The following is a 115,343-nucleotide window of genomic DNA, read 5'->3' on the forward strand; positions in this document are numbered from 1 at the left end:
ATACTTAGCTTTTGTAGAAGCTGACTTCTACTTGTTTTAAAAAGAAAAACGAGTTTCCTTTTTCTTGACATACTGGTTGTTTTGTTCAGTTTTCAAAGAGCAAATTTGTTTGTCGTTCTTTTGAAGCGACTTTATTAATATATCATGTCTTCCGATTTGTTGTCAATAACTTTTTAAAATATTTTACTTTCGAAATATTTCTTCGCTTTCGACAACTTTTATATCTTATCATCTTCGTAAAAAGATGTCAACATCTTTTTTAAAAAGATGAATGGGCCTGAGTGGACTCGAACCACCGACCTCACGCTTATCAGGCGTGCGCTCTAACCAGCTGAGCTACAGGCCCATATTGGTAAGTTGGAGCGGGTGAAGGGAATCGAACCCTCATCATCAGCTTGGAAGGCTGAGGTTTTACCACTAAACTACACCCGCATAATAAAATATTTTTTCATACATACATTACTGGTCGGGAAGACAGGATTCGAACCTGCGACCCCTTGGTCCCAAACCAAGTGCTCTACCAAGCTGAGCTACTTCCCGTTATGGCGCGCCCGAGAGGAGTCGAACCCCTAACCTCTTGATCCGTAGTCAAACGCTCTATCCAATTGAGCTACGGGCGCAGAAAAAATCTATCAGATAAATGATGCGGTCGAGAGGACTTGAACCTCCACGGGTTATTCACCCACTAGGCCCTCAACCTAGCGCGTCTGCCATTCCGCCACGACCGCAAAAACAATAGATTAATGAAATGGTGAGCCATGAAGGATTCGAACCTTCGACCCTTTGATTAAAAGTCAAATGCTCTACCGACTGAGCTAATGGCTCATGATTGAAATATCACTATCCTGTTTTGAAGTAGCAATATACTTATTTTATAGAAAGGAATAAAAAAATACTATTTAATGAAATAGTATTAACTTCTTCTTTTATAAATAAAATTGGCTGGGCCACTAGGATTCGAACCTAGGGTACACGGGATCAAAACCCGATGCCTTACCGCTTGGCTATGGCCCAACTTGTGGCGGTCCGGACGGGACTCGAACCCGCGACCTCCTGCGTGACAGGCAGGCATTCTAACCAACTGAACTACCGGACCAAATGATTTTATTTTTTAAAGAAATGATGACCCGTACGGGATTCGAACCCGTGTTACCGCCGTGAAAGGGCGGTGTCTTAACCGCTTGACCAACGGGCCATTTTAAAATGGCGGAGAAGGAGGGATTTGAACCCTCGCGCCGCTTACACGACCTACACCCTTAGCAGGGGCGCCTCTTCAGCCACTTGAGTACTTCTCCGGATGGCTCCACAGGTAGGATTCGAACCTACGACCGATCGGTTAACAGCCGATTGCTCTACCACTGAGCTACTGTGGAATAATATTGATGGACTTATGTACTTCACTGAATTAAGTATCCTTCACCTTTGATAAGGCTCATTTTCTCTCAAAGCAATACCAAGGAATAATTACAGCGACGTTGAATATCATACAACAATTTCTTTTAGTTGTCAAGGACTTTCTAGAAAGTTTTTCACAATCGAAAACTGACTTATTAGCTTATTTAATTTAACATGGATGACATATTTCGTCAATGGTTTATTTTAATATTTTACAAAAGCAAACAAAATCTTTATTTAGTATATAAACGTATTAAACTTACAACATAATACGTAGAATAATGACATTTGCAAGAAGGATACTAAACGTCACATTTTTATTTTATAGAAGTATATGTTAAGGCTCCTCGGCACTTACCACACCTATATTTCTTTATATTGATACGTCTTTTTCTTTCGTATACTTGATTACATTTTTTACATCTATACTCATATTTGTACCTTTCTTCTTGTGAAGGTAGTGGACTACAGAACCTTGGAGATCCTGTTTGTTTTAGTAATTTCCTGAAATCTTCATCCCTGTGACGATAACCCTTCCCTTCTATATGAAGATGGTAATGACAAAGTTCATGTTTAATGATGCCTGTAAATTCAGCTTTATCCATCTCTACCGCATACTTCGGATTTAATTCAATCACCCTTTTCGCAGGGATATATCTGCCACCTGTTGTTCTTAGTCGATGATTGAACCTTACTTCATCTATGAAAGGTTTATGAAAATAAGTAATCGAGAGTTTATTAACGATTTCATATAATTCCTTTTCATTTAATAATTCCATTTGCATAACTACCTTCTCTATATGAATAAGTCACTTTAACCTTCTTCTAATTTTAGCATAAAAATATTACTTATGCTTTTTACATATGAATGTTCTCTTTGTAACTCTCCTTCTACTATATTACTATGTTTTGTTTAAAATACCTTCTCCTATCTACCATAGCTTCTATTTTTCTCAATTAATGATTATAAATGATAATATTTACGAATAAAGAATCTTGATTAACCTTATTAAAAACAGCATATGATAACCCGTAACTAAGTATTTATTGATTTTATAAAATCCTAATTTGAAAGATGATTAATCCTTATTTAACATGTATAAACCGTGTTTATCTAACAAACTATATTTATAGTAATCTGGTAATGATTGTGATATTATAATTATTGTATTTAACTATTCAGGAGGGATAACATGAGTGAAGAAATTAAAAAGAAAATGACTACGGCTTTTGGTGCTCCAGTACCTAATGATGATGATTCAAAAACAGCTGGTCCTAGAGGTCCACTATTAATGGAAGACTTTTGGTTTCTTGAAAAACTAGCACACTTTGATAGAGAAGTAATTCCTGAACGTCGTATGCACGCTAAAGGAGCAGGTGCTTATGGAACGTTAACTATTACAAATGATATTACGAAGTACACGAAAGCTAAGGTTTTCTCTGAAGTTGGTAAAAAGACGGATATGTTCTTACGCTTCTCAACAGTAGCTGGCGAGCGTGGCGCAGGGGATGCTGATCGTGATATTCGTGGTACAGCTATGAAATTCTATACAGAAGAAGGTAACTGGGATCTTGTAGGCAACAACACACCAGTATTCTTCTTTAGAGATCCTAAGCGTTTCCCTGACTTGAACCACGTAGTTAAAAAAGATCCGGTTACAAATATGCATAATCCACAAGCTAACTGGGATTTCTGGACTAGTCTCCCAGAAGCATTGCACCAAGTTTCAATTATCATGTCTGATCGTGGAATTCCAAAAACATTTAGACATATGAACCTGTTTGGAAGCCATACGTACAGTATGTTTAACGCTGACAACGAACGTCATTGGGTTAAATTCCATTTCTATACAGAGCAAGGTATTGAAAACTTGACTGACCAGGAAGCTGGAGAAATCCATAGTGGCGACCTTGACAGTCATACTAGAGATTTACGCGAAGCAATCGAGCGTGGCGAAAATCCAAAATGGAAAATGTACATTCAAGTTATGACAGACGAGCAAGCTAAAAACATGCCTTACAACCCATTTGACTTAACAAAAGTTTGGTATAAAGGTGACTTCCCACTTATTGAAGTTGGTGAGTTAGAGCTTAACCGTAACCCGCAAAACTACTTTGAAGAAGTAGAACAAGCAGCATTTGCTCCAACAAATATTGTACCTGGTATTGGCTTCTCACCAGATAAAATGCTGCAAGGAAGATTATTCTCTTATGGTGATGCACAGCGGTATCGCTTAGGTGTAAACCACTGGCAAATCCCTGTTAACTTCCCGAAAAATGCGGAGAACTTCCATCCATACCACCGCGATGGAGCAATGCGCATCCATCCATACCAAGGTGGACATGTATCATACAGCCCTAATAGCTATGGTCAGTGGGAAGATAGCAAAGAACACCAAGAGCCTGCACTAGAATTAGGTGGAGATGCAAACTACTGGGATTTCGATGAAGATGATAGCCTATACTATGAACAACCAGGTAAGTTATTCCGTCTTCAATCACCTGAAGCACAACAAAGACTTTTTGAAAATACCGCAAGAAACATGCAAGGTACTAGTAAAGAAGTTCAGTTACGTCATATCAACAACTGCTACAAAGCTGACCCAGCGTATGGTGAAGGTGTAGCAAATGCACTTGGCATCTCCTTAAGTGAAGTAGAAGCAGCAAGTGAACTAGAATAAAATAAAAACGTTCCTAAAACAACTTTAGGAACGTTTTTTTATTATTTATCACTTTTTACCATCGTTAAAGCGATTCTTCCTTTATTGACATCAACTTGCTCTACCCATACTGTTACGACATCTCCAACAGAAGCAATATCCATTGGGTGCTTCACAAACTTGTTTGCCATTTTTGAAATATGAACAAGACCATCTTGTTTCACACCGATATCTACAAATACTCCAAAATCGACTACATTCCTAACCGTTCCTTGCATTTCCATACCTGCTTGAAGATCTTCAAGGGCAACGACATTTTGCTTTAGTAACGGTTGTGGAAAATCATCACGCGGATCACGTTCTGGTCTGCTCAAGGCGTCCATCATATCAATCAATGTTGGCACTCCGATTTCTAAGCTTTCAGCAGTTTCTTTTTTATCCAATTCATTCATTTTTGTGCGAAGTTTCTCTGTACCAATATCCGTTAGCTCACAACTAATCATCTTTAAAAGTTTCTTTGTGTGCGCATATACTTCTGGATGAATAGGCGTTCGATCTAATGGATTATCTCCATCAATAATTCGCAAGAAACCAATTCCCTGCTCATACGTTTTTGCACCTAGTCGAGGAATTTTCTTCAATTGTTTTCGATCCGTAAATTTACCTTCTTCATTTCGCTGCTTCACGATATTAAGAGCTACTGTTTTACTCAATCCCGCAACATATTGCAGTAAAGATGCAGATGCTGTATTTACGTTAACTCCAACTTGGTTAACTGCTGTTTCTACAACAAAGCTCAGTGATTCATTAAGAGACTTCTGAGTAACATCGTGCTGGTATTGCCCCACACCAATTGATTTCGGATCTATTTTTACTAACTCTGCTAGAGGATCCTGAACACGGCGCGCAATGGATACAGCACTTCTTTCTTCTACTTGAAAATCAGGAAACTCCTCACGGGCTAATGCAGATGCAGAGTACACACTAGCCCCCGCTTCATTCACAATAATATAAGGAATGCTCAAACTATTGTTTGTGATTACATCAGAAATAAATTGCTCTGTTTCACGTGATGCGGTTCCATTACCAATAGCGATAAGCTCCACTCCATATTTACGAATAATGCTCATCACTATTTTTTCTGCCCCAACAACGTCATTCCTTGGTGCAGTTGGGTACATAACACCTACTTCATGAACCTTTCCAGTCTCGTCAACAACAGCTAACTTACAGCCCGTTCGAAAAGCCGGGTCAACACCAAGCACCGTTCTGCCTTTTAATGGTGGCTGAAGCAATAGATTTTTCAAGTTTACGGAAAAAACCTCAATTGCTTGATCTTCGGCCTTTTCTGTTAAGCTGTTCCGAATTTCTCGCTCCACCGATGGCTGAATTAATCGCTTATAACTATCCTCAATAGCAGCTTCTAAAATCGCTGCTAATGCAATGTCCGCACTTCGTTTAATTACTTTATTTTGTAGAAACTGGACGATCCGCTCTGCCGGTGCCTCAATTGCCACTCTTAGAACGTCCTCTTTTTCGCCACGATTTAATGCCAGAATACGGTGTGATACAAGTGAACGAACTGCTTCACTGTAAGCATAATACATTTCATAAACGCCTTTTTCATCCTTCTCGGCATTTTTTACTTCTGCCTGGATAGTACCGCGTTTAAATGTTTCCTCGCGAATGTAGTCACGGTAAGCCGCATCATCTGAAATCCATTCCGCAATAATATCATTAACTCCAGCTAATACATCCTCATTAGTATGTAATTCATGTTCCTCTGAAAGATATTTTGCCGCCTCTTGCTCGATGTTGAAAGGCTCTTGATTCCAAATCAACTCTGCTAAAGGCTCTAATCCTCTCTCTTTAGCAATGGTAGCTTTCGTTCGGCGCTTTTGTTTATATGGTCGATATAAATCTTCGACACGCTGTAATTGTGTAGCTTGCTTAATTTCTTTTTCTAGTTCTTCTGTTAATTTGCCCTGTTCCTCAATAATGCGTAGAACTTCTTGCTTTCTATCAGAGAGATTAACAGCATAATGCCATTTATCCTGCACAGCTTTAATTTGTACCTCATCAAGACCACCTGTAACCTCTTTACGATATCTCGCAATAAAAGGAACGGTGTTACCTTCATCTAATAGTTCAATTACTTTTTTTATTGTCGTTGTATTCACTTCTGTTTCCTTGGAAACCCATTTTATAAGATTGCTATCTAACTGATCTGTCAAAGTTGTTCCTCCTTTATATACCAATATTATTTTATCAAAAAAATAGGCGAATTCCTAATTGACTTCTTTTATCGCGTCATTGAGTTGAGGGAAGTATCGCTAGTCGTTTGAGGCTTCGTCCACGTGGCCGTTTAGATAACTAAATTATCCACAGTATTCAAATTTATTCTCTAAGTAACAAAAAAAGCTGACTTTATGTTTTAGTCAGCCAAAAGTTGTTTCTCTGCTATATATCTCACTGCAATTAGCGTGGTATCGTCCATTCTAATTTTATCACTTGTCTGTTCGTATGCTTTTGTAATACATCGAACATCTTTATTCATAAAAAAGTGCTGCGATAATTCTTTATCCAATACGCCATCAGAAAAAATGACAAAAGTCATCCCAGGTTCAAGCTTTTGTGTCATGACTTTAAACGGCCGATGGTACCCAGCCAAATAACCCGCATTTGGGATATTTCGCTTTTTTTTTCTATCCGTTGTAATCGACATAATACCTATATTACCTATGGAGGAAAACGCAGATATCTTCGTACGATAGTCCATCCTTAAAATTCCAAGTACAACCCCACGTTTTCCCATTAACCTAGCATTACATATTTTAACTAATTCCTCCACTGTCGCTCCAATATTGTCTCGGATAATATTGATAACAATTTGTGAAGATTCCTTTGCAAATTCACCACTACCTAAACCATCTGCTAACGCACAAACAAATTCATTTTCCGTTTCTGTATAAAAATAACTATCGCCACAAAGATAATTACCTTTTTTAGCTTTCTGAAAAACAGATACTTCTACTTTGCTGTTCCCGTTCAATCGAAAACCTCCGTTTTATCGGACTGTATTGCTTCCCGAAGTTTTCTCAAAGAACGCCTTTGAAGTCTGGAAACATGCATTTGGGAAATTCCCAATAATTCACCTGTTTCTTTCTGGCTCATATTTTTAAAATACGTACATTCTAGTATCTGTTGTTCGCGTTCTGACAAGATAGGGAAAATTTTCTCAATCAACATTTTTTGATCAATATTGTTGTATCCTGCTTCGTCATTTCCTACTAAATCTAATATAGCTACAGAGCTACCATCTGAATCTGCTTCAATCTTACGGTCAACAGATAATGCTTTATAACTTTTACTCATTTCCATCGTTTCCAGTATTTCCTCTTCAGACGCATCCAAATATTCCGCGATTTCATGTACAGTTGGAGACTTCTGATTCATTGTTGTTAATTCATCTACTGCTTTTTTTATTTTCGGTCCCAATTCTTTTATACGACGAGGTACATGAACGCTCCATGTCTTATCACGAATAAATCGTTTGATTTCACCAATGATTGTTGGGATTGCAAAGGATTCAAATGACTTGCCAAACGTTGGATCATATCTTCTGACAGCAGCCAACAACCCAATCATCCCTACTTGCACCAAATCTTCATGAATTGCACTATTCTTGGAATATTTCCTAGCAATGGAGCTTACCAAATCCTTATAAGTTAGCACAATTTTCTCTTGAATTTCCTCATCTTTTGGCTCTTTTTGGAGATGTTCAATCCATTGGTATACCTCGTCTCTTCCTCTATTGTGTGGTTGAGACTTGGTCGCCATCAAAATCCACCTCTTTTTCGCTAAGGTACTTTTTCATTAGTACAATGACACCGTAATTATTATTGATCTGCACTTCATCCATTAAAGCCTCAATTAAAAATAATCCAAACCCACCTTCTCTAAGGTTCTCAATGGGTTCGTCCCGTTCATATGGTCCTATTTCGTCTCTTACCTTCTGCATATTGAAGCTATTGCCACGATCCGCAATCATAATTTCCAAATGGTCATCATAGATTCCAAAACCAATCGTTATCTCACCTTGACCTGTATCGTCATAAGCATGTGTAACTGCATTCGTTATCGCTTCTGAAACCGCAACTTTTAAATCTTCAATATCCTCATAAGAAAAACCCATTCTATTTGCAATCCCAGACATTGTCAAACGAACAACACCCACATACTCCGCTTCCGCAGGGATCTTTAACTCGACAAAATCAAATCTTTCCATCACTCATTTCCACCTCGAATCGCCGCTCTAATCGTAATCACTTCATCCAATCCTGTAATCTTAAAAATACGAAGTACACGGTCTTGTAAATTTAATAATGTTAACGTGCTATTATTTTCTTTCGTAGACTTTAAGGCACTAACAAAAACTCCTAGTCCCGTACTATCCATATACGTAACATTCTCCAAATTAACTTCTACTTTATTCTTTTCCTTTTTCGTTAAGGGAAGTAAAGATTCCTTTAATTTTGGAGCGGTATAAGCATCTATTTCACCCGATACATTCAAAACAGACTTTTCATTTTCCTCAACTACATTAACTGTTAAATTCATGATTTACCTCCCATACGTCTATCACTATGTAGTACATTCATGTCTCTATTCGACATTGATCAGTTGATAGAACTGCCATTTTTTCTTCATAACTCTTGTATTACCCGTTATTTTAAAAAGCTAAACCTTTTTTCGCAGAATAAGTAATGTAAAGTCATCCCTCAACTGGAAATCCTGTAACCGCTCAAAATGCTTGTACACATTATCTACCATTTCTTGAGCTGGTAAATAGGCATATTTTCTAATGATGCTGAGTACCTCCTGACTTTCAATAAACCTTTCTCCATCTCGGCACTCTGTTACACCATCAGTCAATAGAATAATCATATCATTTTTTTCAATCACTAATTCGTACTCACTGTATTCCGAATCCGGGGATACGCCTAAAACAAGCCCTTTTGCATCTATTTCTTTAAACGTATCATTTTTTGCATTATAATAATAGCCCGGTTCATGCCCGGCTGAGGAATAACGAAGCTTTTGTTCTGAAGGCAAGTATTGAGCATAGCACATCGTAATAAACATGCTGGGGTCAACATTTCTTTCTACAACCCGGTTCAAATTTTTTAATATCGATTTTGGACTCATTGATTCCTCTGGATAACTATCCATCGCGTATTTTATCATCGACATACATAAGGCTGCCGGGATACCTTTTCCGATGACATCTGCAATTGCGATTCCTAATGAACCGTCTTTACCTTTTATAAAATGGTGATAATCTCCATTCATTTGATGAGCGGGAACACTGACTATCCCAATATCTAATCCCTCAATAGACGGCTTCGTTGTTCCTAAAAGTGTTTCTTGCATGCTTGCTGCAACAGAAATTTCGGATTCAAGTACATGCTTTTCTTCCCGAAGCATTTGAATTTCTTGCATTGCAAGTCCATAAGAAATCATCGCTTCTAGTAAAAAATTCATTGAATGTTTGTAATCCTTATTAAGCTTTGTCGACACTTCCTCCATCGCATCAATATGAAGGTTGACAATTTCTTCTGGTAATATATTCTCTTTAATAAAAGCTTTCGTGACCTTCTCAACACCATACAAAGCTCGCTCATCTTGTGTATCTACATAGTTCTTTAATAACTCTTTGTACGTTGCAGCGTGTAGTTTAATAAGCTCTTCCATCTCGATTCCCCCTAAAAGCCAAATAACAGGAAGTATTTTTTTATTTACAGAGGTTGTCCAAAAAGTCCGGTGAAAATGACACATCGTAGGGGACCTTCTGCTAAAACCGCCCACGTCCTGTGGGCAACGTAGAAGTCAGCACATCCTGTGCAAGCCCGTTCCTCACGTATTAATTGCATACGTTCCGGTACTCAAAGTGTCACCGCCTCGAACTTCTCGGTCCTTTTCATCCTCCTTTTTAAACACGCACTTATAAGAAAGGTGTTTATTAGCCTAGCTAACAAACACCGCCCCCTTAATTAACGAATCCATTTTGTCGCTATTATTTTTGTTCCCTCTCCTACTTCTGAACGAATATCGAATTCATCCATTAGCCGCTTAACACCTGGAAGTCCTGCGCCAAGCCCACCGGAAGTTGTAAAGCCATCTTGCATAACCTGACCAATATCGGCGATTCCAGGTCCTGAATCAATTGCCATCATGCATAACCCTCGTCGCTCGATTGAGTCGATTATTTCAAAGCAAACTTGCCCTTGTTCGGCATATAAGTATATATTTCGAGCTAATTCTGATACCGCAGTTGCAATTCTTGCCTGATCGACTGTACCAAATCCAAGGTTTTTAGCCATTTCACGACCAAGCTGTCTCGCACCAACGATATCCCACTCTTTATGAATGTTAACACAGGACTGTGGTTCCATTATTATACCCCCAGTTCCTGTTGCAGCTTAATGAGCCCCTGTTCAAGATCCAATGCTGTAGGTACATTTTTTAAATGAATACCTAAGTCAATTAGTGTCATCGCTACAGCAGGTTGAATTCCAGTTAAAACTACTTTTGCCCCCATTAAATCTGACATTGAAACTACGTCACCTAATACTTTTGCAATAAATGAATCAATGATTTCAACAGATGTTAAATCAATAACAACACCTGACGCACCACTTTTATGAATTTTATCTAATAAATCCTCTTGAAATTGTATTGCTGTCTGATCATCTATTTCCGTCTGAATCGAAATCAATAAATAATTGTGTAGTTTCAGAATCGGAATTCGCATTCATCTCACTCTCCTCGTAAAGAATCCATCATTTTCTCAATGTTATTTTCTTTTACATTCAGGTCTGTTACATGTCTACCAGTAATCGCTAGGGCCGTTGAGAATCCCTTCTTTAAGGAGCTTTTCGTCGGGAAATTACTTAAATCGATTCCTAAGTTCACAATAGTTTGCGCTATTTCTGGACGAATCCCCACAAGGATGCATGTTGAGCCAATCAACCTTACAGCTTCAGCAGCTTGTATGATATGATGAGCTACCATTGTATCAACAACTGGAACACCAGTAATATCAATTAAAACAACCTCTGAATTATGCTTTATAGCTCCTTCTAGCAGGTTTTCCATTATTAATTTTGCACGCTCAGTATCAATCGTTCCAATTAACGGCATAATTGTAATACCTTCCATAACTGGAATTAGTGGTGCAGATAACTCTTGTAACGCTACTCGTTGCAAGGAAACAATGTGTTCCCAGCTTCCAGAGTATTCATTCACTAATTCACGTATCAATGGTTCTACCCACTCATTAACACTCGATGATAGTTCAGTGAAAAAGTTAGAATCTACTACTTCCGATTGCGTTATTAAATATTCAGTAGATACTCTCCTAAATATTTGCAAACCGTCTGTAATATAACTTAATGGCCATCCGAGGTTAATAATTTTTTCAGAGAAATCCTCCACCGCTTTCGTGGAGCCTTCATTTCGAATGCTGGTAAAAATAACATTAACAAACTCACGGTTTGTGCTTTCATATAGTTCGTCTGATATTGTCGCAGTATAGTTGCTATCCTTAAGTGATTCGATTTCCTCCATCCATTTTTGTACAATTGAATCACTATTCTCAATCAGTAACCTTTTGAATTCCATCATCTTCCCTCCGTAATCAACTGGTAATGTCACGAATATTGTTACACGTTCATATTAAAAGTGCAAATCAAAATAGTACGGATACATCTATAAACTATCATCTATTTTAACATACAAATAATCCTTCAAAAAGTTTTACATAACGCCATTTCCCTCCGTCTGACACGCTTTCTTAGCATTTGATTCGAAATACCTATATTTTCTTGGTAATAAATCCCTGGTTATAATTGGCTAACGACACAAAAAATACCCTTTCTCAGTTCGATAAGGGCATCATTAGTTATTGCTATAAATGTCTTTCAGTCCAAGACTAATTTCTAAAGCTTGGTTTATTTTTGTCATCATTTCATTATCTAATTTTGTTATTTTATCCGTTAAGCGCTGCTTATCCAACGTTCTGATCTGTTCTAGTAGTATTACCGAGTTGCGGTCAAATCCATACCGCTTTGCATCGATTTCTACATGCGTAGGCAACTTCGCCTTTTGAATTTGTGCAGTAATTGCTGCAACAATCACCGTGGGACTAAAACGGTTTCCAATATCATTTTGAAGGATCAATACAGGGCGTACGCCTCCCTGCTCTGATCCTACTACAGGGGATAAGTCAGCGAAATATACCTCGCCTCTTTGAACGATCAAATTATTACACCCCGATCACAGAGCGCTCAAGGGTGTTTTCAGCCTCCTCTTCGGCTTGAAAGGCTTCTGAAGCTATCGTTAAATTAATTCGACCCATTTCTTCATATCCACGTTGCATGTTTTCGTGAAATCGCTGAATATGCTCCTCTTTCTTGTGGTTTAGATAATTTTGTGTTGCTTTACATATAAAATCGCTTAAATCGCTATTTTCATATTTCATTAATCCATCCACCTCATTCAATAGGTTCTTTGGTAACTTAACTAATATCTCCTGCAAGCTTTCCGACAAAACCATACACCTCCGACAACTGTTAAACGATCGATAAAATTCTATTTAATAATAGCATTGAATTCGGCCGATTGCAAAGGGTTCTGGAGTTTTTATAAAAAAAATCCGTATATTTGTCGTTTAATATCTGTTTAGTCGGGAATATAAAAGTGGTTTGACTTAATTTCTCAATAGCACTCCTGTAATATATATGCGACTGAACGTATAACATGCCCGCTTTTTAAATTTTGACTTTTTGCTTTGAACCACGAGTAAAAAAACAAAAAAGCAGACCCTCCTCTTTTATGAGCCTGCCAAATGACTGTCTTGTTGTTATTTTGCTGCTTGCCCTTGAACGGATTGAGCTACTTGAATCATTTCTTCCTGTGTTAATTCATCGCTTGCCAGTTTAAAGTCAACACCATTATAGCTCCACTCTATTGCATTTGAAGAAAGCGCTGCTATCGCATGACCTAAATTCACAATTTCTCCTTGCACTTCCTGTGGAGTTGCTGAAACCGGAGCCGTTTGATTTCGCTCCTCCACTAAGGTAAAATTCTTTTCTCCATCATAAGTCAAAATAACCCTTTTACCATTATCCATGGTAACTTCCCTTTTCTCCAAAACTTCTGAACCTGCAGTATATAAAGGATAGTACACTGCTAATTCTTCCGTTTCAGCATCGTCTCCTTCTGCTTCAGCGGAGGTAGTAGTATCCGCATCCCTGCTACCCATGTTTTTTTCCATTGAAAAATCATCATCTTCAAACGCAGGGTCCATATCAAAGTTAGAAAAGCTCACCTCAACCAATGCGTTGTTATCTTTGTCTAAAACTCTCACCATCGTTGGGACATAGGATTTTTTATCAAAATGGATTTCTTGGAAAGGCAAATTACTATTGCTTTGATAATTTGTTTTTGTCCGGAAAATATAATGCGTGTCAGTTGTCTCAAATTGTGCTTCGGAATCTTTCATCACATCATTTATAAGAGACTGATAAAGATACGGTTGGCTACTATTATCGGGCCACTCTGTTTGGAATTTAAAGCTTTTATCAAGTGCCGGTGTTAAAACAAATACGCCATCATCGTTTTTAAGAATAATTTGACTCTCATTTTGTTCTGAGCCATTTTCCAAAGCTACTCGATAATAATCTCCCTCTTTATACCATACATCTATATTAAACTTCTGCTCTTCTTGTCCGGTGTTCATTGACATTTCTGCAACTGCTTTATATCCCGACATATCTTCTACATTTTTTTGTAATTGTGCAACAACATCTTCTTGCGATTTCTCCCCACAAGCAGCTAATACAATTATTAATAAGGCTAAAATACAAGCCATCCGATACGAAAATAACTTTTTCATCGACATATCTCCCTTGTCTCAATTAACAAAGGGAACAACGTCACACACGTTTACAAGGAAATGCACGATATACTTTAGAAATACCATCGATAACATCTGTGGCCATCAAATCATAATACGTTTGCTTCTCTTCGATCTGTATGTCTGCAGACTTTCCATGAATAAAACAGGCATTGCACAATGCATCAAATAATTCTTGCTGCTGCATCATCATGGCAAGTGAAATTCCGGTTAACACATCACCGGTTCCTCCTTTTGCAAGACCTGGATTTCCACTAGATTCCATAGCCTGTCTACCTTCTGGCGATGTAATGATGGTATGCTTTCCTTTCAAAATAATATAAACTCTATTAGCTTTTGCAAAATCACGCGTGTAATGAAAAGGTGCTGATAAAAGATCAGAAATTGAAATACCCAAAAGCATAGCCATTTCACCTGGATGTGGTGTTATAATCGTTGGCTCGCTTCGTTGTTTCAACATTTCAAGCTGGTATTTTAGGTGATAAAGTCCATCTGCATCAATAAGTAGTGGGCAGGGTGCATTGTTAAGGAGTTCTGCAACTACATGCCTGGTTTCCTCTCTTCTCCCTAATCCAATCCCAACTGCAATTGCATCATAATTACTTATAGGTGATGCAGTACAACCTGTAATATAGCCATCTTTTTCAGGCAATATCATATACGTTGCTTCCGGACACATCGCAGCAATCATAGAAATGACTTTTTCGGTTGTTCCAGCCGCTACCAAGCCAGCACCTGCTTTTAAAGCGGCCTTCGTAGCCATCGCAAGCGAACCTGGCATTTCTGAACAACCTCCAATAATAAGCCCTTTACCATGACTTCCTTTATGGGCATGTACATGACGGGAAGGGATTGTTTTTCCGAAATCCTCCTCTGCCCATTGTCTCTTTGCAGTATTGTTCTGGAATACGAAATTCGGTATACCAATTGGTACGATTTCCCACTGCCCATAAAAATCTGCTGTATCAACCATGAAGGAACTTTCTTTTGCTGCAGCGATGACAAACGTATAATCCGCCTGGATAGAAGTAAATTCTCCTATTCCTTCATCAGCTGGTAAGCCAGATGGAATATCAACGGATATAACACAAGCTTTTGAATGATTAATAATGCGAACAATCTCTTGGATAGGCTCCCTCAATACTCCTTTTACGCCAATACCAATTATTGCATCAATTACAACGTGTACACGTTCCACCTTTTCACGTATTAAATCAAGATCCGTGAGGTAGCTAACCTCTCCTCCGCATTGAATAAATACACGTTTATGAAAGAGAGCATCACCTGTAATTTTCTCATCCGGAACGACCTGTACAACTTGGACTAAATAACCTTTATCAAGCAATACCCTTGCAATAACAAAACCATCTCCGCCATTATTACCCGCGCCAATAAAAATGCAGACAGGCTCTGTTTCTCTTATCAGCTTTATGACCCTTTCACTTACTGCTCGTCCTGCATTCTCCATCAGTAATTTTCCTTCAAGTCCAATTTCACTTATCGTGTAATCGTCAATATCGTACATTTCCTTTGCGGTGACAATATACAATTCGTTCCCTCCTACCCGCAGTAAAATATATGAGACAAACCTGCTAATTATGCAATGTATCCGAAGTTCATTTCTCTTCCAGTACTACTTGAGCCGCAGCATAATCCCTGCTGTGCGTAATGGAAAGGAATATGTTTATATCCTCGTATCCTTTCACATTAATAAACGGGGCACCATGTTCATCGTTCATTACATCCATATCCTGAAAGCTCAAACGTCCAATTCCGGTGCCAACCGCTTTTGCAAAAGCTTCTTTTGCAGCAAACCTACCGGCGACATATTCCACTCGACGCTTTTGAGATGTAAGTAATACATATGTCTTTTTTTCTTTTTCCGTTAATACCCGGTCAATAAACCTCTTGTTTCTATCTATACTCGTTTGAATTCTATTCAATTCAATTAAATCCATCCCGATTCCTTTTATCATTTCAATCGTACCCTTCATTCAATTATCTCAATAGTTTTATACACAGTTAGATTGGTCATATTACCTAAATTTCAGTATTATAGTTATAGTAACGTACTTAATCCAATTTCGCACCAATAAAACTGGTCTATGTAGTTAATTGAACTGGACGTATCTTAGTAAGGACAATGAGTATTATTTATCCAAAATATAGAATGTGAACTAATGTGCAGGGGTGAGCGGAGGGCGGTGACTCCAGTGGGAACAACACGTGTCTGAAGTCTCGCAGGAAGTGGTCTTCTTCCGGAGAGGCTGAGGCCGTGCCCGCGGAAAGCATCCGCCCGCAGCAATCCCGTACGGCGATTATTGCACATTACGGCGCATTCTCTTTCAAAAGCAATGGCACAAAAAATAAAACGATATGCAGGGGGACCTACATTGTTTATTCGTAATGAAAGAAGCTTAAAGGAGTTTATTCAACTTTATCCAGTCATTTCTACACTAATAATTATTCATCTTATCCTTTGGCTCATTATCAATTTCCTTCAGCTACCAATTGGCAGAGAGATTTATCAATGGGGAGTCGGAAGTAATTTCATGATCTACCTTGGTGATTATTGGAGATTTGTTACACCAATATTTTTGCATGGGGATTTAATGCATGCTTTATTCAATTCATTTTCACTTGCATTATTTGGCCCTGCCTTAGAGCAAATGCTCGGTAAAGTTAAATTTCTTCTTGCATACCTCGGAGCAGGTATTATCGGTAACATTGCTACTTATATGTTCGAAGACCTAAATTATTTTCATCTTGGTGCTTCTGGAGCTGTATTTGGTTTATTCGGGATATACGCCTTTATGGTTTCATTTCGAAAACATCTTATTGATCAAGGAAGTTCTCAAATCGTAATGACGATTTTAATTATCGGGTTGGCGATGACCTTCCTACGAAGCAATATTAACATTTATGCACATATCTTTGGATTTATTGGCGGCTTCGCAATCGCTCCTCTTGTCTTAATAAATGTCCAAAGCTATTCACCGTGGAGGCGAAGGAGATACCGCTATGATGACGATGATTCTATCCAGTTTGACCCAAATCGTTGGAATAAGAAAAGAAGGATTCCGTCGCAATTAAAGAAAAATATCATTTGGATTGTTTTAGGAATTCTGGTGTTACTAGGGTTATTAAGCAGATTCTAAAAGAAAAAGTTAAGAAGTCGGCCTTAAGGAAAACTTACCTTTAAGGCCGACTTCTTAGATAACGTACTGACTTGTATTTGCTATTCTCGATACGAGTACCAGTCTCCTAACTTATCAACATGCTCCTCTTCCAGCTCCTTGAGTCTATAATGCTTGCCAGTTCCGTTTTTTCCAAGAATCGATAGTTTGATCGTTGCCAGTCCTTCTCTTTTTTGGAACGGATGCTGTTTTTTCTCAAATGCTTGAATACGCTTGTGATAAAGCAACATTGTTTTCCTGCTAAATCCACGAAATCGAATAATAACCCGTTCTGGTTCTACAGAGAAGCCTCCATCCTGATAACGCATAAGCCCAAGCAGGAAATTTACTAACAAGACAATTACTGCAAGCCAACTAAATTGCGGATAAAAGTAGGTTGCCACTATCCCAAGTACTAATATAGGTACACATGCACGAATCAAATAGAATTTCATTGCTCGCTTAGGCAGGGGAGTAAAATGCACTGATTCCATCGAGTAACCCGGCAGAAATTCCTGTAAAAACGACTCAATCTCCGTCTTTTTCATAATTGGAAATAAAACCGTAGAAAAGTCTTCACCGCTATCTAACGCCCCCCCAGCAACTTCGACAAATACAGTGACAAATCCAAAAGGCTGCCTGATAACACTTTCAGCTATCCCAACTGCTTGAATTCGTTTAAGCGGAATTGTTATTTGCTTTTTCTCTAACAGCCCTCTTGTTATGAATAACTCATCACCTACCTTGGTAATTGCAAATTTCCCATATTTTATCATTGTCCCAGCAATGCCTAACAGCCAAAATACCAATAATACGACGATCGCTAGTCCAATTATGAATGCAATTGCTAACTCACTTATCCAATCAAATGTCCGATCATAGAAATGCTCTGGAATAAATTGCTCTAGCTCAGAAAAAGCAATGGCTGCAAATGCCATAATGATACCAACACTACCTGATGTTACGCCAGCTAGCAAAAGGCGCTTCGGAGTGATTTCACGTAAAGGATTGACCGACTCCTCTTGCCCTTCTATTTCTATATCTGGATGCGATTCCTTTCTACCCTTAAGTGCATTTCGAAGCTTTTCACCATCAGAGAGCTTTATAGCATTCAGCGATGCTTCTGCACTCTTTCCGCTTCCAGCTGTTTCTATTTGCAGCTTAACCAGTTTAAACATACGGTGAATAATACCTGCTGTTAAGTCAATGGACTGGATTCGGTTTATTGAGATATAGCGCTTTTTTCGAATTAGAACGCCATATTCAATTCTTAACTCTCCAGCTTCCAGTCGATACGTAAATCGATACCAGGATAAAACACTTAAAAGTATTCCTAACAATGAAAAAATAGCTAGTAAAAGGATAAAGTAGAACCGATCAAACGTAATAAAACCAAATACAATTAAAAATATCCCTTCCCGTGCCGTCTTGATACAATTAAATAGGATGGATACTGGATGCAGCCGATATGACGGGCCATTAGACATCATCTTCGTCCACCCTTGCTAATGCTGAGATACGATCACGAAGTGCTGACGCATCTTCTTCACGCAAAGCAGGAATTTCATGTGTTGTAGCTGCTGTTGATATTGTTACACTAGCAAGCTGATATTTTTTTAGAAATGGTCCTTGCTTTGTATCAACATGCTGTACACGAATCATCGGCACTAACGTACGTGACATTATTAAAATACCATGCTGTATGTATATTTCTTGCTCAAATAATTCATAGCGCCACTTTCTAAATCGTAATTTAGGAAGGATAAAAACAGTAAAAATAGTGGATAAAATACTAATCATCACAAGTACAATTCCAATCCAATATGGCCAGTCAAATAGATAGATTATAATAGCAACTGCAATCGTAATTAACCATAACAAGCCTTCATAGAAAACGCCTGTTAATTTCCAAGCTTTTATCGCATCGGGGGCAATTGTATTCATTGGTGGCTCTCTCATACAACCTCATTCTCCTCTCTTTTCTTTCTTATGGTACTTACGTTTTAGGCAAATTAAAGTTTCAATATTGCTGCATTCGTACTCAAATATATTATATTCAACAGATTGAGCACAACAAAAAAAGCCCCAATAGGGGCTTTTTCGTTTAACTATTTATCGCGGTTTCTGCGCTGGAAATTGCCTTTACGACCTCTTCCCCCACCTTGGCCACGTCCTCCGCCGCCATCTCTACGTTGACCATAGAAACGTTTATTGTTGGAACGACGGTTGTTGTCTTTAGAACGTTGTGCTTTTTTCACGCTGATTGGTGCAACAGACGAGATTTTAACAGGAGCATCTCTGCGCTCTTTTGTTAATAAGCTTAGTGCTGCTGCAATAACAGATACTGAATCATTATCTTCTAGTAAATCATTCGCTGCTGCATGATAAGATTTTAGATCTTTTTTCTCAATTGTTTTCACGATCTTATCGATTGTTACTTGCTGTTGTCCTCGCAATGCATCTTGGTTTGTTGGCGGCACAAGACGTTTCATTTTACTTTTCGTCGTTTTTTCAATTAATTGTAAATGCGCCATTTCCCGTGGTGTAATGAAGGATATTGCTTCTCCAGTACGTCCAGCTCTACCAGTACGTCCAATTCGGTGTACATAGCTTTCTGGGTCCTGTGGAATATCAAAGTTGTATACATGTGTAACTCCAGAGATATCAAGTCCGCGCGCCGCTACATCTGTAGCAACAAGTACATCAACACGGCCGCCTTTAAATTTATTTAATACAGACATACGTTTACCTTGGGTTAAATCACCATGGATTCCCTCAGCACGGTAGCCTCTTGCTTGTAATCCTTCTGTAATTTCATCCACACGTTTTTTCGTTCTGCCGAATACAATCGCAAGTTCTGGAGAGTGGATATCCAAATGGTTATTCAGTGTATCAAATTTAAATTTCTCAGGAATTTCAATGAAATACTGCTCAATGTTTTCAACAGTCATTTCTTTCGCTTTTACTTTAACTTCTTTTGGTGATTTCATTAACGTTGTAGCGATATTGCGAATCTCTTTTGGCATTGTTGCTGAGAATAACAATGTTTGACGATCTTCAGGAATACTTTTTAGAATTTCACGAATATCATCAATGAATCCCATGTTCAGCATTTCATCTGCTTCATCCAATACAGCCGTTTGTACAGCATCCGTACGAATTGTTCTTCTGCGCATATGATCCATTAATCTTCCTGGAGTTGCTACAACAATCTGTGGACCATCTTTTAAAGCGCGGATTTGTCGATCCATATGCTGCCCACCGAAAATTGCAAGTGCACGAATACCTGTGAACTTCGCTAAACGGTTTAATTCTTCTGCAACTTGAATTGCAAGCTCACGTGTTGGCGCAACGACCAAACCTTGAACCTTTCTTAATTTCGAATCAATTTTATCAATCATTGGAATACCGAATGCAGCTGTTTTACCTGTACCTGTTTGTGCTTGTCCGATTACATCGTTACCTTCCAATGCAAATGGAATTGTCTCTGCTTGAATTGGTGTAGCTTCCTCAAACCCCATTTTTTCTAAAGCTTTCATAATTGAGGCTGATACACCTAGTTCATTAAATTTTGTCACCTAATAGTCGACTCCTTTTTTTGTGAAAATTTATTCGCAAAAGAGGCCCTGAATTTTTTCTCATACTTTATTCTTTAAATAATCTTCCCGCCTGACATGCAGATAAACCGTCTTTGACGTAACAATCTCACATTTTCATTCCACCACTCCGCCTGCAGAATGAAACGTGGATAATATGCTGAATCGTAAGTAAAAAACAATACCAGCTATTTATAGGGAATATAAGACCTAAACTCGTATCATTATATTTTATTCATATTAAAGTACAAAAAAGGCTTCACCTAACGTGGGTAAGAGGCCTCGAAACTAATGCTTCAACTATCATACCACATATGATGCATTTATATCTACTTCACACCAAATGATTTTTTTCATTTCCCATGTTAAAATTGAAAGTACGGCTTCACTTCGTATTCTAATAAAAAACTATAGTTTATAAAAATGGATAATTTGGGAATTAGAATGGAACAGTGTATTATTCTGTTTTATCCTTGCTTACCCTATAAACCACTTTCCTCTTTTTTTAAAATACATGGCTAACTTTAAATTGATTGGCCAAATGAACTTGCAAAGGATGTTTTTTATGCGACTTCCTCCATTCAACCCATATGCAGCAGTTGCTATTGGTGTCCTGGCTGTTTCTACCTCAGCTGTACTAGTAAAGCTTGCAAATAGCGCCCCTGCTGGTATTATCGCAAATTATAGATTGCTGTTTGCTGTACTTATCATGTTACCAATTGTTTTATCGAAATATAGATATGAATTTCGGCTGATCTCTAAGAAAAATTGGTTATTTTCTATTTTGGCGGGAATCTTTTTAGCACTTCACTTTATTCTTTGGTTTGAATCGTTGAATTATACCTCAGTAGCAAGCTCAGTCGTTCTTGTAACGATGCAGCCGATTTTCGCATTTCTTGGGACATATTTACTTTTTCAAGAAAGATTTTCCTACGGTGCGGTTATAAGTTTGATAATCGCTCTCTTTGGAAGTTTCATTATTGGATGGGGAGATTTTCAACTAGGCGGAATGGCATTGTTCGGAGATATACTTGCACTCTTAGGTGCAATCGCAGTAACTGTTTATTTCCTATTTGGTCAAAGCGCAAGACAACACCTATCCCTTATCACCTATACCTTTATTGTTTATGCCATTAGCTCCATCGTGTTAATTCTTTATAATATCGTGCTAGGGAATTCCTTTTTTGGGTATCCACAGGACCATTGGTGGGCATTCATTGCTTTGGCGATTATCCCTACATTCTTTGGGCATAGCTTATTCAATTGGGCATTAAAGTGGGTAAGTACCTCTACCATCTCGATGGGGATTGTGCTTGAGCCTATCGGGGCGACTATTCTTGCATATCTTGTCTTAAACGAGACAATTACATGGTCTCAATTTCTCGGTGGTACCATTGTTATAGTTGGACTGTTTTTATTCATCGTAAGCACGTCCAGAAAAACAAAGGTTACGATAGCAACGAAAAACAACCAGTAACTAGGAAAGTATTGCATTGTCGGATATCGTTCGGAATTCAACCATACCTATTCCGCAAAATGCTGATATACTAAAACTTATTAATAATAAAGCGGGTGAATTTATGACGATTCAACTAATGACAGACGGTGGCGCTGATATTCCTGGGCGCTTACATGATTCTTTAAATATTAAAATTGTTCCATTGTACTTACACTTTAGTGATGGTCACTATAAAAGCGGGATAACATTAGATATAGCAGGTTATTATCAAAAGGTTAAAGATTTAAAGGAACTTCCCCGCTCTGCCGCTCCAAGTCCAAATGACTTTTATGAAGCATATAAAGCAGTGGATCCGGCGAAGCCAATTATTATGTTGAGTCTTTCCAAGGAGCTTAGCAGTACGTATGATCATGCACTGCTTGGAAAAGAAATGCTTCTTGAAGAAGAACCGGAAAGAAAAATTGAAGTAATCAATACAAAAACTGCTTCTTGTGGTATCGCACTATTGCTTCATGAAGCAAAGGTTAAACTAAGCGAAGGATACTCCTATGAACAACTAGCGAATCACCTTCAGAAACGTGTCGAGCAAACGACAACTCTATTTATTTTAAAAACGTTAGAAAACCTCGTACTAGGGGGACGACTCGATAAAGTGAAAGGTAAAATTGCTAAAACATTAAACATTAAATTGTTAATGCGTGCAAGCAGTGAGGGCTCAATTGAAGTGACAGAGAAAATCCGTGGTGATAAAAAATCGATCCGGCGATTTGTTGATCAAATCGGAGAATATACAAAGCATGTAGAAGACAAACTTATTTCTATGACACATTGTAATGACATCGAACGAGCTACGGATGTGTTAGCAAATATACGTAATAAATATAATTTCAAGGATGCTTATTTAACAGAAACTGGACCTCTTATTTCCACATATGGTGGAGAAGGAGCACTTGTAATTGCCTTTTTTAGAGATTAATAAAAGCCTACCCCCTAACGTCTTTAGGGAGTAGGCTTTTGTTCTCGCATAGAAAACTATAAAATTTGATTGCAGTGGATAACTTAGATGCCAATCAGCAACGTCTAGCTCCAGCGCCCAACGACTAGCGAGACTGCCCTCACCTCCGTACGTCGCTAACCGGGCGCTTCCTCTTTTTGTTCTGTTTTCTCTACTAGAAAGTCATAAACCATACCATTTAACGTGTCCTTATCATCTCCAAGGCATATCAAATGTCTGGATCGTTCAAAAAAAACAACTTCCTTTTCTTCCGAGTGGATTTCTTTATCTAAATAATAGCCTGTTTTATAAGGCACCATTCCATCCTGTTGTCCATGTGCAATAAGTACCGGTGAATCAACCTTATCTAGATAACGGCGCGTAAACCGAACAAGCTTCATGAATTCAAGATTGGCTTTAAAAGGAACAGTTCCTATTTTTTCTTTATAATGCTGGTAAAGTTTATTTTCCCCTAAAGTTCCTCTTACCCCATCAACAATAACTTCCGCTATGTCTAATCCGATCTGTCTAAAATTTAAATATTTCCCAGATGTCGCTAATAGGACGAGCTTATCAATTTTATATTTAGCCGCCAAATAAGCAGCAATCATTCCACCCATGGAAAAACCAATTACATAAATTTCTTCATACTTACTTTGCAGTTTTTCCAGCTCTGTTTCTGCAGCCATTATCCATTTTTTATAAGAAACATCTTCTAAGTTTAGTTCTTTTCCATGTCCTGGTAATGTTGGAACCTCAATATGCCAGTCTGTATTTTCCTTTAGAAAATCAGCCAATGGATTAACCTCGTAAGGACCGCCAGTATATCCATGTATTATTAAACATCCAATCATATGCTGCTCTCCTTTGGTCACTCTCCCACCCTTATCTATATCTTATTCAATTTTTTCATATTCTATTTGTTTTTGCTTCCTTTTTGCTCACATTTCATTCCCTTTTACTCCATAATTATCCACTTATCGCGCAACCTCTTACCTTATATTCTTAATTAGAGAACTGAATTGCTGTACAATTGGAGAAACTTGATGATACGTGCTTGCAATCTGTCCTACAGTGGATATAATTTTGTCAAAATCAAGCTGCCCATTTCCATTTTGGAAATAGGACATCGGATTTGCTGCAGACTGTCCTGGATTACCATTTATGTTTTGCATAAAATTAGGATCATGATTGGCATTTGGATTCATATTAGGATTACTTCCAGAATCCGCAAATTCCGCATTCGTTTGGACCTGATTAGTCCACTGACTTGGTAGCTCAGGCTTTGCAAAAAAGTCATATGGAGTTTGATGCTGTTCCGCTCCGCTCCAGTTCTGATTCGAATAGGATGTGTGATATGGGTACAGATTATGATTAACTGGAGGGGAATAATGTGGTTGATTGTAAGGTCGATAGTGCATTCGTACACACCTCTTTTTCGTTTTCCTATTTACAATAATTTATGCTCGATTGTGAAAAAGTGTGTAGATGACATGGCCAGCTATTCTCTAAAACCGTTTGATTTTTGATCCAAATTCGGAATTATCATCACTTATACCTAATTCATTTTTGATTTTACTTTCTTGATATCCAAGGATAGGATCGTTTTCATCAATAAATGTAGCTGGAGTTCCATAGACCCCCATCCCCTGAAGTTCCTCCATATTCGCGTGATTAGCTGTTATACTTTTCTTTTCATAGGAGATATTATATTTATCCAGCAATGATAGCACCTTATCGCACTTCAAATTATTGTCACTAATATATACCGTAACATGTGAATAACGCATTAATGATTCCTCCTGAAAATTTGCCTAAACAAGTATTTACCATACTACTTTTATACCCAGTGACGGCTTCCAATAAACCAAAACATTTGCGAAATTTAACAATCATATTACTAGAAAACGTTGCTTCACAACATGCTTGTAATTGCATTTTAGTAAGGAAAAAGGTTATTTCAAATATAAAAAGAATCTCTTAATCAGATGACTAATTGAGATTCATTGTTCAAGTACAGTATCAAATTTTCTTAACTGTGGTTCCCAGCTTCTTTAACAACTCTATTGCAGTGTCTTTTTCCTCATCATTTAAACCATTCATAATCGTTTTAAGTTTCTCCCAATGTGCCGGAAAAATACTGTTTAATAATTCTTTGCCTTGATCACTTATACTTGCATATGTTACACGTCTATCATTAGGACTGGCCTCTCGAACGAGATACCCCTTTTTCTCAAGCTTATTAACGATATATGTTATACTGCCACTCGTCATTAGAATCTTATCCCCAATTTTTTGCATTGGTTGTTTTCCTCGATGAAAAAGCAGCTCTAATACAGCAAAATCCGTTAAGTTCAAACCTTTTGATTTAATATCCATTTCAGCTTGTTCTATAATAGCTCGATATGCCTTTGCTAATACAACAAAAAGCTTCAGTGAAGAATCTTGTTTCTTCACTATTAATGTTTCCTCTGTCAAGACAGTCCCCTTCTCTCGTTATCTTAATTATCTACTCACACAGTATCTATATTACATACAACTTTTTCATTCAGTTGATGTCCTCTATTTCTTATCGGCTCTATCTATACGAACTTTAGCCCATTAATGTTTCAAAACAATAATTAAAAGTCTGAACTTTCACCACACTTAATTGCTTACATTTTAATGAATTAATATTTCGAAAATATAGGACTAAAGCTTTGTAAATAATGTGTAAAATTCCAAAATATGACTAGCTTTTTATATAAGAATACTATTTAATAGAAATGTAACACAATTTTTACAATACATAGGAGGGTCTACATGAAAAAACTTTATAGCTTGTTGCTTGTTCTCGCATTAGCACTAGTATTAGCAGCCTGCGGCGGGTCAGACGATTCAGATTCAGGTGAAGAATCTTCGAACAGCAACGGTGATGATTCAGCAAGCAGTGAAGGTATGATTCCAGATACATTGGTTATGGGATTTGTACCATCACAGGACTCAGATACCATTGCTAATACAGTTGAACCATTAGCAGAGCGTTTAGGTGAAGAATTAGGGATTGAAGTTCAAGGCGAAGTTATGACGAACTATAACGCTTTAGTTGAAGCAATGGGAGCGAACCAAGTACACATTGGCTTTATTCCTGCGTTCGGTTATGTTCTAGCTAACGAGCAATATGATGTTGAAGTTATTCTAAAATCCATTCGCTACGGAGCAGGTACGTATAAAGCACAATATGTAGTTCATACAGATTCTGGCATTGAGAGTCTTGAAGATTTAGAAGGAAAAATTTGGGCATACGCTGATCAAGGGTCTACATCTGGATACCTATTCCCTGCCAATCAATTAATGGAAGAATTCGGTTATGATACTGCAACTGAATTAGAAAGTGATTTCTTCAGTGCTACAGTCCAAAGTGGTGGCCATGATAATGCTGCAATTGCTGTGTTAGAAGGTGATGCAGACGTTGCAACTACATTTGACGATGTACGTACTGAGCTTGAGGAAGAATATCCAACTGTAATGGAAGATTTAACTATTATTGATTATACAGATGAAATACCAAATGACACAATTTCCGTGACAAAAGATTTGGACGCAGAATTTGTGCAAAAAATTAAAGACACATTCTTATCATTTAACGATGATCCAGAAATGATTGAAATTATGAACGAAGTATACAACTGGGATGAAATTGACGAAGCAACGGACGAAGAATATCAGGTTGTAAAAGATACGTACCAAAAATTCAAAGATAATATTGAACTTTAAGCTAGAGGAAGGGGGGGGAGTTGCAGCTCCTCCTTTTTTCACATTTCATAATACTTTTATTTTAAAATCTAGTATACTAGCAATAAGCTTGTACAAGCTTCACTTTATTTATATTGGAGGAAATACATACGATGATCGAATTTAAAGACGTTGGCCTTGTGTACCCAAACGGTACAGAGGGATTAAAAAAGATTAACGTTACAATTAACGATGGTGAGTTTGTTGTTATTGTAGGTTTATCTGGAGCCGGTAAGTCCACGTTTATCCGCAGCATTAACCGTTTGGTTACACCAACATCTGGTTCCCTTCTCGTTGATAACGAGGACATCCTGAAGTACCGCGGTTCTGATATGAGAAAACTCCGTACAAAAACAGGGATGATTTTCCAAAACTACAATTTAGTTAAGCGTTCGAATGTACTTAAAAATGTGCTAGCTGGCCGCCTTGGTCATACAAGTACATTACGATCTATTTTCAATTTGCATAAAAAAGAAGATGTTGGCTTAGCATACGAAAGCCTTCAGCGTGTAAATATTGCAGAGAAAATTTACAATCGAGCCGATGAGTTAAGTGGTGGTCAGCAACAGCGTGTCAGTATTGCCAGAGTACTTACTCAACAACCAAAGTACATTTTAGCAGACGAGCCTGTTGCATCACTTGATCCACCAACATCCCATCAAGTCATGACCTATTTAAAGAAAATCAATAAAGAAGATAATATTACAACAATTGTTAACCTGCACTTTATTGATATGGCAATGGAATATGCTGATCGAATTATTGGAATGCGGGCAGGAGAGGTTGTATTTGACGGGCCTGTTTCTGAAGTTTCAGAAAGCACATTCGAGGAAATTTATGGACGTTCGATACGTGAGGATGACTTGCGTGGGGGGGCAGACGAATCGTGACAAACGAAAACAATTCTGTGACTACCAAAAAAGTACCATCCATCTATCCAGCTAAAACAAAAATACAAGTAACCGTTATATTTTTTGTTGTGCTTGGTATCTATTTATTTAGCATGACTTGGACCCAGCAGCAAATGGTCGGTGGTTTTAGCGGTGCATTTCAAAATGTATTTCAAGTTATTGAAAAGTTTTTCCCGCCAAATACAGCCGTCATATCAGCTATTTGGGGACCAATGGTAGAAACCATTCAAATGGCAATTATTGCTACAACCGTTGCCGCAATTCTTACGGTTCCACTCGCTCTTTTAGCGGCACAAAATGTTACGACATTTAAGCCATTATATTACATTACTCGAACATTTTTAAATTTATTGCGGACGATACCTGATTTAGTATTGGCTGTTATCTTTGTTGGTCTATTTGGAATTGGGTTATTTCCTGGAATTTTAGCCCTTATCATTTTCTCATTAGGGATATTAGCAAAGTTAATAAGTGAGACAATTGAATCGGTGGACATGAATCCATTGGAAGCAATGCGAGCATCTGGCGGGAACGTATTACAGGTTATTTGGTATGCATTAATTCCGCAAGTGCTGCCACAGTTTACTTCATTAGTGCTTTACGTTTTTGAAATTAATATTCGTGCTTCTGTTGTACTGGGATTAGTTGGTGCGGGTGGGATTGGTTTAATATTAAACCAGCAACTGGGCTTTTATAATTACCCAAATGCCATGATGATTATCATTCTTATCTTTGTAGTTGTCATTGTTATTGAATATATTAGTACGAAAATAAGGGAGGCATTGCTGTAATGAAACATTATTCTTTACCTCCAAAACCAAAAAATTCAGCTTTTAAAAAGATTAGAAATATCGGTATCACAATACTAGTCGTCGCGATGTATGTATGGACATTTCTCAGTATTAATATTGATTGGGGACGTGCCATCGAACGTGCAGCAAATAACTTCTCTCGCGTGATACCAAGATTGTTCAGCCCGGATTGGGCGGCGACTAGTGATGTAGCAATGAGCATGCTCGAAACCGTATTTATTGCATTTGCAGGGTCTTTAATGGCAGCCGTTATTGCTGTTCCATTGGCATTCCTTGCTGCCCGTAATATGATGGGCGGCGTCATTGCTTCAACAATCGGGAAATGGATACTCTCTGCTGTTCGTGCATTTCCAGACATCATTTTAGCGATCCTATTCGTTGTAGCTGTAGGACCAAATGCATTCGCTGGGGTTCTAGCCATTGCAATTGGCTCGACTGGGATGCTAGGAAAGATGTTCTCGGAGATTATTGAATCCATAGATATGAATGTTGTTGAAGCAATGGAAGCAAGTGGTGCGAACAAACTGCAAATTCTATTTTACGGAGTGCTTCCGCAGATTACACCGGAATTCTTGTCCTATGCTATCTATCGATTTGAGGTAGATATTCGAGCCTCTTCCATTCTCGGCATCGTAGGAGCGGGCGGTATAGGTACCATGATTATCTTTGCATCCAGCAACCGAAACTGGAATGAAATGGGTACGATTTTACTTGCGATTATCATTGTCGTCACAATCATCGACTTTGCTTCGGCAAGAATCAGACGTAAAATTGTTTAAGACGTTATAACAATTACGATGTCCCTAAGGTTTCCTTTGGGACATCTTTACTGTAGGAAGGATGTTTTATTTTGCATACGCAATCATCAATCACACTGCTCTACACAAGTGATATTCACGGCAACGCAATGCCTATTTTGTATGGAACAAATGAGGAAGCTCCAATTGGTTTAGCCAAATATGCCACCATTGTGAAACAAATTCGGCAACAAGAAGAAAACTTAATCGTAGTTGATAATGGAGATCTTATTCAAGGCACACCGTTAATGACACATTATGTAAAGAAACATCAACATCATGAGAATCCGATGATTGGAATTATGAATCGAATTGGTATTGATGCTGCTGTGGTTGGTAACCATGAATTTAATTTTGGAGAAAAAATACTAACAGATGCAGTCAACCAATCTAGCTTTCCATGGGTATCGGCAAACATTTTGGATAAAGAAACAAAGGAACCGAAGTTTGGTCCTCCGTATATTATAAAAACGATGAAAAACGGGATTAAAGTTGCCATTGTTGGTGTCACAACCCATTTTATCCCTAATTGGGAAGCACCGGCACATATTAGAGGGATTCAATTCCAAGATGCATTTACCACTTTAGAAGGTTGGGTTAAGAAGATTCGAGATGTTGAAGATCCAGATGTGCTCATTGCTTCTTACCATGGCGGATTTGAGCGGGATTTAGAAACTGGTGAACCAACGGAGCCTTTCACAGGGGAGAACCAAGCATATCAAATGTGCGAACAAATTAAAGGGATTGATGTTCTTTTAACAGGGCATCAGCATCGTCAATTAAACGATATGCTTCATGACATACTAATTCTACAGCCTGGTAATAATGGACAAGTATATGGAGAAGTTCACATCGATCTAGAAAAAAAGAATGGAAAATGGAAGATTATCGAAAAGAGAGGCACTCTTCATACATTCGAAAACACGGAATCAAACACAGATATAATCGATTATATGCAGGAAATGGAGGCATCGACACAGCAGTGGCTGGATCAGCCGATCGGATCCATTGAAGGGGATATGACAATCACCTCTTCATTTGACGCACGAGTTAAAAAACATCCATTTATCCAATTTATTCAGGATGTACAAATGGCGGAAAGTGGTGTTGATATTTCAGTTACGTCACTTCTTAATAATGCATCAACTGGCTTTAAACCTGTTGTCACCATGCGAGATATCGTATCAAACTACATGTATCCAAACACACTTGTCGTTCTTGAATTGACTGGTGAAGCAATTAAAGCTGCCTTGGAAAAAAGCGCCGAATACTTCACTGTTTTAGACAATAAACTAGCCGTTAATCCAAGTTATATTGACCCGAAGCCGCAGCATTACAACTATGATATGTGGGAGGGAATAAATTACACCATTCATGCCTCTAATCCAGTCGGTTCACGTGTAACTGCTGTCACCTATCATGGTAAACCGCTTGATCACAGTAAGACGTATCAGGTTGTATTAAATAATTATCGTGCTTCTGGTGGAGGGAATTACGACATGTTTAAAAATAAGCCCGTTATTCAAGAAATTCAAAAGGATACCGTTGAGTTGATACGAGCATACTTTGAAAAGCATAAAACCGTGCAAGCAACCGTGAAGAATAACTTTCGTGTGATTGTATAACTATCTCGAGGTGATCAGGTGTATAGGGGATGAGAAACTAGCTCTGTTTAGGGTGGTTCGATTCGGAGAGTGGTGCTATAGCGAGGTGGGATGGAGCTTTATTTCGGCGTTTGGTGCTTTAGCGAGGGACGATGGTGCTTTATTTTAGTGTTTGGTGCTATAACGAGGGACGATGGTGCTTTATTTTAGTGTTTGGTGCTATAACGAGGGACGATGGTGCTTTATTTTAGCGTTTGGTGCTTTAGCGAGGGACGATGGTGCTTTATTTCGGCGTTTGGTGCTATAACGAGGTCGAATGGTGCTTTATTTCAGTATGTAGGATCTAATTGAAATAAAATGCAAAGCGCCTGACCTAAAGGCAGGCGCTCCTTGCATCAATCATCAATTTCTAAATCCATAAACAGAATTTCTCCTGTATATGCATCGATCTCTATCTCTGCCTCATTGTCTCCATCTGCTATTTCTACTTCATAGATAAGCCGATCATCATCATCGTCGAGTTCAATTCCTTCTATCGTTCCTGAAAATTCAGCTAATGCAATACTTCGCGCTTTATTCGTTCCAATTACTGCTTTTTTTGCCTGCTGTTGCTTCGATTTAGGCTCAGAATTATTCGTTTCATCATTAGTTGACTTTACAGCTGCTTTTCCAGCTTCAGATTTTGAATCTTCACTCTTGTCACTGTTCAGTTGGTTTAAAGGTTGTTTTTCTTTTATAGTGATTTCATTTTCATCTTGTTTTTCCTGCTTATTTGCGGTTGGTTTAACTTCTTGATCAGCCTCTTGTTTATTTGCTTTCGACTTTTCCGTTAAATCCAATACCTCACCAGTATTTCCATCAATTAACAGATTATATTTTTGACTATCAATTTCTAGATTGACTTTATAAACGGGATTTTTTGACTCATCATCCAACCCTACTTCCGTAATTTTCCCTGGATATTGATCGTCCACCTGTGTCATGACATCTTTTCTGGTAAGATTAGGCTCGGCTTTTACAATAAGCGAGTGTGAAATGCCAAGCCCCAGGATTGTAACCGTGATGATCGCACCTAGCAATATAATAAGCTTCTTTCTCATTTAGGCCCCCCCTTTTTTCAGAACGACTTTATCAGTCGTCGTCTTCGGTATCAATTTCCATTTCTAAAATTTCTCCGGTTAATGCATCAATTTCAAATTCAGCCTCTTTATCGCCATTTCTTACTTCCATCTCATACACGTAACGTCCGTCATCCTCATCCAGCTCAAACTCTTTGATTGTTCCATCGAATTCCTTCAATGCAATTTCTCTTGCTTTTTGATCTCCGATTAAATTCTCAACGGATTTATTCTGTGCAGCTGTAGTTTCACTTTCATTCTTTTTGTTGAAATTTGTTTCTTTGTGCTTTTCATTTAGAACTTCACCTGTATCGCCATCTAATTTCAATTCATATTCTACACCATCACCTTCAATTTCTACCTCATATACAGTTTTATTACCTTTCTTATCAACTTCCAACTCTGTAACCGTTCCTGGATATTGATTTTGAATCAGATCACTAATTTCTTCCGAAGATAAAGTTGGGTTTGCTTGTGCTGCATCTGAATGATAGACCCCCATCCCAATAACTGCTGCCGCTGTTACAGTACCAATTGCAATACCTAATTTCTTTTTCATTTGTAATTCCTCCTTGTTTTCTTGTTACCTTTATCTTAAACAGGTGGAATGAAAGTGCACTGTGAATAAGATTAGAATTTGATGAGAAAAAAATAAAGTTTTTATCAGAAGACTTTTCCACTAAAAAAAACTGACAGCGTTCAATCGCTGCCAGTCTGTATCTTAATCATCGATATCAATGTCTAAGACCAAAATCTCCCCTGTGTAGGCATCGATTTCGACCGTTGCCTCATCTTCTCCGTTCTCGATTTCTATTTCATAAATTTTTCTTCCGTCATCCTCATCTAGCTCTAAATCTACGACAGTTCCAGCAAATTCTTTAAGCGCAATTTCTTTAGCTGCATCTTGACTTAGCATTGCATTGGATGCACCGTTTTCCTTTTTCTCTTCCGTTTGTCCAGGTTCGTTTGTGCTTGGTTCTTTATTAGAATCGTTCTCTTCTGCTTGATTATTATCATTTTGTTCGCTGCTTTCAGTTGTTGCTTCACCTAATATTTCTAAGTCAGTCACTTCACCAGTATTTCCATCTAATGTAACAGCATAGTTATTTCCTTTGCTTTCAATTCTAACTTTATAAATTGCCCCATCTTCATTCTTTTCTAGATCCGTTGTTGTAATTGTTCCTGGATATTGCTCTTGAACAAGATTTTCAACTTCTTCCTTCGACAACTCTGGCTCGGAGGATGAAGCACCCGATTGATAGATACCAAACCCTAAAGCAAGGACTCCAACGAGACAGACTCCAGCAATAATTAGCTTTTTTCTCATAGATTCACTCCTCTCGTTATAGAATCCATTTTACTATTATAAAAACAAAACCTGTGCTACTCCCTATACGGCAAACAAAGCGTAAAGGTCGATCCTTCTCCAACTTTACTGGATACAGAAACTTCTCCATGATGCTCCTCTGTAATTACCTTTGCAATTGCTAAACCGAGTCCTGTTCCACCAGTTTCTCTGCTTCTCGCTTTATCCACGCGGTAGAAACGGTCGAATATCCGCTTTTGCTCATCTTCATGTATTCCTTGTCCATGATCCTTTACTTGAATAATCACATCATCATTCAATTTTGAAGCACTGACATTTATTTTATCATTACTGTATTTTATTGCATTTTCGATGAGTATATAAATAACTTGTTCAAGTTGATCACGATTACCATAAACCATTAAGTCGTCTGCATTTTGCTGGAAATTAATCTTACGTGCATAAGCCCTCTCAAATGTTTCTACCGTCTCCTCGGTAAGCTCTCCGAGATCAACACGATTCATTTCTTGTGCTTGGCGATTTTTCGCGAGCGATAAAAGCTGTTCCACGAGCTTTTTCATTCGATCTGCCTCTGAATCAATCGCTTCAATTGACTCTTGCAGCAACTCGGGGTTTTCCATTCCTCGACGTTCTAACAGCTGTGCATAGCTTTTGACAATCTGTATTGGTGTTTTCAGTTCATGTGAAGCATTCGAAACAAAAATTTCTTGTTTTTCAAAGTTATCTCTCAAGTAATCGATCATCTCATTGAACGTCATTTCCATTTCGTATAGCTCATCCTTAGAGCGGTTTTCTAGATTGATTTTTTGCCACTTGGCATGCTTCGTATTATCCTTCATCGTTTGGATTAATTTCTGAATCGGATTTAATAAAAATCGCCCTAATAGTGTACCGGCAATGATAGAAGGTATCAGCATAATCGCACCTGCTACGATGAGTACATAGAATAGCGTCTTCATCGTTTCTTCTAAATGATTGAGATTGTTGGAAAGCTGCACGGTCACAATCTCACCGTTATTCCATATAACTGGTCTTGTAATAATAGCTACATCCGGTCCATTTGCCTGAGTTTCAATTGTTTTACTCTCTGTTGTCACATACTCCCATGGCAAGGTTTCATATGCTCCAGATTTCGTTTGTAGAATGAACGGTCTGTCATTTTCATCAATTACACGAATCATCCCGTTTGTTGGGAGGTAAGCTTTGATCAACCTTTTGGCTTCTTCATTCGATATATCTGGATTATCTGCTAGCGTTTCGGTAAGTGCATCCATTTGAACGGCCATTTGTTCAAGATCACTATCTGCAGCTATTTTATAAAACAAAAAGTAAATCGATGTATTAACTAATAAGACGAGTACAAGCATAAATAAACTAGTAAAAAGCTGTATTTTCGTCCGTAATTTCATGTCTCATTATCCTTTATCGTATATCCGACACCTCGAACAGTTAGAATATATGCTATGTCATAGTCTTTATCGATCTTTTGTCTCAAATAACGAACGTATACATCTACCACATTCGTATCGCCATAATAGTCAAATCCCCATACTTGCTCGATTAATTGCTCTCTCGTTAATACGATATTTTTATTTTTTAATAAGCAGACAAGTAAATCGAATTCACGAGGTGTTAGTTCAATTAATTTACCTGCTCGTTTAACTTCGTGACCATTTAAGTTTACAGCTAGATCTCCAACCGATAACAGCTCGCCGGTAGCGTCTTTTTGAACTGGCTTTCTTAAATGCACCCGGATGCGTGCAAGCAATTCCTCAATTTGGAATGGCTTCGTAATATAATCATTTGCACCAAGATCTAGTCCACTCACCTTATCGTGGATCTCATCCCTTGCTGTCAATAAGATAACCGGCGTTGTTTCGTCGTTTCTTCTCACTCTTCGCAGTACTTCTAATCCACTTAATTCCGGAATCATGATATCTAATAATACAAGATCCCAGGATTTTTCTTCCATTAATCGAAGTGCCTCTTTCCCATTTGCAGCAATTTCAGTTTGATAGTTTTCATATTCTAGTTCAAGTTGCAGAACACGGCTAATCTTCTGCTCGTCCTCCACAATCAATATTTTAGTTTCACTCAAAATCCCCACCAACTTTCATTCTAGGTATTATTACTTTTTTAATTTTATAATTTTATTTGCTATTATTATACTATAGAAACCATCGCTGGAACGATAGTCCCTATTACACATTTTAAAGGAAGGGTGTTCACTATGTTAGCATTAGACCACCTAATTATCGCTGCAAACGATCCTGAAAAGGCAGCACAGCAATTCGCACAAAAATATGGGGTTAAAGTCATCCAAGGAGGAGAGCACCATAATTGGGGAACGTATAATTATCTTTCTTATTTTTAAAATGATTGTTATATCGAATGGCTTGGTATTTTCGATGAAGCCCTCGCAAGAAAATCTGGTAACCCATTGATTCACCAGCTTGTCAAAGCTTTAGATAATCATGTGGAAGCGCCGATTCAATATGCCCTTCGCACCAATCAAATCGATGCATATATAGCGCATTTTAATGCAGAGGATATAAGCTATAATGGCCCAATTCCTGGCAGCAGGAAAAGAACTAATGGTTCGACATTAAATTGGCGCATGCTGTTCCCACTCTCAGAAAGCACCGCGCTTCCCTTTTTAATTGAATGGGGTACTGAGAAAAATGTCCCCGAAGATAACGATTTAATCAATGAACAAAAGCTTCATACTGTTATGACTCCTCATGATGTTCAGGCATATTCGTTACGTGTAGAAAACGGTGCTGTGAATTTAGAAAATGCTTCTTTATTTATAAAGCAAGGTAAAAATTTAACGTTTACGTTTGCTTAAATGGTTCATTAACAATAACGATATAAAAAACAACACCCGATCATTTCCAATCATGATCGGGCGTTTCATTAACCTAATTGCTGCTGTAAAAATTCTGATACAGACTCAGGTGACTTCGTATATGCGCTATGCTGATGGGCAAGCTTCTCACCATTTTGGAAAATCAAAATACTTGGAATTCCCATTACCTGATGGTTTTCTGCAACACCTGCCACTTCATCGCTGTTCACTTCATACCATTTATAATTATTAAATTCTTTTATAACATCACCAATAAACATGTCCAGCACTTTACAATCTGGACACCAGTCTGCGTAAAATTTAACAATTACTGGTTCGTCACTTTGAATGATTTCATTAAACTGCTCAGCCGTTTGAATAGCTTCCATAACTGTTCACTCCTTTTTCCTTTTAACAATGATTATACGCTTCTTTCATTTCTTTTTCACGTTACTTGTATTCAATTCTTCCAAGCGTAATGGCAGCAAGAAGACCAGCGATAAAGGTTGCCACACTAACGAGCAGCATCGGCACGCTCTCTGGCCATCCAGGGAAGACAGCAAGGCTCGAGCCTATAACCAATCCAATGATTACAGCAAATGTACCGGTATAATAATGATTCAGGAAAAATGCGACAACCTTGCTCATCACAATAAATCCTATCGCAATTCCTAACCCAGTAACAATAATAATATCGAAATAAAGATTACTTATAGCTGAGATGATTGTGGAGTATACACCAATAAGCAATAGCATAAACGACCCACTAATACCCGGAATAATCATTGCACTGCTTCCAATAAACCCTGAAAAGAAAAGCAAGATGTAAGTAGAAGTTGTAACATTTTCAATTACTGTTCCTTCATTTGGATTTAGAAAAGCCAACATTGCAACAACAATTGCCCCAATCCCCAACATCACATAATGCTTCGATTTAAATTTCTGTTTAGCTTCTGCTTTATAAAATAAATATGGCAGGACCCCAAGGATTAATCCGAGAAAAAAGAACTGCGTTGGTCCCGGATAATGCTCAAACAGCCATTCAATCAAACTCGCAAGTAAAAAGATGGCTATTACCATCCCAAGTCCTAAGGGAATTAAAAATCCGATATGTTTTTTCCATTCCTTACTAAAGATGCCGCTGATAGCAGCAATCAGCCTATCATATATTCCTAGTAAAACAGCTATCGTTCCACCACTTATACCAGGAACTAAATCTGTAGCTCCCATTAATAGGCCACGATATATATTTCTCCATTCCATCTATTAACGATCTCCTTTATGTACACGAACTATAATAACTGCAATGTTTATCATACCAAAAAACACCAACAAATTATAGAAAAACCTGTATACGAAATCCCCATCTTCTGGAGAAAAGATGGGGGGCCATTATTATTCCATAAACTCAAGCTCTGGCATCCATTGTGACAGATGCGCTTTTATTTCCTTATAGTGTTGATGCGCTCCTTTAAGCTCATCCTTTGTTAGAGTGTACATTGGTGTCACTTCATAATTTGTAAAATCCTCACTAAATGTCACATAGGTTGGCATGAACTTCGGTGAATGAACTTCCAATTCTTCTGCATCACCTTTGACTGTTTTTTTAATGGAAAGTGTTAATATTCCACCAATTCGCTGGTACAGATCCTGTTGATTCGAAAGGAAATTTCCTAATGAATACATTACAAAGGTTTCATGTCCATCTTTACCTGTCACCCACTCCATTGGCTGCAGGACATGTGGGTGATGGCCAATTACAATATCGACTCCTTGATCAGCTGCAAACTGTACAAGCTCCTTTTGTTCTTCATTTGGCATTCGCTCATTTTCATTCCCAAAATGGAGGCTTAATGTAACAATATCCGCTTTTTCCTTTGCTAGCGCTACTTCCTCGGCAATACGATCTTTATCAATCATATTCACTAAATAGTCTTTGCCCTCTGGCACAGGAATTCCATTTGTTCCATACGTATAAGAGAGAAACGCAATGGATATATCTTCTTCTGTTTCATAGATTCGTAGATTTTCACGATCCAGCTGATCTTTATATGCACCTGTATACATCATATCAATTGTTTCCCATTGACTAATTGCATTTTGAATCGCAGCCTCACCACGATCTAACGTATGGTTATTAGCCAATGTAACAACATTGACACCTACCGCTTTCAATGCATCACCAACTTCAAAAGGACTATTAAAGGAAGGATATGAGGATAATCCAAGCTCTTCTCCACCAATCATCGTCTCTTGGTTTGCTACTGTTATCGTTGAAGCCTCTAATGTATCTTTGACCCTTTCAAGCATAGGAAGAAAATCATATCCTCCCTCTGTCTTTGCATCCATATAGACTGGACTATGGATAAGAATATCACCAATCGCTGAGATTGTAATTTCTTTACTAAAGCTCGGGAATTCTTTAGAAGCAACGACTGAACCTCTAACTGCATTGCCTTTACCATTCGTTACAACTATTTTATCTGCACATCCAACTAAAATAAAAGCAGCTACACATAATAATGCAAGCAAAATAGTTATCCGCTTTTTCATATAATAATCTCCTAACCTGTATTTGTCTCCATTCTACCATCGTTATGACAAATTGTGATTAGAAAATCTAAAATTCGATAATAGGATTTTTTATAATTCATTTTTTCTTTCATATACACATTGCAGATAGCAATATAGGGCTCTTTTAAAAATAGTTTTATGGAAGGGATGTCGGACATAAGCATAAATTTCTTTTGTTAGCAGAAAGTAAGTCGTGTGTAATTCATTTCAGCTTTTGCTATAATATTAGTAATAAGAAAAAATTCCTATATTACCAATCCCAATTCATACATATAATTACTGAGGTGTTGCGTGTGAAACGATATCTTACATCCATTTTCATTGCTTTAAGTGGGATTATTATTCTCATTGGGGTTATGTCTGACATATACTGGGGTGGTGTTGCAGCTTGGGGGTTAGCTATTATTTGCTTACTAACCGCAGCGTATTATACCAAATATATCCCCAATGAAAAAAAACGTAAGAAATCCAAATAATAATATTTAAGCAATAGTACTTACTAACCGGTTACTACAGCAATCCAATTATCCGAAGCATACATATTATGAGGTAAACGATCGACTAGTGATTGGGGGAGATGAAGTGAACACAGAAAAAAACAGAGATACTGCTTACTGTCATAATGAATATGATCCATTGAAAAAGGTAATTACGGTTTCTCCACGCTATATGCAAATTAATGAAGTGATCAATCAAACCCAAGCGTATTATGTAAACGATAATATTAATCAAACAAAAGCAGTAGAGCAACATTCCAACCTTATCCATCACATGGAATCCATTGGGATTGAGGTTATCAAACTGAACGAATTAGAGCACTTGAATGAGCAGGTGTTCACGCGTGATATCGGTTTTACGATTGGAAATACGTTTTTTGTATCTGCAATGAAAGAAGACATTCGTAAAAAAGAGCAGAACATATTATTAGATTGGCTACAGCGAAACAAAGTTGCTTATTTTCCATTCGAGACGGCATCAATTGAAGGTGGAGATGTCATTATTGATCATTCAAAGGTTTGGGTCGGAATCAGTGACCGTACTTCTAAAGAGGCAGTAGCTGTTCTACAAAGCCAGCTTCCGAATCATGAAGTATCTCCCATTAAGTTACGAAAAGATATTCTTCATTTAGACTGTATTTTCAATATTATCGATGCTCAAACTGCATTAATCTATCCACCAGCTATGGATTCTGATGCTTATCTTATGTTAAAAGAAGAATATACACTCATTGAAGTAACAGAGGAAGAACAATTCCACTTAGGTCCCAATGTACTTTCACTTGGAAATAAACACGTTATTAGCCTGCCTGAAAATAAACGCATGAACCAAAAATTAACCGAAATGGGCTTTCGAATCACCGAAGTACCGTTTTCTGAAATTATTAAGTCTGGGGGATCCTTTCGCTGCTGTACGTTACCATTAATTCGAACGTCCTGATAAAGTGAAATTTCATTCATTGGGGATATTACAGCTCGCTAATGTATGCTAAAACAAATACCAGCCTTCTAGTGAAGGCTGGTATTTTAATATTATAGTTTCATTTGAATAAAACCTGCTACTTAATTCTTTACTCTTCTCGCAAAGTCAACAAATCGAAATTTGTCCGGTCGATGCCTAGACTCTGTGCACTGAAATAAATTAGCATCCTGTAAATAAACCTGACTTCGGATAACGACAATATTTGAGAAACCTTCTAAGTCCAATAATTTCCGGTCCTCTTCTGTTGGATCTTCCACGACAATTTCTTTTTGTGCAAAACCAATCTCCAGTCCTAGATTATTCTCGATATGATGATAGATTGATTTCTCACATATATCCAGGGAAAGCAAGGGAACATAACGCTCCGTGAAGTAATCTTTATCCAAAATAATTTTCTCTCCTGAAATCTCTCGCACTCGCACAACATTCCAAATGCGCTCACCTTGCGTCATTGCTAACATTTTAGTTATCTCATGATTAGCGTCCAGGTACCCCAACTGATGCACTGCTGTGCTACTCTCCAATTGAAGCTTCTCTGCCAGCTCTGCATAGCTTTCAATACCGGAAACAGGAAAAGAAAACTTATGAATATCAATCACAACCGATCCCTTTCCCCTCACCTTTTGAATATAGCCATTGTGCGATAACAGATTTAACGCCTTTCGTATTGTTTCTCGTGAGGTGTCATACTGAATCGATAATTCATTTTCAGAAGGTAACAGCGTAGATACCGGCCATGTATTTGCTTGTATTTTGTTTACTAAATCATCGTAAATTGCTAGATATTTCTTTTGCATGTCTTAAACCTCATTACGTTGCATAATCAAGAGGAACTTGCTTCACTCAGCAAGGGCTCTGTTTCAGCAAGAATATGACCTAAAATAAAATCCCAGCGATTTTATCACGCTTGGAGAAGGGATATTACATCCCCGGTGATGCGTGATAAACAATCGATTCATAAGGTCTTAAACTTAACTGCTCCAGCGACTGTGGTGAATCAGCGTAATTGGATAACAAAATTTCTGGATTTGCTATTTTCTTGTCCAGCTGTAAATCTACCGTTGCATTATCTCCAGAAAAATTACTTATAACAATCAGCTTTTCGCCATTCCAGTTTCTTGTATATGCAAATATTTTAGGATCATCCTCAAATAGTAGCTGGTAGTCCCCATACGTAATAATATCATATTTCTTCCGTAATTGAATCAACTGCTGATGGTGATAAAAGATAGAATTTTTATCCTCTAAAGCTCGATTAACATTGATCTCAGGATAATTAGCTGCAACATTGATCCATGGCGTTCCAGATGTAAATCCTGCATGCTTTTCATTAGACCATTGCATTGGTGTGCGCCCATTGTCACGTGATTTTTGCTGTAAAATCGCTATTGTTTCCTGTTCTGATTTTCCACTGTCTCGTAATGATTTGTACGCATTTAACGACTCTACATCACGGTACTCATCAATGGAAGTGAAATTAGGATTTGTCATCCCAATCTCTTCACCTTGATAAATATATGGCGTACCTTTCATCATATGAAGTGTGGTGGCAAGCATTTTTGCTGATTCACGGTGCAGCTTCGTATCATCACCAAATCGCGATACAGCACGCGGCTGATCATGGTTACACCAGAATAAAGCATTCCATCCGTTTTCTTCGTGCATCCCAACCTGCCAATCCGAAAGAATTTTCTTCAGCTTCAAGAAATCAAATGGAGCTTTTGTCCACTTTTCTCCATGTGGATAATCCACTTTCAAATGATGAAATTGAAATGTCATCGAAAGCTCTTGTCGCTCAGGTTGTGTATAAAGCACACAAGCTTCAAGTGAGGTTGACGACATTTCACCGACCGTCAGCATATCGTATTTTGAGAATACTTCCTGATTCATTTCATTTAAATATTCATGGATGCGGGGTCCGTCTGTATAAAATCTGCGACCATCCCCAATGTCGTCATTGGGAAAAGTTTGATCTTTTGAAATTAAATTAATAACATCAAGCCGGAATCCATCAATTCCTTTTTCCGCCCAAAAACGCATCATATCAAAAAGCTTTTCACGCAGCTTTTCGTTTTCCCAATTCAAATCAGCTTGTGTTCGATCAAATAAATGCAAGAAATATTGTTCCGTTTGTTCATCATATTGCCAAGCAGAGCCACCGAATTTGGATTGCCAATTGTTTGGCTCTTCCCCATCAACCGGATCTTTCCAAATATAGAAGTCACGATATGGATTATCCTTGGATTTCTTTGCCTCTTGAAACCATTCATGCTCTGTTGATGTGTGATTAATAACAAGATCCATAATCAGCTTCATATCACGTCGATGTGTTTCTTCTAATAGCTCCTCAAAATCTTCCATGGTTCCGTAGCCTGGTTCAATGGAATAGTAATCACTGATATCATATCCATTGTCATTTTGCGGTGATTTATAAACCGGTGTTAACCAAATAACATCGACACCTAGTTTTTTCAAATAGTCTAATTTCGAGATAATACCTTGAATATCTCCTGTTCCATTTCCTGTTGTGTCGTGAAAACTTTTTGGATAAATTTGATAAACGACTGACTTTTTCCACCATGCTTCGCTCATATTTTCACTCCTAATCTAGTTGAATTAATGTGTATTTAATTTTCGTTTTGCAATAACGTACGTAATGACAAAAGGTAAAATGATTACAATTGCCATTCCGATACCAAACGAAACCCATCCAGATGGAACAATGGAAAGAATTCCTGGTACTCCGCCAACACCAATGGAGGTTGCAAGTACATTTTGCATCGTAATAAAGGCACCAGCAATAGCAGACCCTGTAACTGCTGCATAGAATGGATACTTATATTGCAGGTTAACTCCAAACATGGCTGGCTCTGTAATTCCTAACCAAGCCGAAATCCCAGACGTACCTGCAAGTCCCTTTAATTTCTCCTCTTTTGCAACTGCCATTATCGCAAATGCTGCAGCACCTTGCGCAATGTTAGATAGTGCAAGAATTGGCCATAAGAATGTCGTTTCTGTACTGCCAATCAGCTGTAAGTCTACTGCTAAGAAGGTATGATGCATTCCCGTGATAACTAATGGTCCATAGATTGCTCCGTATACGAGACCACCAATGATTGGTGCCGCTTCAAAGATAGCGATCAAACCGTCTGTAATCCAGTTTCCCACTGTAAACGTGACTGGCCCAATAATAATGAAGGTTAAAAAGCCTGTAACGAGTAATGCAACTGGAGCAACGATTAATAATTGCAACGAATCAATAACACGTTTTCTCATAAATAGTTCAATCTTTGCTAATACCCAAGATGCAAATAATACTGGCAATACTTGGCCTTGATAACCAATCGCCTCAATTTCGAACCCGAATAAATTCCATGTTGGTACTTCTCCAGCCTCTAGTGCTGCCCCATAAGCCCAAGCGTTTAATAAGTCTGGATGAACCATGATTAAACCAAGTACAACACCTAACAGTTCACTTCCACCAAATCGTTTCACTGCAGACCAACCAATTAAGGCAGGTAAGAAGGTAAATGCAGTATTCGCGATTATATTAATCATACTTGCCAGGCCAGCCCACTGTGGATACATTTCAATCACTGACGGTGCTTCTCTGCCAAAGATTCCAGGGTTAGCTAAGATATTATTAATCCCCATTAATAGTCCTGCTGTAATAATTGCAGGAAGAATTGGAATGAAGATATCTGCCAATACTTTAATTCCTCGCTGTAATGCATTTTGCTTATTGCCACCAGCAGCTTTCACATCCTCTTTCGATGCCTCCTGGATGCCGGTTTCATTGACCATCGCCCGGTAAACTTTATCTACGGTCCCTTGTCCAATAATAACCTGAAACTGACCGTTAGCAGAGAAAGTTCCTTTTACAATATCCATCTGTTCTAATGCTGCTTTATCAACCTGATCCTCATCTGTTAAAGCAAATCGAAGTCTGGTAACACAATGTGTCGCCGCTTCCACGTTTCCTAATCCACCAACAGCTGTAACAATGGCTTCGGCTTCCTCACTATACTGTGTTCCCTTTTTTGTGATTGTTGAACGTTCTTCTTTCTTTTCTTCTTTTATGTTAGCCTTTAGAAACTGACTCTCTCCGGCTATAACACTTTCTTCACCCGTTTTCTCCAGGTTCTCAATTTTATCTCCATTTGTAATTATAATTGGTGTAATGACACTAGCGGCTTTCCGCTTAATTAATTCAAAATCAAAGGTTACAAGCGGATCTCCTATACTTACTTGATCGCCTTCATTCACATGAACCTCAAAGCCTTCTCCATCAAGATTAACTGTTTCTAATCCAATATGGATAAGGATCTCAATTCCTGATTTACTTTTTAATCCAATTGCATGCTTTGTTGGAAACGTAAGTGTTACTTCACCATCAATTGGCGCAACTACTTTTCCCTCCGTCGGCTCAATTGCAAGTCCATCACCCATCATCTTTTCTGAAAAGGTTGGGTCTGGAACATCTTTTAATGGTATGCGCTTACCAGTAAGCGGTGCATATATTGACTCTACTGCTCGCGTTTTCTCTTCGTTCACCATCCTAAACCTCCTATAATGCTTGTTTATATTATACTCCTAAACTTGTATATACATGTTATGTTAATTAGTATAACTTGTATATACAAGATTTGCAAGTGCTTACATAGGAGTTGTTTTGGAAAAGGTGTGTCACGTTTACCTTTCCCTTTATAATGCGCAACTAAAACCAATCATTTTTCAATGAACAAAAGCGCAAGCACCCGGGTAGCAAGTTATCCACAGCATTCAATTTTTATAATTTCCTGTAAGTAAAAAGCCCTTCGTCCGTTAACCGAACAAAAGGCTTTCAAACTAATGTAATTGATTTTTCGGAATAGGTATATACAACAGGCGATCATCGTTTTCTGCAGGGTCACCTCTACCATCGGTATTATTTGTAATAATGTATAGACCATTCTCTGCTGCTAACACATCTCGCACTCTTCCCACATCGGATACAATCAATTCTTCCGTTTCATTCACCGGATCCATTTTCCTTAGTCCTTCCCCTCGTAACGAAGCAAAGTAAACGTTACCTTCATAGTAATCTATACCAGATGGTGCCCATGTTTCATCTCCTGAATGAATAACTGGGGTTTCCATCCCATCCTCCACTTCATCTCCCTCAATTATTGGCCAACCATAGTTAGCACCTGGGTTAATTTGATTGATTTCATCATGTGCTTGATTTCCGTGCTCCGAAGCAAACAATTTACCTTCTGGGCTCCATACAAGTCCTTGAGGATTACGATGGCCATAGGAAAATACATATGAATTAGCAATTGGGTTGTCCTCCGGGATTGAGCCGTCCAAATTAAGCCGAAGTATTTTTCCTGCTAAACTATCTTGTTCCTGTGCTAATTCCGGAATTGATGCATCCCCAGTCGTCACATATAATTTATCATCTGGGCCAATCTCCATTCTTCCACCATGATGAAAGGCTCCGCCAGGAATTTCATCTAATAGGATATCTGTTTCTACCCAATTATCATTTTGTTCTTCAATCGTTACAACACGTTGATAGGTTTCCCCTTTTTCCTGATAGGAATAATAGGCATATGCTTCATTCGTATCAGGAAAATCCTCTGGAATTACAGTACCTAAGAGTCCAGCTTCTGCTTCATCAGATAGTTCCCTTTCCAATTGAACTTCTTTTCTTGTCTGCTCTTCCCCATCAATTGTGACAATTGAGCCAGTTCGCTCACTAATATAAAAAGTATCACCAAGCTTTGCGATTGACCATGGGGACTCTAAATTCTCAGCAAGCACTTCTCTTTCTCCTTCGGGTACAGCTTGTTCCGTATCGTTTTGTTCCTCCTCGGTTTTTTTTTCACCTGGTGTACCATTTTCTATTGTGCAACCTGCAAGACTTAAACAGATAAAGACCATAACAAATACTCTGTAACGGATATGGAATCATCTCCTTTCGATAAATCAGTCAGTATAAGTCTATCCCTTGTTTTTATATAAACGAGGAACTAGATTTCCCCCCTGCACCTACGTCTTACTTTTACTTGAAATAATTAATAAACAAGCTACCTATTATGATGACTAAAACAACTATTATCATAAAACCAGGACTTCCAATAAACGTTCTGTCAAATGTATCTCTAGGATCTTTTTTATCCCTATCCATTAAGCCAACTCCCTATCTAATATTGTAGCTACTTTCATTTTAACGAATTAATCGCCGTTATAAAACCATTTAGAAGTGATTATTATGAAATATCGGACAACAATGAATAGAAATGTGTGTATTGATCGGCAAAAACAGAAACAGCAATGGTAATTTACTCACCATTGCTGTTTCTGTGACTTATTTACTTTTCTTCGCTGCTTTTTCACGTTCGTTTTTATTTAAAATCTTCTTACGCAAGCGAATTGATTCTGGTGTTACTTCACAATACTCATCATCGTTTAGATACTCTAACGCCTCTTCTAAAGACATATCACGTGTTTTGCGAATTGTGGATGTTTGATCTTTTGTAGCAGAGCGAACATTCGTTAAATGTTTTTCTTTCGTAATATTAACGGTTAGATCATTTTCACGGTTATGCTCGCCTACAATCATACCGGCGTAAACTTCTGTACCTGGGTTAACGAAGATGACTCCGCGGTCTTCTAATCCCATAATTCCATAAGTTGAAGCTTTTCCATTTTCCAATGCAACAAGTACACCTTCACGTCTGCCGCCAACTTGCCCTTTGATTACTGGCTCGTATGCATCAAACGTATGGTTTAAAATACCATAACCACGAGTTTGTGACATAAATTCTGTAGAATAGCCAAGCAATCCACGAGATGGAACTTTAAATTCAAGACGAACTTGACCATTTCCATGGTTTACCATATCAAGCATTTCGCCCTTACGTGCCCCAAGTGACTCCATAACTGCTCCAGTATATTCTTCTGGCACATCGACTTGTACACGTTCTACAGGCTCGGATTTCACACCATCAATTTCCTTAATGATTACCTGCGGCTTAGAAAGCTGCAGCTCGTAGCCTTCACGACGCATGTTTTCAATTAGAATGGACAAATGAAGCTCACCACGCCCAGAAACAATCCATGCATCCGGTGATTCTGTCGGGTCAACCCGCAGACTCACATCTGTTTCTAATTGCTTCAGTAACCGTTCTTCGATTTTACGAGAAGTAATATATTTTCCTTCGCGACCAGCAAATGGACTGTTATTAACAAGGAAAGTCATTTGTAATGTTGGTTCATCAATGCGTAAGCGCGGAAGCTCGTCTGGATGGTCTGCTGGACAAATTGTATCTCCTACATTCAGATCCTCCATACCAGAAACAGCGACAATATCCCCTGCTTTTGCTTCCTCAATTTCAATTCGTTTTAATCCAATAAAGCCAAATAGTTTCGTAACACGGAAGGATTTATTCGTTCCATCCTCTTTCAATACAACAACTTGCTGGCCAACTTTGATTGTTCCGCGAACAATACGCCCAACACCAATTCGTCCAACATAATCATTATAATCAAGCAATGTTACTTGGAACTGTAATGGGTCTTCACTATTATCAGCGGGTGCCGGAATATGCTCCATAATGGTAGTGAAAATCGGGTCCATTGTTTCCTGCTGATCATCTGGTTCAAACCCTGAAGTTCCATTTAATGCAGATGCATAAACGACAGGGAATTCAAGCTGGTCGTCATCTGCACCAAGCTCGATGAAGAGATCAAGCACTTCATCAATAACATCGTTCGGCCTTGCATTTGGTCGATCTATTTTATTTAAAACAACAATAGGTGTTAATTTCTGTTCTAATGCTTTCTTCAATACAAAACGTGTTTGTGGCATTGTTCCCTCGTAAGCATCTACGACGAGTGCTACACCATCAACCATTTTCATAATACGCTCTACTTCGCCACCAAAATCAGCGTGTCCTGGTGTATCTAAAATGTTTATTGTCGTATTTTCTTGATACTTTACTGCAGTGTTCTTCGCCAAAATCGTAATTCCACGCTCACGCTCAATATCACCTGAGTCCATCGCACGTTCATCAACTTGTTCATTTTCACGGAAAGTTCCGGAATATTTTAAAAGCTGATCTACTAATGTCGTTTTACCATGGTCAACGTGGGCAATAATTGCGATATTACGAATATCTTCTCTTAATTGCATAAAAAGTACGCCCCTCTATTATTCACAGGATGTTCAACTAGAAAATTATATCATATTATTTTCATTTGAACAGCATTTTTTACAATTTCTTTAAAAAACTGTTCTCCATTGGTGACAATTATTGCAAGCATTAGCCTTTATCCATGCCTTTTCTTTCTTGAAATAAATGAACCTCAAACTTTGCACCACCAAGCTCCGATTTTCCAACTACTATTTTCCCGTTTGACTGTTCCACAATTGCACGTGCAATTGCTAGTCCTAAACCAGTTTCCCCGTCTTTTCCTTTAACAAACCGATGAAAGATTTGTTCTGCTTGCTCCTCTTCAATACCTTCTCCATCATCTTCAATGATAATCGCTACATATCGCTTTTCTTGAATGACTCGAATAGAAACCTCTGATTTCGCATGACGAATACCATTAAAAACAATATTCAATAGAGCTCTTAAAAATTTTTCCTCGTCGGCAACAAATTCAATGTTTTCATCCACATGATGATGCAAATGAATACCTCTTTCATTGATTAATGGAATAACACGATCAACAACTTGGGCAATCAATAACTCTCCTTCTATCGCTGTTGGGGTATAGGAGGATGGTTCACTGTCGAGTTTCGCCAGTAGGATCATTTCATTTATGATTTCTTTTAAGCGCTTCACCTCGGAGACCATGACTTCTAACCCTTTTTCCTGCTCTTTATCCTCAAATATTCCATCTTTAATCCCTTCCGCATAGCCTTGGATAGTCATCAATGGTGTCTTCAATTCATGGCTGGCATTTTGGAAGAAGGTTTGCTGTGAATTCATATATCTTTCCAGTTCCTTGGCCATTTCATACACACTTTGCTCTACTTCTTTAATTTCTCCAGTTGCCTTTACTCGATTCATCTCGTTAAACTTTCGCTTTTCAATTTTCTTTAGCTCTCCCTTTAATTGGGAAAGTGGTGTAACGAGCTTATTTGTCATAAAATAACTAAGTAAAACAGCGGCAGCAGCTCCTATTAAGAAAACGAGAAGTAAGCGGACAAAAAAGCTTTGCTGTACAACTGTTAAATCATGCATCGGTGTAAGCAAGATCAATTCTAATCCAGATATCTCCGGATAGAACAAAATTCTGGACGTGACAAATCGCTCATTTCCATACTCCCAAAGTGTTTGATCGGTTGCCGAGAAATTATTCGATTCAAAGAAATCACTGGCAACTGGAGCGGACATTGTAGACATTAATACAGCGTCACGATTTCGATCATATAGAAAAAGCTGTAAGTCCTGATCCTCCAGAAATTCATAAAACTGTCTGTAATCACCAACCGTTTCAAACTGTTCGTTAAGAAAACTAACTAAAAGCTCTCCCGTTTCCTTCAATTGCCGCTGTTCGTCTTGGATTAGCAAATCAAGAATCAACGAGTAAATAACATAGCTAGCTGCTGCCATAATGACTAGTAGCAGCGTTGTAAAGGCCGCATTTAGCTGTGATTGAAGTTTCATCATTACTCCTCTTCTTTACGCAGTCTATATCCATAGCCCCACACCGTTTCCAGCGGGATATGGTCCATTTTTTTACGAATCCTTTTTACTAAATCATCTACAGCACGATCACTTCCGAAATAATCATTCCCCCAGATTTTTAGTAATAGCTCTTCCCTCGAAAAAGCCCGGTTCGGATTTTCGGCAAATAGCAACAACATCTCGTATTCTTTAGATGTTATTTCATATTCTTTTCCTTGGAAGAAAATTCGACGGTCTTCCCTGTAGATTAAAAGATGGTCCACCTTCAGCCTGTCTGTCTCTTCTTCAGCGTGATTTTGTTTTGGCTGCGTTCGCCGGAAAAGTCGCTTCACTCTTGCAATAAGCTCTCTAGGACTAAAAGGCTTTGTTAAATAGTCATCACCGCCTAATTCAAGTCCTAGAATTTTATCGATTTCTTCATCTTTCGCAGAGATAATGATAATCGGTACATCACTTCTCGTACGTATTTTTTTACAAAATTCATAACCATCCATTCCTGGCAGCATGATATCAAGAATCCACATATCAGGCGGGTCATTTTCCCAGAGCTCCCAGCCTTTTTCTGCAGAATCCATAATCGTTACGTCATAGCCTTCTTTCTTTAAATAAGCAGAAACAATATTTTGGATGTTCGCGTCATCTTCAACAAGTCCAATATGATAATTCATGTTATGTCACCTTTTTCAATTAATAATAGAGGTTGTTTAAAAAATCCGGTAAATAGGTTCAGAAACTTATTCTAGTTCTATTTTTACATAAACCGACCATTCTTCACACCAATATGTACCATTACACATTTTTTCCACATTTATCCCAAATAGTTCCCAACATGGTTCTCTATAATGAAACTATACAATAGTTTCTATAACAAACAAGGGAGGACACTTTAATGGATAATAACAATGACTTTCATAATAAAGACGATCGTGATTCCAATTTCCTTGATCATCCAGACGTACAAGAGGAAAAAGCAGAAGCAAGTAAATCGGAAGAAAATAATACAGATAAACACACATACAAGTCAGAAAAGAATGAACCGACCTCCAATAAGAAGCGGACTTTTAGCGGACTCGGCAGCGGACTCGTTGGTGGTATAATTTCGGCTGTTATTGTTGCGCTTTTGTTCACAAATAATTTGATTCCAGGAGACACAGTTGAAACGAAAAACAATGAAACAACAGAAGAGACTTCAACACCAAACATTGTCGAAACACTAGCCACAGAGGAGGCGGATGTTTCGACCAATATAAGTGAGGCCTCTGAAGCAGTAGTAGGTGTCGTTAACATGCAGCAGGGAAATGTTTGGGAAGGTAGTCAGGAGGCTGGTACTGGATCTGGAATTATTTATAAAAAAGAAAATGGAAAAGCATACATCGTAACGAATCAGCACGTTGTTGCCAATGCCAAAGAGGTTGAAATTGTATTAAATGATGATGAACGTATACCAGCAACTGTACTTGGCGGGGATACGCTTACCGATTTAGCAGTGCTAGAAGTTGACAGTGCATCAATTGAAACAGTTGCAAAATTTGGAACTGCCGATGAATTAGCAGTTGGTGAAACAGTACTTGCAATCGGTAATCCATTAGGTCTAGACTTTGCAAACACTGTTACAAAAGGAATAATTAGCGGGCTAAATCGAACTGTAGAGGTTGATACAAACAAAGATGGCCAAGCGGATTGGATAACGGAAGTGCTGCAAACAGATGCCGCAATTAACCCTGGTAATAGTGGTGGAGCATTAGTGAACTCGAATGGAGAAGTTATTGGTATCAACTCCATGAAAATCGCTCAAGGTGCTGTAGAAGGGATTGGTTTTGCCATTCCAGCAGATGCTGCACTTCCGATTATGGAACAGCTCGAAACAAATGGTGAAATATCACGTCCATTAATCGGGATAAGCACCGCATCACTAAATCAAGTGCCACCACAATACCGATATGAAATCAATCTCCCAGAAGATATTAAAGGTGGTATGGTTGTCGCAGATGTACAATCAGGCTCTCCTGCAGATGCGGCAGGTTTACAGCAATTTGATGTCATTACAAAAATTAATGGTCAGGAAGTAACATCCATCCTTGAATTGCGGAAGTACTTATATTCCGAAACAAATATCGGCGATGAAATTGAAATAGAATATATTCGTGACGGTGAACGTCAAACCACGAATATAAAGCTTGTTGAACAAACTGAGCAAACTGAAGAGAATTAATAAGTATGAGCACGGGTCTGCCTTAAAATACATTTTTTAAGGGCAGGCCCGTTTTTTAAATGAATGATGACGAAACCAAAATCGTCCACTTTTCGTACATATAGCATAAGTCCTTGAATAAGAATGATATAGTTGCTTTTGGCTACATTCTTCCGTAAACTCATTTTGAACAAGGTATTTAGTAGAACTTTGTCGAAAGTAGATGGTATAAGTCATCTGCTCATCAAATTAGAAAGGAAGTGTAAAAATGATCTGTCCATCTTGTAAAGAAGAAACAGAATCAGGAAAATTTTGTACGAATTGTGGAGCATCACTGACACACGAGGAGGCTGCAGCAACTTCAGATCCTAATCCAAATCTTACATCAGAAGTAATAGCTGCTGAACCGAAACAACCTGCTACTACGGAAAATCAATCGACCAACGAAGCATTGGAAAAAGGAAAACAAGTAGCTGGTAACTTTGGAAACTTCTTCTTAACATTGTTAAAGAACCCAAGCCATGCAAAGAAAATTGATGGTAAGGAATGGATCTCCGGAACTATAACGATCGCCATTTTTATTTTATTATTCTCCCTTAGTACTTTTATCACATTGAATAGCAGTTATTTCGGTACGACGTTTGTTGAAGGCTTCCTAGCGCCATTTTTACGATTGTTAATTTTATTTGCAGTTGTTATCGCCTTGATTTTTGGTGGTTTAAAGGTAGCTGCTCACAAAGCAACGATTACGGCTACTACCGCTAAAGTAGGAGCTTATCTTGTTCCTTTCCTTACCATTGCAATTTTAGGTGTACTACTTGCATTTGTAGGGCTCCCATTTGCTGGAACGTTGATTTTAATTAGCCTAGTAGCTCCAATTTTGCTTATTCCAACATTTATTATGCTTGAACAGCCAGTTAACGGATTTGATTCTATTTATGTATTGATTGGAATTTATATTGTCGGTATGCTTATTGCTGGTTATCTTATCCAACAAATGATTTTCGCATTTTTAGGTGGTATAACGGACTTATTTTAAATAACGATTCATTAAGTGCAAAAAAACCTCTTTAAGAGAAGGCTCCTGGCTGGTTACAGGAGCCTTTTCTTTATTCCTCATGTTTATCATCATTTGGTGCGACACCAGTAAATTTTCCATGAATATCTGCAGCAAGTATATTTTCTAAATCTTCAACAGATCCTACATTTTCGTCACTGTTTGGAAACATATCATTATAATGCTCTTTATCACCATAGAAATCAGATGGGGTCTCTGAAGTTCCATAGCGACTAACTTCCTGCCATGCATCCTCAGCATCATACCCAACTTGCTCCTCATCTGTGACTTCGTCTGGATTTATGTTTGGACTGAATACTTCTTCTTCAATTGGACGCCCTCGGTTAAACGCTTCGGACTTTGCATGCTCTATACATGTATCTGTTGTCGGAACTGCAACCAAACGCTCGTAAGGAATGTCTGCACCGCATATCTTGCATATACCATACGTTCCTTCTTCTAGCGCATGAAGGGCTTTATTGATTTCTTCCAATTCCTTTTCAGCATGTTCATTAAGTGCTAAATCCTTTTCTCTTTCAAAAAGTTCGCTCCCTGTGTCGCTAGGGTGATTGTCATAATTTGACAATTCACCAGACGTTTCCTGAGCAAATTCATATTTCATTCCAAAGTGATCCTGAACGTGTTTAATTAATTCCGATTGCCGGGTAGTTAAAGCTTCTTTGCATTTGGATAGTTGCTCTTTACGGATCATTGCTATCCCCTTCCATCAATATGATTACTGCTAACTATACTATGTGTAGATGGAGCGTATTGATTCTATAATACCGCTCCCAAATCATGTCAATGCGGGGAATCTTCCCCTTCTCTATTGTTATAAACTACAACTTATTCTATCTGTTTTATATTTTCCAGCCTGTGAAAAAGGATTCAAGCAAGAATTGTCGAATACTTATATATAGTGCATTTCAAAAGGAGGATGAAAAGGACCGAGAAGTTCGAGGCGGCATAGCTTTGAGTACCGGAACGTATGCAATTAATACGTGAGAACGGGCTTGCACAGGATGTGCTGACTTCTACGTTTCCCACAGGACGTGGGTGGTCTTAGTAGAAGCTCTACTATCGCCAACGAGCTTCCACAGGATGTGGTGACTTTTGCGTTGCCCACAGGACGTGGGCGGTTTTAGCAGAAGGTCCCCTACGATGTGTCATTTTCACCGGACTTTTTGAACAACCTCATATAGAATGGATTATAAGGAGAGACTAGTTATGCTTACTAAAGATACATCAATAGGTTTTGTCGGAACTGGAGTTATGGGGAAAAGTATGGCAAGAAATCTGCACCAGGCTGGATATACGATAAACATCTATACGCGCACAAAAGAAAAAGCGAAAGAATTATTGGAGCTTGGAGCTGCCTGGAAAAGCTCTGTAGCTGAGCTTGCTTCATCTTCGGACGTCATTATTACGATGGTTGGGTATCCAGTTGATGTAGAAGAGGTATATTTCGGCGAAAACGGTATTTTGGAAAATGCAAAAGCGGATAGCTTTGTTATCGATATGACCACCTCTAAGCCATCGTTGGCGAAAACAATTTATCAAAAAGCAAAAGAAAGAGATATACATGCTTTAGACGCACCTGTTTCCGGCGGAGATGTTGGCGCAAAAAACGGAAAGCTATCGATAATGGTTGGTGGTAACAAAGAAGCCTTTTCAACACTTCTTCCACTATTTGAAGTAATTGGTGAGAATATTATGCTACAAGGTGAAGCAGGTTCCGGCCAGTATACGAAAATGTTAAATCAAATAACGATTGCTACTACAATGATTGGTGTTTGCGAAGCCATTGTTTATGCAAAAAAGGCTGGCCTTGACCCGGAGCGTGTTCTCGAAAACATTTCATCTGGTGCAGCTGGAAGCTTTTCACTTTCAGTGCTCGGTCCCCGTATGCTTGCAGGCGATTTTGCTCCTGGTTTTTACATTAAGCATTTCATTAAAGATATGACGATTGCACTGGAATCTGCAGAAGAATTGGGACTTGAGACTCCTGGGCTATCCCTGTCATTAAAGCTATATAAGGAACTTGCTGAGAATGGTGAGGAAGACAGCGGAACGCAGGCATTAATGAAATGGTTTGAATAGCAGCAAAGCGCATACGCCCGTTTAGCGGAAGTATGGACTACCCCCCGTACATTGGGGTGGTTCAGCTGATCGAACATTCATACGCAGGAGATAAAGAAAGCGGGAATACACCAGATCAGTTATCCCGCTTTTCTATATGTTCTTGAACGATAAAGGCTAAATCATCATTACCAAATAATTGCAGTACATTTAATACGGTTTGATCAGTAATCTCAGCTGATTCTTTGGCGGGTACCGTCTCCTCTATGATCTCTATTAGAGCATTGTTTTTCAGCTGACCTGGATATGCCTTTTCATAAAGTTCAACTGGATCCAGCTCGTTATTAATACACCACTGCGAATAAATCAATATCATCATTTTTTCATCGTTTTGATAGCTCTCAATAACTTGTTTGTCTTTTTCGTTCACTGTATTCACCTACATTCCTCAACATAAATACCCACATAAAAGAGAGTGATTGCTTTAATTTTAACGGAAGATCATGATAATGTCTTTTTTCCACCCCTGCTTTATAAACACCGTAGCTGTCAATACATTCTAATGAAAGCTCTGAAGCAAGTTGACTGAATTCCCACGGCATCATAGTATTGCAAATCGCCTTTTGTGCATGTAAACGTGGATAGCTATTTGTTCTTGGTCCAGCTGTCGGTCCAAGAACACCAACACAGAGTATTCCATTTATGTTTACAACCCGCTTCATTTCCTGCAAAGCAAAGAGTGGATCTTCTACCCATTCGAGTATATTGATTGCCATGATCCCGTCAAATTCTCGCGCTGCAAATGGTAGCTTATTTACATCACCTTGAAAAAAATGAATATTATCCATTTCACTAGACTTCGCTATCTGAATCATTTCCGGTGACAAATCAACACCCGTTACATTATAACCACTCTTGTACAGTTTGTGTGTTCCATATCCATCTCCGCAGCCGATATCAAGTAGCTTACTGCCCTGACTAACAAAATTATTCATAAATGGAAGAACATCTTTTCTGCTTCCATTGTCCCACATATCTCTACTTCGTTTGTTCCAAAATACTGCACGCTTATCCCACTCGGTTTCTGCCTCGTATTTCCAGTTAAATGAAGCCATCTCAATCCCCCTCGTATGAATGTCATCCATAATCAAAAAAAGACTTATCCCGTAAAAAGGGACAAGTCTTTATTATAATTATATTGATTATAAGCGCGTAACGTTAGCAGCCTGAGGCCCGCGGTTACCTTCTACGATTTCAAATTCAACTTCTTGACCTTCTTCAAGCGTTTTAAAGCCTTCAGCTTGGATTGCTGAGAAATGTACGAATACATCGTCTCCATCTTCACGCTCGATAAAACCAAAACCTTTTTCTGCATTAAACCATTTTACTTTACCAGTCATTTGATTGACCTCCCTATACAATATCGTGCAAAGTAATTGAATCATAAATACTTTTACACCATCTTGAAAAAGAGATCGTAAAGTATTATTCAAACTCCAATTTCCTTTTGCTATCTTAACTTTAACCTCTTTTTAGTAAAAATGCAAGCGTTTATAAATTAATTTACGGTTAAAACTAATTGATTTTTTTAATAATAACAAAAAAGGTTAAAATGAAGAATTATTTCTTTTAAATTGGATATATACAAAGATAATAAAGCCTAAATCAAGTCTCAGCAAATATACTCCGGTACAAAACCGGAGTATAAGGTATTAAATCTTTCCGAATAATCTGCATAGAAAGCGGGGGAAAATTCGATCCATATAAAATCTATTTCTTCTTAACATCTATTTTTTTGTCTTAAGATATTCTTCTAGAATACATCCAAAGTTGCTACGATAGCTATAAGAATTTGTATCAACAATTGAATATTAATCGCTACATCTGCGTCCAGTGTAATGATTCTGACATGTTTTGAACAATCAACAATTGTTTTTTGACGATTGCTCTGTCTTGTTCTAGAAATCTGTTTAAAGTCTTGCAAGACAGCCTTTGCCCGTTCAGAATCACCAATTGATATACTAAGAACTACTGCGATTGCTGCTTGAATACCAAGTTGCAAGGAGACTGCAGCTTGCGCATCTGTTGTAGATACATGAACATCTTCAGAGTTCTTAATGATTATCCATTCATCTGATACCTGCTTAACAGAATCACGCTGTACAGCTTCTTGTTCCACGTCAGCATTATTGTCCTCCCTATGATCATCACAGTGATCTAAAGCTCTCCATTCTTTATACTTCGACATATTCTATACACCTCTTTTCAGTAAAATTTTTCATTTTATAAAATGTCGACGATTATGACCAGTGCTAATAATAACTGCAGCAAAGCCTGAATATTGACTGCTAAGTCTAAATCTGTTGTAGTGACCCTTGCATCTTTTGTATTGTAAATATAGATTTTTTGTCGGTTTGATTGAGTCAAATCAAATTGCTGTATTAACTCTTGTGATACTGCTTCACTTTGATCAGAATCTCCGATTGTAATTCGTAATACTAGTGCAATCGCAAGTTGTAATCCTGCTTGCAGAGAAATTCCTGCTTGCGTATCCGTAGTATTAATCTCGATATTACAGGACTCTTTTACCCAAATTAGCTCCGCTGACTCTTGTTCCATAAATGCAAATTCATCACCGTTTTGTGAATCTGTTGCATCATTGTTATAAAAAAAGTTGTTTTCAAATCTTGATTCGTTTCTTGACCCATTCCTACACCACTCGCCACAATTATTACCACTGCTTCTGCGACGTTCTTTGGAATCTACATAAAACTGTTGCTTGCTGTTATCACTATAATCTCTTGACCGTCTGTAAACTCCCATCTTGACACTCCTTTCTTCTGGTTATAAGATAATTTATGGTTTTTAAAACTAGAAGATTGTATAGTTGTACTAGTAATCTTATAAATAAAGAAAACACCTACGTGTAGGTGTTTTCATACTATTTATTCTTCATTTTGATTTGCATTTCTCTTTTTGAATTGATCAACTTGGTCTTTTAAATCTTCTACCATTTCTTTTAGCATATGCTTCTGCTCATCAGTCAAATTCTTCTTTAATTCATCTGGCTTAATGCCATTTTTTCTGAATATACTATCGACCATAAGATCAACTACTTTTTCCGGTATTTGCTGCTTCGGTGCATCACTCATTCACTTCACCCTCTTCCATTTAATATATTTTATACTATGGAAGTTAACTAGAAATTGACTATGCTGTTGTCTATGATGTGTGCGTACTACATCAGGAAAGTTATATTTAGGCAGTATGAAATTGTGAACGGAAAGCTATTTACCGATTTGTGGTGAGACTAAAAGATATATTTATTAAGCATTCTACTGCATACTTGCCAACAGTTTTTACGCATGTAAAGGCATATTTTATCAATGTAAGCAATATAAGTGAAAATATCTTTTTTCTTCAAGGCTGCATCAAAATTGTGATGAAGGTATTTCATGTATTGAGGAAAATGGGAGAAAAGCTCTGAACCAGATGAAATCACTTGGATAAACGATATCATAAGCTAAATGTTCTGGAATATAAACCTGAAAAAAAAAGATACGAACCCGTTTACATTCAAACTGATATTAAAATTACATAAATATTTACAATGACCTGTAAATACCGGAAGAAGCCAAGAGAAAATAGCAAACGAGAGATTTAATAGACAAAAAACCTTAGGTATTGAGCTCTCTAATTCCCGAAAATAAAACACTATGTTAGTAATTTAAAACCTCTTCCATTTCTTTAACTTGACACTTAAGATTGATAAAAGTGAGGGTTAAAGTTTGAAGTATATTAAATGAGTTTTAACCCTCTTATCAAATAAAATAACTTACAATAGTTCACAATTTAATTCGTCTGCTAATTCCAAATCCCATTCGTCCATTATTCTGTTGAAAACACTAGGTGTCATACTCTCAGGTCTCTCTTCTACTGAATCAATAAGCACTTTCAATCTATTTAATTCATTTATTACATCATCCCCTGATTGGATTAATCTCTTTCCTGGACAAGAGTTTTTTCTAAACGAGTTCCCTTCCTTACTATTTAGGAGATGAAATGAACGAAATAAGAAGTCCTCAGTATAGCGAAATACCGACTGCATTGATAATAGTACCTCTTTTTCACCTTCTGACAAGTCATTGTTACTAAGTAATAACCTTAGTGATTGTAGACTATTAGATGTATCTGAGGAAAGTACAAATATAATATTTTGAATTTTAATATCATTGGTTAACAATGGCTCTAAACTACTCTTAAATTCATTGGTTGACATTGCCTCTAAACTATTTTTAAATTCAAAGAAATTGTTTACTAAATTAACCTCAAGGCGATCTTTAAGTTCCTTATATTGGCTATTTTCAGATTTTAGATCCCAACTTGTAACTACCCATGCTAATATAGCTATGATACAAAAAGAAACGATAAACGGTTTTGCCTTTTCCAATTATTAGACCTCGATTCTAACTATTCTACTTCATAATCTAATTTAACTCTTTTGAATGCATCTGCTACTTTTTCATCTCCATATTTTTCAATTACATCAAACTTGATTTCATAATGAATTTGCCTTGTGCCTGCAATTCTCTCATGGTCGTGATCTGTAGGAATTTGAACCCGAAGGTCTAGGCTAAGTTTATCGTCTACATTTTTAAAAGAAATATTTTCGAGAAGGACCCCGTATCCACGAATTGTATCGCCATCCCAAACTTGTTCCTGCCCCTCCACCGAGTTAAATTGAGTCTACAGACAACCTCCTTCCACTGATAAAATCCCCCATTCAGGAAAAACTTAGCATAATTATTAGAATATTACAATACAGTTACAAAAATTTCGAAAGAACAGAACTATTGAACTAAGACTTTTTCACTTTAATTGTTTTTTTAGACGCTCCCCCTTAGCCACTATTCACGATTACAGATGTAGAAGGGAATTTTTATGGAAAATAAATTACCTTGTATTTATAAACATGAATAAGTATCCAAGTTACCCGATAGCACCACAAACAATCTATGATCACATGCTGGATAATTTAAAGCAGATGGAATATCCAAGTAACTTAGCCTCCATTCAATGAAACACACACATGCTTCATTTTGTATTGAAGCAGAAATAAATTTAATGAGTTGATGACAAAAGTTCGCGCTCAAACACCGTTTGAAATTGAATGTGGACAAATACGTTTTATCTTTGGATTTCAGAAGAGGGTGGCAAAGAGCCCAAAAAAGTGATAAAATAATTTCTTGCAAGATAAAAAGAGAATACCGACTACCAACCATTTATATCTTGCAAATATGAATGAACAGGTGGTAATGAAATGGAAAGCAATCAAAATTATCAGGTTTTATTGTACTATAACTATGTTCACATTGAAGATCCAGAAAGCTTCGCTGCTGAACACCTCAAGTTTTGTAAAGACCTTGAGTTAAAAGGCCGTATCTTAGTAGCAGAGGAAGGCATCAATGGTACCGTTTCTGGAACAATTGAACAAACGAATAAATACATGGAAGCAATGCATCATGATTCACGTTTTGCAAACATGGTATTTAAAGTTGATGCACACGATGGACATGCGTTTAAAAAGATGCATGTACGTCCACGTAACGAATTAGTTACACTTCGTTTAGAAGATGATATTAATCCACTTGAAACAACAGGAAAATATTTAAGTCCAAAAGAGTTTAAAGAAGCTTTATTGGATGAAGATACGGTTGTATTAGATGCACGTAATGACTATGAATTCGATCTTGGCCATTTTCGTGGCGCGATTCGTCCAGACATTAAAACATTCCGCGATCTTCCAGAATGGGTACGTGAAAATAAAGAGCTATTAGATGGCAAAAAAGTTTTAACGTACTGTACAGGTGGTATTCGCTGTGAGAAATTCTCTGGCTGGCTTGTAGAGGAAGGCTTTGAAGATGTTGGTCAATTACACGGCGGAATTGTTACCTATGGGAAAGATCCAGAAGTACAAGGCGATCTATGGGACGGACAATTGTACGTATTTGACGAGCGTATCTCTGTACCTGTAAATCGAAAAGAACACGTTGTAGTCGGCGTAGATTATTTCGATGGTGAGCCATGCGAGCGCTATGTAAACTGTGCGAACCCTGAATGTAACAAACAAATCCTTAGTTCTGAAGAAAATGAGCATAAATATTTACGCGGATGCACACATACTTGCCGTGTAACACCACGTAACTTGTACGTGAAAGAGCATAACCTATCTCAAGAAGAAGTGGAAGAACGCTTAGCACTTCTTGGTGAAAGCTTTAAGCAAGAAGCGTAATCAATATAATATAAAAGGCTGCTGCACGAAACACATTCGTGCAGCAGCCTTTTTTAAAATCCGCTTCCATTTCAAACATGGACTATTTTTCAAACCTTACATAGACTTCTTCTCCGTCCATCCTCATAGATACACCATAATAGCCTAACGCTAACACATCCTGCTGTTTTGCAATATCATCCATACGGACCTCAATCCACTCTTCCAATTGCAGTTCGGTCTCACTTGATGCTAAATCCTTCCTAAATACATAGCGAAGCTTGCCATTGTATTTGTCTTTAAGAACAGCAATTTTCATACCTAAAGAAAATTTATCCTTTAAGCTGGGAAAATTAAAAGGAGCAACCGTTGATAATAGATAGCGATAGCGATTTCGGTCAACATTACGCAGTAACAGCTTGCCCATATATGTCTGCAGCCCATTTCCTCGAAACCTAGGATCGACGTTTGAGATTTCGGAATATAAAATGCGATGGAATTCTGTTTGTTTTAACCCGATATCCGCACCTAATCCCTCATCATCATTTTCAGGGGCAAGCATCGCACGAAATGCTATTAGGTTATTCTCTACAAAAATACCGATCATCATTTGCTTATCCTCTAGAATATTCGTAAATTCCTCCGTGGTAAGTGGCTCTAGCACATCGGGGTGCGGGAGAGCGTTTACGACTTTCTTTTGTAATTCCAGGATTCTCGCCAAATCTCCAATCCGTAAATATCTGGCATAAAAAATTTGTCCATTACGAAGTGCTCCTGTTTCTATTCGTTCACTCATCGACTAACCCTTTCTGAATGTATGGTTAAATCGTTTAATATTGCTTCGTCTATATCAATTCCAAGTCCTGGTTTTTCATTTAATTGGATAAACGGTACATCGTACTTCAAATTACCGACATCTTTTGCAAATTTTAAAGGACCTGTTAATTCAACACTCGTTATTATTTTTTTCGAAAAAGCTACATGAAATCCAGCTGCTGATCCAACGGAGGACTCGACCATTGAACCAACCTGACATGTTATTCCTGCCATTTCAGCTATATGTGCCAGCTTATTTGCCGGGTAGATACCGCCACATTTCATGAGTTTAATGTTCACTTTATCTGCGGCACGCTTTGCGATAATGTCTCGCATATCTTTCATACCTTGCAAGCCTTCATCAATCATCATTGGAATGGTTGATTTCGCTTTTACTTCAGCCATTGCATCAAGATCATCACCAAGCACTGGCTGCTCCAGCCAATCGATGGACAAATCCTTTAGTTTTTCCAATGCTTGTAATGTTTGAGCACTTGTTTGCCATCCTTGATTCACATCAACACGAAGTGCGATATCTTCTCCTACACGTTCACGAATGCTGCGAATCCGCTTAACATCGTCTACAATATTTGTTCCAACTTTGATTTTAAAGGAACGGTATCCTTGTTCAACTCGTTCAGCAGCTTCTTCTGCCATCTCCTCTGGCGCGCCGATACTAAGAACATGTGTGATTGGGAATTTCTTATGATATCTTCCGCCTAGCAGCGTATAAACAGGGACACCGAGTGATTTGCCAGCAGCATCGTAACAAGCAATATCAATCGCAGCCTTTGCTGTCGGTACCCCTTTAACCAGTCTGTCCATCTTATCGTGGAGTCGTTCTATATGTAATGGATTCTCTCCCATCATGGCTGGAGCTAATTTCGTCCGCAGAAGCGCATATGTGCTATCCCATGTTTCTCCAGTGATATGCTCATCAAACACGCTTTCTCCGTAGCCAATGATTCCAGTATCTGTTGTCAGCTTCACAATAATAGAGGGCATGGAATCATATCTTTCATAGCTAATAATAAATGGCTGAATAAGCGGAAGCTGAATTGCAAATATTTCAATTTCCGTGATTTTCATTGTATACTTCCTTTCCATTTTATGAGTTAATTGACTAGTCATCATCCACTTGCTATCCTTCTTAATAAAGGGAGGGGTTTCATATGTCTGTTTACAATTATAAAGCAAAAACAATCCAAGGTGATGAGAAATCGCTTGCTGATTATAATGGTAAGGTATTACTAATCGTGAATACTGCAAGCGAGTGTGGCTTCACGCCTCAATTCCAAGAGCTACAAGAGCTATATGAAAAATACAATACAAAAGGATTTGAAGTTCTCGGCTTCCCCTGCAATCAATTTGGTGAACAGGATCCTGGTTCGGATACAGAAATCGTCCAATTTTGCAAAAAGAACTATGGTGTTACATTCCCAATGTTTAGCAAGGTCGATGTAAAAGGGGAAAACGCTCATCCGCTATTCTCTTATCTTACTTCAGAAAAGAAAGGGCTCTTAACGGAACAAATCAAATGGAACTTCACCAAATTCCTCATCGATAAAAACGGACAGGTCGTTGAACGGTTTGCTCCACAGAAAAAACCAGCAACGCTTGAAAAACAGATTGAAGCATTGCTTTGAGAATTTGAGTACTTCAAAAACCCTATAGCGATAGGAAAACTCCCCCCACAATTATGTTGGAAGGAGTTTTTCATCTTCTATAGTACTTTATCTAAAAAGTCTTTCGCACGGCTCGTCTTCGGTTCTGTGAAGAATTCCTTCGGGTCCCCTTCTTCCATCAAAACACCGCCATCCAGAAACAAAACTTTATCTGCTACTTCTTTTGCAAAATTCATCTCATGTGTAACAATAACCATTGTCATCCCAGTTGTAGCCAAATCCTTCATAACATCAAGCACTTCTTTTACCATTTCCGGGTCTAGTGCAGATGTCGGTTCATCAAACAGCATAATTTCTGGTTCCATCGCAAGTGCTCTAGCAATTGCAACACGCTGCTTTTGCCCACCTGACAAACGATTTGGATAAGCATCTTCCTTATCCGTTAAACCAACTTTTGCAATTAACTCTTTGCCTAATCTATTTGCTTCTTGCTTTGAGAGGTTTTTTACCTTTTGCGGTGCATACGTCACATTTTCCAAAACCGTCATATGCGGAAACAAATGAAAATGCTGAAATACCATTCCGATATTTTTACGGATTTTTAATTTATCCACTTTTCCTGCTGTAATATTTATGTCGTTTATATGAATCTCACCTGATGTCGGTTGTTCTAAAAGATTCAGACATCGCAGAAACGTAGATTTACCCGAACCAGATGGTCCAATAACCGCAACAACTTCGCCATGCTTAATCGTTGTTGAAATACCTTTAAGAACTTCATTCTTTCCAAATGTTTTAGATAAATTCGATGTATTAATCACTCTGTCTCATCCTCCGTTCTACAAGTCCACCAATTTTCGTGAGAATGAATACCATTACCCAATAAATTAGCCCAGCAAATAAAAGCGGCTCAAAATTACGATAAATATCTGCACCGACAATTTGTGCCCGGCGCATTAAATCTAAATAACCAATAGTAGATACGATAGCTGATTCCTTTGTTAATGTAATAAACTCATTCATCAATGCAGGAAGGATATTTTTAAAAGCCTGCGGCAGGATGATATTCAGCATCATGGATTTATAAGGTACTCCAAGTGCTTCTGCTGCTTCAGTTTGTCCTTTATCAACTGCCATAATTCCGGCGCGAATAATTTCAGATACATATGCCGCCGAGTTCAATCCAAATGCAAGCACTGCTGACACAAATGCCGTAATATCTAATCCAGTTAGCTGCGGTACCGCGAAATAAATAATCATTAATTGCAAAATAAGCGGCGTCCCTCTAAAAATAGACGTATATGCATCTGCTATCCATTTTAATAATGGTACCTTTGTAATTTTACATATTGCTAATAATGTACCTAGAATGAATCCTACAATAATCGATATACTTACAAACTTTAATGTTGCCACTATTCCTTCCAATATAAAAGGAATATAAGGCACGATTTGGTTGAAGTCCAAATTCATGCCTATCACCTCAATTCCCTACTATTCTGATTCTGTTAACCATTTTTCTTGTAATGCTTCAATTTTACCATTGGACTGAAGCTCTTCCAACACACCGTTGACATCTTCCACCAATTCGCTTTCTTTCGGGAATGCAATTGCCATTCCTGGAGATACGGTTGTTGGATCATCAAAACCAACAAAACCTTGAGATTCAATGTAACCTGTAGCTACTTCTTTATCCATATACATTACATCAAGACGATTGGAATTCATTTCTTGTACTAAAATACCTGCATTATCTACTTTTTTCACTTCAAATCCATACTCTTTACTTAACTCGTCAGCACCTTCTTCTTGAATGGTTCCAAGCTGAACTCCAACGATTTTCCCTTCTAAATCTTCTAAGCTTTCTACTGGTGCATCTTCTTTCGTAACAAACATTTCTCCTGAGCGATTATATTCGATTGAAAAATCCACATTTTTCCTGCGATCCTCTGTCGCACTCATTCCTGCCATAACCATATCCACACGTCCAGCTTGCAGCGCTCCAACCAAGCCATCAAAATTCATATCTTCAATCTTTAGTTCATACCCTAATTCATCCGCAATTAATTGTGCCAATTCAATATCGAATCCAATAAAATTACCTTCTGTATCATAGGACTCAAACGGTGGGAAGTCAGCTGATGTTGCCATGGTAAGTACTTCCTTATTTCCTGCTTCATCTGACTCCGCATTATTTTCATTACCAGTCCCAGTTTCACTTGTTCCACATGCCGCAAGCAATGCAATGATTGCAGCTGCCATCAATAATTTAACCAATGAAAATTTCATGTGATTAGCCCCTTTGTCCAATTATGTTTTTTATTATTTCGTTTTTTTAAATTCATCTTGTATTGCTTTAAATAATTTACTATCTGTTAATACATCATAGCCAGTCTTTGCTAATGATAACGCGCCATCATGAAGTGCTTGATGTCCCTCTTCTGTAATGGTAGTATCAGCAAATTCCTTTGTATGCGGAACGAGCGTTGCTTCATTCATACCGATATAAGGGTGGATCGCTGGTACAACTTGGCTTACATTCCCCATATCAATTGAACCGTACGTTGCCTTCGGCGGAAGAACAGCTTGATTACTCGTTTCCTTCAGATTTTTCGTATATACATCGGATAAAACTTGATTCGTAATCATGTTATCATAGCTTAATTCATAGTTCGTTATTTCGAGTAATGCACCAGTCATACTCGCTGCGCCCTCTGCGATATGTTTTACCTTTTCAACAACTTCATTCAAATAGTCACGACTTTTTGCTCGGACATAAAACTGTGCTGTTGCTTTATCCGGAACAACATTTGCCGCCTGGCCACCTTCAGAGATAATTCCATGGATGCGAACATCTGAAGTGACATGCTGACGAAGTGCATTAATACCATTAAATAACTGAATCACACTATCTAGTGCATTAATCCCTTGCTCCGGAGAAGCAGCTGCATGGGACGGTTTTCCAAAATAACTAAATTGGATGGCATCCATCGCCAGCGATTCTCCACTCTCATGAGATGTCCCACCAGGATGAACAATCATTGCTACATCGATGTCATCAAATATTCCTTGTTCACTCATCGGTACTTTAGCCCCATTTGTTTCTTCTGCTGGGGTGCCTAGTACAATAACACTACCACCAACCACATGTAAAAGTTTACTAAGTGCTACTGCTGCACCGGTACTCATTGTTCCTATTAAATTATGACCACAGCCATGACCGACGCCTGGTAATGCATCATATTCTGCTAAATATGCAATTTTAGGACCTGGTTTACCACTATTAAATTCTGCTTTAAATGCTGTCGCTCTTCCTACGATATTTGTTTCAATTTCAAATTGATGTTCTTTCAAAAATGCAACTAGCTTTTGCATCGACTGATATTCTTGATCTCCAAGCTCTGGATTTTCATATAAAGAATCACTAATATTCAATAGTTGTTGTTTAATTTTTCCTATTTCTTCTATCAACTGCTGCTTCATTATTTCCTCCATAAGATGTATATTTATTAGTTTGTATGTATATTTATAGCACAAATCTACTAGATTGCCAATAGGTAATCGCAAAAAATAATACAGTCAATGTTTTCGGATTAATCCATTAATTTAAATACCGCGGCTTTAAATCTTTTACTATTAAATTCTACGCTCCTAAGCAGATCGCTTTCACCTCTCTGGTCTGCAGCAGATAAAATAAAAACGAGCACCGCTTTACGCAATGCTCGATTCAAAATATTTATTAATATGCTTTTGCCCAAATGACTAATTCTTTCGCTTCTTTGCCACAGCACACACATGTATCTGCAACCTTTTCCTGTTCGAATGGGATACAGCGCGATGTTGCTGTTGTATCTTCTTTGATTTTTTCTTCACACTTCATGTCGCCACACCACATTGCTTTGATGAATCCGCCTTTTTCATCTAATGTTTGCTTGAAGTTATTCATATCTGTTGCAATGGTAGTCATTTCATTACGATGCGCTAATGCTTTGTTATACAGATTTTGTTGCACTTCTTCCAATAATGCTGGTAAACGTTCTTCCAAGTCACTTAATGGAACAAATTCTTTCTCCCCAGTATCACGGCGTGCAAGAACAACTTGATCTTTTTCAATATCTTTTGGTCCCATTTCAATACGAACTGGGATACCTTTCATTTCATATTCATTGAACTTCCAGCCTGGCATTTTATCGCTACCATCAATATCGACACGAACAATGTCTTTTAACTGATCACGTAATGCATATGCTTTATCCAATACACCTTCCTTATGCTGTGCGATTGGAACAATCATTGCTTGTGTTGGTGCAATACGTGGTGGTACGACTAAACCACGATTGTCCCCATGCACCATAATTAAGGCACCCATGATTCGTGTGGAAAGTCCCCAAGATGTTTGGTGAACAAATTGGCTTTCTCCATTTTCGTCCAGGTACGTAATATCAAATGCTTCTGCAAACCCAGAACCGAAATGATGAGAAGTTCCAGATTGTAGCGCCTTACCATCATGCATTAAACTTTCAATCGTCAATGTATATTTTGCACCTGCAAATTTTTCTTTATCTGTTTTACGTCCTTTAAGAACCGGAATTGCTAAATATTCTTCAACAAGAGATGCATAAACCTCAAGCATTTGGTTTGTCTCTTGAGATGCCTCTTCATCTGTGGCATGTGCAGTATGACCTTCCTGCCAATGGAATTCAGAAGAACGCAAGAACGGACGAGTTGTCTTTTCCCAGCGCACAACATTTCCCCATTGATTATAAAGCTTTGGCAGGTCGCGATAGGAATGAATATTTTTTGAATAATAGTCACAGAAAAGCACTTCTGATGTCGGACGGACAGCAATTCGCTCTGCTAATTCATCGTCTCCACCATGTGTTACCCAAGCAACTTCTGGTGCAAATCCTTCGACATGATCTTTTTCCTTTTGCAATAGGCTTTCAGGAATGAATAAGGGAAAAGCAACATTCGAATGTCCTGTTTCCTTAAACATACGATCCAATTCATCCTTAATATTTTCCCAGATTGCATAGCCATATGGCTTAATAATCATCGTTCCACGTACTTGCCCATAATCAACTAATTCTGCTTGTTTTACGACATCGGTATACCATTGCGCGAAGTCGTCTTCCATTGCAGTTACTTTCTCAACAAACTGCTTATTTTTTTTACCCATACGTAACACCTCATTATGATAAATATTTACTTTACTAAATAGGCTTCAAAAAGGTGGATGAAAAAGACTGAGGTCGGCTAAGATCGCAACGTCCTTTTGCAACGCCGATACTAGCATATCCTGTGCGTCGAAATTCGAGCATAGCTCCTCGTATCGTACTTCCACAGCCTGGAAGTGGTGACTTCGACGTTCGACACAGGACATGTCAGTTTTTAGTCGAAGGTCTTCTATTCTCGATGCGTCATTTTCAGCAGACTTTTTGAACAGCCTCTTAAATACAAAAAATCCTCCATCCGAAAAAGGGACCGAGGCTTGGTGGTACCACCCTTGTTTGCACGGGGACTCCCCCTTTGCACACTTCACTTGATAACGGTTATAAACCGCGCACATCTTCTAGTCTTTGCCTTTCTGATGGCGAACTCTGAGGCAGGTTCCAATTGCGTCTTACGGAAATTCACACCATCCATTTCCTCTCTTGGAAAGACAAGCCAATTGTACTAATCCTCATCAACGTTTCATGTATTTCATATTTAATATATAGGTATGAAATTATAAAGTCAAGGTTTACTGGTAATCAACTTCTCATAGAGAGAAAACATGTCCTCTCCATTTGCTACAACGTCCATTAACGTATAGCCTGCTTGTTGATAAAATTTGTTCAAAGCTGGATTATCAGCCACACAGTCTAAACGAATCCTACCTTTTTCCAATCGGATATTTTGATCGATCCAATCGAGTAACTTCCTGCCAATTTGTTGCTTGCGAAACGCTTGTGACACTGCTAGTCGATGAATGTAAAAACTATGCTCCTGACATTTTCCCCACAGCTCCATATCCCATTCATTTTGTACATTTGACAGATTCAGGGTTGCAGCCAATTCCTTTTTACGCTCAACGATATAGGTTGTACCAACTAAAATTCCTTGTTTAATCTCGGCAGTTTCTCCGCCATTCCGCAAATATTCCCATTGGGATATACCTTTCCCTTCTAACCAACGAGCGGAATCTTGCAATAGTTGAATAACCGCCTCTGCATCTTCATTCGTTGCTTTCCTTACTTTATACTCTCCAAATGTGTTTTCTCGAAATAGCTCCTGCATCTGATTCCCCCTCCTATCCAACGAACTATACCACTTTTGCACCTAATGTATTGATAAAATGCCCCAAAGCCCAATCATGTCCTTCCTGATTAAAGCTTGCCACCGCATCCTGATGAATAACAATGTTAAACCCTTTGTTATATGCATCAACCGCTGTATGCAAGACACAAATATCCGTGCATACACCCACAATATGGATTTCTCCAATGCCGCGCTCACGAAGCTTTATTTCCAGATCAGTTCCAGCAAATGCACTATAACGCGTCTTATCCATATAATAAACATTTACGTTATTTTTGCTTTTTTCATATACATCTGCAAGCCTTCCGTATAGATTGCGTCCTGGAGTCTCAGCAATATTATGGGCTGGGAAAAGAGTAGTTTCCGGATGCAACCTGTCCCCTTCATGATGGATATCAATTGCAAAAACAACATAATCATCTGCTTGGATAAACTCCTCTGTCAATGCCACTATCTTCTCTTCAATAGCTTGTCCGGGTTCACCTGCTGTAAGTGCGCCATCTGCTGCAACAAAATCATTTGTATAATCGACATTAATCAATGCACGTTTTACCATGTTTTATTCCCCTTTTCATGTTAATGTTTCGATTTTAATTGGGTGTGCTTCTCCAAATTTACGCGATGCAGCATGAAAAGTTGGCCCTACAATATCTGTATAGGAAAAACCATGCTCTATCGCTGTTGTAACAAAGCTTTTTGCCAAACCAACTGCTTCTGCTACGGCTTGTCCTTTTGTTAAATTCGCTGTAATCGCTGCGGAATACGTGCATCCTGCTCCGCTTGTATTTACCGTATCAATTCGTGGTGCTGTAAAGGTCGTTAATGCAGTTCCATTAAACAGCACATCAACTGCTGGCCCTTCCAGTCTTCCACCCTTTACGAGGACACTTTTTGCCCCTAGCTTGTGTAAGTCAATTGCAGCTTGCTTTAAATCCTCAACTGTATTTAATTCTCTTCCACCTAAAAGAATGGAAGCCTCGGGCACATTCGGTGTGATAATCGTTGCCATCGGTATTAATTGATGAACCAATTCCTCAATCGCGTCGTCTTTTAATAATTTGGAGTTCATTTTCCCAATCATAACCGGGTCCACAACGACTGTCTGAATTTCTTCTTTTCGAATCAGCCGTGCAACAACCTCGATTACCTCTTTTGAAAATAACATTCCAGTTTTAACGCCATCTGCACCAACCTGGTTTATCGCTGTCGAAAACTGCGCTTCAATCGCTTCAACGGATTGGAGATGGACATTTTTATTCGTTTCTGGGTGACGCCCAACTATCGCTGTTATAATGCTCATTCCATATACGTCTAATTCTTCAAATGTTTTTAAATCGGCCTGAATCCCAGCACTACCTCCTGCTGCAGAACCGGCAATTGTCATTACTCTTACTGGATAGTTCATAATTCTTCATTGCTCCTAACTACGATAATAAAAAATCCGGCACAAAAAGGTTTTACTATATTTTCTGCTTAAAACAACACTAAAATAAAAAACCAAATAATCATAACAATTTGAATGACAACTTTCGCAACTGATCCCCCTAAAAATCCGAGAAGTGAACCAATAGATGCACGGAACGCTTCTTTTGCTGTTCGCCTTTGCACCATTTCAATAAGAAATACTGTAATAAAAGGAACGTAAATAATCCCGAATGGCGGTGTAATAAATGACCCAACAATTACTGCGATTGCGGCACCGCGTTCTCCAGATTTACTGCCACCGAATTTTTTTACAAAATAACTATTTGCAATGATATCCGCTACAATTAGTAGCACGGTAAAGACAATCATAACAATCCAGAAAATCAAATTCAGCTCTTCACTATTCAACACAAAGTGATACAGTAAAAAACCACCCCATAGCACAAGTACAGATGGTACAATCGGAAAAATAATTCCTGCAAAGCTTAGGATAAATAAACCTGCAATAACAATCCAAATTAGAATGTCTAACATGATTTCCTCCATTTATTAATTCATTTAGGAGACATTTTTACGAATCATACTCGATAGCTTTGTCTCTTCTTTTCTCATAATACGTTTATAATTCTCCATATGTTTCATAATACTCAAGACAGAAAGTAAAATAACAATCCATGTTGGTTCGATTCCAAAAAACAGAAAGGTCGTGATCAGGAATGATAGATACATACAAAGAACACCAATTACGAGGTAGTCGGTTGCAAATGTAAAGATAAGTAATATTGCTATCCCGATAAGTGCTATTTTCCAATCAATTGCGATAAGTGCACCTACCAGTGAGGCAGTCCCTTTCCCACCACTGAACTTCATCGTAATTGGATAATTATGCCCAATAATCACAAAAAATACGGTCGTATAGATTAATAGATATTTCCAATCCCCTGTAATTCCATTCTCCGTTATGATGAATAGTACGAGTAAAATAGCTAATGTAGCTTTAAATATGTCGATAAGTGCTACCAGAATACCATATTTCCATCCTAATATTATGGTCGTATTTGAAGCACCAGCATTTTTCACACCACTGTTTTTGATGTCTACGTTTTTAATTTTCCCAACTAACTGAGACCCGTGAAGGCACCCAAACAAGTAGCCAATAATTCCGGCAATCAAAAAATACATATGCATTCCCCTTTCATTCCAGCTGAAGGATGTCACTTAATTTCACTAAAAATGTTATAAAAGCACCTTTATTATATCAAAATAATCTTTATAATCGCAGTTTTGTTTAAATCCTTTTGTTATTAGAATTCATGTTATTGGTTTGAGGGTTGAGTTATGATAAAGTGGAACTTCATCAGTGGAGGTTTTCCTTCTCCACGGAATAATAGCATCACACAAGAGATCTGCAGAACCTTGAACAGTATTTATGGATTGTTTAGGCTTTTTGATTCCCTCACATATAAAAGTGGAAGTATTACAGTCCCGTTAATACGTGTTAAAATAAACTATTCATTCTGCCTTACAGTGAGTACTGGCATTGTGTTAAAAATGCCGATACTCGAAAGGAAGTTTTATAAAAATGAAACGATGGAACGCAACAATTGTATCATGGATTATAATCATACTTTTTCTAGTTCTTCTATTTTATGTTTATAACGAGTGGAGTGGTGAGCATCGTTTATATATTGATGATGATGCGCCCCTTCCAGACGGATTACATCCAATCGTTGAGGAAAATCAGAATGAACTTATTGAAATCGCTGCATCCGTTGGGATTGATGTCATCATTACCCAAGGATTCCGTTCATTTGAGCAACAGGATTCTCTTTATGAACAAGGCAGAACAAAGCCTGGCGATATTATAACAAATGCACAAGGCGGGCAATCCTATCACAATTATGGGCTTGCAATTGATTATGCACTACGGAATCAAAATGGTGAAATTATCTGGGACATTCACTATGATGGGAATAACAATGGTCATTCCGATTGGTTTGAGGTTGCTGATATTGCAAAAGAGCTGGGGTTTGATTGGGGTGGTGATTGGAGTAATTTTAAAGATTACCCACACCTGCAAATGACGTTCGGGTTAAGTCTTAGCGAATTACAGAGAGGCTACCGACCTCCAGAAGACAATTTATCTGATGAGTAACCCGTAACCCGTCTGAATTACTATTATTATTTGATATGGTTGTGATAATTTTTTGGCTTAGCCACACGGGAAAACGGTGAATTAAGAAAAATGGACAAAGGCGTCCATTTTTCCATTTATGATACCCTGCTAGTTACCCTAATCCTATCATTTGTTCATAGAAGAATATAGTAACAGAAGATTAAAAGCTTATTACATCACCTTTTTAATCTTCTCATCATTTTCTGGAATCGATTTATTTGCCCAGTAAGTTGCTAGGATTGGTCCAGAAATATTATGCCAGATTGCGCCCCATACACTCGGAAGTGCCGCAAGAGGACTGAAGTGTGCTGTTGCAAGGGCAACACCCAAGCCTGAGTTCTGCATACCTATTTCAATGGAAATAGCTCTTCGTTCGTTTTCTCCCAATCCCATCATTAAAGCAACTAAATAGCCTAGCAATAAACCAAAGCCATTATGGAGGAAAACAGCGATAAACACTAGGAACCCTGCTGCCACAACATTTCCAGCATTAGCTGCTGTAACCGCTGCCACAATAATCAAAATTGCAGCTACTGAAATAAGAGGAACAACCGTTACACCTTTTTCAACAGCAACAGGGAAAAATTTCTGTATCAAGAATCCTAGAATGATAGGAATAATGATAACCTGAATGATCGACATAAACATTGCAACTGGATCAACTGGTAACCATTGTCCAGCTAATAAATAGATAAGCAATGGCGTCATGATAGGTGCCATCATTGTTGAAAGAGAAGTCATTGCAACTGATAACGCAACATTTCCTCTTGCTAAATACACCATTACATTGGATGCCGTCCCACCTGGAACAGAGCCCAATAACACTAGCCCAGCTGCAAGCTCTGGAGGAAGCCTTAGTAAATAAGCAAGTGCAAAAGCAACAAGCGGCATGATCGTATACTGCGCACATATCCCAATGATTACTAGTATCGGTTTTGTAAATACTAATTTAAAATCTACAGGCTTTAATGTTAATCCCATCCCGAACATAACAACCCCAAGCAAAATCGTTATATAACCGCCGAAGATAAGAAAAGCTGGAGGATATAAGAATGCAACGACAGCAGCAAGAATAACTAAAACAGCAAAGTATTTTCCTGCTAACGCACTTATTTTTTCAATAAATTTCATTCAAGGTCTCCTCTTCTATTTCTACGATTTTATTGGGATTTAATAGGTTATTTGGATCTAATGCCTTTTTGATTTGCTTCATTATATCGAGGGCAGCTCCATGCTCTTGACGCTGATATGGCATCTTCCCAACTCCTACACCATGTTCACCCGTACAAGTTCCCCCACGCTCTAAGGCATACAGAACCACGTTTTTATTAAATTCATTTGCTCTTTTAATTTCTTCAGCATTTGCCATATCAATCATGATGAGACAATGAAAGTTACCATCACCTACATGTCCTAGGATACCACCTGGAACTCCTAGCTTATCCAGCTCTTTTCGAGCGTAGATGACGGAATTTGCTAATTCAGAAATCGGCACTGCTACATCGGTAAGCATCATTTTTTTGCCAGCATGACCATGAATATAGGCATACGCTAAGTTATGTCGTGCATCCCATAGATGATTACGCGCTGCATTATCGGTTTCAGAAGTAAAATTATCACAAGCGTGGTCCTGCATAATTTCTTTTGTAAATGCAACATCTGCATTTAGCCCAGCTTCATTACCATGGAATTCTAAAAAGAGGGTTGGTTTTACTGGATAATCTGTTTCACTGAACGTATTGATTTGTATAATCGAAGCTTCATCCACAAATTCGACCCTTGCAATTGGAATACCTGCTTGCAAAATTGATGTAACGGCTTGAATTGCTTGTGTAAGGCTAGGGAAGGTTGCGCGAGCTGCAACAACATGCTCTGGAATACCATATACTTGCAATGTTAATTCTGTAAAACATCCAAGTGTTCCCTCTGAACCAACAAACAGCCCGTTTAAATGATAACCAGATGCAGATTTTGCTGCTAAGCTGCCAGTTTGTATGACACTCCCATCAGCGAGAACAACTTCTAAGTTCCGCACCTGGTCACGCATAACTCCATATTTCACAGTAGTTGTTCCACTGGCATTAGTTGCTGCCATACCACCTAGTGTTGCATTTGCACCAGGGTCCACAGTGAAAAATAAACCATATTTTTTAAGTTCTTTATTCAACTGTTCTCTTGTGACACCAGGCTGAACCGTTACAAGCAAGTCCTCTTGTTTGATCTCGATAATCTTATTCATGAAGGAAAAATCAACAACGATGCCTTTCTGATAAGGAATCACATGTCCTTCTAAGCTTGACCCAACTCCAAAGGGGGTTATTGGTGTCTTAAATTCCTGCGACACCTTCATAATATAACTCACATCCTCTGTTGTTTTTGGAAAAACCACAACATCAGGAAGACTTGTTTGATGATATGTTTCGTCCTTGCTGTGCAACTCTCTAACAGTTTCATTCGTTGAAATTTGTTCTTCTGCTAATTTTGCTTTTAATGCCTGGATAACTTTTTCCATTCCCCTGCTCCTTCCAGCTTTTAATTGGTAGTACCAATTTATTTTTTATCTAATTTGTGTTAATATTGGAACAACCAGTTTATTAAGTCTATTATAATGATTTCCAACATTAATTCAATGATATTTCAGAAAATAACTTTATATTTTTTAAACTTTAAGTGATTATTGGAAGGCGGGAGGATTGTGGTCTCGGATAAGCGAAAAACAGCAGAGATTGTTTTAGAGAAAATAGTAGGAAATTTTCTAAAGAATCATTTGGAAACAGGTGATAAGCTACCATCTGAACGTGAATTAGCAAGACTTTTTGGTGTCAGCAGAAACTCAGTTCGAGAAGCATTACAAATTTTAGCGTTAAAAGATATTATTGAAATCAAGCGAGGCGGCGGAAGTTATGTTAAGCAATCAGACGCACAATTAATCCTTGATGAGCTTTTCGAGAAAGTAGTGACAGCTGAAAATCACTTGATATTTGAGATGCTGGAAGTTCGCCGGGCATTAGAAATTGAGGCAGTCTCACTCGCAGCAAAGCGAGCCACGGGAGAGGATCTTAACAACATCCGTAAGGCTTTGGAACAGATGGCTGTTACCATTGATGAAACAGAAATTGGGGTGCAGGCAGATTTGCATTTTCATATGTATATCGTGGCTGCATCGCATAATTCTATTTTAATCCACCTCGCACAAACTCTAATTAAACAAATGGAAGAAACCATTCGTACGACAAGACAAAATCGCTTTAAAGATGCTGATCGATACGAAGAAACATTTAATGAACATAAAGAAATCTATCTTGCAATTGCATCAGGTGATGATATATTAGCCAAATCACTGATGGAAGAGCATATTACGAGAGTGAGAAAAGAGTTAAGTGAAAACTCCCTGCCGAAATTTATAGCCTAAAGGCTTCATATAGTCGTTTAGTTTCCAGTAACGAAAAAAGGTCGCACATTTGTGTGACCCTTTTTCGTTGACTATTCATCCTGTTTTATCTGATCATTTTCTGTATCTTCAGGTTTTGGATCCACCGAATGCTTATATCCATAGCCTTTAGACAGCGTTACAAGTGAAAGCCATACGACAAGCACAACGACTACTACAGACACTACACCAACAACTACGTACGTTCCCACCTTATAAAACCTCTCTTTATTCCTTATTTCTATTCATTATGCTTTAATATTCCTTTAAATTACTTCTAGATTAACCCACTAACCTAACTAGTTCAATAGTTTCGTGCAAATAGGGTATAAAGCCATAGTTTAGGTTTTTTTAATAATCCTTTCCGCTTTACTACATTTATGAAATCTTGGGCATCGAAGAGTATTCGGGCTTATTTCCAAGCATCTTTCTGTATTAGAGAGCCTACATAATATAAGCACGAAATATAACGGTTAATTATAAATAATCTAAATATACGGCATTTGAATGAAAATTAATAAATCTATAACATTATAAATATGAATGCGGAAAAAACCCCTTTTTCATGTATACGGTGATATACATCTAGTCCTATATCACCAAGCAAAAAAAACAAAAATTGGGTTTTATATTAAACAGGGAGGTCTTTTCATTTTGAAAAAAGCAGGCTTTATATTATTTTTTGCTTTCATGCTTATACTCTTAGCTGCATGTGGATCAGATGATACAGCTAACGGAAATGGAAGCAAGCTAGAACAATTACAAGAATCAGGAACAGTTACGATTGGCTTTGCCAACGAAGCTCCATATGCGTATGAAGAAAACGGAGAACTAAAAGGCGCAGCTGTTGCTATTGCAGAAACTGTTTTTGCAGAGCTTGGAATTGATACAGTTGAATCCCAGCTATCTGATTGGAGTCAATTAATTCCAGGACTTCAAGCCGGACAATTTGACGTTATTACAGCAGGAATGGCGATTCAGCCAGATCGATGTGAAAATGCAGCTTTTAGTGAACCGACAATGCAATATGGAGAAGGGTTAATTGTAGAAGCTGGTAATCCACTGGGCTTAGAAAGCTATAAAGATATTGCTGATAATCCAGATGCTACCGTTGTTGTAATGGAAGGTGCTACAGAAATTGGATTTTTACAAGAAGAAGGTGTAGATCCTAGTCAAATTGTTACCGCACCTGATATTCCCGCAACCTTCTCAGCCGTACAGTCTGGCCGGGCAGATGCTACAACTGGAACTGAGATGACAGTTAAAATGGCGCTTGAATCGGCAAATACAGATGCACTTGAATTTGTTGAATCCTTTGAGCAGCCAGATATTAAGGGCGTACCAAGCTATGGTGCAGAAGCATTTAACCTAAATGATGCGGATTTACGTGATGCATACAATGAAAAATTAGCAGAATTAAAGGAAGATGGTACAATTGCGGATCTGTTAGATGAAAATGGCTTTAGCAGCGAAAGTAATTTTGTGCCAGTAGATGAAGTGACAACAGAGGAAGTTTGTAACGGGGAAGTATAAACATATATTATAATGTGATATTTCATTCAGTGGAAAGTTCCTTTCTTCCCCACTAGGTGCTAATGGAACAGAATCAGGAATTTATGGGATGTTTTATCCCTCAGCTTTATGCTTTTGCCTTTCTCATGTTTAATTTAATGATCGAGTCTTACAGCCGTTCATGCGTGATAAAGGATGACTCCATAGGGTCTGATTCCCTGGTCCCGGGGAAGCAGGCCCTTTGTATTTCCTAAGCAGGTTGCAAAAAATGTTTAATCTAGAATTCTATTCGGAACCAAAACCGAAACTTGAAGGAGTGATTATAATGAATGCGATCATAGAGATTTTCCCACAGCTTGCAAGAGGACTTCATGTAACAATCACCGTCCTTCTTGCTTCAGCTATTCTAGCATATTTAATGGCTTTTATTGCTGGGTTATGCCGTCTTTCCGGGAACATCATCATCCGCAAATTCACAGGATTTTATGTGGAAGTTTTTCGAGGTACTTCCTTAATTGTTCAGTTATTCTGGCTTTACTACGCCATCCCAATGCTATTTGGCATTCAGCTAGGTTCCAACTGGTGGACGGGTGTAATTGCAATTGGATTAAATTACGGTGCGTATCTTTCGGAGGTTGTTCGTGGATCGATTCTTTCTGTTGCACAAGGTCAATCTGAAGCAGCAACAGCTCTAAACATGTCACGCTTTCAACGCATGCGGCTTGTTATTTTCCCGCAAGCAGTCCGGATGATGCTTCCTGAATTCGGTAACTATACCATTCAAATGCTAAAAGGAACTTCATTAGTTTCCTTAATTGGGATGACGGACATTTTATATTACGGCGACATTCTCCGAAGCTCGAACTTGTCGCAAGCACCAATTGTTTACTTATTAGTTCTTGTATTCTACTTTATTCTTGCGCTTCCACTTATTTGGCTGACAAGAAAAGGTGAACATATCTCTAAGAAAGGAGTTGCTAACGGATGAATAATAACTGGAGCTGGGAAACATTTATGGACGCCCTCCCCTTTGTATTGCAAGGGCTATGGATTACAGTCAGCTTAACGATTACGTGTTATTTATTCGCACTCCTACTCGGTTTTGTATGGACATTTCTCAGAAAAGTGCCGAATAAATTTTTCAATTGGGTGGTTACTTGGGTCATGGAATTTATTCGTTCTACTCCCCCACTCGTTCAGCTATTCTTCCTTTTCTATGCATGGCCAATGATTCCAGGGATTGGCGTCACATTAAGTCCTTTTACAAGTGCTGTACTTGGTCTTGGCATACATTTCAGTACATACATCGGAGAAATCTATCGTTCCGGTATTGAAAGTATCGATAAGGGGCAATGGGAGGCATCCAAAGCGTTGAACTTTTCTACCATTGATAAGTGGAGGAAAATCATTTTACCGCAGGCGATACCACCAACAATTCCAATGCTCGGTAACTATTTCATTATTATGTTTAAAGAGGTTCCACTTGCTTCCACAATAACAGTTGCTGGTATAATGTTAATGGCAAATAGTTATGGCGCTCAAAACTGGTCGTATCTAGAACCACTAACTATTGTTGGAATTATATTTTTAGTACTGAGCTATCCATCTGCGGTACTGATTAAGAAATTAGAAGTTAAAATGAATGCACGTTTTGATAAAAATGCAGCGATTAAATAGTATGTACAGAAGAGGAGTAATGACTTTATGACTGAACCTATCGTGAGATTCCAGGATGTGCATAAATCCTTTGGTGATTTTGACGTTTTAAAAGGGATTAATTTAGATATAAAGCCAGCTGAAAAAGTAGCTGTTATCGGGCCAAGTGGGTCTGGAAAAACAACAATCATACGCATGCTGATGACATTGGAGGAGCCATCCTCTGGTGATATTATTGTGGATGGTAAAAATCTGTGGAAGATGAAAAAGAAAGAGAAGATGGTAAAAGCGAATGAAAAGCATTTAAGAGAAGTTCGTGGAGATATCGGAATGGTATTCCAGCATTTCAACCTTTTCCCGCATATGACAATCTTAGAGAACTGCATGACAGCTCCGATTCATGTAAAAAAGGAAAATAAAGAAGAGGTTCGCGATCGCTCTGTTAAAATGCTTGAACGTGTGGGGCTTGGGGACAAATTGGATAGCTATCCAAATCAGCTTTCCGGCGGGCAAAAACAGCGTGTCGCTATGGCCCGTGCACTTGTCATGCGGCCGAAGATTATGTTATTTGATGAAGTAACATCAGCACTTGACCCAGAGCTGGTCGGCGAAGTGCTTGAGGTTATACGTGATCTTGCGAAACATGAGGATATGGCAATGGTGCTTGTTACACACGAAATGGACTTTGCTCTTGATATCGCAGATAAAGTGCTGTTTCTTGATGAAGGTGTTATTGCAGAGCAAGGAACGGCAAGCGAGGTTATCGAGCATTCTGAGAATGAAAGATTGCAAGGATTCTTGCGCCGGTTTAGAGGATAGATTAAAGGTATTACTCCGTTCGGTTGGGGTAATACCTTTTAAATTTGATTTGGATATTGTGAGTGTGTGGAGCGGCTGTTTTTTTGAGGTTGGTGTCATAGCTGTACGGGTAGGTGTTTTAATTTGGGTTTTGGTGTCATAGTTGTGCAGGTAGGTGTTTTAATTTGGGTTTTGGTGTCATATTTGTGCAGGTAGGTGCTTTAATTTGGGTTTTAGTGTCATAGCTGTGCAGGTAGGTGCTTTAATTTGGGTTTTAGTGTCATAGCTGTGCAGGTAGGTGTTTTATTTCGGGTTTTGGTGTCATAGCTGTTCGGGCAGAGAGATTGTTCAAGACATAAGAAAAGCTGCAACCACCCGATGATTACAGCTTAGCTTTATTCTACTGGATCCTCACCAATTATTCTTACTTCCCGTTCTAGATTGACTTTAAATTTCTCTTTTACGGTTTTCTGTACATAATGGATCAGTTCAATATATTCTTTTGCTGTTGCATTCTCTTTATTAACAATGAAGCCCGCATGCTTGAGCGAGACTTGCGCACCGCCAATTTGCTTTCCTTGAAGGTCACTGTCTTGGATTAATTTTCCAGCAAAATGGCCTGGCGGACGTTTAAATACACTTCCACAGGATGGGTATTCTAATGGTTGCTTTGACTCACGTTTGTATGTTAAATCATCCATTACTTCCTTAATCGCTTTTGGATCACCGGCTTTTAAAGTAAAGGTTGCTTCCAAAACGATGTACCCATGTTCCGGTATATTACTTGTACGGTAATCTAAATCCAATTGCTCTGCAGTTAATGTGAGAAGCTCTCCTTCTCGGTTAACGACCAACGTACTTGTCAGTACATCCTTGATTTCACCGCCATACGCTCCGGCATTCATATATAATGCACCACCAACAGATCCAGGTATACCACACGCAAATTCCAAGCCAGTTAGCTCTTCTTTTAATGCCTCTCGTGAAACATCAATAATTCGCGCACCGCTTTGAGCGATCATCCTGTTGCTATCTGTTTTTATCGCAGAAAGTTTTTGCAGATTCATGACGATGCCACGAATCCCACCATCTTTCACAATTAGATTGGAGCCATTTCCAAGCATCGTAAAAGCTATATTTTCTTGATTTGCTAACTTAATAATCTGCTGTACTTGTTCATATGTTTCCGGCGTTACATAAAAATCTGCCTGCCCACCTAAACGGGTATACGTATGATTTTTCAAGTGTTCGTTCACCATCACATTACGCTCAGATGTTAATGCTATTAGTTTTTCGTACAGATGATGATTCATTGCCACTCCTATCATTCCTTTAACAAGTTATCATTTTTTCGGGAAGGCTATTTAGAAAAAATTACATTCACCAAGCCTCCCATAGTGAATGCTATTACGTGGACGCAGATAGAAAGTTATTATTGTTCACTATCTGCTTAAAAAATCACCAAATAAATAAATGGTGACTTTTCACAAACAATCTTTATCCATTGTAAGTTATTGTCCTTCATCTTGCCACAAAAATGAATAAATCATTTTATCTACTTCTATACTCTCGTGTAATGCACTATGGCCCAGTGTATGATCTTCAATTATAATTTCCTGTAATTGGTCACTTGGTACAGTCATTCGTAAAGCCTGCACACTTTCTGGGAGTGCAACAGCATCACCAGTACTCCCAATATTCAGTGCCTGAACACCTTCAGGAAATGAACTTTCTCGCAGCAGTTGAAATGCCAGCGAATCCGGCTTTAGATCCTCAGCTGCAGCATCTTTATGAATTTGGAAATATGCTTCACTATAAATGCCGTCAAACGGACTCCCAATGGAAACAAGCTTATTCACTTCTGGATAACCATTACCTGCATATTCCATTGTATATTTAAGCGCAAGTATTCCACCCATTGAGTGTCCTACAATATTTACAGAATCAACTTTGTATTTTTCCTTCATTTGCAATAGAACTGCTGATATCCACTCAGCACTATCAGCGAAACTTGCCCGATTATCTTCTAAAATAATTTGAATAAACGTAGGAGCATACCTTCCTTTGTTTAAATTGTAATCACGGATTCGTCCTTCTTTAGTAACGTAATAGATAAACCCTTTATTCCCCCAGCCGTATTCATGCTCGAAACGATCAAGCATATAGCCGAAGGAATTCTTCGTACCTTTATAACCATGAATAAACACGGTTGGATCACCAGTATAATGCTCAGACTTCGCCTTATTAGGCATCGAAATATACGTGATATACCCGACAATTAATACCAATACCATTGTTATTTTTACCTTATGTTTTTTAATAAAATACATTACCTCACCTGCATACTTTTCCTTAGTGTTTTCTGTTTCAGAATAAACCATGTAAAATAAGAACCAATTAGGAATAACAGAATTTTTACCATTACTAAAGGAATCACAAACGCAATCGTATACAGCATCGAAACCCATAATAGACTAACGCTAACAATCTTAGCTTTTAATGGTATCCCTTTTCCCTCACGATAATTCAATATATAAGAGCCGACATATTTATTCGTGATTAACCATTGATATAATTTATCAGAGCTCCGAACATAACAAGCAGCTGAAAGCAAAAGAAATGGTGTTGTCGGCAATAATGGCAGCATTATCCCCAATACACCAAGCACTAATGAAATAGTGCCTGCAATTATTAAAAACATTTTTTTAATAGATTTCATAAACAACCACCAGCTACATATGTTAATTGAACACCATTATTATACCATCTCACACCCCTACAATCGCCTCAACACGTAAAAATTCATAGAAATTTCTTATCTATTTAATGAGGCTTGCAACCGGATGAAATACTGGCTTTCCATCTTCAAATGTCGCAATGTGTTTAAAGCCGATAGTGTCTAGCAACTCAAACGCGTCCTTAAATTGATATGCTAATGTTGTTTCCACATGAGAGTCCGATCCAACCGTAATGATTTCTCCCCCACATTCCTTATATAATTTTAAAATATCAGTGCTTGGCATCCCACTTTCTAAACCATAGCGATAGCCTGACGTATTTAATTCAATTCCTTTCCCAGCTGGAATAATTTCTTTAAAAATGACTTCTAAAATCTCGTGGAAATGATTCGTACTCTTTTCTTCCGTATATCGTTTAACAAGATCAATATGACCAAGAATACTAAAGCTTTTAAATTTGCTAATGCATGCAAGTAATTCTTCATAATACATTTGAAATGCTTCATCAACTGTTTTTCTCTTAAAGAATTCTCCGGAATGAAGGTCCATCCCAGCAGTTGCATGCATGGAGCAAATAACAAAATCAAACACTTCATCTTGCATTAATCTTTCATATCGCGCTAACAAGTGCGGTTGCACACCAATTTCTACACCTTTTTTAATGCGAATCTGCTTGCTGTATTTTTGCTGCAGATGTTTTATTTTCTTATCGTACTGTTTCAAGTCAAACTCAAATATCCAATCCTTATCTGGGTAATCATAATCAATATGTTCGGTAAAACAAATTTCTTCAAGGCCGATACTGATCGCTTTTTCAATCGTAGTTTCCATCGGCGTCTTACAATCTGCTGAAAAATCACTATGAATGTGGTAATCAAACATTTTATCATCTCCTGTTTTTCGTCAGTTCCAGTGCTGAAGCTTTAGCGGACTCCCCATTTGCTAACCAGATGCTTCTGCTTTTATTTGGTGTTGACTTTTATGAATATACTAATTATAATACTATATAACTTTACTTAGTTAAAGCGATAAAGTATTAAAGTTAAAAAGGAGTTTTATAGATGCAACGATACACGCTGAACGGCCGAAATAAGCATGTAGAAGATTTTCAAGTAAGAGATAATCTTATTGCAACATTGAAAAATCGCTTTACTACCTATGGCTATAAACAAGTACGGACGAAAGCCTTTGAAAACTATGAGATGTATTCGAACATTACTGGTACGGTAAAAAAAGATGACATGATTAAAGTCATTGATACGACAGGGAAAATCCTCGTCTTACGTCCAGATGTTACCATTCCAATTACCCGGATGATGGCAGCAGTAAACCAAGCAAATAATACCTTCTGGCAACGGCTTTTCTATGTAATGGATGTATTTCGTCAATCACAGGAGATGCCAAATCAAAAAGAAAGCACACAAGCAGGCGTTGAATTTTTCGGGGAGAATACACCTGAGGAAGACGCAGAAATTATCATGCTAGCCATCCATACATTAAAAGATTTAGGCTTTAAAAATTTCAAAATTGAAATTGGGCATGCGGGATTCTTTAAGGAGCTTATCCAACAAGCCGAACTCTCTGAACAAGACTTAGGGCAACTTCAGGCTCTAATTCAATCAAAAAATATAGCGGATATGGAATTATTCCTTGAAGGAATGGCGATTGAAGAAGAATTAAAGAAAGCAATCCAATCGATTCCTCTTCTATACGGGGATCCGCTTCAAGTTATTCAGCAAGCAGAAAAGATTATTCGCAGCGCCCATATGCAGCATGTTTTGCAAAATTTAATTGACGTATTTGCATTAATTAAGGACTACGGTGTTGAGGATTATGTCGCTATTAATCTCGGATTAATTAATAATATGAATTACTATACCGGCATCATCTTTCAAGGATTTGTCGACCGAATTGGTCAGCCTGTATTAATGGGTGGGAGATATGATCATTTAGGAAAACAACTAGACAGCGTAATGCCTGCGATCGGTTTCGCATTTGAAGTAGATTTACTTATTCAAGCAATTTTAGAGCAAAGATTGGCAAAAGCTCCTAAAGCTCTAGTAGATACAGTCATTTATTATACAAAAGAAAAACAGCGAGAAGCTTTAACAGCTGCATTTGAACTAAGAAATAAGGGATATCAGGTTTTAAGTTTTCGGAATGATCCAAGTAATAGAAATCCCATTTCTTCTAATTCGATAATCCGCTTCGAAAAAGAACAAAACCTTTTTTCCAACGAACAAATCAAACAGACATTTTCAAAAGCAGATGAACTCGTTACGCTGCTTCAGGCTCACAAGGAGGGCTTCTAATTGCAACCTATAACATTGGCACTTGCTAAAGGACGTCCAGCTAAAAGCACGATTGCCCTATTGGAAAAGACGGACGTACAATTTAATGATTTTCACGAGGATAGTAGAAAGCTTGTTTTTTATAACAGTGACAGATCGATTAAACTTCTTTTCGTTAAAGCAATTGACGTCCCGACCTACGTCGAAAAAGGGGCTGCTGATATTGGAATTGTCGGCAAAGATAATATCCTTGAATCCAAAGCAGATGTTTATGAACTACTGGATTTAAAAATTGGGAAATGTAAATTTGCAGTCGCAGGAAAAAAGAATTATACCCCTGAAAAAGGACAGCTGCTGACAATTGCAACAAAATATCCAGCCATTGCACAGAAACATTTCGATAAAAAGGGCGAAGCAATTGAAATTGTTAAGCTAAACGGATCTGTTGAATTGGCTCCACTAATCGGGCTTGCCGATTTGATTGTTGATATTGTAGAAACTGGAAACACATTAAAAGAAAACGGACTAACCGTTCTTGAGAATATTGAACCTATTAGTACGAGATTAATTGTTAATAAAGCGAGCTTTGCAACAAAATCAACCGAAGTACAGCAATTTATCTCCCAGTTAAAGTCAGCATTGGAGGGGTAGCAATGAACATACAAACAAAAGAGGAATTTTTACAGGTTTATAAAGCTAGTACTTCAGATCAGCTGAAGGAACAAGAGCTTGACCAAGATGTGCTAGAAATTATTAGCGGGGTTCGAAAAGATGGAGATGAAGCATTATATCGATACACGAATAAATTTGACCATGTAGTATTAGATTCCCTCATCGTATCTGAGGAGGAATTACTGGAGGCAAAAAAACAAGTAGATGCTGGATTTCTTGATGCTTTAAAGCAAGCCAAGGAAAATATTGAAGCATTTCATAAAGAACAAAAGGAACAATCCTGGTTTGTGAATAAAGCACCTGGTATCTTACTCGGCCAAAAGGTAACCCCGATTGAAAAAGTTGGTGTGTATGTTCCAGGGGGAAAAGCAGCCTATCCTTCCACGGTGTTAATGGATGTCATCCCCGCCAAAATTGCTGGTGTAGAGAAAATCGTACTTACAACACCTCCACAAGCGAATGGAAAGATTAATCCTCACGTACTTGTTGCTGCACAGCTTGTTGGAGTTGACACGATTTATAAGGTTGGTGGGGCACAAGCTATTGCTGCATTGGCCTATGGGACAGAAACAATTGAAAAGGTCGCCAAAATCGTTGGTCCCGGAAATGCCTTTGTGGCAAGAGCAAAAAAATGGGTTTATGGGGATGTAGCGATTGATATGATTGCAGGACCTAGTGAAATCTGTATTGTTGCAGATCAGACTGCCCCACCGAGCTTTGTTGCAGCCGATTTACTTTCACAAGCAGAGCACGATGAATTGGCAAGCTCCATTTGCATTACAACGAGTGAAGCATTGGCCGAACAAATTCTAGCAGAGGTTGAAAAGCAAACAAACGTACTTGAACGAAGCGAAATAATTACACAATCACTAAAGCAAAATGGAAAAATAATCGTCACAGCGAATCTAAAAGAAGCTTTTTCTGTTGTAAATGAAATTGCACCAGAGCATTTACAGCTAATGATTGAAAAACCATATGATAGTCTTTCTAATATTAAAAACGCTGGCGCGATCTTTCTCGGAAATTATTCACCAGAACCATTAGGAGATTATTTTGCAGGTCCAAATCATACCCTGCCAACGAATGGGACGGCAAAATTCGCCTCCCCACTTGGTGTATATGATTTCATGAAAAAATCGAGCATTATTAGTTATTCCGAAGAGGCACTGCTGCAAGCTACTGATTCAATTATCAAAATCGCTACAGTGGAGGGGCTCACTGCCCATGCCAATTCCATTCAGATTAGAAAGGATGACCCGAATGCGTAAAGCAAAAATTGAAAGATCAACAGCCGAAACATCCATCGAGTTAGACTTAACCATTGATGGAACTGGAAATGCCACTATCCGATCAGGTGTCGGTTTTTTAGACCATATGCTTTTGTTACTGACAAAGCACGGTTTATTTGATTTAGCAGTCACATGTAATGGGGATTTAGAAGTCGATCAGCATCACTCTGTTGAGGATATTGGTATTGCATTGGGTCAAGCATTTCAGCAGGCTTTAGGGAATAAAGAAGGAATTACAAGATATGCAACGGTAACAACGCCTATGGATGAGGCTCTGTCAACTATTTCCTTAGACATTAGCGGACGACCCTACTTCGTATACAACGTAGAAGGACTAAAAGATAAAGTCGGTGATTTCGATACCGAGCTTGTCGAGGAATTTTTCCAAGCATTTGTTAGCAATGCCAAGGTAACACTTCATATTAACCTGGCTTATGGAAATAACACTCACCATATGATTGAGTCCATTTTCAAAGGCTTCGGTCGTGCATTAGATCAAGCGACGATATTAAATCCACGAGTGAAAGGAATCCCTTCCACAAAGGGCAGCTTATAAATAAAGAGAGACTAACAGACAGGAGATTTTTAACGGAAAGGAAGAAACAAGATGATCGCAATCATTGACTATGGTGCTGGAAATATTAAAAGCCTACAATTTGCGCTTGCAAAACTAAATAAGGAATCAGTATTAACAACCGATCCACAAGTAATCAGGAATGCTTCTTCAATCATTCTTCCTGGTGTAGGCGCCTTTAAGGATGCAATGGATGCAATCAATAAAATAGGATTATCAGATGTAATTAAACAAGAGGTTCAAGCTGGAAAACCAATACTCGGCATCTGTCTCGGCATGCAGTTATTTTATGACAAAAGCTATGAGGATGGCGATTGGGATGGTCTCGGGCTACTAAAAGGGAATGTCAGTCGGATTAAGGAAACGGTCAAAGTCCCGCATATGGGGTGGAATACCATTACAAAGCATAATAAAAGTTTGTTAACTCTACATCTACCAGATGATTTTTACGTTTATTTTGTTCATTCCTATGCCGTCGAGGAATTGGAGGAAGCTACACTTGTTGGCAGCACCGAATATGGTGGCCGCATTCCTGCTATTGTCCAGCAAGGGAATATTACAGGTATGCAATTCCATCCGGAAAAAAGCGGTGATATCGGCATTCAATTACTTGCAAACTACGAGGAGATGATTTCATGATTTTATTCCCTGCAATTGATATTCGCGGCGGAAATTGTGTGCGCCTTATCCAAGGGGATTATAACAAAGAAAAAATCTATGGCAATTCCCCAACGGATATGGCTTTACAATGGGAGAAAAAGCGAGCAGCATACCTGCATACGGTTGATCTAGACGGTGCTAAAACTGGTGACTCCTTAAATCAAGACGCCATTAAAGCAATCGCCAAACAAACGGAAATCCCTGTTCAGGTCGGTGGAGGTATTCGTTCACTTGATACGATAGAAGATTACCTTGCTGCAGGCATCGCTCGCGTGATTATTGGTACAGCAGCTATTAACGACAAAGCCTTTTTAAAAGAGGCCGTCGAAAAGTTCGGATCTCGAATCGCCGTTTCCATTGATGCGCGGAATGGCTATGTCGCTACAGATGGTTGGACAGAAACAAGTACCGTCAAAGCCATCGATCTTGTCGCTGAACTTGAACAGATTGGCGTTAAAACAATTGTCTACACGGACATTATGAAGGATGGCATGATGCAAGGACCGAATTTTGAAGAGCTGCAAGCTGTGAATGAAGCAACAAGCATGGATGTCATTGCATCTGGCGGTGTTTCAACAGAGGAAGATATACGCAAGCTAAAATCACTGAACATGTATGGTGCGATTATTGGGAAAGCATTATACGACGGCACATTGAATTTTGAATCGTTAACGGAGGAAAATTTCTATGCTCGCTAAACGAATTATCCCTTGTCTCGATGTTGATAAAGGACGGGTGGTAAAGGGAAAAAAATTTCAAAATATCCAGGATGTTGATGACCCAGTGGCATTAGCCAAAAGATATAACGAAGCCGGCGCTGATGAACTTGTTTTTTATGATATTACAGCATCCAATGAAGAACGCGATATATTTCTCGATGTCGTTGAGCAAGTTGCCAAAGAGATCGCAATTCCATTTACAGTTGGTGGTGGCATACGAACGGTTGAGGATATCCATCAAGTTCTCCGCTCCGGAGCAGATAAAGTATCTATCAATAGTGCAGCTGTAACAAATCCGCAACTTATCAAGGATGCCGCTTTGAAATTTGGCAGCCAGTGCATTGTCTTATCGATTGACGCAAAGGAAGTAGCACCAAATCAGTGGAACGTTTTTACAAAAGGTGGTCGTTACGATACGGGAATAGATGCCATTCAATGGGCCAAGCAAGGAGAAGAGCTTGGTGCTGGAGAACTTGTCATTAATGCAATGGATTCAGACGGGGAGAAAGATGGCTATAATATTTCATTAACCAAAGCTATTGCCGATACCGTTAATATTCCAATTGTTGCAAGCGGTGGAGCTGGTATAAAAGAGCATTTTCTTGCTGTATTAGAGCAAGGTGCGGATGCTGCACTTGCTGCATCTGTATTTCACTATGATGAGATTCAAATACCTGACCTCAAGATCTATCTTCAGGAAAATAATATCATCGTCAGGAGGGAAAGAAAATGAGAGTAAATATCGAACAGCTTGTCTTTGATGATAATGGCTTAATCCCTGCCATTGTACAAGACGCAGGGACAGGAAACGTCTTAACATTAGCATATATGAACCAGGATGCATTAAACAAAACAATCCAAACCAATGAAACATGGTTTTTCTCAAGAAAGCGACAGAAGCTATGGAATAAAGGAGAAACATCCGGAAATAAACAGCAAATCATAAGAATTTCTTATGATTGTGACGCGGATGCATTATTGGTTCAGGTTAATCCGCTCGGACCAGCATGTCATACCGGTAATGAATCCTGTTTCTACAATGAACTTTATACAAATGATATCCCGGCACACGATATCGTCCATAGCGTAATTGCGAAAATTAAGGATCGCCGCGATAATCCTGTTGACGGTACGTACACATCGTATCTTTTTGAAAAAGGAATCGATAAAGTGCTTAAAAAGGTCGGAGAAGAAACGTCAGAAGTCATTATCGGGGCAAAGAATAACGATAAACAAGAGCTTACTAGCGAAATAGCTGATCTTACGTATCATACACTCGTATTGATGGAACTTATGGATGTATCCCTTTCCGATATAAAAAACGAATTAATGAAAAGACATATTCAAAAGGAAGGTCAAAATCGTGAGTAAATTTTGGAGCGACATGGCAAAGCGATGTACCCCCTATATCCCTGGGGAGCAAATCAATCGTGCTAATGTAATTAAATTAAATACGAATGAGAATCCGTATGGTCCATCACCAAAAGTTATACAGGCAATCCAAAAAGAAAGTGAACAAACATTAAATCTCTATCCTTCACCAACAACAGACAAATTAAGGGAGGTTATCGCAGCACTCAATTCCTTATCCAAGGAAAATGTTTTCGTTGGAAATGGATCAGATGAAGTTCTTGCCTTTTCGTTTATGGCTTTTTTTGATAGCAACAAAGCCATTCGCTATCCAGCTATTTCATATAGCTTTTACCCCGTATATGCGAAGCTATTCGGTATTCCAGCCGAGGAAATTGCCCTTCAGGATGATTTTACGATACCGATAGAGGATTTCTACCAATCAGACGGAGGCGTTATTTTTCCAAATCCAAATGCGCCAACCAGTATTTATATGGAAATTGATACGGTAAAGAAAATCTTGGATAACAACCCTGAACAAGTTGTCATTGTGGATGAAGCATATATCGACTTTGCAGCAGAATCTGCTGTTTCCTTAATCAATTCCTATGAAAATCTGCTTGTTATTCAAACCATGTCCAAATCGAGATCCTTGGCCGGACTGCGGGTCGGATTTGCGTTAGGTCATCCGAATCTAATTGAAGGATTGACCCGCATTAAAGACTCAGTGAATTCCTATACAGTCGATCGATTGGCTATTGCTGGAGCAGAAGCTGCTATGGCTGATGTGTCTTATTTTAACGAGACGACAGAGAAAATAATTCGAACAAGGGAATGGACCATTGTTGAAATGGAAAAACGCGGATTTACTGTCCTGCCCTCCCAAACAAATTTTATTTTTGCAACACATCCTAACAAAGACGCAGGGGAGTTATATACAGCTTTAAAAGAAAAAGATATACTTATTCGATACTTTAAGGTACCTATGATTGATAACCATGTTCGGGTTACGATTGGCACAGATGAACAGATGGCACAATTTTTCAAAATGCTCGATACGATACTATAATTTAAATCCGTATGCTCTTTCAATTCGTCTTACTCAATTGTAACACTTTTATTTTCTATTTTATGCACAGATTGAGAAGTGTTGCCATTCCAATATTCGTATTTTCCGTACAATATCTCTGGTTGAAAAACATTGAATATTTGAGTGTCAAAACAACATAATATATAATCTATACCTTGATATAACAATAAAATGGCATACGTCAATTCGTATGCCATTTAGCTTGTCATTTAACTAATATGCACCTCAAAACGAAACCATTTACTAAAAGATGCGATGCTTTTCTTTTACAATACATTCTCAACTTCTGCGTTTTCTTTCAATTCATCAATTCTTGTCCGCAGTTGCTCACTTTGCTTTTCATTTGTAAGCACATCTTTAATTTGTCCTTCAACTTCTTCTAGCTTACCAATTTCTCCATTTTGCTCTTTTAGCTGATCATAGTACTCTTGTACTTCCTTGTCTGTCACTTCTACTTCAAATTCCGAATCCATATACTTTCTTGTTACTAACTCACCCGTGAGCTGCTCTTTGAACTCATCCTCTGACAATTGTAACTGTTCCAAGAGAGTGGTAAATTGGTCTTCACCACTTGTTTCCTTAATACTAACTAGTTCTTCTTGTACTTCTTCATCTGTCACTTTGATACCTTCATTTTCGGCATCCTGTTTAATAAGAGTCTGTTCAACAAGGATGGATACAGTCTGATCTTTGATCATATCAAGATTACTTACATCTTGTCCATATTGATACATTGTTGATTTTACTTGTGTATATATCGGGTTATAATCCGATCCTGAAATTTCTTCTCCATTAACAACAGCAACCGGATCTTTTTCATCCAGTTTTTCTTCATCCGTAAATTCTAATTCCTGTTGTGCAGCAGGTTGTTCTGAAGTGTCGCCTTCTGTATTTTCATTTTCCTTCGTCTCATCATTCCCACATGCAGCTAGCATGATGATGACTAAGAACGCCAGTGATAGCACACTTAACTTTTTCATAATGGACTCCCTCGCTTCTATTAAGTCTTCTTCCATTCAACCACACATCTATATATGATTTCAAGTGGAAACAAAATAGCTGTTAATTCAGTAATTGCTATTGTAGCAGGGTTTAAAGCGTTTATTTACATTTCCATAACAAAAATTACTTACTTTTGCTTTGAAAGGTAGAGAAAGGCTCTCGACGATCTCTTTTCCTAAGACAGATAGCAAAAAAATACCCTCCGATCTGTTGAAGGCAATCACACACGGCCTTTAACAGATGAGGATATAAAAGTACATCGTAAACTCAAATTATTATAAAGTCTTTCTCTTTAAAATTATAATTAAGAATGTTAATCCACCAACGATTTCGATAATAATTGAAACTACACCTTGCGCGTTAAATACATGATTCATGATAAAATATGAACCAGTTAGTATCAAAAATCCGGTTGCAAGAGCCATTGGGAAAATATATCTATGATCATAAGTTGGCGCCAGCTGATAACTCAACGTTGCAACCAAAAACCCAAAGAAAGTAAGTGGTCCAACCAAAGCCGTTGAGACTGACATCAAAATGGAAACTAATACAAGAACATAAATGATACTAAATTGATGATTTACTCCCAAAGATGTAGAAATATTCTTTCCAAGTGATAATACATTTAAATTTTTTGAATAAGCAAGAAGAAGTAATGCAACAATTATTACGATTGGAATCGCAATAGAAAAATACTCTGGGTCCGCATTATTGACAGAACCAAACAATTTTGCCTGCAAAATATCAAATTCAGCCGGTGCAAGCAGTTTTCTCATGAAAGTTGACAAAGACCTTAAACCTGTACCAATAATGATTCCAACCAATAGCATAAGCTGTAAATTTCCATACTTTCCGGATAGCAACCATCCATAAAGTATCAAACACATTAAGACCATAACAACCACTTGCAATAAAAATGGTCCAGTGCCACTATAACCTATAAATACGCTGGCACCAAAGAAAAACATTGTACCCGTATGTATGGTGGAGTAAAGTGCTTCAAATCCTAAAAGTGAAGGAGTGATTACCCGATTATTCGTAACCGATTGGAAAGCAACCGTCGCCAGGCTTTGACAAATCGCAGCAATAATCATTGCAACAATAGCTACCATTCTTCTTTCAACGACTGGGATAAAGGAAGGGGAATCTACTGGAACTGGATTGTTATAAACTAAAAGTCCGTATGAAGAAAGAACACCTAATCCAATCAACGTTATCAACAATATCCAATAACGCTTTTCCTCCTTCTTAGAACGAAAAGCTTTAGCTGCTCTATTCTTATTAGGAAGGCTAGAAACAATTTTGACATTTTTTTTATTCGTATATTCCAATTTGTTATCCTAGCCTCCTTCTTCTTAATAAAATTACAATAAATACGACTGCGCCCACTGTTCCAAGTATCAAAGAGACAGGTACTTCAAATGGCATTATAATTGTCCTGGATATTATATCAGAAATGGTTAGAGCACCCATCCCGGACACACATACCCAAGGCAAATTACTCCTAAGATCATCACCTCTAAACATGGAAACAATATTTGGTACTATTAAACCTAAAAAAGGTAAATTTCCAATAACAGCTGCGACAATTCCAACTGCCACAGCAATAAGACCCGTACCAATAAGAACAATCTTATTATAGCTTACTCCTAGACTTGTTGTAACATCTTCTCCTAATCCAGCTAAAGTCAATCTATCAGCATAGATAAAAATAAAAATAGTAATGACAACAATCAGCCATAAATATTCATATCTTCCAACTTGAATCGATGCAAAAGAACCTACAAACCAGGTTTCAACATTTTGTGACATTTGAAAAGCGAGCCCAACAAAAGTGGAAATTGCAGAAATGACCGCTCCTAGCATTATCCCAATAATCGGGACAATTAAAGACGAACGAAGTTTAACTCTTCTTAAAAACAAAAAGAAAACCATCGTTCCAATAAAGGAAAAAATGATTGCCGCAGTCATTCTTTGGACTAAAGTTGGCGCCGGGAATAATAAATAAGCAAAAATCAATCCCAAGCCTGCCCATTCAATTGTTCCAGTTGTAGTTGGTTCAACTAAGCGGTTCTGTGTAATAAGTTGCATTACGAGTCCTGCCATTGCCATTGCAGCTCCAGTTAACATTAATGCAGCTGTTCTTGGAATACGAGTGATGAAAAACATTTCCATTCCATCCTCTTGTCCCCGTATATCATAAACCCCAGTAAACATTGAAATAATACCGAGAATAATAACAACTATGATTGCTAATATAAAAGGTTTCGTCCATACTTTATGATGATTAGAACGTTGGGGCTGAGAGTTCTCAGCCCCAAACATTCTTATTATATTTTTAGGCACTATAGTTATACTCCTCTATACTACTCAGCTAAAGTATTTGCAAGATCTTCAAATAACTTTATAAAAGTTTGTATTGATTCATTTGTATACGTGTCTGCTGGTGCATAAACTAACTGTTCTTCAGAAACGGCAGTTGTGTTTTGAAGAGCAGGTGAATTATCGATAACATCCTGAGCAGGAACTGCATCAGTTGAAGATGATACCGCAGCATCACGGTCTAGTACGAAAATCCAATCAGGATCGGTTTGTGCAATAGCTTCAACAGAAATATCATCACCTTCGTGGTCTGCAGAAGCTTGGTCAATTTCTAAAGCCGGAGTCCATTCAAAAATATCATACAACGGTCCCCAAACACGTCCAGAATGTGGAGCTGAAAAAGCAATGTCTCCACCAGATACTATAACACTCATGACTGTATCTGTCCCGTTATATGCAGACTGAGCTTCTTCGATAGCTTGATCAAAATCAGCTACCAATTGTTCAGCCTCTTCATTTTTATCAAAAATTTGCCCCAAAGCGAACGTAGAATCCTTAAATCCATTTACCAAGTTTTCTCCAGGGGTAGCAGCTTCCTCGGAAACATCAATATTAAGATCAATAACAGCTGCATTTGGCACTAATTCTTTTATATCTTCATAATAGCTAGCAAATCTTTGACCGACAATTACAACTTCAGGGTCTACAGCTGCTATAACTTCAAGGTTTGGTTCACGGTGATTTCCAATGTTTTGAACTGATTCATCAGCTACATATGGTAAATCTGCAGGCATTACATCCTTTGGAGCAGCAGATAATTCAATACCCCAATCAGATAATGTTTCAAAAGTTCTATTATCTAAAGCAACGACATTCTTTGGATTTACTGGGACTGTAACAGTTCCATGAGCATCCGTGATTTCGACCGTTGCAGCTTCAGCAGAATCATCTGCTTGCTCTTCTGTTTCAGCAGAATCATTCGCTCCCTCATCCGTTTCATCATTACCTGAATCTGAGCAAGCTGCCAACACCAAAGCAAAAATTGCAAAAATAGCTATAATAAATGCTGATTTAAAATTAGACTTTCTCATTTCTTCTACCTCTTCCCTTATGTAAGTTTTATAGACGAGTAGACTATTGAATTGATGAAATTAATATCTATGTTATATTTTAGTGCGTGAGTTAAAGAATTATTATTTCATTTTACTATAGTGCATAGCTGCAACACGACACAATTGATATTGATAATCAATCTCAATAAATCTATTTAAAGTATATCAAATCAAGAAGCGTTGTCAACTGTATTTTGAAAGCTTAAATTTTTTAAACTTATACCTTGTGCATAAATCATCAGCTCAAAAATCCAATTATTCCCATCCCATTCTCAATTGCAGATGCGATACAGAAGGATTCGTATGAGAATAGTCACTTAAACAATGAAAGAAACCGCTTAAACACAAGCTTCCTGAAAAGATACAACCAATTGATTAAAAACTAAGTTCCGCACCATAGACATGCGTGCTACCTATGAAGGAAGCACGCATGGTTAGGTTAATCGTTCTCAGTTAGCTGCACCAGCCTGAAGCTAAATTGCCGTAGAGAAGATGTTTTTCCTAGATTATACATTTAAAAGGTATGCGGTTTAGACATTTACAAGAAAACAATTATGGACTAAACTTAGCAGCTGGAAGCACGGAACTGTTAACTACTTTTAAAATTATCTTAATGGGAGTCAAAGTATACGCAAAAACGACAACCGTTTTGCATATGAACTGGAATATGCATATCATAGACTTCATTTAATGCCTCTGAATTAATAATTTCGTGTGTTGGCCCATCTTTTACGAGACGTCCATCTCTTAAAGCTACGATGTGGTCTGAATAAACAGAAGCAAAATTAATATCATGCAATACAATCACAACTGTTTTACCTAGCTCATCGACAAGCTTGCGTAATATTTTCATGATTTGTACAGAATGCTTCATATCCAAATTATTCAATGGCTCATCCAGTAAAATATATTCTGTGTCCTGGGCAATAACCATGGAAATAAATGCACGTTGCTTTTGACCGCCAGACAGTTCATCTAAGAATTTATGTTGAATATCTGCTAAGTTCAGATACTCAATTGCCTGGTCGACGATTCGATTATCCTCAGCATTTAAACGACCTTTCGAGTATGGATACCGACCAAACGATACCAATTGTCGAATTGTTAGTTTCACATTTAAAAAATTTGCTTGTCTCAAAATGGCAATGCGCTTAGCGAATTCATTTGATTTCATATTTTTTATATTGTTTTTATCTAGTAATACATCTCCAGTGTCTGAATCTAGCAGTCGGCTTACCATGGAAAGTAGCGTTGATTTTCCTGCACCGTTTGGCCCTATAAACGACGTAATTTTGTTAGGCTTAATTTGAACCGATACATCTTTTACGATAGATTTATTTCCGTACTTCTTTGTCAATCCTTTTATTTCGATCATGTCGTAGCCCTGCTTTCTTTAAGTATTAAATAAGTGAAATAATTATCAGCAATAATAATATACTGATTGTATGGTATGTTATATTTAAAATTTAGACATGCAACACAAGAACTCTCTCACCAACATTGTTTTCGTATCTTTCTATAAATCCGCTTCCAATGGAAGGTGATTCTGTTCATCTGTGAAGTTTCATCTAACCTCTGCTCCTTCTTTTTGGAAAGACGTTATCTGTAGCCTTCACATGTTTTTGTAAAGATATTTCATTATTGAACAACGTTCGTGTTACGCTCATTGTATAACTAATAATGATTATCATTATTAATTATATTATAGATGACACGCATTTTAAAATCAATGTTTCTTCACTAGTCCATCCTCGAATAGTAATAAAATCATACGAACTTAAAGGTTTTTGAATTCATCGGCATTACAAATACAAAATAAAAAGACTGCACTTCATTGTTAGAGACACTCTAACAATGAAGTGCAGTTCATCACAGCATGTTTTTAATTATTTAGGCTCTAATTAGTGCGCGTTCAAAAAGGGGGATAAAAAGAACCGAGATCAGCTAAATTTGCAACGTCCTTTTACAAAGCCGACACTAGCACGTCCTGTGCGTCGGAGTTCGAGGCCGCGTAAGTTCCCCGTACCGGGCTTAAACTCGATATGCTGACTTCGACGTTCGACACAGGACATGTCGGAACTTAGCCGAAGGTCTACTGCTCTCGATGTTTCATTATTACCGGACTTTTTGAACCTTATTAATTACATCCCTCATCTGTACAAAAGGATGTCTTAGATTTCTTTGGATTTAACGATTGGAGAATTGGCTTCTCTTTCTCCTCTTCCCAAACCTTGTTTAGCACTTCTTCAAATACTTCAGCTGGCTGAGCTCCAGAGACAGCATACTTCTCATTGAATACAAAGAATGGTACTCCCTGGACACCAATTTGACGCGCAACATCAATATCTTCGTTTACTTTATTTCGATATTTATCCGATTGCAATACATGTTCCACTTCTTCTTTATCCAAATCTACCTCAGCTGCAAGTTTAATCAGTGTGTCATAATCACTTAGCAACTCAGATTCGGTAAAATACGCGTGAAGAAAGCGTTCGGTAACTTCTTTCCCTTTACCTTTTTCCTCAGCATACTTAGCTACTCGATGGGCGTCAAACGTGTTTGCATATTTCATATCATCAAAATTATAATTTAATCCTACAGTGGCAGCTTGTTGGCCAACCTGTTGATTCATTGTTTTAACTTGCTCAAGTGGAATTCCTTTTAATTCAGAAAATGTTTCATAGAAGTTTTTTCCCGGTATATGCTCAGCTGTTGGGTCAAGCTGATAGCTTTTATACTCTAGTGTAACCTGCTCTTTATGAGGGAATTTTTCCATTGCGTTTTCCAGCCTGCGTTTTCCGATATAGCAAAACGGGCAAACGAAATCGGACCATACTTCGATTTTCATTATAAGCACCTCACTTTTCTGTAAAATAGTGTACCATACCGGCACACGATCTAAAAACAATGTGCTTCATTCTGGTTGGGATTGAAGCATGGAATGAAGTTATTCGTGCACTGTGGTAAGGACGTTTCCAAACATTATAATAAAGGGCTTGCCCGTTCTGGCAGCCCTTTTATTATTAGCCTATCTACTTAAATGTCTTATTCATGAAACGTTTGTTTATCTTGAACAGTACCATCCTGTTTATAAATCGTTAAAGACGTGCCTTTATTTTTGGCAATTTCCTTTGCTCGCTTAACTGCTTCGTCCTTCTTATCGAAAACCTCACTAGCACGTTTTGCACCGCTTGATTGCACTGCCCAGCCATCCTCATGCGCAATCACTTGCTCGCCTTCTTCCAAACGCTCTGGATTACTGTCATATTTTTTACCTTCCTTTGACCTCTCTGTTGGCTTACCATGCTTCTTATAATCTTCAATCTCATCCTTCTCAGCATTCTCACGCCATTCCTTTGCTTGCGTAATAGCTATTGGGATTGCTCGATCATCTTCATAGCCTTCATCCACCATAGAATTGGCAATATCAATTGCTTTTTTTCTCGTAAGCTCATTCAAGTTTTTCATGGAAGAAGGGTAATCATTTAATGTCCAAGGCACTATTCATCACTCCCTCATTTTTCATCACTATTCCCCTGTGGCGAGCAATGAAACATGAAAAACAAATCCTTCAAGTTCTCTTCCTCTTAAACAAAGAAGAAAAGCACAAGCATCCGGGTAGCGACGTAGGGACTGCGCTCAAGACTGCGGCTAGTCGAACATTCTTAAGTAGGAGATCCACTCCAAAGTATAAGATGATCGATGACTTTCTCCTCTACGGGCGAAAGTCAAGTTCATCTAAAAGGAAACATGCCCCCTTTAGGGGTATGCCGATGTTAGGCATAGCCTGGTTTTAATCGGCCATCCTTATACTTGGAGTCAGGTGCCCGCTTTCACCGCAAGGGGATAAGTGCGACTACGCCTCATGTCTTGACAATCGACAAGTCTTCTTTATCGTGTTATGAGGTGAGGGAGTCTTGCTGGCTGAGGCTTTAGCGCTTCGTGGACATGGCTGTACAGGTAACTAAGTTATTCACAGCATTCAAATTTTTAATTTCCTAGACATCGAAAAAAGAAAACAGCTTTGTCTCAGCTGTTTTCCTCTAATAAAGATTGACCCATAATACTGACGCGTTTTGTATTTTTTAATTCTGTCAAGTTTTTCACGCCAATGCCAAACATCGTCATTTTTAATTCGAGTTCAATTTGCTCCATTGTTTCAATCACTGCTTCTGGAGATTCTGTTGCGGCCTGCAGCAAATGACGTGCAAAGCCAATCACATCTGCTCCAATCGTAATTGCTTTTGCTGCATCGACCCCTGTTTTCATTCCGCCACTAGCAACTAACGGGACTTCAGGGAGCTTGCCGCGAACTGAGACTATACAATCCTTTGTTGGAATTCCCCAATTATTAAATGCCTCAGCAGCCGCTTTACGAAGTGGATCACGCGAGCGTAATTTTTCCACCTGACTCCAGGATGTCCCTCCCGCACCAGCAACATCAATATACGAAATTCCAACATTATATAATTGTTCAGCAACTGTACCATCAATGCCAAACCCAACTTCTTTTACACCAACAGGCCTATCTAATGTTTTGCAAACCTGTTCAATTTTAGGTAGAAGTGATTCAAAGTTTAAATCTCCACCATCTTGCACTGCTTCCTGCAGGCTGTTTAAATGAAGCACAATTGAATCTGCACCTGTTTTATCAATAATTCGTTGGCATTCCTCAGCACCATAACCATAATTAAATTGCACGGCACCAATATTAGCAATAATTGGTATTGTTGGGGCCTGTTCGCGAATTAAAAAGGATTCCTTATGTGTATCACTCTCTAGGAAGGCTCGTGTTGAACCGATTGCAAATACCCAACGTTTCTCTTCTGCAGCTAATGCCAGGTTTTGATTAATCGTTGTTGCAAGCTCTGAGCCACCCGTCATGGAGCTAACTAAGAATGGTGCTTTTAGATCCTTTCCAAGAAAGCTCGTATCCAGTGCAATATCAGCAAAGTTTATTTCTGGCAACGCATTATGTATAAAACTGATTCCTTCCAAACCAGTTGACTTATTAACTCCTTCAACATTTCCAGTTAGACAAAGACGAATATGTTCGGTCTTACGTTGATTGATTCCTTGTTCCATGTGAAGTACCCCCGCAAAATTTAAATTGACGTTACCTTCTAGTTTACTTGTTTCCTTGGTGAAAAGAAAGCGAAGTGACGCTTATCATTTCAATAGGTATAATTGACAGAACGCAACATGTTTTTAAATATCCGCATTCTATTTTTATTATATGTTATATTAAAAGAAACAAACCGTATCCTGACAGGGAGGCAGTCACATTGAAGAAGAAGGCCAAACAATTCGCAGCAAAAGCACATGAAGGACAAAAGCGAAAGAATTCCGATGCCCCCTATATAACCCATCCTGTTCGTGTAGCTGAACGTCTAGAGGCGGCTGGATTTCGGGAGGAGCTAGTTTGTGCCGGATACCTGCATGATGTTGTGGAGGATACACTGGTAGAGCTAGAGGATATTGAACTCGAATTTGGACCGGAGGTGTCTCGCCTCGTCGCAGCACACACGGAAGATAAATCGAAATCATGGCAAGAGCGTAAACAGCACACAATTGATATGATAAAAAATGCTGATCCAGAGGTGAAATATTTAGTTGTCGCAGATAAACTCGATAACCTGCTTGGTTTAGAAAAGGATTTGAGAGAACAAGGAGAAGCTGTCTGGGAAAAGTTTAACGCTGGTAGAGAAAAGCAAAGATGGTATAACAAATCGATTGCTTCCAAAATGTATATGGATTAAACAAAGAGAATGCTCCTGATTATTTTCAAGAATTTGAGAAAGCTGTAGATCGGGTATTTGGATAGCTAATAGTTTGGAATTGCAGGCAGCTTTGCAATAATCCCAATACATAAGCACCCTCCTTAGAAATAAGAAAGGTGCTACTTTTATCGCTTTTTATGATGCTTACAGTATTGAGATATGCTTCCATCTGCTTTTCTCATCTTGCTTAGCCTTTTGATCTTGTTTCGCCATCCCATAATTGGAGCTCTCTCATGTCTGGCGTATCGGAACATTACTTTTTATAAAGAAAAATCGACGCTATAACGAATGCGCCGATTTGCTCTATTATCGTCTATTCATCTCATTTGGAACAGCATTACTACGAATGCCTTTATCTAGCTGATCAATTTTATCCATTTCTTCTTTATTTAATTCAAAATCAAATACATCCAGATTCTCCTTCATTCTAGACGGTGTTACTGTTTTAGGGATCACAACCATATCCGATTGCAGATGCCAGCGAAGAATTGTCTGTGCAGGTGTTTTCCCCTGATGTTTCGCTATTTCCTTAATAACATTGTTTTCCAAAACATCTTTACCATTCATCAGTGGACTGTATGCTTCGACTTTAATCCCATGCTTTTCACAAAATGCTCGCAATTCCTTTTGCTGTAAGTATGGATGACACTCCACTTGATTGATTACTGGTACAACCTCACACACTTCTAAAATTCGTTCCAAATGCTCGATATCGAAATTACAAACACCAATAGCTCTTACACGACCTTCTTTGTAGAGCTTTTCTAGTGCTTGATATGTTTCAACATATTGGTCAAATTTCGGAGCTGGCCAATGTATGAGATACAGATCAACGTATTCAATCCCTAACCTTCCTAAGCTTGCATCAAATGCCTTTAACGTGTTCTCATAACCGTGATCACTATTCCATACTTTTGTCGTGATAAAAAGCTCTTCACGTGCAATACCACTCTTTGCAATTGCTTCCCCAACACCGGATTCGTTCCCATATATTTTAGCTGTATCAATCGAACGGTACCCAGCTTGCAGCGCCTGTTCAACCGGGGTTGTCACTTCTTCGTTTGGAACTTTCCAAACACCATAACCTAACTGTGGCATGTGTATACCATTATTCAACGTTATATGCTGCATCTCTCATCTTCCCTTCCATCAGTCTACAATCACTATTTTACCTAACCAATGCTAAATTAACCATTATTCCGAACCAAAGCCTTACGTGTATTAGAATTTTTTTCCTTGTAAAAATTTTTTAATAATTACCTTCATACTTTTGACCTATATACCGATATACTAAATGGAACTTAGGGGGGAGATGGAGATGCAAATGAAAAAAACTAAACAAACAAAGAAACAGAAATCAGCTCAAAAAATTGGAAGAAAGCGAAGATTTCTTTTGCATAATATCAAAATCGGCAAGAAATATTTATATGCATTTATAGCAACAATCCTATTAGTTGCATGTTCAAGTCTATTGGTTTATTTCCAATTGGAACAGGGTCAGCAAGATGTAGAGGCAGCTAATGAATATATTGACCGTGTTAATACACTAACAGAGCTATCATCTGTCATCCAGGCGAAAGATGTTCAAATTGCTGATTATTTACTAACGAGAAATGCAGTTTACATTGATGGCTTTGACAATTATCAAAGCCAGTTCAATGCAATTGTCGAGCAAATGGAACCACTTATGGTAACGGATGAACAACGAGCCATGTATCAAGAACTCATTCTATCTGATGCTGCGATTAATTCTACTTTCACAGATAAAATTGTTACATATATAGAGAACGACCAGGCCACACTTGCTAATACATTACGCGAGACAACGTACAGATTTCGAACGAGTAATGTAGAAATTGTAGATGGTCTTATCGAGACGATGAAAGCGGAGCAAATCGAAGCGACGGAAAATGCAATCGGAAGCATGGAAAGCGTAACTACAATTTTGCTAATTGCGAATATAACTACTATCATCGCTGGAATTATTATTTTTACATTCATAAGCAGAAATGTAACGTCCAACTTAAAGCATATTGTTAAAATCACTTCAGAAGTAGCTAACGGCAACTTAACCGTAGCTAAACTGAATTACAGCGGAAAAGATGAAATAGGGCAGTTAGCTTCATCCATTAACCAGATGAAAGAAAATATGCAGCATGTACTACAAAATGTAACAGCAGCTAGTAGTGCTGTTTCTAGCCGAAGTGAAGAACTGACACAAGCAGCTAACGAAGTAAAAGAAGGAAACACACAAATTGCGCTAACAATGGAGGAACTTTCTTCTGGTGCAGAAACACAGGCAAATGGTGCCTCTGACCTCGCGGAAAACATGAATGAATTTGTGAAAACCGTTATTCAATCTGAGAAAAGCGGGCAGGAGATTGCTACTGCATCACAGGGTGTGCTTGCACTTACAACAGATGGAACAACACTAATGAATGAATCTGTCCAACAAATGCAACGGATTGACACAATTGTTTCCGAATCGGTTGATCGAGTGAAAAATCTAGATAAGCAATCAAAGGAAATTTCGAATCTTGTTTCTGTTATTAAGGAAATTGCAGACCAGACCAACCTGCTTTCATTGAATGCAGCTATAGAAGCTGCTAGAGCTGGCGAGCATGGTAAAGGATTCGCTGTTGTTGCAGATGAGGTTAGGAAGTTATCGGAACAAGTAGCTACATCTGTAGTAGAGATTACTTCTATCGTGAATGCCATCCAGTCCGATACAAAGCATGTTGTCGAGTCCCTGTCTTCAGGATATAACGAGGTTCAGACAGGATCTGACCATATAGAAGAAACGAGACAAAGCTTCGACACCATTAAAGAGGCCGTTACTGCGATGACAACAAAAATCACTTCTATTTCAGCTAATTTAAAAGACATAGCTGGGAATAGTAATGCAATGAACAATCTTATTGAAGAAATTGCTTCTGTATCAGAAGAATCTGCTGCAGGAGTTGAGCAAGCAGCAGCTTCTGCACAACAGACAGCTAGTTCCATGGAAGAGGTTTCCCATAGTGCTGATGAGCTTGCCGGTCTTGCAGAACAATTAAATGAACAGCTAACTAGCTTTAAACTCTAGTATTATATTAAGTGATACTACATTCAATGGAGGGTACCTTTCCTCTCCCGCTGAATGTTAGCAGCGCAAGGGAGAACTGCAGACCCTTGGACACTGTTCATCCTCCACCTTCACTCGTTTTATTAGTGGGGGATTACAGCCCCTTAATACGTGTAATAAAGGCAGACTGCAACTTAATATTGAGTCTGCCTTTGCTACTTTAGGAAGCTGCTATCTATAACGAAAAGCAATTTCCCATAATATAAAATATTGGTATTGCTTCAATATTAGTTGCCTTTATACTAGAAAACTTGACATTTACCAAGTCTTCAGATGAATGCCTTAGTTGCGCTTATGCCGATAAGAATGTTTTTATGCTTTGGCATCTTCCAAAAAGCAATCCTTCGTATGATCATTTACCATACCAGTTGCTTGCATAAATGCATAGCAAATCGTTGGTCCAACAAATGTAAAACCACGCTTTTTCAAATCCTTACTCATTTCCTCAGATTCAGGTGTTATTGCCGGCACCTCCTCAATCGATAACCATTCATTTATAATGGGAGTTTCTCCAACAAATCGCCAAATATAGTTATCAAACGAACCAAATTCTTCTTGAACCTTGATAAACGCATGTGCATTTGTAATTACGGATCTTATTTTTCGCTTGTTACGAATGATCCCTTCGTTTTGCTCAAGCTCCGCAATCTTAGCATCGTTGTACACGCTGATTTTTTTTACATCAAAATAATCAAACGCTTCTCGGTAATGCTCCCTGCGCTTTAATATTGTAATCCAGCTCAATCCTGCTTGCGCACCTTCCAGCGTGAGCATTTCAAATAATTTCCTGTCATCATGAACAGGTCTTCCCCATTCATGATCATGATAGTCTATATAAAGTTGGTCTGTTGTCACCCATGCACACCGCTTTTTATCCATCTACTTCAACTTCATTTTCATCATAGGAAATCCAATCACTGAAACTCCCTGGATACAGCTTTACATTTTTAAAACCAGCAGATTTCAACGCCAAAATATTCGGACATGCTGATACACCAGAACCACAGGATACAATAATTTCATCCTCCTTGGAAAGGTCAGAGAAATGCCGCTCGAGATCCTCCCCCTTTTTCCATGTGCCATCAGCAGCTACTAAATCCTTCCAAAAATAATTTACAGCTCCAGGAATATGTCCTGCCCTGCGGTACAATGGCTCTGTTTTCCCTTGATAGCGTTCGGGTGCTCTGGAATCAATAAGTACAGCTGCATTGTCTTCTGTTTTCTTCCTCACTTCTTCCATATCTACTGTGTTTTCATTGCGAATTACAGCATGAAATTCTTTTGCATTTAAGGATGGTATTTCGTCTGTTACTTTATTGCCTTCCTCTATCCAACGATGATAACCACCCTCTAAAATATATACCTTATCGTGGCCAATCACTTCCAATAACCACCATAGTCTTGCAGCAAACATCTCATTTCCCTGATCATAAATAACTACTGTCGTATCATTATCAATTCCAATGTTCCCCACTTTTGCAGCAAACATTTCTAAATTGGGAAGCGGATGATTTCCACCATGCTTTTCTGCACGATCCGATAAATCCTTATTTAAATCCATATACACCGCTCCAGGCAGATGATCTTTTAAATACATTTTTCTCCCTGCATCTGGATCTTCCAATTGGAAGCGCACGTCAACAATCACTGTATTATCTTGTCCATTTTCTAACCGTTTTTTTAAACGACTGACACTGATTATATTTTTCATTATTATCCTCCTCACAGATTCCCTACTACCAAATATTCCTATCCACTATACTCTGTAATATGAAGAATATTGAGAATAAGGATTTAGCCACTTGTATGATTATTACCCTATTTTAAATTTATTTCGACAAAAATTCACTTATTCCTCTTTCTATTTATTTCGAGTTCCGTTATTTAATATGTTAAAATATACATAATTGAAACTAAAGGAGCAAACAAAAATGAAAAAGGAAATTATTAAACGTTTTACTACATATGTAAAAATAGATACACAATCAAATGAAGATTCTACAACAACACCGACTACAGAAGGCCAGCTTGAGCTTGTTAACCTGTTAGCAGAAGAACTAAGGGAAATAGGAATGGAAGATGTGGAAGTTGATGAAAACGGTTATCTAATGGCTACCCTTCCATCCAATACTGATAAAGATGTCCCAACAATCGGCTTTTTGGCACATGTGGATACTGCTACAGACTTCACTGGTAAAAATGTCAATCCACAAATTGTAGAGAAATTTGATGGAAACGATATCGTATTAAATCAGGAATTAAATGTTGTACTATCTGCAAATGAATTCCCGGAGTTACCAAGCTATAAAGGACATACGTTAATCACTACGGATGGTACAACCTTACTTGGAGCAGATAATAAAGCAGGAATTGCAGAAATTATGACTGCGATGAACTATTTAATTCAGCATCCTGAAATTGAGCATGGACGAATCCGTATTGCATTCACACCAGATGAAGAAATTGGTCGAGGACCTCATAAATTCGATGTATCCCGTTTTGATGCATCATATGCCTATACGGTAGATGGCGGTCCACTAGGTGAATTACAATACGAAAGCTTTAATGCAGCGGCAGCTAAAGTAACTTTCCATGGTAATAGTGTTCATCCTGGTACAGCTAAAAATAAAATGGTTAACTCCGGTAAATTAGCTGCAGCGTTCATTAACAAATTTCCAGATCAAGAATCACCAGAACATACAGAAGGCTATGAGGGCTTCTACCATCTTATTTCTGTTAATGGCGATGTAGAACAGACAAAGGTTTACTACATTATTCGTGATCATGATCGTGAAAAGTTTGAAGCAAGAAAAGCAACCGTAGAGCAATTTGTAAATGAGATGAAGTCACAGTATAGAGAAACAGCTATCCGATTAGAAATGAAAGACCAATATTATAATATGCGAGAAAAAATTGAGCCTGTGAAGGAAATTGTTGAAATCGCAGAGCAAGCGATGAAAAATTTAAACATTGAACCAATCATCGAGCCGGTTCGAGGTGGAACGGACGGTTCACAGCTCTCTTATATGGGACTCCCTACACCAAACATCTTTACAGGCGGGGAGAACTTCCATGGGAAATTTGAATATATTTCCGTAGATAACATGGAAAAGGCTTCGCATGTAATTATCGAAATTAGTAAATTGTTTGCTGCTAAGTAAGTACAAAAGCGGAGGCTCGGTTAGGTCCGCAAGAGTCAGGCCCACTTGATGGGTCTGATTTTTTTCTCTAAAAGCACAAGTTTATAGAGAAACGTAACTTTAAATCTCTCTCTGTCTATGATTTTTCTGAATGATTTGCATTTTCCTCGTATATTGCTCTTGAAGTATTATGTATGAGAAAATGAATGAAGCTTTTTACTTCTGCTCGTCATCGTAGAAACATAGATTAATAGTAGTGTGTTCAAAAAGCCTTTTTGAACAACCTCTAGCAGCAGAAACACAAGGAGAGAATGCTAATGTTTAAAAAACCTATCATAAATATGTGTCTAATTTTAATGCTACCAACCTTTACGGCAGCTTGTAATGCTCCCGAACAACCAAGTAATGATTCGAAAAATCCTGAAGAAACACCTGCACATTCAGAATCTGATCCAACAGATAGAGAGGAATTCACCGAAATCCCTAATGAATCACTCCAAAAAAAGGATTCAGGTGAGAAAGTAAAGCAACTCCAACTTGCTTTAAATGAAGTTGGGTACGAGCTTAATCCAAGTGGTGACTATGACGAAACGACAACATGGGCAATAACGGATTTTCAGTTACAACATGATACCTTACTCGCATCAGGCATCTATGATGAACCAACTAAACAACAATTAGAACAGCTTATTGAAAATAAAGATGTCATTAAATCTGGTGAAGGGTTGCCTCTAAAAGCAGAGCCAGCTTTCACCAATTCAGGAACAGAAATTATTGCGAATCCATACGATCAACTCGGGTTGATTAACAAAGAACATGCTTTACCAGAAGATTATATACCAGAAGATCTTGTGATTCCGGATGTACCATTCCCATTTGCAGAGGATCTACCTAAAAAACAAATGCGTCAAGCTGCAGCTGCAGCCTTGGAAGAGCTATTTCAAGCCGCAGAAGAGGCAGAGCTTGAACTCTTTGCTCAATCCGGCTATCGTTCTTACGAAAGGCAAGACTCGATATTTGCAGCAAATGTACAAGCACATGGTGAAGAAGCCGCAAATAACTTTAGTGCTCGTCCTGGAGAAAGTGAACATCAATCAGGTCTAACAATGGATGTTACAAGTCCAGCAGTAGATTTTGATTTAGTAATTGAATTTGGTGAAACAGAAGAAGGTAAGTGGATTAAAGAAAATGCTGCAGATTACGGATTCATTATCCGGTATCCAGAAGGAAAAGAAGACATAACAATCTACCAATTTGAACCATGGCATCTCCGTTATGTAGGTGTAAAAGCAGCAAAAGAAATTATGTCACAAGCTATTACATTAGAAGAATATTTAGAAGCAGATAAATAGAACACATCTTGCAATCCTGTTTCCTTGGAACAGGATTTCTTCTTTTTTCAACCCCTTATTATAAGGGAAACATTATCTCACCTCCCTAATCCATGACATTTCTTTGTGCAAATCCAAGTCAATTTGTGCATCTAATGCGCGAATTCGTTTCAATGCATCAGATCCTTCAATCGTTTTATAATGATGCTTGCCACCGTTCTCTTCATCTGCTTCATCTGCCATCGCTACTACTTGTTGAAGTGGCTTTAGTTCTAGTTCTCCCTTTGGCAAATACGAATCGGTGTGAAGGAGGACAGCAACAGCAATCTCTTTTGCTGATTGTCGATCTTCCCCTATCCGGATAAGCAGCTTATGTGCACGACTGGCACCTTTAATCGCATGGATATCATTTTCTTTATAGAGATCATAATCCCATTCACCATCTCGATACCATGTGTAATGTCCAATGTCATGTAACAATGCTGCCTTTGCTGCTAGATCTGGATTCACATCAAACTCTTTTGAAAACATATATGCATATTCAGCAACAGCAATCGCATGGGCAATCCCAGATCGACTCAAATATTTCTGTGTGATTGGATGAACAAAAATCTGCTCCAGCGTAACGTTTCTCATTCGAATTCTCTCCTTTCGATGTAATTATTGCTAGGTAAAATTTCAACGACTATATCATAAATTCTACTTACTTGCAATAATAACCGATTATATTAATTTAAAACATCGTCTAAAAGCGGAAGTTCTCTACGAAGATGATTACTTCGCTGATGGCTGTTCTAGTAAAACAAGTACATGCGTACAGGTTAGAAAACCCGGCATGCGCAAAGTCTTATAGCGAACTCCTAATTGCACTTATAAGTTTTATACTTTATTATCTGCCAAAAAACACTGTCCACCTAAGGTGAACAGCGTTTTTCTTTAAAATGGCTTCAAAATCATCAATGCAATAATGATTAAGAAAATGATATTGGTTATATGCTCGAAAAAGAATAGCTTACCAGCTAATCTATAATAGCTCTCTGGTATTGTTTCTCCCTTATGGGTTTTTAAAATGTCCTTTATCGGCTTTGATTTTGGAGATAATACAAATGGTCCAAATGCTAATGCAGTTAAAAACAGACTGAGACTTAGCCAATACCAGCCCTGCGTAAATAAATAGGTATTAAGGAAACCCATCCAAACACCAGTAACAAGTAACAACGTGCCACCAATCATCGTATAAATATGTAATTGATTACGGATTACAAAAGCATGACGAAGCTCCGTCATATTACTCGCCTTTTTCACGATTACAGTCATCACAAGGCCTGGACCCATTCCCAATATGGCAGAAAATATATGAATAAATACTAATAATCCATAGAATGACATCAACTCAACCTCCTCACTCGTTATCATACACCCATTTATTCAGTGAAGGCTGTGATATCTGTCACAAAAAAAGCACAGTATGAATACGTTGTGAAATTTCGTACTTCCCTGGCACTACGATAATAACGATTTTGTACAAGAACGATGTACTTGGCTTTTTATAACTCCTGAAAAGCAGCTTGAATCAACACGTTGCTTTTTAAAAGTTTATCAGATACAATTTAAATGATAACAATTATCAATTAAAAACAATATAGGGGTCGTTTTTATGCAAAAATCAGAATTAACAAAAATCATTAGAGGAAGACGGGCAGTTAAAAAAGGATATAATGATAAAATAGTTACGGAAGAAGTCGTGTTGGAATTGTTAGACGATGCCATTTGGGCACCAAATCACGGGATGAGACAACCTTGGAGATTTATTTTTGTTAATGCCGATCAAAAAGCCAGCTTTGCGAAGAAAATTGCTTCTACCTATCCTGAGGAAAGACAGCAAAACAGAGAAGATTATTTGAATGAGCCAAGCGCTATTTTAGTTGTCATTATGGATGAACCGGATATCCCGAAACAATGGGATGAAAACTACGGTGCAATATCTGCCATGATTCAGAACTTTTGGCTACTTGCATGGGAGCAAAAGCTTGGAGTCGTCTGGAAAACAAACCCACATATTTACGATCCAAAAGTAAAAGAAATTCTTGCTGTAAATGGCAACGAAAAAATTGTTGGTTTTCTCCATATGGGGTATTTTGATGAACTACCTGAAACAAAGGAAAGAATTTCAGCAAAAGCTAAATTCAGTCTGTTTGAAGGTTAATTATAATAATAATGAGCGGCTAAGATCAGGTATGAACTTTGCCGCTCTTCTTATTTACCACGTCTTCTTTTAGCTTCTTTAAGATCCTCCTGGGTAATTTCTCCACTTTCCAACCTTTTCTTCATTATTTCTAATGAATCATCTGTTTCTGGCTGAGACTTTTCCGCTCTAAATTTACTCAAAATAACGATAATAATGATGAAAATAATAATGGTTAAAACGAATCTCACAATTAATTCCATAGGCATTATCCTCACCTCACTATGCAGCATTCCCTTTTTCTAAATTCTTTAATCTAAACTAGTGAGGGGCATATCCCTTTTATAGCGCTAATTCACTTTATTATAGTATTCTGTCCATTTCTCTGTTCCTGTCTCATAAAAATAGCGCCATGCGGCATTTCCATTTTCATAGGCCGCTCCCCAATTTTCTGTTTGATTATCGTAGCCATAGCTCCAAATTGTCGTCGAACGTTCGTAGAATATACTCCACAGATTATTAGCATTCTCCATTTGGCGTTCAGTTGTTAAATAGTTTATCAGATCTTCTGCCCGGTCAAATTCCAGTTCGGATTTTTCCATAATAGCGTAGCCTGTTTCATCCGCTTGTTCCATCAATTGCTGTGAAAGCTCATCAGCTCGCTTCATACCTTCTTGTTGCCATGTTTCCCATGCCTCTTGCAGACGATTATATTCTTCTTCCCAATAATCTTCTAAGTCCTGCTTATTACCAGCATATGTGAATTCACCTTTTCCAGCTTCTGCAACTTGCTCTAATAATTCTTGAGCCTCATCATCAACCTGGAACCCTATAATATTAATAATTGGCTGGACATCTTTCTGATTCAATTGTTCAGCAACCTTAATAGGATCTCCATCACAGGTTTCAATTCCATCACTTACAACATAAACAATAGCAGTGGATGCATGATCTGGAATATCCTTTTCTGCTGCCTCTAATGCATTTGCAATTGGTGTCCATCCAGCTGGTTCTACTCCTTTAAGTGCGCTCATAAATTCCTTTTCGTTCATTTCTCCATTGTATAACGACTCCGTCGCACTACACGATAGCTTTTTATCATCATCTGATCCTGTTCCTTCATGACCATATACGCGTAATGAAACGGTACTGTTTGCTGGTAGAATATCAATAAAATTTCCAATTGCTTCTTTCGCTAATTCCATGCGACTTGTGCCGTCACTTTGATTATTCATACTACCACTTGCATCTAATAAAATTGCAAAGTGAGAAGTAGAGGTAGCCATTTCCTCAGATGGTTCCTCCAGTTCTTCATCCGGTTTATCTACATTAACCTCAACCGTTGGATCGAACGTTACAAATGTCTCCACTTCCGCATGATAATCTTCCCGAATTAATCGTAAAATTGCTGCTTCCAGCTCTTCCTCTGACAGATTTTCTGGCAGTTGATCGAGCATATCCTTTGCAGAAGCTAGATCATATTTATCCCCACTGTATAATCCAGCTTCCACAATCAGTTCCTGCTCCAGCTCGTCTAAATCACGTGGCAAACCATCTAATGAATAAGATTCCATTTCTGTTTGCCACCATTCAGTTTTCGCTTTTTCTTCTGCCTCTGATTCTTCCACATGACTCGTATCATCCGGTTCAGCAGTTTCTTCAGATTTGCTACAAGCAGAAAAAACAAATATACAGCCCAATAAAAGTATGATTGCTTTTTTCATAATAGACTCCTTTAAAATAAATATGTATACATGTTATTATACTAGAAAATGACCTAAAATTATAAAAATTTATTGATTATCGTCATTGTGGTGATCGGTTCCCGAATGAAGCGGGAGCATGGCCAGTCGATAACTCATTATGCCGATGGGTTACCAAACAAAGCTTGAGCACAGACATTCGGGCACTTATTACTTTAAATAATGACCGAAAAGCAGAGTAAGATCACTACTAAAAAAAATTACATAAAACCCCTTGACTTTTATTTCAAACTATTCTAGTATTAATTCCAATAACTTAAATGAACTTAAGCAATGACGAAGAATAGTAATCTATTTTGACACTCTAGAGAGCTGGTGGTTGGTGTAAACCAGTGTGATCGTTTAGATGAATGGGCTTCCGAGCTTCCAAACCGAACTAATTTCAGTAGGCTTTGGCGAAATGGTCTCATCGTTACAAGAGACAAATATCAAGCATGGTTGCTTGATATTGCTAAAGTGAGCTGTTTTCAGCTAATAAAGGTGGTACCACGGTCCCTCGTCCTTTTTTTGGATAAGGGACCTTTTTGCGTTTCTAATAAACTACATACCTAAATCTTCGAGTAAGAGGAGTAGACAACAATTAAAGCGTTGCAGAGAGCTGGTGCAGGTGGGATTCCAGTACGTGGATTGTTGTTGAATGGACTTACGAGAGGTTTCCTGAACATTTGAGTATGGA

116 protein-coding genes, 11 tRNA genes, 1 pseudogene and 3 other annotated features (1 of these 131 running past the window's edge) are annotated in these 115,343 nt (G+C 38.2%); of the genes and pseudogenes, 37 read left to right on the top strand and 91 right to left on the bottom strand.

The window, feature by feature from the left end; translation table 11 throughout:
• Window positions 1–272: 272 nt before the first annotated feature.
• The 12 genes from D1B32_RS14265 to D1B32_RS14320 form a co-directional block, all read right to left on the bottom strand.
• Window positions 273–346: transfer RNA gene (locus D1B32_RS14265), tRNA-Ile, on the bottom strand.
• A 12-nt stretch (window positions 347–358) separates the two neighbouring features.
• Window positions 359–432 (bottom strand) — tRNA-Gly (locus D1B32_RS14270).
• Window positions 433–463: 31 nt separating this feature from the next.
• A tRNA-Pro gene (locus D1B32_RS14275) sits at window positions 464–540 on the bottom strand.
• Between the two features lie 3 nt (window positions 541–543).
• Window positions 544–620 (bottom strand) — tRNA-Arg (locus D1B32_RS14280).
• A gap of 24 nt (window positions 621–644) precedes the next feature.
• Window positions 645–728 (bottom strand) — tRNA-Leu (locus D1B32_RS14285).
• 21 nt (window positions 729–749) lie between these two features.
• Window positions 750–825, bottom strand: a tRNA-Lys gene (locus tag D1B32_RS14290).
• A 114-nt stretch (window positions 826–939) separates the two neighbouring features.
• Window positions 940–1,014 (bottom strand) — tRNA-Gln (locus D1B32_RS14295).
• Between the two features lie 5 nt (window positions 1,015–1,019).
• Window positions 1,020–1,096: transfer RNA gene (locus D1B32_RS14300), tRNA-Asp, on the bottom strand.
• A 27-nt stretch (window positions 1,097–1,123) separates the two neighbouring features.
• Window positions 1,124–1,195: transfer RNA gene (locus D1B32_RS14305), tRNA-Glu, on the bottom strand.
• A 9-nt stretch (window positions 1,196–1,204) separates the two neighbouring features.
• Window positions 1,205–1,295: transfer RNA gene (locus D1B32_RS14310), tRNA-Ser, on the bottom strand.
• A 3-nt stretch (window positions 1,296–1,298) separates the two neighbouring features.
• Window positions 1,299–1,373, bottom strand: a tRNA-Asn gene (locus tag D1B32_RS14315).
• Between the two features lie 339 nt (window positions 1,374–1,712).
• The gene (locus D1B32_RS14320) at window positions 1,713–2,174 is read right to left on the bottom strand and encodes a SprT family protein (protein ID WP_118889768.1); all 462 of its coding nucleotides are present in this window, start codon (window positions 2,172–2,174) and stop codon (window positions 1,713–1,715) included.
• 414 nt (window positions 2,175–2,588) lie between these two features.
• Between D1B32_RS14320 and D1B32_RS14325 the strand changes: the two genes are divergently transcribed.
• The gene (locus tag D1B32_RS14325; protein WP_118889729.1) at window positions 2,589–4,076 is read left to right on the top strand and encodes a catalase; all 1,488 of its coding nucleotides are present in this window, start codon (window positions 2,589–2,591) and stop codon (window positions 4,074–4,076) included.
• A 41-nt stretch (window positions 4,077–4,117) separates the two neighbouring features.
• Here D1B32_RS14325 and D1B32_RS14330 read toward each other — a convergent pair whose 3' ends face one another.
• The 14 genes from D1B32_RS14330 to acpS form a co-directional block, all read right to left on the bottom strand.
• Window positions 4,118–6,289 (bottom strand): Tex family protein, encoded by a 2,172-nt coding sequence (locus D1B32_RS14330; RefSeq protein WP_118889730.1) that lies wholly within the window; start codon window positions 6,287–6,289, stop codon window positions 4,118–4,120.
• A gap of 200 nt (window positions 6,290–6,489) precedes the next feature.
• A complete protein-coding gene (locus tag D1B32_RS14335; protein ID WP_095311902.1) occupies window positions 6,490–7,107 on the bottom strand; it encodes a SpoIIE family protein phosphatase in 618 nt (205 codons plus the stop codon).
• Complete coding sequence (gene sigB / locus D1B32_RS14340) at window positions 7,104–7,895, bottom strand: RNA polymerase sigma factor SigB (RefSeq protein WP_095311901.1); 792 nt, start codon at window positions 7,893–7,895, stop codon at window positions 7,104–7,106. Before sigB ends, D1B32_RS14335 begins: the two co-directional genes overlap by 4 nt.
• Window positions 7,867–8,343, bottom strand: a complete 477-nt coding sequence (gene rsbW / locus D1B32_RS14345) for an anti-sigma B factor RsbW (protein ID WP_095311899.1) — start codon at window positions 8,341–8,343, stop codon at window positions 7,867–7,869. Before rsbW ends, sigB begins: the two co-directional genes overlap by 29 nt.
• Window positions 8,343–8,675 (bottom strand): STAS domain-containing protein, encoded by a 333-nt coding sequence (locus D1B32_RS14350; protein WP_095311897.1) that lies wholly within the window; start codon window positions 8,673–8,675, stop codon window positions 8,343–8,345. Before D1B32_RS14350 ends, rsbW begins: the two co-directional genes overlap by 1 nt.
• Before the next feature lie 120 nt (window positions 8,676–8,795).
• The gene (locus D1B32_RS14355) at window positions 8,796–9,809 is read right to left on the bottom strand and encodes a PP2C family protein-serine/threonine phosphatase (RefSeq protein ID WP_095311895.1); all 1,014 of its coding nucleotides are present in this window, start codon (window positions 9,807–9,809) and stop codon (window positions 8,796–8,798) included.
• Window positions 9,810–10,108: 299 nt separating this feature from the next.
• The gene (locus tag D1B32_RS14360; RefSeq protein WP_095311893.1) at window positions 10,109–10,510 is read right to left on the bottom strand and encodes an anti-sigma regulatory factor; all 402 of its coding nucleotides are present in this window, start codon (window positions 10,508–10,510) and stop codon (window positions 10,109–10,111) included.
• 2 nt (window positions 10,511–10,512) lie between these two features.
• A complete protein-coding gene (locus tag D1B32_RS14365; RefSeq protein ID WP_095311891.1) occupies window positions 10,513–10,869 on the bottom strand; it encodes an RsbT antagonist protein RsbS in 357 nt (118 codons plus the stop codon).
• A 5-nt stretch (window positions 10,870–10,874) separates the two neighbouring features.
• On the bottom strand, window positions 10,875–11,738 hold the full coding sequence (locus D1B32_RS14370) for an RsbT co-antagonist protein RsbRA (protein WP_240033796.1): 864 nt from the start codon (window positions 11,736–11,738) through the stop codon (window positions 10,875–10,877).
• A gap of 276 nt (window positions 11,739–12,014) precedes the next feature.
• Window positions 12,015–12,377 carry a type II toxin-antitoxin system PemK/MazF family toxin gene (locus tag D1B32_RS14375; protein ID WP_095311886.1) on the bottom strand — a complete coding sequence of 121 codons (363 nt, stop codon included), beginning with the start codon at window positions 12,375–12,377 and terminating at the stop codon, window positions 12,015–12,017.
• A 4-nt stretch (window positions 12,378–12,381) separates the two neighbouring features.
• Window positions 12,382–12,666 carry a CopG family ribbon-helix-helix protein gene (locus D1B32_RS14380; RefSeq protein ID WP_095311884.1) on the bottom strand — a complete coding sequence of 95 codons (285 nt, stop codon included), beginning with the start codon at window positions 12,664–12,666 and terminating at the stop codon, window positions 12,382–12,384.
• 312 nt (window positions 12,667–12,978) lie between these two features.
• Window positions 12,979–14,013 carry a LolA family protein gene (locus D1B32_RS14385; protein ID WP_095311882.1) on the bottom strand — a complete coding sequence of 345 codons (1,035 nt, stop codon included), beginning with the start codon at window positions 14,011–14,013 and terminating at the stop codon, window positions 12,979–12,981.
• A 40-nt stretch (window positions 14,014–14,053) separates the two neighbouring features.
• Window positions 14,054–15,583, bottom strand: a complete 1,530-nt coding sequence (locus tag D1B32_RS14390) for an NAD(P)H-hydrate dehydratase (protein ID WP_118889731.1) — start codon at window positions 15,581–15,583, stop codon at window positions 14,054–14,056.
• Window positions 15,584–15,650: 67 nt separating this feature from the next.
• Entirely contained in the window at window positions 15,651–16,010 is a 360-nt protein-coding gene (acpS, locus tag D1B32_RS14395) for a holo-ACP synthase (RefSeq protein ID WP_118889769.1), read from the bottom strand.
• A 417-nt stretch (window positions 16,011–16,427) separates the two neighbouring features.
• Between acpS and D1B32_RS14400 the strand changes: the two genes are divergently transcribed.
• Complete coding sequence (locus D1B32_RS14400) at window positions 16,428–17,192, top strand: rhomboid family intramembrane serine protease (protein ID WP_118889732.1); 765 nt, start codon at window positions 16,428–16,430, stop codon at window positions 17,190–17,192.
• An 80-nt stretch (window positions 17,193–17,272) separates the two neighbouring features.
• Here D1B32_RS14400 and D1B32_RS14405 read toward each other — a convergent pair whose 3' ends face one another.
• The 3 genes from D1B32_RS14405 to cshA form a co-directional block, all read right to left on the bottom strand.
• The gene (locus D1B32_RS14405; RefSeq protein WP_240033797.1) at window positions 17,273–18,700 is read right to left on the bottom strand and encodes a PH domain-containing protein; all 1,428 of its coding nucleotides are present in this window, start codon (window positions 18,698–18,700) and stop codon (window positions 17,273–17,275) included.
• Window positions 18,690–19,169 carry a PH domain-containing protein gene (locus D1B32_RS14410; protein ID WP_095311871.1) on the bottom strand — a complete coding sequence of 160 codons (480 nt, stop codon included), beginning with the start codon at window positions 19,167–19,169 and terminating at the stop codon, window positions 18,690–18,692. Before D1B32_RS14410 ends, D1B32_RS14405 begins: the two co-directional genes overlap by 11 nt.
• Window positions 19,170–19,318: 149 nt before the next feature.
• A complete protein-coding gene (gene cshA / locus D1B32_RS14415) occupies window positions 19,319–20,788 on the bottom strand; it encodes a degradosome RNA helicase CshA (protein WP_095311868.1) in 1,470 nt (489 codons plus the stop codon).
• Window positions 20,789–21,371: 583 nt separating this feature from the next.
• Between cshA and D1B32_RS14420 the strand changes: the two genes are divergently transcribed.
• On the top strand, window positions 21,372–22,283 hold the full coding sequence (locus D1B32_RS14420) for a DMT family transporter (protein WP_095311866.1): 912 nt from the start codon (window positions 21,372–21,374) through the stop codon (window positions 22,281–22,283).
• A gap of 103 nt (window positions 22,284–22,386) precedes the next feature.
• A complete protein-coding gene (locus tag D1B32_RS14425) occupies window positions 22,387–23,241 on the top strand; it encodes a DegV family protein (RefSeq protein ID WP_118889771.1) in 855 nt (284 codons plus the stop codon).
• Between the two features lie 155 nt (window positions 23,242–23,396).
• On the opposite strand, the gene D1B32_RS14430 is transcribed toward D1B32_RS14425, so the two are convergent.
• The 4 genes from D1B32_RS14430 to D1B32_RS14445 all read right to left on the bottom strand — a co-directional run bounded on the left by D1B32_RS14430 (window position 23,397) and on the right by D1B32_RS14445 (window position 25,737).
• Window positions 23,397–24,113, bottom strand: coding sequence for an alpha/beta hydrolase (locus tag D1B32_RS14430; protein WP_095311864.1), 717 nt, complete (start codon window positions 24,111–24,113; stop codon window positions 23,397–23,399).
• 138 nt (window positions 24,114–24,251) lie between these two features.
• Complete coding sequence (locus D1B32_RS14435) at window positions 24,252–24,680, bottom strand: YppG family protein (RefSeq protein ID WP_095311862.1); 429 nt, start codon at window positions 24,678–24,680, stop codon at window positions 24,252–24,254.
• A gap of 87 nt (window positions 24,681–24,767) precedes the next feature.
• Window positions 24,768–25,049 (bottom strand): glutaredoxin family protein, encoded by a 282-nt coding sequence (locus tag D1B32_RS14440; RefSeq protein WP_118889733.1) that lies wholly within the window; start codon window positions 25,047–25,049, stop codon window positions 24,768–24,770.
• Between the two features lie 232 nt (window positions 25,050–25,281).
• Entirely contained in the window at window positions 25,282–25,737 is a 456-nt protein-coding gene (locus D1B32_RS14445; RefSeq protein ID WP_240033798.1) for a MarR family winged helix-turn-helix transcriptional regulator, read from the bottom strand.
• Window positions 25,738–26,061: 324 nt separating this feature from the next.
• On the opposite strand from D1B32_RS14445, the gene D1B32_RS14450 reads away from it, so the two are divergent.
• The 5 genes from D1B32_RS14450 (at window position 26,062) to D1B32_RS14470 (ending at window position 31,178) form a co-directional block, all read left to right on the top strand.
• Window positions 26,062–27,015 carry a phosphate/phosphite/phosphonate ABC transporter substrate-binding protein gene (locus tag D1B32_RS14450; RefSeq protein WP_118889734.1) on the top strand — a complete coding sequence of 318 codons (954 nt, stop codon included), beginning with the start codon at window positions 26,062–26,064 and terminating at the stop codon, window positions 27,013–27,015.
• A gap of 131 nt (window positions 27,016–27,146) precedes the next feature.
• Complete coding sequence (phnC, locus tag D1B32_RS14455) at window positions 27,147–27,923, top strand: phosphonate ABC transporter ATP-binding protein (RefSeq protein WP_118889735.1); 777 nt, start codon at window positions 27,147–27,149, stop codon at window positions 27,921–27,923.
• Complete coding sequence (gene phnE / locus D1B32_RS14460) at window positions 27,920–28,735, top strand: phosphonate ABC transporter, permease protein PhnE (protein WP_118889736.1); 816 nt, start codon at window positions 27,920–27,922, stop codon at window positions 28,733–28,735. Before phnC ends, phnE (D1B32_RS14460) begins: the two co-directional genes overlap by 4 nt.
• The gene (gene phnE / locus D1B32_RS14465) at window positions 28,735–29,535 is read left to right on the top strand and encodes a phosphonate ABC transporter, permease protein PhnE (RefSeq protein WP_095311852.1); all 801 of its coding nucleotides are present in this window, start codon (window positions 28,735–28,737) and stop codon (window positions 29,533–29,535) included. The genes phnE (D1B32_RS14460) and phnE (D1B32_RS14465) overlap by 1 nt, the downstream gene beginning before the upstream one ends.
• 71 nt (window positions 29,536–29,606) lie before the next feature.
• Entirely contained in the window at window positions 29,607–31,178 is a 1,572-nt protein-coding gene (locus D1B32_RS14470; protein ID WP_118889737.1) for a bifunctional metallophosphatase/5'-nucleotidase, read from the top strand.
• 374 nt (window positions 31,179–31,552) lie between these two features.
• Here the strand turns inward: D1B32_RS14470 and D1B32_RS14475 are convergent, their stop codons facing one another.
• The 5 genes from D1B32_RS14475 to D1B32_RS14495 form a co-directional block, all read right to left on the bottom strand.
• Window positions 31,553–32,257, bottom strand: a complete 705-nt coding sequence (locus D1B32_RS14475) for a PepSY domain-containing protein (RefSeq protein WP_095311845.1) — start codon at window positions 32,255–32,257, stop codon at window positions 31,553–31,555.
• Between the two features lie 31 nt (window positions 32,258–32,288).
• Complete coding sequence (locus tag D1B32_RS14480; RefSeq protein ID WP_095311843.1) at window positions 32,289–32,834, bottom strand: PepSY domain-containing protein; 546 nt, start codon at window positions 32,832–32,834, stop codon at window positions 32,289–32,291.
• A gap of 162 nt (window positions 32,835–32,996) precedes the next feature.
• Window positions 32,997–33,602: a PepSY domain-containing protein gene (locus D1B32_RS14485; protein WP_095311841.1), complete on the bottom strand. Its 606-nt coding sequence runs from the start codon at window positions 33,600–33,602 to the stop codon at window positions 32,997–32,999.
• Window positions 33,603–33,658: 56 nt separating this feature from the next.
• Window positions 33,659–35,011, bottom strand: a complete 1,353-nt coding sequence (locus D1B32_RS14490) for a HAMP domain-containing sensor histidine kinase (protein WP_095311839.1) — start codon at window positions 35,009–35,011, stop codon at window positions 33,659–33,661.
• Window positions 35,008–35,700, bottom strand: coding sequence for a response regulator transcription factor (locus D1B32_RS14495; protein WP_095311838.1), 693 nt, complete (start codon window positions 35,698–35,700; stop codon window positions 35,008–35,010). Before D1B32_RS14495 ends, D1B32_RS14490 begins: the two co-directional genes overlap by 4 nt.
• A gap of 132 nt (window positions 35,701–35,832) precedes the next feature.
• On the opposite strand from D1B32_RS14495, the pseudogene D1B32_RS14505 reads away from it, so the two are divergent.
• Window positions 35,833–36,450 (top strand): annotated as a pseudogene (locus D1B32_RS14505) (VOC family protein).
• Between the two features lie 68 nt (window positions 36,451–36,518).
• On the opposite strand, the gene D1B32_RS14510 reads toward D1B32_RS14505, so the two are convergent.
• The 3 genes from D1B32_RS14510 to D1B32_RS14520 all read right to left on the bottom strand — a co-directional run bounded on the left by D1B32_RS14510 (window position 36,519) and on the right by D1B32_RS14520 (window position 39,003).
• Window positions 36,519–36,839 (bottom strand): thioredoxin family protein, encoded by a 321-nt coding sequence (locus tag D1B32_RS14510; protein ID WP_095311832.1) that lies wholly within the window; start codon window positions 36,837–36,839, stop codon window positions 36,519–36,521.
• A 61-nt stretch (window positions 36,840–36,900) separates the two neighbouring features.
• A complete protein-coding gene (locus D1B32_RS14515) occupies window positions 36,901–37,713 on the bottom strand; it encodes a DUF368 domain-containing protein (RefSeq protein WP_095311830.1) in 813 nt (270 codons plus the stop codon).
• Window positions 37,714–37,845: 132 nt separating this feature from the next.
• Window positions 37,846–39,003, bottom strand: a complete 1,158-nt coding sequence (locus D1B32_RS14520) for a CapA family protein (protein WP_118889738.1) — start codon at window positions 39,001–39,003, stop codon at window positions 37,846–37,848.
• Between the two features lie 314 nt (window positions 39,004–39,317).
• Here D1B32_RS14520 and D1B32_RS14525 point away from each other — a divergent pair, with 314 nt between their 5' ends.
• Both D1B32_RS14525 and D1B32_RS14530 read left to right on the top strand, forming a co-directional pair.
• Window positions 39,318–39,500, top strand: a complete 183-nt coding sequence (locus tag D1B32_RS14525) for a hypothetical protein (protein ID WP_095311826.1) — start codon at window positions 39,318–39,320, stop codon at window positions 39,498–39,500.
• Window positions 39,501–39,606: 106 nt separating this feature from the next.
• Window positions 39,607–40,461 (top strand): dimethylarginine dimethylaminohydrolase family protein, encoded by an 855-nt coding sequence (locus D1B32_RS14530; protein ID WP_240033799.1) that lies wholly within the window; start codon window positions 39,607–39,609, stop codon window positions 40,459–40,461.
• A gap of 122 nt (window positions 40,462–40,583) precedes the next feature.
• Here D1B32_RS14530 and treR read toward each other — a convergent pair whose 3' ends face one another.
• The 7 genes from treR to D1B32_RS14565 form a co-directional block, all read right to left on the bottom strand.
• A complete protein-coding gene (treR, locus tag D1B32_RS14535; RefSeq protein ID WP_095311824.1) occupies window positions 40,584–41,300 on the bottom strand; it encodes a trehalose operon repressor in 717 nt (238 codons plus the stop codon).
• A 124-nt stretch (window positions 41,301–41,424) separates the two neighbouring features.
• Entirely contained in the window at window positions 41,425–43,095 is a 1,671-nt protein-coding gene (gene treC, locus D1B32_RS14540) for an alpha,alpha-phosphotrehalase (RefSeq protein ID WP_095311823.1), read from the bottom strand.
• Window positions 43,096–43,119: 24 nt separating this feature from the next.
• Window positions 43,120–45,057 carry a PTS system trehalose-specific EIIBC component gene (gene treP, locus D1B32_RS14545; protein ID WP_240033800.1) on the bottom strand — a complete coding sequence of 646 codons (1,938 nt, stop codon included), beginning with the start codon at window positions 45,055–45,057 and terminating at the stop codon, window positions 43,120–43,122.
• Between the two features lie 294 nt (window positions 45,058–45,351).
• A complete protein-coding gene (locus D1B32_RS14550) occupies window positions 45,352–46,428 on the bottom strand; it encodes a PQQ-dependent sugar dehydrogenase (protein WP_118889739.1) in 1,077 nt (358 codons plus the stop codon).
• Window positions 46,429–46,855: 427 nt separating this feature from the next.
• Window positions 46,856–48,682, bottom strand: coding sequence for a translational GTPase TypA (gene typA / locus D1B32_RS14555; protein WP_118889740.1), 1,827 nt, complete (start codon window positions 48,680–48,682; stop codon window positions 46,856–46,858).
• Between the two features lie 130 nt (window positions 48,683–48,812).
• Window positions 48,813–50,168 carry a sensor histidine kinase gene (locus D1B32_RS14560; protein ID WP_095311815.1) on the bottom strand — a complete coding sequence of 452 codons (1,356 nt, stop codon included), beginning with the start codon at window positions 50,166–50,168 and terminating at the stop codon, window positions 48,813–48,815.
• A gap of 2 nt (window positions 50,169–50,170) precedes the next feature.
• Complete coding sequence (locus D1B32_RS14565; RefSeq protein ID WP_095311813.1) at window positions 50,171–50,857, bottom strand: response regulator transcription factor; 687 nt, start codon at window positions 50,855–50,857, stop codon at window positions 50,171–50,173.
• A gap of 221 nt (window positions 50,858–51,078) precedes the next feature.
• Between D1B32_RS14565 and D1B32_RS14570 the strand changes: the two genes are divergently transcribed.
• Together D1B32_RS14570 and D1B32_RS14575 are read left to right on the top strand one after the other, a co-directional pair.
• Window positions 51,079–52,401 (top strand): S1C family serine protease, encoded by a 1,323-nt coding sequence (locus D1B32_RS14570; protein ID WP_118889741.1) that lies wholly within the window; start codon window positions 51,079–51,081, stop codon window positions 52,399–52,401.
• Between the two features lie 247 nt (window positions 52,402–52,648).
• A complete protein-coding gene (locus D1B32_RS14575; protein WP_118889742.1) occupies window positions 52,649–53,419 on the top strand; it encodes a zinc ribbon domain-containing protein in 771 nt (256 codons plus the stop codon).
• A 70-nt stretch (window positions 53,420–53,489) separates the two neighbouring features.
• On the opposite strand, the gene D1B32_RS14580 is transcribed toward D1B32_RS14575, so the two are convergent.
• On the bottom strand, window positions 53,490–54,149 hold the full coding sequence (locus D1B32_RS14580; RefSeq protein ID WP_118889743.1) for a TraR/DksA C4-type zinc finger protein: 660 nt from the start codon (window positions 54,147–54,149) through the stop codon (window positions 53,490–53,492).
• A 515-nt stretch (window positions 54,150–54,664) separates the two neighbouring features.
• Here D1B32_RS14580 and D1B32_RS14585 point away from each other — a divergent pair.
• The gene (locus tag D1B32_RS14585) at window positions 54,665–55,537 is read left to right on the top strand and encodes an NAD(P)-dependent oxidoreductase (RefSeq protein ID WP_118889744.1); all 873 of its coding nucleotides are present in this window, start codon (window positions 54,665–54,667) and stop codon (window positions 55,535–55,537) included.
• Between the two features lie 115 nt (window positions 55,538–55,652).
• Here D1B32_RS14585 and D1B32_RS14590 read toward each other — a convergent pair whose 3' ends face one another.
• From D1B32_RS14590 to D1B32_RS14625, 8 genes are all read right to left on the bottom strand, one after another.
• Window positions 55,653–55,895, bottom strand: coding sequence for a protein YxiS (locus D1B32_RS14590; RefSeq protein ID WP_187393167.1), 243 nt, complete (start codon window positions 55,893–55,895; stop codon window positions 55,653–55,655).
• Between the two features lie 22 nt (window positions 55,896–55,917).
• On the bottom strand, window positions 55,918–56,631 hold the full coding sequence (locus D1B32_RS14595) for a class I SAM-dependent methyltransferase (RefSeq protein ID WP_095311801.1): 714 nt from the start codon (window positions 56,629–56,631) through the stop codon (window positions 55,918–55,920).
• An 87-nt stretch (window positions 56,632–56,718) separates the two neighbouring features.
• On the bottom strand, window positions 56,719–56,916 hold the full coding sequence (locus D1B32_RS14600) for a cold shock domain-containing protein (RefSeq protein ID WP_067726342.1): 198 nt from the start codon (window positions 56,914–56,916) through the stop codon (window positions 56,719–56,721).
• Window positions 56,917–57,329: 413 nt separating this feature from the next.
• A complete protein-coding gene (locus tag D1B32_RS14605) occupies window positions 57,330–57,764 on the bottom strand; it encodes a spore coat protein (protein ID WP_095311784.1) in 435 nt (144 codons plus the stop codon).
• 35 nt (window positions 57,765–57,799) lie between these two features.
• Window positions 57,800–58,339, bottom strand: a complete 540-nt coding sequence (locus D1B32_RS14610; protein WP_095311782.1) for a spore coat protein — start codon at window positions 58,337–58,339, stop codon at window positions 57,800–57,802.
• A 122-nt stretch (window positions 58,340–58,461) separates the two neighbouring features.
• Window positions 58,462–58,668: a spore coat protein gene (locus D1B32_RS14615; protein ID WP_095311780.1), complete on the bottom strand. Its 207-nt coding sequence runs from the start codon at window positions 58,666–58,668 to the stop codon at window positions 58,462–58,464.
• A 683-nt stretch (window positions 58,669–59,351) separates the two neighbouring features.
• Window positions 59,352–59,966, bottom strand: a complete 615-nt coding sequence (locus D1B32_RS14620; protein WP_118889745.1) for a hypothetical protein — start codon at window positions 59,964–59,966, stop codon at window positions 59,352–59,354.
• A 20-nt stretch (window positions 59,967–59,986) separates the two neighbouring features.
• Entirely contained in the window at window positions 59,987–60,247 is a 261-nt protein-coding gene (locus D1B32_RS14625) for a hypothetical protein (protein WP_118889746.1), read from the bottom strand.
• A gap of 589 nt (window positions 60,248–60,836) precedes the next feature.
• Between D1B32_RS14625 and trhO the strand changes: the two genes are divergently transcribed.
• The gene (gene trhO, locus D1B32_RS14630; protein ID WP_118889747.1) at window positions 60,837–61,808 is read left to right on the top strand and encodes an oxygen-dependent tRNA uridine(34) hydroxylase TrhO; all 972 of its coding nucleotides are present in this window, start codon (window positions 60,837–60,839) and stop codon (window positions 61,806–61,808) included.
• Between the two features lie 82 nt (window positions 61,809–61,890).
• Here the strand turns inward: trhO and D1B32_RS14635 are convergent, their stop codons facing one another.
• Window positions 61,891–62,583 carry a hypothetical protein gene (locus tag D1B32_RS14635; RefSeq protein ID WP_118889748.1) on the bottom strand — a complete coding sequence of 231 codons (693 nt, stop codon included), beginning with the start codon at window positions 62,581–62,583 and terminating at the stop codon, window positions 61,891–61,893.
• Window positions 62,580–63,692 (bottom strand): mandelate racemase/muconate lactonizing enzyme family protein, encoded by a 1,113-nt coding sequence (locus D1B32_RS14640; RefSeq protein WP_118889749.1) that lies wholly within the window; start codon window positions 63,690–63,692, stop codon window positions 62,580–62,582. Before D1B32_RS14640 ends, D1B32_RS14635 begins: the two co-directional genes overlap by 4 nt.
• An 83-nt stretch (window positions 63,693–63,775) precedes the next feature.
• Between D1B32_RS14640 and D1B32_RS14645 the strand changes: the two genes are divergently transcribed.
• On the top strand, window positions 63,776–64,249 hold the full coding sequence (locus tag D1B32_RS14645) for a glutathione peroxidase (RefSeq protein ID WP_118889750.1): 474 nt from the start codon (window positions 63,776–63,778) through the stop codon (window positions 64,247–64,249).
• A 77-nt stretch (window positions 64,250–64,326) separates the two neighbouring features.
• Here the strand turns inward: D1B32_RS14645 and D1B32_RS14650 are convergent, their stop codons facing one another.
• The 10 genes from D1B32_RS14650 to D1B32_RS14700 all read right to left on the bottom strand — a co-directional run bounded on the left by D1B32_RS14650 (window position 64,327) and on the right by D1B32_RS14700 (window position 73,135).
• The gene (locus tag D1B32_RS14650; protein WP_118889751.1) at window positions 64,327–65,049 is read right to left on the bottom strand and encodes an amino acid ABC transporter ATP-binding protein; all 723 of its coding nucleotides are present in this window, start codon (window positions 65,047–65,049) and stop codon (window positions 64,327–64,329) included.
• Entirely contained in the window at window positions 65,042–65,701 is a 660-nt protein-coding gene (locus D1B32_RS14655) for an amino acid ABC transporter permease (RefSeq protein WP_095311766.1), read from the bottom strand. Before D1B32_RS14655 ends, D1B32_RS14650 begins: the two co-directional genes overlap by 8 nt.
• A 21-nt stretch (window positions 65,702–65,722) precedes the next feature.
• Window positions 65,723–66,517 carry an ABC transporter substrate-binding protein gene (locus tag D1B32_RS14660; protein WP_118889752.1) on the bottom strand — a complete coding sequence of 265 codons (795 nt, stop codon included), beginning with the start codon at window positions 66,515–66,517 and terminating at the stop codon, window positions 65,723–65,725.
• A 33-nt stretch (window positions 66,518–66,550) separates the two neighbouring features.
• Window positions 66,551–67,711 carry a M20 family metallopeptidase gene (locus D1B32_RS14665; protein ID WP_118889753.1) on the bottom strand — a complete coding sequence of 387 codons (1,161 nt, stop codon included), beginning with the start codon at window positions 67,709–67,711 and terminating at the stop codon, window positions 66,551–66,553.
• A 256-nt stretch (window positions 67,712–67,967) separates the two neighbouring features.
• Window positions 67,968–69,407 (bottom strand): proline--tRNA ligase, encoded by a 1,440-nt coding sequence (proS, locus tag D1B32_RS14670; protein ID WP_118889754.1) that lies wholly within the window; start codon window positions 69,405–69,407, stop codon window positions 67,968–67,970.
• Between the two features lie 297 nt (window positions 69,408–69,704).
• Window positions 69,705–69,927, bottom strand: a binding site (T-box leader).
• A gap of 37 nt (window positions 69,928–69,964) precedes the next feature.
• Window positions 69,965–70,507, bottom strand: coding sequence for a GNAT family N-acetyltransferase (locus tag D1B32_RS14680; RefSeq protein WP_095311759.1), 543 nt, complete (start codon window positions 70,505–70,507; stop codon window positions 69,965–69,967).
• Between the two features lie 25 nt (window positions 70,508–70,532).
• Complete coding sequence (locus D1B32_RS14685) at window positions 70,533–71,084, bottom strand: cysteine hydrolase family protein (protein ID WP_095311758.1); 552 nt, start codon at window positions 71,082–71,084, stop codon at window positions 70,533–70,535.
• Window positions 71,085–71,099: 15 nt separating this feature from the next.
• Entirely contained in the window at window positions 71,100–71,933 is an 834-nt protein-coding gene (thiD, locus tag D1B32_RS14690; RefSeq protein ID WP_095311756.1) for a bifunctional hydroxymethylpyrimidine kinase/phosphomethylpyrimidine kinase, read from the bottom strand.
• A 68-nt stretch (window positions 71,934–72,001) separates the two neighbouring features.
• Complete coding sequence (locus D1B32_RS14695; RefSeq protein WP_095311755.1) at window positions 72,002–72,487, bottom strand: DUF456 domain-containing protein; 486 nt, start codon at window positions 72,485–72,487, stop codon at window positions 72,002–72,004.
• A 24-nt stretch (window positions 72,488–72,511) separates the two neighbouring features.
• Window positions 72,512–73,135 carry a glycerol-3-phosphate acyltransferase gene (locus D1B32_RS14700; protein ID WP_095311753.1) on the bottom strand — a complete coding sequence of 208 codons (624 nt, stop codon included), beginning with the start codon at window positions 73,133–73,135 and terminating at the stop codon, window positions 72,512–72,514.
• Window positions 73,136–73,535: 400 nt separating this feature from the next.
• Between D1B32_RS14700 and D1B32_RS14705 the strand changes: the two genes are divergently transcribed.
• Window positions 73,536–74,108, top strand: a complete 573-nt coding sequence (locus D1B32_RS14705; protein ID WP_095311751.1) for a M15 family metallopeptidase — start codon at window positions 73,536–73,538, stop codon at window positions 74,106–74,108.
• Between the two features lie 192 nt (window positions 74,109–74,300).
• On the opposite strand, the gene D1B32_RS14710 is transcribed toward D1B32_RS14705, so the two are convergent.
• Complete coding sequence (locus D1B32_RS14710; protein WP_095311749.1) at window positions 74,301–75,260, bottom strand: bile acid:sodium symporter family protein; 960 nt, start codon at window positions 75,258–75,260, stop codon at window positions 74,301–74,303.
• The gene (locus tag D1B32_RS14715) at window positions 75,247–76,641 is read right to left on the bottom strand and encodes an FAD-binding oxidoreductase (protein ID WP_095311747.1); all 1,395 of its coding nucleotides are present in this window, start codon (window positions 76,639–76,641) and stop codon (window positions 75,247–75,249) included. Before D1B32_RS14715 ends, D1B32_RS14710 begins: the two co-directional genes overlap by 14 nt.
• A gap of 183 nt (window positions 76,642–76,824) precedes the next feature.
• Between D1B32_RS14715 and D1B32_RS14720 the strand changes: the two genes are divergently transcribed.
• Window positions 76,825–77,541 (top strand): FadR/GntR family transcriptional regulator, encoded by a 717-nt coding sequence (locus D1B32_RS14720; RefSeq protein ID WP_095311745.1) that lies wholly within the window; start codon window positions 76,825–76,827, stop codon window positions 77,539–77,541.
• Window positions 77,542–77,612: 71 nt separating this feature from the next.
• On the opposite strand, the gene ytzI is transcribed toward D1B32_RS14720, so the two are convergent.
• Window positions 77,613–77,771 carry a YtzI protein gene (ytzI, locus tag D1B32_RS14725; RefSeq protein WP_095311744.1) on the bottom strand — a complete coding sequence of 53 codons (159 nt, stop codon included), beginning with the start codon at window positions 77,769–77,771 and terminating at the stop codon, window positions 77,613–77,615.
• 442 nt (window positions 77,772–78,213) lie between these two features.
• Here ytzI and ehuB point away from each other — a divergent pair, with 442 nt between their 5' ends.
• The 4 genes from ehuB to ehuA all read left to right on the top strand — a co-directional run bounded on the left by ehuB (window position 78,214) and on the right by ehuA (window position 81,546).
• On the top strand, window positions 78,214–79,092 hold the full coding sequence (ehuB, locus tag D1B32_RS14730) for an ectoine/hydroxyectoine ABC transporter substrate-binding protein EhuB (protein WP_240033801.1): 879 nt from the start codon (window positions 78,214–78,216) through the stop codon (window positions 79,090–79,092).
• Between the two features lie 304 nt (window positions 79,093–79,396).
• A complete protein-coding gene (gene ehuC, locus D1B32_RS14735) occupies window positions 79,397–80,059 on the top strand; it encodes an ectoine/hydroxyectoine ABC transporter permease subunit EhuC (protein WP_095311796.1) in 663 nt (220 codons plus the stop codon).
• The gene (gene ehuD, locus D1B32_RS14740; RefSeq protein WP_095311742.1) at window positions 80,056–80,748 is read left to right on the top strand and encodes an ectoine/hydroxyectoine ABC transporter permease subunit EhuD; all 693 of its coding nucleotides are present in this window, start codon (window positions 80,056–80,058) and stop codon (window positions 80,746–80,748) included. Before ehuC ends, ehuD begins: the two co-directional genes overlap by 4 nt.
• A 27-nt stretch (window positions 80,749–80,775) precedes the next feature.
• A complete protein-coding gene (ehuA, locus tag D1B32_RS14745) occupies window positions 80,776–81,546 on the top strand; it encodes an ectoine/hydroxyectoine ABC transporter ATP-binding protein EhuA (RefSeq protein ID WP_095311740.1) in 771 nt (256 codons plus the stop codon).
• Between the two features lie 374 nt (window positions 81,547–81,920).
• On the opposite strand, the gene murB is transcribed toward ehuA, so the two are convergent.
• The 4 genes from murB to D1B32_RS14765 all read right to left on the bottom strand — a co-directional run bounded on the left by murB (window position 81,921) and on the right by D1B32_RS14765 (window position 85,145).
• Window positions 81,921–82,844 (bottom strand): UDP-N-acetylmuramate dehydrogenase, encoded by a 924-nt coding sequence (gene murB, locus D1B32_RS14750; RefSeq protein WP_118889756.1) that lies wholly within the window; start codon window positions 82,842–82,844, stop codon window positions 81,921–81,923.
• 192 nt (window positions 82,845–83,036) lie between these two features.
• Window positions 83,037–83,855, bottom strand: a complete 819-nt coding sequence (locus D1B32_RS14755; protein ID WP_095311736.1) for an alpha/beta fold hydrolase — start codon at window positions 83,853–83,855, stop codon at window positions 83,037–83,039.
• Window positions 83,855–84,244: a YbaN family protein gene (locus tag D1B32_RS14760; RefSeq protein WP_095311734.1), complete on the bottom strand. Its 390-nt coding sequence runs from the start codon at window positions 84,242–84,244 to the stop codon at window positions 83,855–83,857. The genes D1B32_RS14755 and D1B32_RS14760 overlap by 1 nt, the downstream gene beginning before the upstream one ends.
• A 100-nt stretch (window positions 84,245–84,344) precedes the next feature.
• Window positions 84,345–85,145 (bottom strand): histidinol-phosphatase HisJ family protein, encoded by an 801-nt coding sequence (locus D1B32_RS14765; protein WP_095311732.1) that lies wholly within the window; start codon window positions 85,143–85,145, stop codon window positions 84,345–84,347.
• Between the two features lie 179 nt (window positions 85,146–85,324).
• Here D1B32_RS14765 and hisZ point away from each other — a divergent pair, with 179 nt between their 5' ends.
• The 9 genes from hisZ to hisC are packed head-to-tail and all read left to right on the top strand — an operon-like array spanning window position 85,325 to window position 92,887.
• Window positions 85,325–86,575: an ATP phosphoribosyltransferase regulatory subunit gene (gene hisZ, locus D1B32_RS14770; protein ID WP_095311730.1), complete on the top strand. Its 1,251-nt coding sequence runs from the start codon at window positions 85,325–85,327 to the stop codon at window positions 86,573–86,575.
• Window positions 86,576–87,205: an ATP phosphoribosyltransferase gene (gene hisG, locus D1B32_RS14775; RefSeq protein WP_095311728.1), complete on the top strand. Its 630-nt coding sequence runs from the start codon at window positions 86,576–86,578 to the stop codon at window positions 87,203–87,205. It abuts the gene before it with no gap.
• A gap of 2 nt (window positions 87,206–87,207) precedes the next feature.
• A complete protein-coding gene (hisD, locus tag D1B32_RS14780) occupies window positions 87,208–88,494 on the top strand; it encodes a histidinol dehydrogenase (RefSeq protein WP_095311726.1) in 1,287 nt (428 codons plus the stop codon).
• On the top strand, window positions 88,487–89,071 hold the full coding sequence (hisB, locus tag D1B32_RS14785) for an imidazoleglycerol-phosphate dehydratase HisB (protein ID WP_095311725.1): 585 nt from the start codon (window positions 88,487–88,489) through the stop codon (window positions 89,069–89,071). The genes hisD and hisB overlap by 8 nt, the downstream gene beginning before the upstream one ends.
• A gap of 51 nt (window positions 89,072–89,122) precedes the next feature.
• Window positions 89,123–89,728 (top strand): imidazole glycerol phosphate synthase subunit HisH, encoded by a 606-nt coding sequence (gene hisH / locus D1B32_RS14790; RefSeq protein ID WP_095311723.1) that lies wholly within the window; start codon window positions 89,123–89,125, stop codon window positions 89,726–89,728.
• On the top strand, window positions 89,725–90,447 hold the full coding sequence (gene hisA, locus D1B32_RS14795) for a 1-(5-phosphoribosyl)-5-[(5-phosphoribosylamino)methylideneamino]imidazole-4-carboxamide isomerase (protein ID WP_095311721.1): 723 nt from the start codon (window positions 89,725–89,727) through the stop codon (window positions 90,445–90,447). The genes hisH and hisA overlap by 4 nt, the downstream gene beginning before the upstream one ends.
• Window positions 90,437–91,201 (top strand): imidazole glycerol phosphate synthase subunit HisF, encoded by a 765-nt coding sequence (gene hisF, locus D1B32_RS14800; protein WP_095311719.1) that lies wholly within the window; start codon window positions 90,437–90,439, stop codon window positions 91,199–91,201. The genes hisA and hisF overlap by 11 nt, the downstream gene beginning before the upstream one ends.
• Complete coding sequence (gene hisIE, locus D1B32_RS14805; protein WP_095311717.1) at window positions 91,198–91,839, top strand: bifunctional phosphoribosyl-AMP cyclohydrolase/phosphoribosyl-ATP diphosphatase HisIE; 642 nt, start codon at window positions 91,198–91,200, stop codon at window positions 91,837–91,839. The genes hisF and hisIE overlap by 4 nt, the downstream gene beginning before the upstream one ends.
• A complete protein-coding gene (gene hisC / locus D1B32_RS14810) occupies window positions 91,832–92,887 on the top strand; it encodes a histidinol-phosphate transaminase (protein WP_118889757.1) in 1,056 nt (351 codons plus the stop codon). The genes hisIE and hisC overlap by 8 nt, the downstream gene beginning before the upstream one ends.
• 287 nt (window positions 92,888–93,174) lie before the next feature.
• Here the strand turns inward: hisC and D1B32_RS14815 are convergent, their stop codons facing one another.
• The 8 genes from D1B32_RS14815 to fni form a co-directional block, all read right to left on the bottom strand.
• Window positions 93,175–93,924: a SurA N-terminal domain-containing protein gene (locus D1B32_RS14815; protein WP_240033802.1), complete on the bottom strand. Its 750-nt coding sequence runs from the start codon at window positions 93,922–93,924 to the stop codon at window positions 93,175–93,177.
• Between the two features lie 261 nt (window positions 93,925–94,185).
• Window positions 94,186–95,241 carry an iron chelate uptake ABC transporter family permease subunit gene (locus D1B32_RS14820; protein WP_095311712.1) on the bottom strand — a complete coding sequence of 352 codons (1,056 nt, stop codon included), beginning with the start codon at window positions 95,239–95,241 and terminating at the stop codon, window positions 94,186–94,188.
• Between the two features lie 4 nt (window positions 95,242–95,245).
• A complete protein-coding gene (locus D1B32_RS14825) occupies window positions 95,246–96,256 on the bottom strand; it encodes an ABC transporter permease (RefSeq protein WP_392391111.1) in 1,011 nt (336 codons plus the stop codon).
• A 20-nt stretch (window positions 96,257–96,276) separates the two neighbouring features.
• A complete protein-coding gene (locus tag D1B32_RS14830) occupies window positions 96,277–97,323 on the bottom strand; it encodes a siderophore ABC transporter substrate-binding protein (RefSeq protein WP_118889759.1) in 1,047 nt (348 codons plus the stop codon).
• 631 nt (window positions 97,324–97,954) lie between these two features.
• Window positions 97,955–98,719: an iron ABC transporter ATP-binding protein gene (locus tag D1B32_RS14835; RefSeq protein WP_118889760.1), complete on the bottom strand. Its 765-nt coding sequence runs from the start codon at window positions 98,717–98,719 to the stop codon at window positions 97,955–97,957.
• A 762-nt stretch (window positions 98,720–99,481) separates the two neighbouring features.
• Window positions 99,482–100,192: a DsbA family oxidoreductase gene (locus D1B32_RS14840; protein ID WP_095311706.1), complete on the bottom strand. Its 711-nt coding sequence runs from the start codon at window positions 100,190–100,192 to the stop codon at window positions 99,482–99,484.
• A 197-nt stretch (window positions 100,193–100,389) separates the two neighbouring features.
• Window positions 100,390–100,845, bottom strand: coding sequence for a DUF2188 domain-containing protein (locus D1B32_RS14845; protein WP_095311704.1), 456 nt, complete (start codon window positions 100,843–100,845; stop codon window positions 100,390–100,392).
• 528 nt (window positions 100,846–101,373) lie between these two features.
• Complete coding sequence (gene fni / locus D1B32_RS14855) at window positions 101,374–102,429, bottom strand: type 2 isopentenyl-diphosphate Delta-isomerase (RefSeq protein ID WP_095311700.1); 1,056 nt, start codon at window positions 102,427–102,429, stop codon at window positions 101,374–101,376.
• 200 nt (window positions 102,430–102,629) lie between these two features.
• On the opposite strand from fni, the gene D1B32_RS14860 reads away from it, so the two are divergent.
• Window positions 102,630–103,103 carry an HD domain-containing protein gene (locus tag D1B32_RS14860; protein ID WP_316246660.1) on the top strand — a complete coding sequence of 158 codons (474 nt, stop codon included), beginning with the start codon at window positions 102,630–102,632 and terminating at the stop codon, window positions 103,101–103,103.
• Window positions 103,104–103,430: 327 nt separating this feature from the next.
• Here D1B32_RS14860 and D1B32_RS14865 read toward each other — a convergent pair whose 3' ends face one another.
• Window positions 103,431–104,255: an aldo/keto reductase gene (locus tag D1B32_RS14865; RefSeq protein ID WP_095311697.1), complete on the bottom strand. Its 825-nt coding sequence runs from the start codon at window positions 104,253–104,255 to the stop codon at window positions 103,431–103,433.
• Between the two features lie 187 nt (window positions 104,256–104,442).
• Between D1B32_RS14865 and D1B32_RS14870 the strand changes: the two genes are divergently transcribed.
• The gene (locus tag D1B32_RS14870; protein ID WP_240033803.1) at window positions 104,443–106,209 is read left to right on the top strand and encodes a methyl-accepting chemotaxis protein; all 1,767 of its coding nucleotides are present in this window, start codon (window positions 104,443–104,445) and stop codon (window positions 106,207–106,209) included.
• A gap of 351 nt (window positions 106,210–106,560) precedes the next feature.
• Here the strand turns inward: D1B32_RS14870 and D1B32_RS14875 are convergent, their stop codons facing one another.
• Window positions 106,561–107,127: a DNA-3-methyladenine glycosylase I gene (locus D1B32_RS14875; protein WP_118889761.1), complete on the bottom strand. Its 567-nt coding sequence runs from the start codon at window positions 107,125–107,127 to the stop codon at window positions 106,561–106,563.
• Window positions 107,120–107,959 carry a sulfurtransferase gene (locus D1B32_RS14880; RefSeq protein ID WP_118889762.1) on the bottom strand — a complete coding sequence of 280 codons (840 nt, stop codon included), beginning with the start codon at window positions 107,957–107,959 and terminating at the stop codon, window positions 107,120–107,122. The genes D1B32_RS14875 and D1B32_RS14880 overlap by 8 nt, the downstream gene beginning before the upstream one ends.
• Before the next feature lie 220 nt (window positions 107,960–108,179).
• On the opposite strand from D1B32_RS14880, the gene pepT reads away from it, so the two are divergent.
• Both pepT and D1B32_RS14890 read left to right on the top strand, forming a co-directional pair.
• On the top strand, window positions 108,180–109,409 hold the full coding sequence (gene pepT, locus D1B32_RS14885) for a peptidase T (protein ID WP_118889763.1): 1,230 nt from the start codon (window positions 108,180–108,182) through the stop codon (window positions 109,407–109,409).
• A 296-nt stretch (window positions 109,410–109,705) separates the two neighbouring features.
• On the top strand, window positions 109,706–110,740 hold the full coding sequence (locus D1B32_RS14890) for a D-alanyl-D-alanine carboxypeptidase family protein (RefSeq protein WP_095311687.1): 1,035 nt from the start codon (window positions 109,706–109,708) through the stop codon (window positions 110,738–110,740).
• Between the two features lie 72 nt (window positions 110,741–110,812).
• On the opposite strand, the gene D1B32_RS14895 is transcribed toward D1B32_RS14890, so the two are convergent.
• Together D1B32_RS14895 and D1B32_RS14900 are read right to left on the bottom strand one after the other, a co-directional pair.
• A complete protein-coding gene (locus D1B32_RS14895) occupies window positions 110,813–111,355 on the bottom strand; it encodes an HD domain-containing protein (RefSeq protein ID WP_095311686.1) in 543 nt (180 codons plus the stop codon).
• Between the two features lie 300 nt (window positions 111,356–111,655).
• Window positions 111,656–112,108 (bottom strand): DUF2269 domain-containing protein, encoded by a 453-nt coding sequence (locus D1B32_RS14900; RefSeq protein WP_095311684.1) that lies wholly within the window; start codon window positions 112,106–112,108, stop codon window positions 111,656–111,658.
• Between the two features lie 268 nt (window positions 112,109–112,376).
• Here D1B32_RS14900 and D1B32_RS14905 point away from each other — a divergent pair, with 268 nt between their 5' ends.
• The gene (locus D1B32_RS14905; RefSeq protein WP_095311682.1) at window positions 112,377–112,925 is read left to right on the top strand and encodes a nitroreductase family protein; all 549 of its coding nucleotides are present in this window, start codon (window positions 112,377–112,379) and stop codon (window positions 112,923–112,925) included.
• 50 nt (window positions 112,926–112,975) lie between these two features.
• Here the strand turns inward: D1B32_RS14905 and D1B32_RS14910 are convergent, their stop codons facing one another.
• Both D1B32_RS14910 and D1B32_RS14915 read right to left on the bottom strand, forming a co-directional pair.
• Window positions 112,976–113,173: a hypothetical protein gene (locus D1B32_RS14910; RefSeq protein ID WP_095311680.1), complete on the bottom strand. Its 198-nt coding sequence runs from the start codon at window positions 113,171–113,173 to the stop codon at window positions 112,976–112,978.
• A gap of 81 nt (window positions 113,174–113,254) precedes the next feature.
• Window positions 113,255–114,628, bottom strand: a complete 1,374-nt coding sequence (locus D1B32_RS14915) for a VWA domain-containing protein (RefSeq protein WP_095311678.1) — start codon at window positions 114,626–114,628, stop codon at window positions 113,255–113,257.
• 303 nt (window positions 114,629–114,931) lie between these two features.
• Window positions 114,932–115,174, top strand: a binding site (T-box leader).
• Between the two features lie 40 nt (window positions 115,175–115,214).
• Window positions 115,215–115,343 (top strand) — a binding site (T-box leader); it runs 170 nt beyond the window's last position.

This window comes from Oceanobacillus profundus (genome assembly GCF_003515705.1).
In the GTDB taxonomy this organism is placed as follows: Bacteria; Bacillota; Bacilli; order Bacillales; family Amphibacillaceae; genus Oceanobacillus; species Oceanobacillus profundus.

Excerpts from the sequence above, each read along its gene's own strand:
- D1B32_RS14320 (WP_118889768.1), bottom strand. The coding sequence starts at position 2,174 with ATGGAATTATTAAATGAAAAGGAATTATATGAAATCGTTAATAAACTC.
- D1B32_RS14325 (WP_118889729.1), top strand. The coding sequence starts at position 2,589 with ATGAGTGAAGAAATTAAAAAGAAAATGACTACGGCTTTTGGTGCTCCA.
- sigB (WP_095311901.1), bottom strand. The coding sequence starts at position 7,895 with ATGGCGACCAAGTCTCAACCACACAATAGAGGAAGAGACGAGGTATAC.
- rsbW (WP_095311899.1), bottom strand. The coding sequence starts at position 8,343 with ATGGAAAGATTTGATTTTGTCGAGTTAAAGATCCCTGCGGAAGCGGAG.
- D1B32_RS14350 (WP_095311897.1), bottom strand. The coding sequence starts at position 8,675 with ATGAATTTAACAGTTAATGTAGTTGAGGAAAATGAAAAGTCTGTTTTG.
- D1B32_RS14355 (WP_095311895.1), bottom strand. The coding sequence starts at position 9,809 with ATGGAAGAGCTTATTAAACTACACGCTGCAACGTACAAAGAGTTATTA.
- D1B32_RS14360 (WP_095311893.1), bottom strand. The coding sequence starts at position 10,510 with ATGGAACCACAGTCCTGTGTTAACATTCATAAAGAGTGGGATATCGTT.
- D1B32_RS14365 (WP_095311891.1), bottom strand. The coding sequence starts at position 10,869 with ATGCGAATTCCGATTCTGAAACTACACAATTATTTATTGATTTCGATT.
- D1B32_RS14370 (WP_240033796.1), bottom strand. The coding sequence starts at position 11,738 with ATGGAATTCAAAAGGTTACTGATTGAGAATAGTGATTCAATTGTACAA.
- D1B32_RS14385 (WP_095311882.1), bottom strand. The coding sequence starts at position 14,013 with ATGAAAAAGTTATTTTCGTATCGGATGGCTTGTATTTTAGCCTTATTA.
- acpS (WP_118889769.1), bottom strand. The coding sequence starts at position 16,010 with ATGATAAAAGGAATCGGGATGGATTTAATTGAATTGAATAGAATTCAA.
- D1B32_RS14405 (WP_240033797.1), bottom strand. The coding sequence starts at position 18,700 with ATGATGTCTAATGGCCCGTCATATCGGCTGCATCCAGTATCCATCCTA.
- D1B32_RS14410 (WP_095311871.1), bottom strand. The coding sequence starts at position 19,169 with ATGAGAGAGCCACCAATGAATACAATTGCCCCCGATGCGATAAAAGCT.
- D1B32_RS14420 (WP_095311866.1), top strand. The coding sequence starts at position 21,372 with ATGCGACTTCCTCCATTCAACCCATATGCAGCAGTTGCTATTGGTGTC.
- D1B32_RS14425 (WP_118889771.1), top strand. The coding sequence starts at position 22,387 with ATGACGATTCAACTAATGACAGACGGTGGCGCTGATATTCCTGGGCGC.
- D1B32_RS14430 (WP_095311864.1), bottom strand. The coding sequence starts at position 24,113 with ATGATTGGATGTTTAATAATACATGGATATACTGGCGGTCCTTACGAG.
- D1B32_RS14435 (WP_095311862.1), bottom strand. The coding sequence starts at position 24,680 with ATGCACTATCGACCTTACAATCAACCACATTATTCCCCTCCAGTTAAT.
- D1B32_RS14440 (WP_118889733.1), bottom strand. The coding sequence starts at position 25,049 with ATGCGTTATTCACATGTTACGGTATATATTAGTGACAATAATTTGAAG.
- D1B32_RS14450 (WP_118889734.1), top strand. The coding sequence starts at position 26,062 with ATGAAAAAACTTTATAGCTTGTTGCTTGTTCTCGCATTAGCACTAGTA.
- phnC (WP_118889735.1), top strand. The coding sequence starts at position 27,147 with ATGATCGAATTTAAAGACGTTGGCCTTGTGTACCCAAACGGTACAGAG.
- phnE (WP_095311852.1), top strand. The coding sequence starts at position 28,735 with ATGAAACATTATTCTTTACCTCCAAAACCAAAAAATTCAGCTTTTAAA.
- D1B32_RS14475 (WP_095311845.1), bottom strand. The coding sequence starts at position 32,257 with ATGAGAAAGAAGCTTATTATATTGCTAGGTGCGATCATCACGGTTACA.
- D1B32_RS14480 (WP_095311843.1), bottom strand. The coding sequence starts at position 32,834 with ATGAAAAAGAAATTAGGTATTGCAATTGGTACTGTAACAGCGGCAGCA.
- D1B32_RS14485 (WP_095311841.1), bottom strand. The coding sequence starts at position 33,602 with ATGAGAAAAAAGCTAATTATTGCTGGAGTCTGTCTCGTTGGAGTCCTT.
- D1B32_RS14490 (WP_095311839.1), bottom strand. The coding sequence starts at position 35,011 with ATGAAATTACGGACGAAAATACAGCTTTTTACTAGTTTATTTATGCTT.
- D1B32_RS14510 (WP_095311832.1), bottom strand. The coding sequence starts at position 36,839 with ATGGAAGCTATTCAAACGGCTGAGCAGTTTAATGAAATCATTCAAAGT.
- D1B32_RS14515 (WP_095311830.1), bottom strand. The coding sequence starts at position 37,713 with ATGGAATGGAGAAATATATATCGTGGCCTATTAATGGGAGCTACAGAT.
- D1B32_RS14520 (WP_118889738.1), bottom strand. The coding sequence starts at position 39,003 with ATGAAAAAGCGGATAACTATTTTGCTTGCATTATTATGTGTAGCTGCT.
- treR (WP_095311824.1), bottom strand. The coding sequence starts at position 41,300 with ATGCAAAAGAAATATCTAGCAATTTACGATGATTTAGTAAACAAAATA.
- treC (WP_095311823.1), bottom strand. The coding sequence starts at position 43,095 with ATGAGCGAAGCATGGTGGAAAAAGTCAGTCGTTTATCAAATTTATCCA.
- D1B32_RS14550 (WP_118889739.1), bottom strand. The coding sequence starts at position 46,428 with ATGGTCTTTATCTGTTTAAGTCTTGCAGGTTGCACAATAGAAAATGGT.
- typA (WP_118889740.1), bottom strand. The coding sequence starts at position 48,682 with ATGCAATTAAGAGAAGATATTCGTAATATCGCAATTATTGCCCACGTT.
- D1B32_RS14560 (WP_095311815.1), bottom strand. The coding sequence starts at position 50,168 with ATGAAACTTCAATCACAGCTAAATGCGGCCTTTACAACGCTGCTACTA.
- D1B32_RS14565 (WP_095311813.1), bottom strand. The coding sequence starts at position 50,857 with ATGAATTATCATATTGGACTTGTTGAAGATGACGCGAACATCCAAAAT.
- D1B32_RS14570 (WP_118889741.1), top strand. The coding sequence starts at position 51,079 with ATGGATAATAACAATGACTTTCATAATAAAGACGATCGTGATTCCAAT.
- D1B32_RS14575 (WP_118889742.1), top strand. The coding sequence starts at position 52,649 with ATGATCTGTCCATCTTGTAAAGAAGAAACAGAATCAGGAAAATTTTGT.
- D1B32_RS14580 (WP_118889743.1), bottom strand. The coding sequence starts at position 54,149 with ATGATCCGTAAAGAGCAACTATCCAAATGCAAAGAAGCTTTAACTACC.
- D1B32_RS14585 (WP_118889744.1), top strand. The coding sequence starts at position 54,665 with ATGCTTACTAAAGATACATCAATAGGTTTTGTCGGAACTGGAGTTATG.
- D1B32_RS14590 (WP_187393167.1), bottom strand. The coding sequence starts at position 55,895 with ATGATGATATTGATTTATTCGCAGTGGTGTATTAATAACGAGCTGGAT.
- D1B32_RS14595 (WP_095311801.1), bottom strand. The coding sequence starts at position 56,631 with ATGGCTTCATTTAACTGGAAATACGAGGCAGAAACCGAGTGGGATAAG.
- D1B32_RS14600 (WP_067726342.1), bottom strand. The coding sequence starts at position 56,916 with ATGACTGGTAAAGTAAAATGGTTTAATGCAGAAAAAGGTTTTGGTTTT.
- D1B32_RS14605 (WP_095311784.1), bottom strand. The coding sequence starts at position 57,764 with ATGTCGAAGTATAAAGAATGGAGAGCTTTAGATCACTGTGATGATCAT.
- D1B32_RS14610 (WP_095311782.1), bottom strand. The coding sequence starts at position 58,339 with ATGGGAGTTTACAGACGGTCAAGAGATTATAGTGATAACAGCAAGCAA.
- D1B32_RS14615 (WP_095311780.1), bottom strand. The coding sequence starts at position 58,668 with ATGAGTGATGCACCGAAGCAGCAAATACCGGAAAAAGTAGTTGATCTT.
- trhO (WP_118889747.1), top strand. The coding sequence starts at position 60,837 with ATGGAAAGCAATCAAAATTATCAGGTTTTATTGTACTATAACTATGTT.
- D1B32_RS14635 (WP_118889748.1), bottom strand. The coding sequence starts at position 62,583 with ATGAGTGAACGAATAGAAACAGGAGCACTTCGTAATGGACAAATTTTT.
- D1B32_RS14640 (WP_118889749.1), bottom strand. The coding sequence starts at position 63,692 with ATGAAAATCACGGAAATTGAAATATTTGCAATTCAGCTTCCGCTTATT.
- D1B32_RS14645 (WP_118889750.1), top strand. The coding sequence starts at position 63,776 with ATGTCTGTTTACAATTATAAAGCAAAAACAATCCAAGGTGATGAGAAA.
- D1B32_RS14655 (WP_095311766.1), bottom strand. The coding sequence starts at position 65,701 with ATGAATTTGGACTTCAACCAAATCGTGCCTTATATTCCTTTTATATTG.
- D1B32_RS14660 (WP_118889752.1), bottom strand. The coding sequence starts at position 66,517 with ATGAAATTTTCATTGGTTAAATTATTGATGGCAGCTGCAATCATTGCA.
- D1B32_RS14665 (WP_118889753.1), bottom strand. The coding sequence starts at position 67,711 with ATGAAGCAGCAGTTGATAGAAGAAATAGGAAAAATTAAACAACAACTA.
- proS (WP_118889754.1), bottom strand. The coding sequence starts at position 69,407 with ATGGGTAAAAAAAATAAGCAGTTTGTTGAGAAAGTAACTGCAATGGAA.
- D1B32_RS14680 (WP_095311759.1), bottom strand. The coding sequence starts at position 70,507 with ATGCAGGAGCTATTTCGAGAAAACACATTTGGAGAGTATAAAGTAAGG.
- D1B32_RS14685 (WP_095311758.1), bottom strand. The coding sequence starts at position 71,084 with ATGGTAAAACGTGCATTGATTAATGTCGATTATACAAATGATTTTGTT.
- thiD (WP_095311756.1), bottom strand. The coding sequence starts at position 71,933 with ATGAACTATCCAGTAAGAGTAATGACAATTGCCGGTTCTGCAGCAGGA.
- D1B32_RS14695 (WP_095311755.1), bottom strand. The coding sequence starts at position 72,487 with ATGTTAGACATTCTAATTTGGATTGTTATTGCAGGTTTATTTATCCTA.
- D1B32_RS14700 (WP_095311753.1), bottom strand. The coding sequence starts at position 73,135 with ATGTATTTTTTGATTGCCGGAATTATTGGCTACTTGTTTGGGTGCCTT.
- D1B32_RS14705 (WP_095311751.1), top strand. The coding sequence starts at position 73,536 with ATGAAACGATGGAACGCAACAATTGTATCATGGATTATAATCATACTT.
- D1B32_RS14710 (WP_095311749.1), bottom strand. The coding sequence starts at position 75,260 with ATGAAATTTATTGAAAAAATAAGTGCGTTAGCAGGAAAATACTTTGCT.
- D1B32_RS14715 (WP_095311747.1), bottom strand. The coding sequence starts at position 76,641 with ATGGAAAAAGTTATCCAGGCATTAAAAGCAAAATTAGCAGAAGAACAA.
- ehuC (WP_095311796.1), top strand. The coding sequence starts at position 79,397 with ATGAATGCGATCATAGAGATTTTCCCACAGCTTGCAAGAGGACTTCAT.
- ehuD (WP_095311742.1), top strand. The coding sequence starts at position 80,056 with ATGAATAATAACTGGAGCTGGGAAACATTTATGGACGCCCTCCCCTTT.
- ehuA (WP_095311740.1), top strand. The coding sequence starts at position 80,776 with ATGACTGAACCTATCGTGAGATTCCAGGATGTGCATAAATCCTTTGGT.
- D1B32_RS14755 (WP_095311736.1), bottom strand. The coding sequence starts at position 83,855 with ATGTATTTTATTAAAAAACATAAGGTAAAAATAACAATGGTATTGGTA.
- D1B32_RS14760 (WP_095311734.1), bottom strand. The coding sequence starts at position 84,244 with ATGAAATCTATTAAAAAAATGTTTTTAATAATTGCAGGCACTATTTCA.
- D1B32_RS14765 (WP_095311732.1), bottom strand. The coding sequence starts at position 85,145 with ATGTTTGATTACCACATTCATAGTGATTTTTCAGCAGATTGTAAGACG.
- hisZ (WP_095311730.1), top strand. The coding sequence starts at position 85,325 with ATGCAACGATACACGCTGAACGGCCGAAATAAGCATGTAGAAGATTTT.
- hisD (WP_095311726.1), top strand. The coding sequence starts at position 87,208 with ATGAACATACAAACAAAAGAGGAATTTTTACAGGTTTATAAAGCTAGT.
- hisB (WP_095311725.1), top strand. The coding sequence starts at position 88,487 with ATGCGTAAAGCAAAAATTGAAAGATCAACAGCCGAAACATCCATCGAG.
- hisH (WP_095311723.1), top strand. The coding sequence starts at position 89,123 with ATGATCGCAATCATTGACTATGGTGCTGGAAATATTAAAAGCCTACAA.
- hisA (WP_095311721.1), top strand. The coding sequence starts at position 89,725 with ATGATTTTATTCCCTGCAATTGATATTCGCGGCGGAAATTGTGTGCGC.
- hisF (WP_095311719.1), top strand. The coding sequence starts at position 90,437 with ATGCTCGCTAAACGAATTATCCCTTGTCTCGATGTTGATAAAGGACGG.
- hisIE (WP_095311717.1), top strand. The coding sequence starts at position 91,198 with ATGAGAGTAAATATCGAACAGCTTGTCTTTGATGATAATGGCTTAATC.
- D1B32_RS14815 (WP_240033802.1), bottom strand. The coding sequence starts at position 93,924 with ATGGAAGAAGACTTAATAGAAGCGAGGGAGTCCATTATGAAAAAGTTA.
- D1B32_RS14830 (WP_118889759.1), bottom strand. The coding sequence starts at position 97,323 with ATGAGAAAGTCTAATTTTAAATCAGCATTTATTATAGCTATTTTTGCA.
- D1B32_RS14835 (WP_118889760.1), bottom strand. The coding sequence starts at position 98,719 with ATGATCGAAATAAAAGGATTGACAAAGAAGTACGGAAATAAATCTATC.
- D1B32_RS14840 (WP_095311706.1), bottom strand. The coding sequence starts at position 100,192 with ATGAAAATCGAAGTATGGTCCGATTTCGTTTGCCCGTTTTGCTATATC.
- fni (WP_095311700.1), bottom strand. The coding sequence starts at position 102,429 with ATGGAACAAGGAATCAATCAACGTAAGACCGAACATATTCGTCTTTGT.
- D1B32_RS14865 (WP_095311697.1), bottom strand. The coding sequence starts at position 104,255 with ATGCAGCATATAACGTTGAATAATGGTATACACATGCCACAGTTAGGT.
- D1B32_RS14870 (WP_240033803.1), top strand. The coding sequence starts at position 104,443 with ATGCAAATGAAAAAAACTAAACAAACAAAGAAACAGAAATCAGCTCAA.
- D1B32_RS14875 (WP_118889761.1), bottom strand. The coding sequence starts at position 107,127 with ATGGATAAAAAGCGGTGTGCATGGGTGACAACAGACCAACTTTATATA.
- D1B32_RS14880 (WP_118889762.1), bottom strand. The coding sequence starts at position 107,959 with ATGAAAAATATAATCAGTGTCAGTCGTTTAAAAAAACGGTTAGAAAAT.
- pepT (WP_118889763.1), top strand. The coding sequence starts at position 108,180 with ATGAAAAAGGAAATTATTAAACGTTTTACTACATATGTAAAAATAGAT.
- D1B32_RS14890 (WP_095311687.1), top strand. The coding sequence starts at position 109,706 with ATGTTTAAAAAACCTATCATAAATATGTGTCTAATTTTAATGCTACCA.
- D1B32_RS14895 (WP_095311686.1), bottom strand. The coding sequence starts at position 111,355 with ATGAGAAACGTTACGCTGGAGCAGATTTTTGTTCATCCAATCACACAG.
- D1B32_RS14900 (WP_095311684.1), bottom strand. The coding sequence starts at position 112,108 with ATGTCATTCTATGGATTATTAGTATTTATTCATATATTTTCTGCCATA.
- D1B32_RS14905 (WP_095311682.1), top strand. The coding sequence starts at position 112,377 with ATGCAAAAATCAGAATTAACAAAAATCATTAGAGGAAGACGGGCAGTT.
- D1B32_RS14910 (WP_095311680.1), bottom strand. The coding sequence starts at position 113,173 with ATGCCTATGGAATTAATTGTGAGATTCGTTTTAACCATTATTATTTTC.
- D1B32_RS14915 (WP_095311678.1), bottom strand. The coding sequence starts at position 114,628 with ATGAAAAAAGCAATCATACTTTTATTGGGCTGTATATTTGTTTTTTCT.